Source organism: Streptomyces sp. SS8 (genome assembly GCF_054072955.1).
Genome location: NZ_JBSVCZ010000015.1, coordinates 1 through 113704, shown reverse-complemented (window position 1 = coordinate 113704; position 113704 = coordinate 1). Strand labels below are relative to the sequence as shown.

The 113704-nt window shown below is 72.0% G+C and carries 97 protein-coding genes, 1 tRNA gene, 7 pseudogenes and 1 riboswitch (1 of these 106 cut by a window edge); of the genes and pseudogenes, 44 read left to right on the top strand and 61 right to left on the bottom strand.

Translation table 11 applies throughout. From position 1 onward, the window contains the following. Positions 1-1310, top strand: the 3' portion of a protein-coding gene (locus ACW69E_RS16435; RefSeq protein WP_457498993.1) for a nicotinate phosphoribosyltransferase. 55 nt of this gene lie to the left of the window's left edge; 1310 of the gene's 1365 nt are visible here — the last part of the coding sequence; its start codon lies off the left edge, out of view; the stop codon is at positions 1308-1310. Between the two features lie 131 nt (positions 1311-1441). On the opposite strand, the gene ACW69E_RS16430 is transcribed toward ACW69E_RS16435, so the two are convergent. From ACW69E_RS16430 to ACW69E_RS16400, 7 genes are all read right to left on the bottom strand, one after another. After that, positions 1442-2134 carry a hypothetical protein gene (locus tag ACW69E_RS16430; protein ID WP_457498992.1) on the bottom strand — a complete coding sequence of 231 codons (693 nt, stop codon included), beginning with the start codon at positions 2132-2134 and terminating at the stop codon, positions 1442-1444. Next, positions 2131-2526 (bottom strand): DUF6114 domain-containing protein, encoded by a 396-nt coding sequence (locus tag ACW69E_RS16425; RefSeq protein WP_457498991.1) that lies wholly within the window; start codon positions 2524-2526, stop codon positions 2131-2133. The genes ACW69E_RS16430 and ACW69E_RS16425 overlap by 4 nt, the downstream gene beginning before the upstream one ends. Beyond that, entirely contained in the window at positions 2517-3137 is a 621-nt protein-coding gene (locus tag ACW69E_RS16420; protein WP_457498990.1) for a DUF6230 family protein, read from the bottom strand. Before ACW69E_RS16420 ends, ACW69E_RS16425 begins: the two co-directional genes overlap by 10 nt. A 419-nt stretch (positions 3138-3556) precedes the next feature. Further along, positions 3557-3766, bottom strand: a complete 210-nt coding sequence (locus ACW69E_RS16415) for a DUF4236 domain-containing protein (RefSeq protein WP_206347666.1) — start codon at positions 3764-3766, stop codon at positions 3557-3559. 99 nt (positions 3767-3865) lie between these two features. Further along, positions 3866-4171 carry a hypothetical protein gene (locus tag ACW69E_RS16410; RefSeq protein ID WP_457498989.1) on the bottom strand — a complete coding sequence of 102 codons (306 nt, stop codon included), beginning with the start codon at positions 4169-4171 and terminating at the stop codon, positions 3866-3868. Then, positions 4164-4793 carry a hypothetical protein gene (locus ACW69E_RS16405; protein WP_457498988.1) on the bottom strand — a complete coding sequence of 210 codons (630 nt, stop codon included), beginning with the start codon at positions 4791-4793 and terminating at the stop codon, positions 4164-4166. The genes ACW69E_RS16410 and ACW69E_RS16405 overlap by 8 nt, the downstream gene beginning before the upstream one ends. A 116-nt stretch (positions 4794-4909) precedes the next feature. Beyond that, positions 4910-5575, bottom strand: a complete 666-nt coding sequence (locus ACW69E_RS16400) for a hypothetical protein (protein ID WP_457498987.1) — start codon at positions 5573-5575, stop codon at positions 4910-4912. Positions 5576-5684: 109 nt separating this feature from the next. On the opposite strand from ACW69E_RS16400, the gene ACW69E_RS16395 reads away from it, so the two are divergent. Continuing rightward, positions 5685-6239 (top strand): YcxB family protein, encoded by a 555-nt coding sequence (locus tag ACW69E_RS16395; protein WP_457498986.1) that lies wholly within the window; start codon positions 5685-5687, stop codon positions 6237-6239. A gap of 206 nt (positions 6240-6445) precedes the next feature. On the opposite strand, the gene ACW69E_RS16390 is transcribed toward ACW69E_RS16395, so the two are convergent. Further along, the gene (locus ACW69E_RS16390) at positions 6446-6658 is read right to left on the bottom strand and encodes a DUF397 domain-containing protein (protein ID WP_457498985.1); all 213 of its coding nucleotides are present in this window, start codon (positions 6656-6658) and stop codon (positions 6446-6448) included. Beyond that, on the bottom strand, positions 6655-7497 hold the full coding sequence (locus ACW69E_RS16385; protein ID WP_457498984.1) for a helix-turn-helix domain-containing protein: 843 nt from the start codon (positions 7495-7497) through the stop codon (positions 6655-6657). Before ACW69E_RS16385 ends, ACW69E_RS16390 begins: the two co-directional genes overlap by 4 nt. 362 nt (positions 7498-7859) lie before the next feature. On the opposite strand from ACW69E_RS16385, the gene ACW69E_RS16380 reads away from it, so the two are divergent. Next, the gene (locus ACW69E_RS16380) at positions 7860-9626 is read left to right on the top strand and encodes a pentapeptide repeat-containing protein (RefSeq protein WP_457498983.1); all 1767 of its coding nucleotides are present in this window, start codon (positions 7860-7862) and stop codon (positions 9624-9626) included. 410 nt (positions 9627-10036) lie between these two features. Then, positions 10037-10408, top strand: a pseudogene (locus ACW69E_RS16375) (VOC family protein); the annotation flags it as partial. A gap of 84 nt (positions 10409-10492) precedes the next feature. Here ACW69E_RS16375 and ACW69E_RS16370 read toward each other — a convergent pair. Then, on the bottom strand, positions 10493-11059 hold the full coding sequence (locus ACW69E_RS16370) for a GNAT family N-acetyltransferase (protein WP_457498982.1): 567 nt from the start codon (positions 11057-11059) through the stop codon (positions 10493-10495). 138 nt (positions 11060-11197) lie between these two features. Here ACW69E_RS16370 and ACW69E_RS16365 point away from each other — a divergent pair, with 138 nt between their 5' ends. Further along, complete coding sequence (locus ACW69E_RS16365) at positions 11198-12166, top strand: EamA family transporter (protein ID WP_457498981.1); 969 nt, start codon at positions 11198-11200, stop codon at positions 12164-12166. A 324-nt stretch (positions 12167-12490) separates the two neighbouring features. Here the strand turns inward: ACW69E_RS16365 and ACW69E_RS16360 are convergent, their stop codons facing one another. Together ACW69E_RS16360 and ACW69E_RS16355 are read right to left on the bottom strand one after the other, a co-directional pair. Further along, positions 12491-13624 (bottom strand): hypothetical protein, encoded by a 1134-nt coding sequence (locus tag ACW69E_RS16360; protein WP_457498980.1) that lies wholly within the window; start codon positions 13622-13624, stop codon positions 12491-12493. 69 nt (positions 13625-13693) lie between these two features. Then, positions 13694-14872, bottom strand: coding sequence for a Cmx/CmrA family chloramphenicol efflux MFS transporter (locus ACW69E_RS16355; RefSeq protein ID WP_457498979.1), 1179 nt, complete (start codon positions 14870-14872; stop codon positions 13694-13696). Between the two features lie 326 nt (positions 14873-15198). Here ACW69E_RS16355 and ACW69E_RS16350 point away from each other — a divergent pair, with 326 nt between their 5' ends. The 6 genes from ACW69E_RS16350 to ACW69E_RS16325 all read left to right on the top strand — a co-directional run bounded on the left by ACW69E_RS16350 (position 15199) and on the right by ACW69E_RS16325 (position 21085). Further along, positions 15199-15414 (top strand): e9imm peptide, encoded by a 216-nt coding sequence (locus ACW69E_RS16350; RefSeq protein ID WP_457498978.1) that lies wholly within the window; start codon positions 15199-15201, stop codon positions 15412-15414. Between the two features lie 288 nt (positions 15415-15702). Beyond that, a complete protein-coding gene (locus tag ACW69E_RS16345; protein WP_457498977.1) occupies positions 15703-16680 on the top strand; it encodes an alpha/beta hydrolase in 978 nt (325 codons plus the stop codon). After that, positions 16677-17888, top strand: coding sequence for an acyltransferase family protein (locus ACW69E_RS16340; RefSeq protein ID WP_457498976.1), 1212 nt, complete (start codon positions 16677-16679; stop codon positions 17886-17888). The genes ACW69E_RS16345 and ACW69E_RS16340 overlap by 4 nt, the downstream gene beginning before the upstream one ends. A 140-nt stretch (positions 17889-18028) precedes the next feature. After that, a complete protein-coding gene (locus ACW69E_RS16335; protein ID WP_457498975.1) occupies positions 18029-19114 on the top strand; it encodes a fatty acid desaturase family protein in 1086 nt (361 codons plus the stop codon). Positions 19115-19154: 40 nt separating this feature from the next. Further along, positions 19155-20414, top strand: coding sequence for a sensor histidine kinase (locus ACW69E_RS16330; RefSeq protein WP_457498974.1), 1260 nt, complete (start codon positions 19155-19157; stop codon positions 20412-20414). Then, a complete protein-coding gene (locus tag ACW69E_RS16325) occupies positions 20411-21085 on the top strand; it encodes a response regulator (RefSeq protein WP_457498973.1) in 675 nt (224 codons plus the stop codon). Before ACW69E_RS16330 ends, ACW69E_RS16325 begins: the two co-directional genes overlap by 4 nt. Positions 21086-21339: 254 nt before the next feature. Here the strand turns inward: ACW69E_RS16325 and ACW69E_RS16320 are convergent, their stop codons facing one another. After that, the gene (locus ACW69E_RS16320) at positions 21340-21597 is read right to left on the bottom strand and encodes a hypothetical protein (RefSeq protein ID WP_457498972.1); all 258 of its coding nucleotides are present in this window, start codon (positions 21595-21597) and stop codon (positions 21340-21342) included. A gap of 90 nt (positions 21598-21687) precedes the next feature. Between ACW69E_RS16320 and ACW69E_RS16315 the strand changes: the two genes are divergently transcribed. Beyond that, on the top strand, positions 21688-25095 hold the full coding sequence (locus ACW69E_RS16315; RefSeq protein WP_457498971.1) for a HelD family protein: 3408 nt from the start codon (positions 21688-21690) through the stop codon (positions 25093-25095). Between the two features lie 202 nt (positions 25096-25297). Here ACW69E_RS16315 and ACW69E_RS16310 read toward each other — a convergent pair. Beyond that, positions 25298-25444: pseudogene (locus ACW69E_RS16310) on the bottom strand (peptidase C39 family protein); the annotation flags it as partial. Between the two features lie 342 nt (positions 25445-25786). Between ACW69E_RS16310 and ACW69E_RS16305 the strand changes: the two are divergent. Together ACW69E_RS16305 and ACW69E_RS16300 are read left to right on the top strand one after the other, a co-directional pair. Beyond that, positions 25787-25966: a helix-turn-helix domain-containing protein gene (locus ACW69E_RS16305; protein WP_457498970.1), complete on the top strand. Its 180-nt coding sequence runs from the start codon at positions 25787-25789 to the stop codon at positions 25964-25966. 452 nt (positions 25967-26418) lie between these two features. Then, positions 26419-27540: pseudogene (locus tag ACW69E_RS16300) on the top strand (tyrosine-type recombinase/integrase); the annotation flags it as partial. 132 nt (positions 27541-27672) lie between these two features. On the opposite strand, the gene ACW69E_RS16295 reads toward ACW69E_RS16300, so the two are convergent. Together ACW69E_RS16295 and ACW69E_RS16290 are read right to left on the bottom strand one after the other, a co-directional pair. Next, the gene (locus ACW69E_RS16295; RefSeq protein WP_101254584.1) at positions 27673-28044 is read right to left on the bottom strand and encodes a DUF6188 family protein; all 372 of its coding nucleotides are present in this window, start codon (positions 28042-28044) and stop codon (positions 27673-27675) included. 2 nt (positions 28045-28046) lie between these two features. Continuing rightward, a complete protein-coding gene (locus ACW69E_RS16290; RefSeq protein ID WP_241524768.1) occupies positions 28047-28295 on the bottom strand; it encodes a hypothetical protein in 249 nt (82 codons plus the stop codon). A 484-nt stretch (positions 28296-28779) separates the two neighbouring features. Here ACW69E_RS16290 and ACW69E_RS16285 point away from each other — a divergent pair, with 484 nt between their 5' ends. The 3 genes and pseudogenes from ACW69E_RS16285 to ACW69E_RS16275 all read left to right on the top strand — a co-directional run. Continuing rightward, positions 28780-29322 (top strand): transposase domain-containing protein, encoded by a 543-nt coding sequence (locus ACW69E_RS16285; protein WP_457498969.1) that lies wholly within the window; start codon positions 28780-28782, stop codon positions 29320-29322. After that, entirely contained in the window at positions 29313-30149 is an 837-nt protein-coding gene (locus tag ACW69E_RS16280) for a transposase (RefSeq protein WP_237878363.1), read from the top strand. The genes ACW69E_RS16285 and ACW69E_RS16280 overlap by 10 nt, the downstream gene beginning before the upstream one ends. 351 nt (positions 30150-30500) lie before the next feature. Continuing rightward, a pseudogene (locus tag ACW69E_RS16275) lies at positions 30501-30647 on the top strand (site-specific integrase); the annotation flags it as partial. Between the two features lie 152 nt (positions 30648-30799). Here ACW69E_RS16275 and ACW69E_RS16270 read toward each other — a convergent pair. Then, on the bottom strand, positions 30800-31126 hold the full coding sequence (locus tag ACW69E_RS16270) for a hypothetical protein (protein WP_237878364.1): 327 nt from the start codon (positions 31124-31126) through the stop codon (positions 30800-30802). 16 nt (positions 31127-31142) lie between these two features. Next, complete coding sequence (locus ACW69E_RS16265; RefSeq protein ID WP_457498968.1) at positions 31143-31508, bottom strand: hypothetical protein; 366 nt, start codon at positions 31506-31508, stop codon at positions 31143-31145. Between the two features lie 176 nt (positions 31509-31684). Between ACW69E_RS16265 and ACW69E_RS16260 the strand changes: the two genes are divergently transcribed. Beyond that, a protein-coding gene (locus ACW69E_RS16260) for an IS630 family transposase (RefSeq protein WP_457498967.1) occupies positions 31685-32760 on the top strand; the annotation gives its coding sequence in 2 pieces (ribosomal slippage) (positions 31685-32144 and positions 32144-32760; 1077 coding nt in all). 425 nt (positions 32761-33185) lie between these two features. Here ACW69E_RS16260 and ACW69E_RS16255 read toward each other — a convergent pair. Genes ACW69E_RS16255 through ACW69E_RS16240 form a run of 4 tightly spaced genes read right to left on the bottom strand, consistent with a single transcriptional unit; the run spans position 33186 to position 34657 of the window. Further along, positions 33186-33473 (bottom strand): hypothetical protein, encoded by a 288-nt coding sequence (locus ACW69E_RS16255; RefSeq protein WP_457498966.1) that lies wholly within the window; start codon positions 33471-33473, stop codon positions 33186-33188. Next, the gene (locus ACW69E_RS16250; RefSeq protein WP_457498965.1) at positions 33470-33781 is read right to left on the bottom strand and encodes a hypothetical protein; all 312 of its coding nucleotides are present in this window, start codon (positions 33779-33781) and stop codon (positions 33470-33472) included. The genes ACW69E_RS16255 and ACW69E_RS16250 overlap by 4 nt, the downstream gene beginning before the upstream one ends. After that, on the bottom strand, positions 33775-34203 hold the full coding sequence (locus tag ACW69E_RS16245) for an ATP-binding protein (protein ID WP_457498964.1): 429 nt from the start codon (positions 34201-34203) through the stop codon (positions 33775-33777). Before ACW69E_RS16245 ends, ACW69E_RS16250 begins: the two co-directional genes overlap by 7 nt. A 46-nt stretch (positions 34204-34249) precedes the next feature. Then, the gene (locus tag ACW69E_RS16240) at positions 34250-34657 is read right to left on the bottom strand and encodes an NUDIX hydrolase (RefSeq protein WP_457499027.1); all 408 of its coding nucleotides are present in this window, start codon (positions 34655-34657) and stop codon (positions 34250-34252) included. Between the two features lie 111 nt (positions 34658-34768). On the opposite strand from ACW69E_RS16240, the gene ACW69E_RS16235 reads away from it, so the two are divergent. The 11 genes from ACW69E_RS16235 (at position 34769) to ACW69E_RS16185 (ending at position 41964) form a co-directional block, all read left to right on the top strand. Then, on the top strand, positions 34769-35557 hold the full coding sequence (locus ACW69E_RS16235; protein ID WP_457498963.1) for a GntR family transcriptional regulator: 789 nt from the start codon (positions 34769-34771) through the stop codon (positions 35555-35557). Positions 35558-35762: 205 nt separating this feature from the next. Then, positions 35763-36113 (top strand): SCO3933 family regulatory protein, encoded by a 351-nt coding sequence (locus ACW69E_RS16230; RefSeq protein WP_457498962.1) that lies wholly within the window; start codon positions 35763-35765, stop codon positions 36111-36113. A gap of 3 nt (positions 36114-36116) precedes the next feature. Then, the gene (locus ACW69E_RS16225) at positions 36117-37496 is read left to right on the top strand and encodes an FtsK/SpoIIIE domain-containing protein (protein WP_457498961.1); all 1380 of its coding nucleotides are present in this window, start codon (positions 36117-36119) and stop codon (positions 37494-37496) included. 85 nt (positions 37497-37581) lie between these two features. Beyond that, positions 37582-38220, top strand: coding sequence for a DUF2637 domain-containing protein (locus tag ACW69E_RS16220; RefSeq protein WP_457498960.1), 639 nt, complete (start codon positions 37582-37584; stop codon positions 38218-38220). Positions 38221-38235: 15 nt separating this feature from the next. Then, complete coding sequence (locus ACW69E_RS16215; protein WP_457498959.1) at positions 38236-38412, top strand: hypothetical protein; 177 nt, start codon at positions 38236-38238, stop codon at positions 38410-38412. A gap of 5 nt (positions 38413-38417) precedes the next feature. Further along, positions 38418-38609, top strand: a complete 192-nt coding sequence (locus ACW69E_RS16210; RefSeq protein ID WP_093852178.1) for a mobile element transfer protein — start codon at positions 38418-38420, stop codon at positions 38607-38609. An 11-nt stretch (positions 38610-38620) separates the two neighbouring features. Beyond that, entirely contained in the window at positions 38621-38815 is a 195-nt protein-coding gene (locus ACW69E_RS16205; RefSeq protein WP_162466063.1) for a hypothetical protein, read from the top strand. A gap of 16 nt (positions 38816-38831) precedes the next feature. Continuing rightward, positions 38832-39092, top strand: coding sequence for a SpdD protein (locus ACW69E_RS16200; protein WP_457498958.1), 261 nt, complete (start codon positions 38832-38834; stop codon positions 39090-39092). Between the two features lie 139 nt (positions 39093-39231). Next, positions 39232-40560 (top strand): replication initiator, encoded by a 1329-nt coding sequence (locus ACW69E_RS16195; protein WP_457498957.1) that lies wholly within the window; start codon positions 39232-39234, stop codon positions 40558-40560. After that, positions 40553-40735, top strand: a complete 183-nt coding sequence (locus tag ACW69E_RS16190; RefSeq protein WP_457498956.1) for a helix-turn-helix domain-containing protein — start codon at positions 40553-40555, stop codon at positions 40733-40735. Before ACW69E_RS16195 ends, ACW69E_RS16190 begins: the two co-directional genes overlap by 8 nt. Further along, entirely contained in the window at positions 40735-41964 is a 1230-nt protein-coding gene (locus ACW69E_RS16185; protein ID WP_457498955.1) for a tyrosine-type recombinase/integrase, read from the top strand. Before ACW69E_RS16190 ends, ACW69E_RS16185 begins: the two co-directional genes overlap by 1 nt. 153 nt (positions 41965-42117) lie before the next feature. Here the strand turns inward: ACW69E_RS16185 and ACW69E_RS16180 are convergent, their stop codons facing one another. The 3 genes from ACW69E_RS16180 to ACW69E_RS16170 all read right to left on the bottom strand — a co-directional run bounded on the left by ACW69E_RS16180 (position 42118) and on the right by ACW69E_RS16170 (position 50217). Then, on the bottom strand, positions 42118-42582 hold the full coding sequence (locus ACW69E_RS16180; RefSeq protein ID WP_457498954.1) for a DUF4304 domain-containing protein: 465 nt from the start codon (positions 42580-42582) through the stop codon (positions 42118-42120). After that, complete coding sequence (locus ACW69E_RS16175; RefSeq protein WP_457499026.1) at positions 42582-49403, bottom strand: polymorphic toxin-type HINT domain-containing protein; 6822 nt, start codon at positions 49401-49403, stop codon at positions 42582-42584. Before ACW69E_RS16175 ends, ACW69E_RS16180 begins: the two co-directional genes overlap by 1 nt. Positions 49404-49614: 211 nt before the next feature. Next, positions 49615-50217: a LamG-like jellyroll fold domain-containing protein gene (locus ACW69E_RS16170; protein ID WP_457498953.1), complete on the bottom strand. Its 603-nt coding sequence runs from the start codon at positions 50215-50217 to the stop codon at positions 49615-49617. On the opposite strand from ACW69E_RS16170, the gene ACW69E_RS16165 reads away from it, so the two are divergent. Beyond that, positions 50216-53254, top strand: coding sequence for a Tn3 family transposase (locus ACW69E_RS16165; RefSeq protein WP_457498952.1), 3039 nt, complete (start codon positions 50216-50218; stop codon positions 53252-53254). The genes ACW69E_RS16170 and ACW69E_RS16165 overlap by 2 nt on opposite strands. Positions 53255-53570: 316 nt before the next feature. On the opposite strand, the gene ACW69E_RS16160 is transcribed toward ACW69E_RS16165, so the two are convergent. Beyond that, a complete protein-coding gene (locus ACW69E_RS16160) occupies positions 53571-53750 on the bottom strand; it encodes a hypothetical protein (RefSeq protein ID WP_457498951.1) in 180 nt (59 codons plus the stop codon). A gap of 209 nt (positions 53751-53959) precedes the next feature. Here ACW69E_RS16160 and ACW69E_RS16155 point away from each other — a divergent pair, with 209 nt between their 5' ends. Further along, positions 53960-57109, top strand: a complete 3150-nt coding sequence (locus ACW69E_RS16155; protein ID WP_457498950.1) for a tetratricopeptide repeat protein — start codon at positions 53960-53962, stop codon at positions 57107-57109. A gap of 120 nt (positions 57110-57229) precedes the next feature. Continuing rightward, complete coding sequence (locus ACW69E_RS16150) at positions 57230-57916, top strand: recombinase family protein (RefSeq protein ID WP_457498949.1); 687 nt, start codon at positions 57230-57232, stop codon at positions 57914-57916. Here the strand turns inward: ACW69E_RS16150 and ACW69E_RS16145 are convergent. Together ACW69E_RS16145 and ACW69E_RS16140 are read right to left on the bottom strand one after the other, a co-directional pair. Beyond that, positions 57829-61803: a LamG-like jellyroll fold domain-containing protein gene (locus tag ACW69E_RS16145; RefSeq protein WP_457498948.1), complete on the bottom strand. Its 3975-nt coding sequence runs from the start codon at positions 61801-61803 to the stop codon at positions 57829-57831. The two genes, ACW69E_RS16150 and ACW69E_RS16145, sit on opposite strands and share 88 nt — an antisense overlap. A 297-nt stretch (positions 61804-62100) precedes the next feature. Continuing rightward, the gene (locus tag ACW69E_RS16140) at positions 62101-63513 is read right to left on the bottom strand and encodes a peptidase C39 family protein (RefSeq protein ID WP_457498947.1); all 1413 of its coding nucleotides are present in this window, start codon (positions 63511-63513) and stop codon (positions 62101-62103) included. A gap of 290 nt (positions 63514-63803) precedes the next feature. On the opposite strand from ACW69E_RS16140, the gene ACW69E_RS16135 reads away from it, so the two are divergent. Together ACW69E_RS16135 and ACW69E_RS16130 are read left to right on the top strand one after the other, a co-directional pair. After that, complete coding sequence (locus tag ACW69E_RS16135; RefSeq protein ID WP_457499025.1) at positions 63804-64403, top strand: uridine kinase family protein; 600 nt, start codon at positions 63804-63806, stop codon at positions 64401-64403. A gap of 464 nt (positions 64404-64867) precedes the next feature. After that, positions 64868-66832 carry an AAA family ATPase gene (locus ACW69E_RS16130; protein ID WP_457498946.1) on the top strand — a complete coding sequence of 655 codons (1965 nt, stop codon included), beginning with the start codon at positions 64868-64870 and terminating at the stop codon, positions 66830-66832. Between the two features lie 102 nt (positions 66833-66934). Here the strand turns inward: ACW69E_RS16130 and ACW69E_RS16125 are convergent, their stop codons facing one another. The 9 genes and pseudogenes from ACW69E_RS16125 to ACW69E_RS16085 all read right to left on the bottom strand — a co-directional run. After that, positions 66935-67414, bottom strand: coding sequence for a PH domain-containing protein (locus tag ACW69E_RS16125; RefSeq protein WP_457498945.1), 480 nt, complete (start codon positions 67412-67414; stop codon positions 66935-66937). 64 nt (positions 67415-67478) lie between these two features. Then, the gene (gene hisG / locus ACW69E_RS16120) at positions 67479-68327 is read right to left on the bottom strand and encodes an ATP phosphoribosyltransferase (RefSeq protein ID WP_279949543.1); all 849 of its coding nucleotides are present in this window, start codon (positions 68325-68327) and stop codon (positions 67479-67481) included. A 129-nt stretch (positions 68328-68456) separates the two neighbouring features. Continuing rightward, the gene (locus tag ACW69E_RS16115) at positions 68457-68729 is read right to left on the bottom strand and encodes a phosphoribosyl-ATP diphosphatase (RefSeq protein ID WP_093656614.1); all 273 of its coding nucleotides are present in this window, start codon (positions 68727-68729) and stop codon (positions 68457-68459) included. Between the two features lie 34 nt (positions 68730-68763). Further along, on the bottom strand, positions 68764-69249 hold the full coding sequence (gene ribH, locus ACW69E_RS16110) for a 6,7-dimethyl-8-ribityllumazine synthase (protein ID WP_101256059.1): 486 nt from the start codon (positions 69247-69249) through the stop codon (positions 68764-68766). A gap of 85 nt (positions 69250-69334) precedes the next feature. Next, the gene (locus ACW69E_RS16105) at positions 69335-70720 is read right to left on the bottom strand and encodes a bifunctional 3,4-dihydroxy-2-butanone-4-phosphate synthase/GTP cyclohydrolase II (protein ID WP_457498944.1); all 1386 of its coding nucleotides are present in this window, start codon (positions 70718-70720) and stop codon (positions 69335-69337) included. Then, a complete protein-coding gene (locus ACW69E_RS16100) occupies positions 70717-71406 on the bottom strand; it encodes a nicotinamide mononucleotide transporter family protein (protein ID WP_457498943.1) in 690 nt (229 codons plus the stop codon). Before ACW69E_RS16100 ends, ACW69E_RS16105 begins: the two co-directional genes overlap by 4 nt. Beyond that, on the bottom strand, positions 71403-72041 hold the full coding sequence (locus ACW69E_RS16095; protein WP_457498942.1) for a riboflavin synthase: 639 nt from the start codon (positions 72039-72041) through the stop codon (positions 71403-71405). Before ACW69E_RS16095 ends, ACW69E_RS16100 begins: the two co-directional genes overlap by 4 nt. Next, positions 72042-73193 carry a bifunctional diaminohydroxyphosphoribosylaminopyrimidine deaminase/5-amino-6-(5-phosphoribosylamino)uracil reductase RibD gene (gene ribD, locus ACW69E_RS16090; RefSeq protein WP_457499024.1) on the bottom strand — a complete coding sequence of 384 codons (1152 nt, stop codon included), beginning with the start codon at positions 73191-73193 and terminating at the stop codon, positions 72042-72044. 210 nt (positions 73194-73403) lie between these two features. After that, a riboswitch (FMN riboswitch) is annotated at positions 73404-73534 on the bottom strand. A 114-nt stretch (positions 73535-73648) separates the two neighbouring features. Then, positions 73649-74893, bottom strand: a pseudogene (locus tag ACW69E_RS16085) (ROK family transcriptional regulator); the annotation flags it as partial. 59 nt (positions 74894-74952) lie between these two features. Between ACW69E_RS16085 and ACW69E_RS16080 the strand changes: the two are divergent. Beyond that, on the top strand, positions 74953-76146 hold the full coding sequence (locus tag ACW69E_RS16080) for an MFS transporter (RefSeq protein WP_457498941.1): 1194 nt from the start codon (positions 74953-74955) through the stop codon (positions 76144-76146). Positions 76147-76278: 132 nt separating this feature from the next. On the opposite strand, the gene ACW69E_RS16075 is transcribed toward ACW69E_RS16080, so the two are convergent. The 7 genes from ACW69E_RS16075 to ACW69E_RS16045 all read right to left on the bottom strand — a co-directional run bounded on the left by ACW69E_RS16075 (position 76279) and on the right by ACW69E_RS16045 (position 83369). Next, complete coding sequence (locus tag ACW69E_RS16075; protein ID WP_457498940.1) at positions 76279-77697, bottom strand: helix-turn-helix domain-containing protein; 1419 nt, start codon at positions 77695-77697, stop codon at positions 76279-76281. Between the two features lie 141 nt (positions 77698-77838). Further along, positions 77839-78825, bottom strand: a complete 987-nt coding sequence (trxB, locus tag ACW69E_RS16070) for a thioredoxin-disulfide reductase (RefSeq protein ID WP_457498939.1) — start codon at positions 78823-78825, stop codon at positions 77839-77841. Beyond that, positions 78822-80123 carry a S8 family serine peptidase gene (locus ACW69E_RS16065; protein WP_457498938.1) on the bottom strand — a complete coding sequence of 434 codons (1302 nt, stop codon included), beginning with the start codon at positions 80121-80123 and terminating at the stop codon, positions 78822-78824. The genes trxB and ACW69E_RS16065 overlap by 4 nt, the downstream gene beginning before the upstream one ends. A gap of 132 nt (positions 80124-80255) precedes the next feature. Then, entirely contained in the window at positions 80256-80705 is a 450-nt protein-coding gene (locus ACW69E_RS16060; RefSeq protein WP_457498937.1) for a thioredoxin family protein, read from the bottom strand. Between the two features lie 127 nt (positions 80706-80832). Next, positions 80833-81186, bottom strand: a complete 354-nt coding sequence (locus ACW69E_RS16055; protein WP_457498936.1) for a rhodanese-like domain-containing protein — start codon at positions 81184-81186, stop codon at positions 80833-80835. Between the two features lies 1 nt (position 81187). Continuing rightward, positions 81188-82597 (bottom strand): purine-cytosine permease family protein, encoded by a 1410-nt coding sequence (locus ACW69E_RS16050; RefSeq protein WP_457498935.1) that lies wholly within the window; start codon positions 82595-82597, stop codon positions 81188-81190. After that, positions 82584-83369 (bottom strand): tRNA-dependent cyclodipeptide synthase, encoded by a 786-nt coding sequence (locus tag ACW69E_RS16045; protein WP_457498934.1) that lies wholly within the window; start codon positions 83367-83369, stop codon positions 82584-82586. The genes ACW69E_RS16050 and ACW69E_RS16045 overlap by 14 nt, the downstream gene beginning before the upstream one ends. Before the next feature lie 223 nt (positions 83370-83592). Here ACW69E_RS16045 and ACW69E_RS16040 point away from each other — a divergent pair, with 223 nt between their 5' ends. Together ACW69E_RS16040 and ACW69E_RS16035 are read left to right on the top strand one after the other, a co-directional pair. After that, the gene (locus ACW69E_RS16040) at positions 83593-84504 is read left to right on the top strand and encodes a LysR family transcriptional regulator (RefSeq protein WP_457498933.1); all 912 of its coding nucleotides are present in this window, start codon (positions 83593-83595) and stop codon (positions 84502-84504) included. Then, entirely contained in the window at positions 84501-85466 is a 966-nt protein-coding gene (locus ACW69E_RS16035) for a LysR family transcriptional regulator (RefSeq protein ID WP_457498932.1), read from the top strand. Before ACW69E_RS16040 ends, ACW69E_RS16035 begins: the two co-directional genes overlap by 4 nt. A gap of 103 nt (positions 85467-85569) precedes the next feature. Here ACW69E_RS16035 and ACW69E_RS16030 read toward each other — a convergent pair. After that, positions 85570-85640 (bottom strand) — tRNA-Cys (locus ACW69E_RS16030). Positions 85641-86187: 547 nt separating this feature from the next. Here ACW69E_RS16030 and ACW69E_RS16025 point away from each other — a divergent pair. Then, on the top strand, positions 86188-87645 hold the full coding sequence (locus ACW69E_RS16025) for a uracil-xanthine permease family protein (protein ID WP_457498931.1): 1458 nt from the start codon (positions 86188-86190) through the stop codon (positions 87643-87645). Positions 87646-87808: 163 nt separating this feature from the next. After that, positions 87809-88573, top strand: coding sequence for a DUF5995 family protein (locus ACW69E_RS16020; RefSeq protein ID WP_457498930.1), 765 nt, complete (start codon positions 87809-87811; stop codon positions 88571-88573). 30 nt (positions 88574-88603) lie between these two features. Here the strand turns inward: ACW69E_RS16020 and ACW69E_RS16015 are convergent, their stop codons facing one another. The 6 genes and pseudogenes from ACW69E_RS16015 to ACW69E_RS15990 all read right to left on the bottom strand — a co-directional run. Beyond that, positions 88604-89569: a carbohydrate ABC transporter permease gene (locus ACW69E_RS16015; RefSeq protein WP_457498929.1), complete on the bottom strand. Its 966-nt coding sequence runs from the start codon at positions 89567-89569 to the stop codon at positions 88604-88606. Further along, positions 89566-90534, bottom strand: coding sequence for a carbohydrate ABC transporter permease (locus ACW69E_RS16010; RefSeq protein WP_457498928.1), 969 nt, complete (start codon positions 90532-90534; stop codon positions 89566-89568). The genes ACW69E_RS16015 and ACW69E_RS16010 overlap by 4 nt, the downstream gene beginning before the upstream one ends. A 10-nt stretch (positions 90535-90544) precedes the next feature. Continuing rightward, complete coding sequence (locus ACW69E_RS16005) at positions 90545-91378, bottom strand: hypothetical protein (RefSeq protein ID WP_457498927.1); 834 nt, start codon at positions 91376-91378, stop codon at positions 90545-90547. A 242-nt stretch (positions 91379-91620) separates the two neighbouring features. Further along, positions 91621-93084, bottom strand: coding sequence for a group II intron reverse transcriptase/maturase (gene ltrA, locus ACW69E_RS16000; RefSeq protein WP_457498926.1), 1464 nt, complete (start codon positions 93082-93084; stop codon positions 91621-91623). Between the two features lie 547 nt (positions 93085-93631). Beyond that, a pseudogene (locus ACW69E_RS15995) lies at positions 93632-94186 on the bottom strand (RNA-guided endonuclease TnpB family protein); the annotation flags it as partial. Further along, positions 94132-94653: pseudogene (locus ACW69E_RS15990) on the bottom strand (alpha-L-arabinofuranosidase); the annotation flags it as partial. The pseudogenes ACW69E_RS15995 and ACW69E_RS15990, both read right to left, overlap by 55 nt. A 375-nt stretch (positions 94654-95028) precedes the next feature. On the opposite strand from ACW69E_RS15990, the gene ACW69E_RS15985 reads away from it, so the two are divergent. Next, positions 95029-96060 (top strand): LacI family DNA-binding transcriptional regulator, encoded by a 1032-nt coding sequence (locus ACW69E_RS15985; protein ID WP_457498925.1) that lies wholly within the window; start codon positions 95029-95031, stop codon positions 96058-96060. Positions 96061-96399: 339 nt separating this feature from the next. On the opposite strand, the gene ACW69E_RS15980 is transcribed toward ACW69E_RS15985, so the two are convergent. From ACW69E_RS15980 to ACW69E_RS15970, 3 genes are all read right to left on the bottom strand, one after another. Further along, complete coding sequence (locus ACW69E_RS15980) at positions 96400-98106, bottom strand: flavin monoamine oxidase family protein (protein WP_457498924.1); 1707 nt, start codon at positions 98104-98106, stop codon at positions 96400-96402. A gap of 117 nt (positions 98107-98223) precedes the next feature. Continuing rightward, on the bottom strand, positions 98224-99048 hold the full coding sequence (locus tag ACW69E_RS15975) for a carbon-nitrogen hydrolase family protein (RefSeq protein WP_457498923.1): 825 nt from the start codon (positions 99046-99048) through the stop codon (positions 98224-98226). A 261-nt stretch (positions 99049-99309) separates the two neighbouring features. Then, on the bottom strand, positions 99310-99765 hold the full coding sequence (locus tag ACW69E_RS15970) for an Lrp/AsnC family transcriptional regulator (RefSeq protein WP_093656644.1): 456 nt from the start codon (positions 99763-99765) through the stop codon (positions 99310-99312). A gap of 371 nt (positions 99766-100136) precedes the next feature. Between ACW69E_RS15970 and ACW69E_RS15965 the strand changes: the two genes are divergently transcribed. From ACW69E_RS15965 to ACW69E_RS15955, 3 genes are all read left to right on the top strand, one after another. Beyond that, positions 100137-100592, top strand: a complete 456-nt coding sequence (locus tag ACW69E_RS15965) for a hypothetical protein (RefSeq protein ID WP_457498922.1) — start codon at positions 100137-100139, stop codon at positions 100590-100592. Continuing rightward, positions 100589-102889 (top strand): DUF6571 family protein, encoded by a 2301-nt coding sequence (locus tag ACW69E_RS15960; protein ID WP_457498921.1) that lies wholly within the window; start codon positions 100589-100591, stop codon positions 102887-102889. The genes ACW69E_RS15965 and ACW69E_RS15960 overlap by 4 nt, the downstream gene beginning before the upstream one ends. Before the next feature lie 74 nt (positions 102890-102963). Further along, the gene (locus tag ACW69E_RS15955) at positions 102964-103488 is read left to right on the top strand and encodes a hypothetical protein (protein ID WP_457498920.1); all 525 of its coding nucleotides are present in this window, start codon (positions 102964-102966) and stop codon (positions 103486-103488) included. A gap of 80 nt (positions 103489-103568) precedes the next feature. Here the strand turns inward: ACW69E_RS15955 and ACW69E_RS15950 are convergent, their stop codons facing one another. From ACW69E_RS15950 to fmt, 6 genes are all read right to left on the bottom strand, one after another. Further along, positions 103569-104273 (bottom strand): class I SAM-dependent methyltransferase, encoded by a 705-nt coding sequence (locus tag ACW69E_RS15950; protein WP_457498919.1) that lies wholly within the window; start codon positions 104271-104273, stop codon positions 103569-103571. Between the two features lie 73 nt (positions 104274-104346). Beyond that, positions 104347-105795, bottom strand: coding sequence for a GuaB1 family IMP dehydrogenase-related protein (locus ACW69E_RS15945; RefSeq protein WP_457498918.1), 1449 nt, complete (start codon positions 105793-105795; stop codon positions 104347-104349). A gap of 115 nt (positions 105796-105910) precedes the next feature. After that, the gene (locus ACW69E_RS15940; protein ID WP_457498917.1) at positions 105911-106906 is read right to left on the bottom strand and encodes a sugar-binding transcriptional regulator; all 996 of its coding nucleotides are present in this window, start codon (positions 106904-106906) and stop codon (positions 105911-105913) included. 199 nt (positions 106907-107105) lie between these two features. Beyond that, positions 107106-107798 (bottom strand): ribulose-phosphate 3-epimerase, encoded by a 693-nt coding sequence (gene rpe / locus ACW69E_RS15935; protein ID WP_093849250.1) that lies wholly within the window; start codon positions 107796-107798, stop codon positions 107106-107108. A 97-nt stretch (positions 107799-107895) separates the two neighbouring features. Next, positions 107896-109296 (bottom strand): RsmB/NOP family class I SAM-dependent RNA methyltransferase, encoded by a 1401-nt coding sequence (locus ACW69E_RS15930; protein WP_457498916.1) that lies wholly within the window; start codon positions 109294-109296, stop codon positions 107896-107898. Between the two features lie 145 nt (positions 109297-109441). Beyond that, a complete protein-coding gene (gene fmt / locus ACW69E_RS15925; protein ID WP_457498915.1) occupies positions 109442-110374 on the bottom strand; it encodes a methionyl-tRNA formyltransferase in 933 nt (310 codons plus the stop codon). A gap of 341 nt (positions 110375-110715) precedes the next feature. Here fmt and ACW69E_RS15920 point away from each other — a divergent pair, with 341 nt between their 5' ends. Beyond that, positions 110716-111336 (top strand): hypothetical protein, encoded by a 621-nt coding sequence (locus ACW69E_RS15920; RefSeq protein WP_457498914.1) that lies wholly within the window; start codon positions 110716-110718, stop codon positions 111334-111336. Between the two features lie 95 nt (positions 111337-111431). On the opposite strand, the gene ACW69E_RS15915 is transcribed toward ACW69E_RS15920, so the two are convergent. Then, positions 111432-113594, bottom strand: coding sequence for a primosomal protein N' (locus ACW69E_RS15915; protein ID WP_457498913.1), 2163 nt, complete (start codon positions 113592-113594; stop codon positions 111432-111434). Between the last annotated feature and the right edge of the window lie 110 nt (positions 113595-113704).

Sequence of the window (113704 nt, the reverse complement as noted above, 5' to 3'; positions counted from 1 at the left end):
GCATGGCCCTGGCCTACCTGCGCGAGGACATGACCGGCGAGGCCGTCTTCAGCCTGTTCGTGCGGAAACTGCCGCCACACCGCGGCTTCCTGGTCGCGGCGGGGCTGGAGTCGGCGCTGTCGTACCTGGAGGGGCTGCGGGTCGGGGCGAGCGAGGCCGCCGCCTTCGCCGAGGCGCTGCGCCGGCCGGTGGAGGACCTGGAGCCGATGCGGGGCCTGGAGTTCACCGGCGAGGTGCGGGCGGTGCCCGAGGGCCGGATCGTGCTGGCGGGCGAGCCGCTGCTGGAGGTGACCGCCCCGCTGCCGCAGGCGCAGCTGGTGGAGACCTGCCTGCTCAACCAGCTCAGCCACCAGACCGCCATCGCCTCGAAGGCGGCGCGCTGCGTCCTGGCCGCCGGCGACCGCCCGGTGGTGGACTTCTCGCTGCGCCGCACCCACGGGGTCGAGGCGGGCCTGCGCATGGCCCGCCTCGGCTCCCTGGTGGGTTTCGCCGGCACCAGCGACGTGGCCGCGTCCGCCGCCTACGGCATCCCGGCGGTGGGCACCATGGCGCACTCCTTCGTCGAGGCGTACGAGGACGAGGAGGCGGCCTTCCGCGCCTTCGCCCGGGTCCATCCGGGCCCGGTGACCTTCCTGGTGGACACCTACGACACCGAGGAGGGCGTGCGGACGGCGGCGCGGGTGCTGCGCGATCTGGGGTACGGGCCCGGCTGCGCCGTCCGGCTCGACAGCGGCGACCTGGGCGAACTGGCCGTGCGCACGCGGCGGATCCTGGACGCGGCCGGGCTGGAGGAGGTGCGGATCACCGCCAGCGGCGGCCTGGACGAGTACGGCGTCGACCGCCTGGTGCGCTCGGGCGCCCCGATCGACGTCTACGCCGTGGGCACCCGCGTCGGGGTCTCGGCCGACGCCCCCTATCTGGACTCCGCCTACAAGCTGGTGTCCTACGACGGGCGGCCGGTGATGAAGCTGTCGGCGGCCAAGGTGACCGCTCCAGGGGCCAAGCAGGTCTTCCGCGGCCCCGGCTTCGCCGATGTCGTCGCCCTGCGGGAGGAGGAGCCGCCGCCCGGTGCCGAGCCGCTGCTGGAGACGGTGATGACCGGCGGCCGGCGCGTCGCCGCCCCCGCGACCCTGGCGGCCGCCCGCGAGCGTTTCGAGGCCGATCTGGCGCGGCTGCCCGGGGAGGCGCGGCGCGTGGTGGATCCGGTGCCGCCGCGGCCCGCCGCCTCCCAGGCCCTGTCGCGCCTGACCGATGAGGTGCGCTCCCGTATCGAGGAGCGGGTGTCCGGCGGCCGCGCGGCGGCCGGCTGATCCGCACAGGCCGCCGTACGGCCCGGGCCACGGCATGGCACGCGCGGCGCGACGGGCCCCGGGCGGTGGCCTGGTCGCCGCCCGGGGCCCTCGGGGAGGGGGAGCCGCCGCTCCCCCGGTCGGTCGGCCGGTCAGTCGGTCACGGTGATCTGCGAGGCGGGGTCGGTCGCGTCGGTGATGTCGTAGGTGGCGTTGAAGACGGAGCTGCTCGCGCTGGTCGGGCAGCCGAATCCGCCGACGACGTCGACGGGCACGGAGACGTTCGTGAAGGTGAGCTTGGAGGGCGCCCCGTTGGTCCAGGTGCCCGGGATCGAGGCGCCGGCGTCGGGTGCGGCGGTCACGGTGCAGTTGGCCAGGCCGGTGGTCTGGACGACCAGTCCGCCGCTGGGCATGGACAGGGTGGCGGTGGACGGCGCCCCGTGCTGGACCGAGACGCCCCAGGAGCCGCTGGTGGTGACGGTGGCCCAGACGCCCGGCATGCTGGTGCGGCACGAGCTGTAGGTGGGCGCGTTGAGCGGGCCTCCGACCGGGCCGGCGGCGTTGTGGTTGTCCGGGGCGCCGGGGACGCGGTTGGCGTCGCCGGTGCCCGTGGGGGCGGAGCTGGAGGCGGTGCAGGTCACCGTCACGCTGCCGGCCTTGAAGGTGGCGGTGCCGTTGAGGTCGGCGGCGAAGTAGTGCCCGGCGGGGGTGACGGTCGTGGAGCCCGCGACGGCGGCCGGCTCGGCCGCGGCGGTGCCGCCACCGGCCAGGGTCAGGGCGGCCGCGGCGGCCAGACCGGCGCCGATGGACAGGGGGGTGCGGGAACGCGATGCGTTGGGGGTCACGCTTCCTCCTCGACTAAGGGGGGTTCGGGGTGGGGGGATTCCGGCGCGGGCGCCGTCCTCGGCTGCCAGCCGAAGACGAGCCCGCCGCCGATAAGTCCGGCGACCGTCCCGATCAGGAAGCCGCCGAGATTGGAGAGGACCAGCGCGGCCGCGGCGATCATGGCCGTGAGGATGCCGGTGAGGGTGCGGTAGTGCGGCGTGAACCAGGCCGACAGGCCCAGCACGATCAGCACGGCGCCCAGGAGGACGGACATGGCGCCCGCGACCCCCTGGTGCAGCATGACCTTCATCGGGGCCAGGGGGATGACCGCGATCTCCACGCCGGCGGCGACGGTGACCAGCCCTCCCCAGAAGGGCCGGCCGCGCCGCCAGCGCCGCCACCTCAGAAGCATTCGCGCTTGCCCTTGGTGATCTTCATGCTGAGGTCGGCTAGTTTGAACGTGCCCGCGTTGGTCGCCCACGCGGTCTGCTTCAGGTCGCTGATCTCCAGGGTGTCGGCCTGCTGGGAGAAGGCGTCCTGCATGCCCTGGGCTCCGTCGGGGCCCTTGTCCAGCGTGGAGGCGTCGCGGCCGATCTCGATGTTCTTGAACGAGGCGTCACCGGAGAGCTGGGTGGCGTCCACGAACAGGTCGGTGGCCTCCACCGGCTTGTCTCCGGTGCCGGCGGAGAGCTTGAGCGAGATGTCGCCGAGGATGGGCAGGGTGGTGACGACGGACTGGCACAGGCTCTCCATCCTGGCCTTCCTGATGCCGGTCACCGCGACGGGCAGCAGCTGGTCGCGGGCGTTGACGTCCACGCTGCCGTACTGCACGAAGCCTTCGCCGGTGAGCCGGTCCGCGGACACCTTGAACTGCTGGCCGGAGACGGCGAACGACGCGGCGAGGGCTCCCTCCGCCAACGCGACGGCCAGTACGCCGGTGACGGCGAAGCCGGGCACGCACACGGCGGCGAACCTGCGCCATCTGACGCGGCCGTCCACGGGTCTTCCCTGCTCGTCCTTCATGACACACCCTTCCGGCGGAGCCCGCGAACGTCTCGCGGACGCGCCTGTGGCATACGGATTGCGAGGTTCTGTGCTGGTGCGGTGCTGGTGGTGCTCGCCGGTGCGGGTACCGGGCCGGTGCACGCGGCCCGGTGACGGGCCGGCACCCGCGGTGGCGCGGCTCCACCCCGCGCCCGGCCGGGGCGCACGGGGGCTCCTCCGGTATTAGTGAGCATGTCAATACCGGCGAGTAGGTTGACTGTAGGTATGCCACTGGTCACTGGCAAGGTCCCGCGCAGCCCCTTTTCGGCCATTCGGCGGCCATCCGGCGGCCCCTCCGCGGCCGTACGCGAAAGGGCCGGCCCCGGAACCCTCCGAAGGGTTCCGGGGCCGGCCCGGGGCACCTCGCGCGGTGCTCGACCGCCTCTGCCGCCTCCGTCTCAGCGGCCGCCGCGGCGGCTCCGGCTCGTCGCCGTCCTGCGGTATCCGAACGGGCCGGGAAGATTCATCGACGTGGTGCGGCGCCCCCTGGACCCGAACGTGTACCTGGGGCCCTTCCCCCTGCCCAGGCTGAGCGACCAGGAGCGGCGGTTGCGGTTCAGGCGCACTCCGGGCAGGATCCGGATGCTCTTGCGGAACGTGACGGCCATACGGTCCTCCTCGGCTCGGCTGTCTGCGTCGTACCCGGCGGCGAACCGCCCCGCCGGGTACGGATGTTGCCCGTATGCCCGACTTCGGCTCCGGTGAACTCAGCCGTCTCCGTCCCCCCTGCCGCTCCCGCCCTCCCCCGGCGGGGCGGCACGGCGGGCCGCCTCCGCCAGGGCCTGCTCCCTGCTCATCCCGACGAGCACGGCGGCCGGGACCGCCGCCGCGGCGCAGCCGCCGTCGTGGTCGTACGCCAAATCCTCCAGGAAGTCCCGCCTGCGCAGGGACCACACGCGCGGACGCACCGTCAGCGGGCGCCCGCGCAGCAGCAGCGGCCCCCCGCACACGCAGCAGTGCGTCACCTCCGGCTCCCACGGGCCACCGACGGCGCGTACGACGGAGTCAGACATCGCGCCCCTCCCTCCCGTTCTCTCCCCGCCCGTCCTCCACTCGGCGGGCCTCTCCCCCGCCGGCCCGGGCGGCGCGCAGCAGCGCCCTGCGCGTCCACCACTCCCGCAGCGTCCACTCCAGCTCCGCCAGGGCACCGGCCGCCAGCACCGCGCTCGCCGCCCAGCGGCACGCCGCGTGCCAGAACGAGGCACCCTCGGGGGCCGCCAGGGCCAGCGCCCCGCCCGCGCCCAGCAGGGCGATCCCCAGGTTGTAGGTCAGGGCCGCCCGGCGGCTCTGCCGCAGCCACTCCCGGAAGTGGCGGCGCTGCTCCCGGCGCAGCAACTCGGCGGAGGGTCTGAAGGAGTCCGGCGGGTGCCAGGACTCCACGTCCGCGGGGGAGTACAGGTGCCGGCGGGCGTGGAAGCCGTACTGCACGCTGCCGACGAGCGCGGCGAAGGCGAGGGTGAGCAGCAGCATCGCCGGCCCGGGCCAGCGGAACTTCTCGGCGTCCGCGCCCAGCACGCCGACGGTGGCGATGCAGGCACCGGCCAGCAGCGGCGCGGCGACGAAGTGGGCCGCCTCGGACGCGCCGCCCTGCCCCAGCGGCACCGGTCTGCCCCAACTCCCCTGTCCCTCAGCCATGTTCGCCCCCGCTTCTCCCCCGTACCGCCCCGCGCCGTTCCCGCACCAGTGTCCCGGTCGAGGGCGCGGCCCGTAAAGCGCGTTCCGGCCCGCGGCCGCCCTCTCCTGTCGGCCCGCTACCGGGGTGTAGTGATCAGCAGCGAGTTGGACACGACGGGGACGGGCAAGGGCAGGTCCACATAGGCGGTCTCGGGATCCCTGCCCGCCTTCACCTCGCGGTAGGTGGCGTCGTCCATCAGGACGGCGATCAGGGATCGCTCGGACCCAGGCGCGGTGGTGCTGAGATCCGCGTCGTAGGTGTAACGCCCCGGCCCCTGCCGCCCCAGCTCGTATCTCAGGGTGTAGTGGACGCGCGGCCGGTCCGGATCACCGGTCTCCTTGCGCACCACCCACGACAGGCGGTCCCCCGGAGCGACCTCGCACTTCACCGTGGCCACCGCGTGCGCCCCGGAACGGGTCGGTTCCCCCTTGAGCTCGATCAGCACCTGCCGGTCGTCCGACGCCTCGCAGCGGGGCTCGGACCCCGGCCGGCCGGAGACCTCGGCCGAAGGCGAGCGGACACCGTCCGCCGCCGACGGGGCGGCGTCGTTCCCCTCGGAGCCGAACAAGTCGTAGATCCCCTGCCAGAGCCCCAGGGTCTGGCCGAGAAGCGCCACAACGGCCATGCCCACCATGCAGACGCCGATGATCCTCCTGCCCAACGGGCCGATGGTGGCGTTCTGCCCTCCGTCGGGAGCGGGTTCGGGTGTCTGCTGCATGCCGGCCGCCTCGTCATCACGCATACCTGTGTTCTCCCCTCCGAACGCACCGGTCAGCCACAACCGACAGAGGGACGCACGGAGCCGGGGCCCTGGTAAAGGCGGTCCGCCGGGCGCCGATACGATCCGCTTCGTGGAGGACGAGGAGCGGGAGGCGGCACCGGTGTCGGCCGGTGTCGAGCTGGCCTATCTGCCGACGCGGGCCGACATGGCCGAGGCCCTGCGCGCACGGTCCGGCTCCTCCGCGCACTGGTGGCGTCCTCCACTGATCGCCGGGCTGATCACGGCGGCCGTTCTTGTGGCCCTCCTGGCGATCTCGGCGCCCAAGGGGGTGACCGTGCTGGTGGCCGTAGCCCTGTGCCCGGTTCTGGGGAGTCTCGTGGGCGGGTGGGTGAACGAGCTGCACCGGGTGCGGCAGATGACCAGGTACGCGCGTTCCCAGGGCGAGTACACCATGCGGGCGGACGACAACGGCGTACACGCCGCCACGGCACTCGTGGAGACCACGATCCCGTGGGCGTCGTTCCGCCACTACATCGAGACGGCGAACCTCTTCGTACTGGTCGTCGACGACACGGTGGGCGGAATGGCCCTGCTGCCGAAGCGCGGACTGCGCGGCGGGGCGAACATCGACGGGGTCCGGGCGGTCGTGGCGCGGCACCTCGAACCGCTTCCGTCCAGCGTCTGACCGGGCGGCGAAATCCCGCGGAGGGCGACACCGGCCGGTCGGGGTCACCGCCCTGAAGCGACGGACACACGTCGGCGGCCCATGGCCGAATGCCCCGACGGTCGCCATCGGGGTGGCCGTGACCGGTGATCGTAGAGGAGACGGCATTGCTGTGCCCTGTGTTTCCAGGGGAGTTGGGAACACAGGGCACAGGCGCGACGTGAACGTCAGGCGTGCGAGCGGGACGCCAGGCCGAGGAAGGACGCCCAGGCGTCCGGGCCGACCGCCAGACCGGGCCGGGCGGTGTCCTTGGAGTCCCGTACGCGGACGGTCCCGGGACGGGTGGCGACCTCCACGCAATCGCCGCCCTCACCACTGCTGTAGCTGCTCTTGAACCAAGCCGGTTCCGCCGTGCTCGGCTTCGACTCTCGATCCCTCATGTCTCTCCCAGCAACCTCTCGATGAAGGCCATCGACTCACTCGGAGTGAGCGCCTGAGCACGGATGATCCCATACTGCGCTTCGAGTTCCCGGACAGACTTCCGCTCCGTGTAGAGGGTGCTGCTCTTCTGTACCTCGGCATAAGCGATGCGTCGTCCCTCACTGGTCTCGATCAGTTTGAACGGACCAGCGAGACCAGCGTGTTCCTCACGATTCGTCGGCATCACCTGTACATCCACGTTCCGCTTCTGCCCGACCTGGAGGATCCGCTCCAACTGGCCTCGCATGACGCAGGTGCCACCGATAGGCCGCCGCAGCACCACCTCTTCCATGACATAACTCATCAGTGACACAGAGCCCTTGGTGAAGACCTCCTGTCGAAGCATGCGAGCCGCCAGACGCCGTTCGATCGTCTCGTCGTCCAGCGCAGGCCGGTGCATCTCGAAGACGCACCGCGCGTAGTCCTCCGTCTGCAACAGGCCGTTGACCACCTGCGAGTCATAAGCGTGCAGCTCGACGGCTTCCCGTTCCAGCGTCGCCGCCCCCTGGAAGAACAGGGGATAACGGGCCTTGCGGATCTCCTCCTTCATCTCCTTGAGGACTTCGCTCGCGTCCAGCATCTCGTCGGCCTTGTCGATGAAGTGGTCCGACGGGATGCGCCGCCCCTGTTCGATCGAGGCGATCGTCGCGGGCGAGTAGCCCGTCACCAGACCGAGTTCCTCACGGTTCATGCCCAGGCGCATCCGGAACCGCTTCACCTGGCGGCCGAACACGTACAGCACCCCCGTGCCGCGTTCGAACTCGAGCTGTGCGTCGTCGTCCGTCCCGACTTCGGTCATACCGTCCCCTTCCGTCACCGGGCGCAACGCGGCTCCGCCGCGTCACGACACGGCGCGGAGCGCGTACAACGGCCGCCGGAACGCGTACAGCCTGCCCCCGTAGGCACTCCCCCGGCCGTCAACGCGGGCAGACGAGAAGCGGCATGCCTCATCAAAACGGCAAACACTCCCACATATGCCCTCTTCCCACAGAGGCGCTCGAAGGGTCATGCTCTCTGCCGCTCACACGTCGGATCGCACGGAGGGTTACGGCAAGCGCGCGACTCGCCCCGGACCTCCCCTCAGCACGCAACGAGAATTCAGTGCGCGGCCTCGGAAACGGAACGGGCAACTGTCCGCCCCCGCCCGATCGTCCTTCGGGCATGACACACCCGAGCCCCGCACCGCCCCCGTATCTGCCCGGCTGGCCACACTGCGGCCACGGCGCCGCCACCGGCGATCCGATCGGTTGCCGCGGTATCCGCGTCACCGGACACACCGCCTGCCTGGCCCACCTGGATGAGGCCGACCGCGCCGCCTACCTCGCCGGCCTGTCCCCCGGCACCGAACTCGACCACAGCGGCACCCCCTTCACCACAGACCTGCTGTCTCGGCTCCTAGGAGCCTTACATGACCCTGCTACCGGATGGCCCCGTCTCGGCGCTGCCCGGTTCGACCAGGCGATCTTCATCGGCATCGCCTGGTTCGCCGGGGCATCCTTCGCAGGCCACGCCTCGTTCAACAAGGCGACCTTCACCGACGTTGCCCAGTTCAACGGGGCATCCTTCGCAGGCCACGCCTCGTTCGACGAGGCGACTTTCACCGACATGGCCCAGTTCAACATGACGTCCTTCGCAGGCCATGCCTGGTTCGGCGAGGCGACCTTCGCAGGCCATGCCTGGTTCGGCGAGGCGACCTTCGCAGGCCATGCCTGGTTCGGCGAGGCGACCTTTGCCGGCGACACCTGGTTCGGTGGGGCGTCCTTCTCAGGCAACGTCTGGTTCAACGAGGCACGATTCGAGACAGCAGCGCAATTGGGGCCACTGGTGTGCGGCGGCATGGTGGAACTGGGTGGCGCGGTGTTCGGAGCGCCGGTGGCAGTGGAGATCGCTGCGGAAAGGCTGTCGCTATGGCGGACGCGATGGGCGTCGACGGCCGCACTGCGGCTGCGCTACGCCAAGGTGGACCTGACCGGGGCGGTGCTGGAGCATCCACTCACCCTGGCAGTCGAACCGGCGCCCTTCACCATCCCACTGAGTTCTCCTTTGTCCGAGGAGGTGCTGACGAGCCGGGACGCGGGCGTGCGGGTGGTAGCGCTTGGCGGGGTGGACGCCGCGCACCTGACGCTGACAGATGCAGATCTGTCCGAATGCCGGTTCGCCGGCGCGGTCCACCTGGACCAGCTCCGCGTCGGCGGCCGCGCCGACTTCGCCCGGCCGCCGGCCGGATGGCACCGCCGCGGCCTGGTGCCGGCGCGCTGGTCGCGCCGCCAGACCCTGGCCGAGGAACATCACTGGCGTGCCGCCACCGCGCGCCGAGCCACCCCTGCAGAGGCCACCCGAGGGTGGCAGCCGGGGCCGCACCATCCCGACGCGCAGTACCCCCCCGGACCCCGGACGGTGGCCACGCTGTACCGGGCGCTGCGCAAGGCGTTCGAGGACGGCAAGGACGAACCTGGAGCGGCCGACTTCTACTACGGCGAGATGGAGATGCGTCGCCATGACACCACCCGGCCGTGGGGCGAGCGGGCGCTGCTGGCCGCCTACTGGGCCGTCTCCGGGTACGGGCTGCGCGCGGCCCGCGCCCTGACCTGGCTGGGGGCGACGATGCTGGTCACCGTCGTGCTGCTGATGGGCTTCGGGATCCCCGAGGACTCCCCGAAGCAGGAGGCGACCGGCACGGTGCCGCCCGGCGGCGGCACGGTCGCCCTCACCATCGGCAAGGCCGACCCGCAGAACCCCACCGGGGACAGGTTCACCGGCGAGCGCTTCGAGAAGGCGCTGAACGTCACGCTCAACTCGGTGGTGTTCCGCTCCTCCGGACAGGACCTGACCACCGCCGGTACCTACACCGAGATGGCCTCCCGCCTCGTCGAGCCCGTCCTGCTGGGCCTGGCGGTCCTGGCCGTCCGCAACCGCGTCAAGCGGTGACTCGAAAGCACGGCTGCGACTCGTGACGTCGGCCGGGAACGGAGCTGTACCCGGTGCCCCCTCGTGTTCGCCGCGGCGGCAGGACGATCCCCTGGGCCCCGCACGGAGCGGCCCGCCACGGGCCCCGGCTGCCCCTGGCGACCCGACGCCTCTCTCACCTTCGACGACCAGTGCGTGCTCACGGCCCTGCCCAGCGGAGCGTCCTTCGTCTTCCGGGGTTCCCAAGGCGCGGAACCGCTCCTGAACGTCATGGGGCTACCGGGCGGCTTCCACGTCTGCCCGGTTCCGGACCGCCGGGCGACGCCCTGACGAGTGCCCTCGGAGCTGAGCGCTTCGGCCGGTGCGCGGGTCGGCCCCCGACCGGCGAGAACGCGGGTGCCGTCGCGGAGCGTGTGCGTAGGATCGCCGGCATGGCGCTGCGTCCCGTACAGGTGAACATCAAGGCTCTCGACGCCCCGGCGGTCGGCCGGTTCTGGGCGGAGGCCCTCGGCTGGCAGGCCTACAGCCCTGGCGCGACCACCTACGTCGGGCCCTCGGGCGGCATCGTCTGGCCGGACCCGGTCGCCGTCGGCATCGACGTCGTTCCCGTATCCGAGCCCAGGACGGCGGCGAAGAACCGTGTGCACCTCGACCTCGCCACCACCTCCGAGGCCCACCAGGCGAAGCTGGTCGCACGCCTCGAAGCTCTCGGTGCGACGCCCGCCGACGTGGGCCAGGGCGATATGCCATGGAAGGTCCTGACCGACCCGGAGGGCAACGAGTTCTGCCTGCTCAAGGCCCGCCTCAGTCCGCTCTGACGTGCTCCGTCCACTCCCGCCCGGCATCCGGTGCCGGGCGGAGGCGTACCTCCGCGGACGCGGCCGTGCTCAGGCCGGGGCGGCGGGGCCGGGGGCCCGGCCGGTGGGCCGGTCGGCGCGGTAGACGTGGTGGGCGCGGCCGTCGGCCGGATTGTCCGGGTCCAGGTCGGCCGTACCGGCCCTGCGCAGCCCGGCCTTCTCCAGGGCCCGCCACGACGCGCGGTTGGCCGCGTTCACCGGGACGACGACGGCGGACGCGTCCGGGTGGCCGGTCCAGGTGGCCGCCACGACCGCCCGGATCACACGCGGCCCCAGACCCCGTCCCACCCGGGTGGGGTCGCCGATCAGGTAGTCGATCGTGACCGCCGAGCCGGGCAGCTCGACCTGGTCGGCCAGTTCCGCGCGGTAGTCGGGGTAGTCCGCGAAGCGGCACCGCTGCACCAGGGCGACCGGTGTGCCGTCCTCCATCACCAGCAGGTCCTCGGACGGCTCCTCGCCGCGCGCCGCCGGGCCGAAGTCCCGCGTGACCGCCTCGGCGGACGTGTCGTGGTGCCACCACCGCGCCACGTGCGGCCGCGCGAGCCACTCCCTCAGCAGCCCGAAGTCGTCCTCGGTCACCCGCCGCCACGTGAGCACTCTGCCTCCTCGTCGCGCTCGGTCCGCGCCGGCTGCGGCGATCCGCCGCGCCGGAGGTACACCACGGGATGATCCCGGATGCGGACGGCGGCGGGAAAACCATGTGACGCGTGGCGCCCGGTCACCGATACTCCGCGCGTGGCCACCCCGAACATCTCGAACACCCCGAGCACCTCGAACGCCGGCGGGACCGGAACCGGCGCGCCCGCGCCGTCCCCCCGGCCCCCGCTGACCGCTTCGGCCGGCCGCGTCTTCGACGCGGTCCCGCCGACGGTGCTGGTACTGCTCGGCATCGTCAGCGTCCAGGTGGGCGCGGCGCTGGCCAAGAACCTTTTCAGCGCGGCGGGCAGCTTCGGCACGGTCGCGCTGCGGCTGTTCTTCGCGGCGGCGGTGCTGATGCTGCTGTGGCGGCCGTCGCCGCGCATGAACCGCCGCGCGTGGACGGTGGTGCTCGGCTACGGCGCGGTCCTGGGCCTGATGAACCTGTGTTTCTACCTGGCGCTGGACCGGATCCCGCTGGGGATCGCGGTGACCATCGAGTTCCTCGGGCCGCTGGGTGTGGCCCTGGCCGGGGCGAGGCGGTGGCTGGACGCCTTCTGGGCCGTGCTCGCAGGAGGCGGCGTGGTGCTGCTGATGGAGGGACGCGGTGAACTCGACCTCGTCGGCTGCCTGTTCGCGCTGGCCGCGGGGGTGTGCTGGGGGCTGTACATCCTGCTCGGCGCGGCACTGGGCCGCCACACCTCCGAAGGGAGCGGGCTGGCTCTGGGAATGGCCGTCGCGGCGCTGATGGCCGTGCCGCTCGGCGTGGCCGACAGCGGAACGGAGCTGCTCCAGCCGTGGGTCCTGGCCGCGGGCCTCGGGGTGGCGCTGCTGTCGTCGGTGGTCCCGTACTCGCTGGACCTGGAGGCGCTGCGCAGGATGCCGCCGCGTGTGTTCGGCATCCTGATGAGCCTGGAGCCGGCGGTGGCGGCCCTCATCGGCCTGGTGGTGCTGCGGGAGTCGCTGTACTGGTCGCAGTGGGCCGCGGTGCTGTGCGTGGTGGTCGCGTCGGCGGGCGCCACCCGCGCCACCCGCGCCTCCGGCCCGGACACCCGCCCGGACTCCTGACCGCCGGCAACCGGCCGGCGCCCGCACCGGTCCGCGGTGCCCCCGCGAACCGCTTCCCGTCCACGCCGCTCCCGCTGGAAGGGCCGCTGTGATCCTCCTCGTACCGGTGGTACTCCTCGCCGCCGTCGCACTGGTCCTCTTCTGTCTGATCCGGTGCGCCGGAGTCGTCCTCCCGGGGAGCAGGCACTGGTCCGGGAGACGGCGGCGGCGTCGGCCTGCACCATCGTGCTGACCGGGATCGTGCTGGCCTCCCGGAACCCGCGTGCGCGTACCTCCGTCGGAGGGCGCCGCCGATTGCGAGCCGGTCGCAGCCGGTCGTCCCGGTCAGCACCGCCACGCCCATCGCCCTCTTCGGCAGGCTGCCGCGGAAACTGCCCGATACGGCGTCAGAACGGGGGGGGCGTACGGGCGGCTGCTCACGCGGTCGTAGATCTCGCGCAGCCACGGCAGGCGGACGGCGGGCAGCCGTGCGAGCCGGTGGAGGAACACACCCGGGTCGGGCCGGAACGGCCGCCACGGACGCATCGGCGGCGGATCGTCGCGGAGGACGCCGCCGGGCAGTCCGCCGGTCACCGGAAGCGGCGACCGTTCGCTGTGGAAGGCCAGGCGCGCCCACACACCGGCGGTCAGCGGCACGGCCGGCGGGCTCTGCGCGCCGCCCGGCGGCCGCCATACCCGCCCCGTCCGCGGATGCCGTGGGACCAGCGCGATGTCGGGGCCGGGACCGCGGGCGGTCAGGCCGGGCCCGGCCAGGCCCGCTCTGCGGGCCGGTGGCCCGGGCGGGAGCAGCGCGTCCAGCACGCGGCCGAACGTCTCCGCCGCGAGGCCGTCGGGGACGGCCACGGGCTCACCCGCCGAAGCGGCCAGCAGACGGGCCAGCGCATCCCCCACCGCCGCCTCCCACAGCGGGCTCCACGCCCCGGTCTGCTCGACGGGCGGTACACCCTGCCACGCCCCGGCCGGCTCCTCACGGCCGACCGCCCGGGGGCGGGGGCCGTCGGCGTGCAGACGGTGCACGGCGCCGGGTTCGAGCCACACCGCCTGCCAGAGCGAGCAGTCGTCGATGCGGGTCGCCACCGGCTCCCCGCACCCTGTGCACGCCAGATTCGGGCCGTCCCGTCCGTCCAGCCCCGTGCAGTAGCCGTCGCACCGCTCCGGGATCACGGTGGTGCGGCGGATGTCGCCCGGCGCGACGACGATCGCCCCCGGCGTCCCGAAGGACAGGGCGGGGACCGGCGCGAACACCCCGCGCGCCTCGGCCTCCTGCGGCCCGATCCCGCTCCACGGCCGCCACGGCGGCCCGGAGGGCTCCGGGTCGACCGCGTACGTTCCCGGCTCCATCAGCGGAGGGAGCAGTTCGTGCCCGTACCTGTGGTGGGCGTGGACGGGGAGCGCGATCCGCGACACGGGGGCGGTCAGTACGGCGCCGCACCCACGGCAGGCGAACACCTCGGCCATCCGCGCCTCCCCCCACCGTCGACCGGTCGGATTATCCGGGTCCGGCGGACCGGCGGCCAAACTCCTTCCTCACCGGGCCGCTTCGGTGCTTCGGACGGGCGCGGCCGCGGCCCGTGCGGGGAGGGCGATGAGCAGTGCGGCCGCGACCAGGGTCCCGCTCGCCCACAGCGGTCCGAGGACCCCGGCGGCGGTGGTGAGGGTGGCCGCGGCGATCAGGGGGCCGGCGACGGCGCCGGTGTTGAGGGCGGCGGTGGCGTACGCCCCCGCCAGGGTGGGGGCCGCGGCGGCCTCGTACAGGACCCGGGTGATCAAGGTGGCGCCCAGCGCGAACGACAGCGCGCCCTGCACGAACACCAGGGCGAGCAGTACGGCCGGCCGCTCGGCCAGCAGCGCCAGGGCCGGCCAGCCGAGCAGCAGCAGTGGGCCGCCGACGGCGAGGACCGGGCCGGGGTGCCGGTCGGCCAGCCGTCCGGCGACGGTGACCCCGGCGAAGGAACCGGCGCCGAAGAGCATCAGGGCGAGGGGGACCCACCACGCGCCCAGCCCGGCGGGGCCGGTCACCACCGGGGCGAGAAAGGTGAAGCCGGCGAACGTGGCGGCGTTGACCAGCGCGCCCAGCAGCATCGCCCGCAGCAGCGGCACCCTGGTGAGCTGGGCGAACTCCGCACGCAGGGCCGGCCCGCCGGCCGCTTCTTCCCGCCCGCGTCCGGCCGGGACGCCCGTGAGGACGCCGAGGGCCGCGGGCAGGCAGAGCACGGCGACGGCCCAGAACGCGGCCCGCCAACCCAGCAGCGTGCCCAGCGCCGATCCGCCGGGGACGCCGGCGATCGTGGCCAGCGTGGTGCCGGACAGCAGCACGGCCAGCGCACGCCCCTTCCGCTCGGGCGGGACGAGTGCGGCGGCGGCCGTCAGGGCGACGGCCAGGAACCCGGCGTTCGCCAGCGCGGCGACGACCCGGGTGGCGAACAGCACCGGGAAGCTGGAGGTGACGGCGCCCACAGCGTGGGCCGCCGCGAAGGTCAGGGTGAACCCGAGCAGGGCGGCGCGTCGGGGCCAGGCGCGGGCCAGGGCGGCCATCACAGGGGCGCCGGCGGCCATGCCGACCGCGAAGGCCGAGGTGAGCGTGCCTGCCGCTCCGACCGTGACACCGAGGTCGGCGGCGAGATCCGGCAGGAGGCCGGCGAGCATGAATTCGGATGTGCCCATGGCGAAGACGGCCAGGGCGAGCAGATAGAGCGCGAGAGGCATCGAGTGGCTCCGGGGTGAGGAGAGGCACGAGAGAAGGTCATCTCGTCACCGCGGCCGACCCCCGGGGCACGCTCGCCCGGCCGCGGAACACGGCGGGACGGCGGAGAGCTACGGGCTCAGTGGTGCAGGGGGCTGACGGCGTGACCGAAAGCCCCCACCCTGTCCGACTCAGGACTCGACATGGCCCACACGTTACCCGGCCGGCGCCCGCCGGAGCACCCCGGTTTCACCGGCACCCACCGGCCCGGCCCGTGCCACCGACGCCATGACCCCCGATACCCGGTCGCGGAGGAACACGGTCTGATGGACATGTGGACATGGAAGGAATGAGCCGGACGGAAGCCGTCGCGCTCGTGCAGCGGATCATCGACATGGACTACGCCGACGACGGGGAGTTGGACGACTGGCTGGAGCGGCTCGACCAGGCCCTGGTGTGCCCGGCAGGGCATGTCGGCGGCCCGGTCTTCCACTCCGAAGCGCCTGAACCGTCGGCGGAGGAAGTAGTCGGCCGGGCTCTCGCCTACGACCCGATCGCCCTGTGAGTGCCGGTGTCCGATTCCGTGCCCGGACGACGGAGCCGCCGTGGTGTCGAGGACCCGGGTGGCCGGTCAGGCGGGCGCCGGACTCCGCTCTCACGGCGCAAGGTCGGTCGGCATCGCGCCCGCCCGGGTCCCGCCCCCGATGTCCACCGCGATCGGCGGAACAACGGCCGCTGACCCACCCCCTACCCGGGTATCACCGCCGACTTGGCTCTCCGGGGTGACGCCCCGCCCCCCGTCGTCTTCCTACCTTCCCGCCGTCACCACGGACGAGACGAAGGAGATGGACGGATGCGCCGCTTCAGGAAGACTCTGGTCACCGCCCTGCTGACCACTCTGCTGGCCGGCGGCACGGCGGGCCCGGCCTCGGCGAGCACCCAGAGACCGCCGAGCGGTCCGCTCCCCGGCACCGCCGCCTGGCTGGCGGACGACCTCTCGGGCAAGGAGCCACCGGACCCCGCCACGGCCGGCCCCCGGGAGGTGGCGGCATTCTTCGCCGGTCTGACCGACGCTCAGCAGCGCGGACTCGTCAGAGACCACCCCGCCGTGGTGGGCAACCTCGACGGGGTCCCCGTAAGCCTCCGTTACGAGGCCAACGCCCTCGCGGGTGATCAGGTCCTGGCGTACGACCCGCGCGGCCGCGGTCTGATCGCGCAGGTCGCGGGCGACCTGGAGAACGCCGCCCACATCGCGGTGATCGTCCCCGGCTCGGACACCGACCTCGCCACGTTCGCCGCCACGGCGCAGCAGGCCGCCGACCTCCAGAAGGAGGCGGGCGACGACACGGCCGTCATCGCCTGGGCCGGCTACACCACCCCCTCCGGTATCGGCCTGGACCTGGCGACGGGCCGACTCGCCGAGACCGGTGCCGAGCGCCTCGCCCGTTTCATCGACGGCCTGGACGCGGTGGGCCTCCCCGCCCCCTCCCTCTTCTGCCACAGCTACGGCTCGGTGGTCTGCGGCCTCGCCGCCTCCGACACCGGTGCGAGCGACATCGTCGTCATGGGCTCGCCCGGCATGCGCGCCGACGACGTGACCGCGCTCGGCACCGGTGCCCGTGTCTGGGCGGCGAAGTCCCCGAAGGACTGGATCAATCGTGTCCCCAACGTCGAGGTCCTGGGCCTGGGCCACGGCGCGGACCCCACCTCGCCCCGCTTCGGCGCGACCGTCCTGCCCGCCGACGACGTCCCGTCACACGACGGGTACCTCACCCCAGGCACCTCCACTCTGACCGCGTTCGCGGCGATCGCCCGCGGAGGCCTGCGGTGAAGGTCCCCACGAAGCTCGCGAGGCTCACCGCCGGGATCGACGGCCAGACCCCCGCCCATCGCGACCGCGCCGTCGACGGCCTGCGTGCGCTGGCGCTCCTGGCCGTCCCGGCCGGGCACTGGCTGCTGGGCGGCTTCACGCTCGACGGCGGCGGCGGTCTGCGCAACGCCAGCCCGCTGTCCGCGTTCGGCTCACTGGCCCCGGCAAGCTGGATCCTCCAGATGCTGGGCGTCTTCTTCCTGGTCGGCGGCTACTCCTCGTACCTGTCCTTCCACCGCCGCACAGGCTCGGCCGGCCAGTGGACCGCCGGCCGCCTCATGCGACTGGGCCGCCCGGTCCTCGGCGTCACCGCCGTGTGGGCGCTGCTCCTGCCGGCCCTGCACTACGGCCTCGGCATTCCGACCGCCACGCTGCGCACCGCGTCGACCCTGGTCGTCCAGCCCCTGTGGTTCGTCGGCGTCTACGCCGTGATCACCGCCCTCACCCCCTACTGCGTCCGGGCATCGCGGCGTCTGGGCTTCTGGGCCGCGGCCCCGCTGCTCGGCTGCGTCGCGGTGGTCGACTTCCTCCGCTACGGGCCTTACGCGGACGCCGTGCCGCCCTGGCTGAGTCTGCTCAACCTGCTCCCGGGCTGGATGTTCGCCTACCAGCTGGGCGTCTCCTGGGCGGACAGGCGGCTGGGCCGGCGCGAGGCGTGGCTGCTGCTCGCGGGCGGCACGGCCCTGTTCGCCACCCTGTTGCTCGCCTTCCACTACCCGGCGTCGATGGTGGGCGTGCCCGGCCGGTCCCGCACCAACTCCCATCCGCCGTCCCTGCTGGTCCTGGCGCTGGCGGCCCTCCAGTGCGGTGCGGCGATCGTGCTGCGCGACCGGCTGGCCCGGTTGCTCCGGCGCCCCGCCCTGTGGGGCCCGGTGGTGATCGTCAACCTGTCGGCGATGACGATCCTGTGCTGGCACCAGACGGCGATGCTCGCCGCCGCGGTCCCCGCCTCGTACTTCGGTGAGGTCCCCGGTCTGACCACCGCGCCGGACACGGTCGGATGGATCCTGGCGCGGCTGGCCTGGATGCCGCTCTTCGCGGGGCTGTTCGTGGCGATCGCGAGACTCGCCCGGCCACTGGAGGCCCCGTGGGACCGCGCCGGCACGGTCATGCGCGCTGCGGCGGGTGTGCTGGCGGCGGGCTTCTTCCACTTCGCTCTCGCGGCGTGAACGGCGTGTCCGTACCGCCGCATCACCGCGGACCGCGGCCGCCGCGTCCCGCCCCCTCCCCACCGGCTACGCCGAGCACCTCGGAGAGCCGGACGGAACCGAGCACCACGACACCATCCACCGAACACCGGAGCGCGACCATGCCCACACCCGGCACGCCCACAACCGGCGAAACCGCCCTGCCGCACCCCGCGAGGACCACCGCGAGACCGTCCCCACCGGAAACCGGCAGCGAGTTCACACCCCTGCTGCGCGACGTCAGGGGACAGGGGCTGCTCGACCGGCGCACCGGCTGGTACGCACGCACCGTGGTGGCCAACGCCCTCGGCCTGGCCGCCGTCGTCACCGGCATGGCGCTCACCGGCGGCTCCTGGTGGGTACTCGCCCTCGCCCCGGTCCTCGCCGTCCTGTGCGCCCGCACCGCGTTCATCGGCCACGACGCGGGCCACGCCCAGATCAGCGGCGACCGGGCCACCAACCGCCGGATCGGGCTCGTCCACGCCAACCTGCTGCTCGGTATGAGCTACGGCTGGTGGAACGACAAGCACAACCGCCACCACGCCAACCCCAACCACATCGACAAGGACCCCGACGTCGCCGCCGACGTCCTCGTCTTCACCCGCGGGCAGGCCGCCGCCCGCACTGGCTTCCGCGGCCGGCTCACCCGCCACCAGGCCTGGCTCTTCTTCCCGCTCACCCTCCTCGAGGGCATCGCTCTGAAGTTCTACGGCTTCCGGGACCTGCGCCGCCGGACCGGCCGCGAACGCCTGGTGGAAGGCGCGCTTCTGACCGCCCACACCGCCGGATACCTCACGGTGCTCCTGACGACCATGCCACCGGCGCGGGCGCTCGTCTTCGCCGCCCTCCACCAGGCCCTGTTCGGGCTGCACCTGGGCATGGCCTTCGCGCCCAACCACAAGGGGATGGACATGCCCGACCCCGGCGGCGAGAAGCGGGGCCACCTGCGACGCCAGGTCCTCACGTCCCGCAACGTCGAAGGCGGCGTCCTCACCGACTGGTTCCTCGGAGGCCTCAACTACCAGATAGAGCACCACCTGTTCCCCGGCATGCCCCGCCCCCATCTGAGACTCGCCCGGCCCATGGTGAAGGCCCACTGCCGCGACCTCGGCCTCCCCTACACGGAGACCGGCCTCGTCGACTCCTACCGCCAGGTCCTGCGCCACCTGCACGAGGTGGGAGAGCCGCTCCGTGCCGATATCGGATGAGCCTGTGCCGCTCACAGCCGCCGCGCCTAAGCTGGGGCCCATGAGCTCAGGGGGAGGGCAGCGCCCGCGTGCGCTGCCCGCCGGCGCGCCGCGCCGGTGGGTGCGGCTGCTGCCGTGGGGCGCGGCGTTCGTGCTGTGTGTCGCCCTGCTGCCCACCACCATCCATGTGCTCGGCACCGACTACGGCCTGAATGGCGGCGTGGCGAGCATGCTGGCCGTCGCGCAGACGGCACCGCTGCTGCTCGCCGTCGTCCGTCCGCTGCGGGCCTGGTACGTGGTCTTCACCGCGGACGTGGCCGGGGCGCTCGCCATACTCGCCGTCGGCCTCGAAGAGCGGCTCCTGTGGCCGTTCCCGCCCATGGAGATCGTCGGGTACGTCGGCCTCTGCATCGCCCTCGGCCTGCGCGAGCCGCGCCGGACGCTCGTGCCGGTGTGGCTGGCGACGGTGGGCGCGGGCATCGGCCTGGAGTTCGCCGCGCCCCACGGCACGAGCGGCAACACAACCCTGTTCATCGTGCTCAGCGGCGCCGTGCTCGTACTCTGCGGTGCGCTCCGCGAGCGGTACGAGGCGCAGCGCAGGCTGGCCGAGCAGGAGACGATCAGCGAGGCCGAGCGCGGCCGGCGGACGCTGCTGGAGGAACGCGCCCGCATCGCGCGCGAACTGCACGACGTGGTGGCACACCACATGTCCGTCATCACGGTGCAGGCGGACACCGCGGTGTACCGCCTCGGCGGGCTGCCGCCGGACGTGCGGGAGGAGTTCACGTCCATAGCGGCGACCGCGCGCGAGTCGCTCGGGGAGATGCGACGGCTCCTCGGCGTGCTGCGGAACGAGGAGACGCACGGCGAACTCGCGCCCCAGCCGGGCCTGACGCGGATCGGGCAGCTGGTGGAGGCGACGGTGAGGGCGGGCGTGCCTGTGGAGTTCACCCCCTGCGACGTCGACGTGCCCGAGGTGGTGGGCCTGGCCGCGTACCGCATCGTCCAGGAGGCCCTCGCGAACGTCGTGCGGCACGCGCCGGGCGCTCCGGCACAGGTTTCGGTTTCGGTGTCGAAGTCCGTTCCGGGGGACGGCGCGCGGCTCACCGTCCTCGTCGTCAACGGACCGCCGCCCGCCCCGCCCTCCGTACCGTTCGAGGAGGACCGCACCGGGCACGGCCTGGTCGGCATGCGGGAACGGGTGCGGCTGCTGGGCGGCGAACTGGACACCGGGCCGCTGCCGGACGGCGGCTTCCGGGTGGCGGCGCGGCTGCCGGTGACGCCGCCGGTGACGGAGAACGACAGCGAGGGAGCGGCATGACGATCCGGGTCATCATCGTCGACGACCAGGCCATGGTGCGGGCCGGCTTCGCCGCGCTGCTGGCCGCCCAGAGCGACATCGACGTGGTGGGCGAGGCCCCCGACGGCGCGCAGGGCGTCGAGCTGAGCCGGCGCACCCACCCCGACGTCGTGCTGATGGACGTCCGCATGCCCGAGATGGACGGGCTGGAGGCAGCACGCCACATCCTGGAGCCGGCACCCGGTGTGACACACCGTCCGCGCGTCCTGATGCTCACCACCTTCGACATCGACGACTACGTCTACGAGGCGCTCCGGGCGGGCGCGAGCGGCTTCCTCCTCAAGGATGCGCCCCCGGCCGACCTCATCGCGGCGGTACGCGTCGTGGCCTCGGGCGACGCGCTGCTCGCCCCCTCCGTGACACGCCGCCTCATCGCTGACTTCGCCCGGCAGCGTCCCGCGGCCCGGGGCAGGCCCGCGCTGCGGCTCAAGGCTCTGACGGAACGCGAGACCGAGGTCCTCACCCTGGTGGCCCGCGGCCGGTCCAACGCGGAGATCGCGCAGACGCTGGTACTGGCCGAACAGACGGTCAAGACGCACGTGAGCCGCGTTCTGAACAAGCTCGGTCTGCGCGACCGCGCCCAGGCGGTGGTCTTCGCCTACGAATCGGGGCTGGTGACCGCGGGCGAATAGCGCGGCTTCCGCCGCGGGAGGGCATCGGGGCAGGGAAGCCGGCCCCGTCAGGCGGGTATCCCCCCTCCGTGGAGCGACTTGCGCGGAGGGCCGCATGATGCGCGGTCACGAGCACGGGCGTTGTCCGTGGTGGACGTGGTGGATCCCGGACGCGGCCCGCCCGGCCACGAGCCCCGGCGGCCCGCGGGACGCCGTCCGGGGGGACGTCCCGTAACCACCGGCCGTCCGGGGCGGGGGCGCCTGTGGGCCGGTGATCAGCGGAAGTCGAGCGGAACGCCCTTGTCCACGCAGCACTTCATGACATCGATCAGCCGACCGGTGTCGTCGACGCGCCGTTGGAGGACGGGATCGTCGGCGACCGGTAGCCGCTCGCCGGCGATCGCCTTGGGCCCCTTCTCGCGATCCGGCCGCGCCGATGGTTCCGCTCCGTCACCTTCCTCGTACGGGCAGGTCCGCGTCCGGCGTGCGGAGGCCGGCGAGCCGGCCCTCGAACTGGCGTCCTGACTGCCCACGCCTGTGGAGTCTCTGATAGTTCTTTTCGTGGGGCCCGGGTGTATGCCCGGCGCGGCGCCTCCCGGGGTGCTGCAAGGGAGGGGAAGTACATGAGCACCACCGCACGCGACGCCGTCATCGCCATCGAGCAGAAAGCGGTGGACCGCGCCTACGACTGCTATGAGAGGCAACTGGCCGAGATGACCGGGCAGTCGGTCGCCACCGCCTCCGCCAGCGGGAAGGACGGCGTCGCCAACCGGATCGAGGCAGAGGAGCGGGCCGCGGCGTACGGCGGCCTCGGCAGCGCGTCGCTGGTCACCAGCCGGGTCGATGTGCGGGAGGGGGCCGATGCCGCCCCCGAGACCTGGTACATCGGCCGCCGTGGCGTCCGCGACCCCGCCACCGGGGATCCGGTGGTCCTTCTGTGGACCAGCCCGCTGGCCAAGAAGTGGGGGGAGGCGCTGCCCTCCGACCCCGGTGAGGTGCTCCTGCGGCGGCAGTTGCGCTGCGCGCAGCGCATCGTCGAGGACTACCTCGACGAGATCGCCGTCGCAGGCACCGTCCCCCGGCCCCGGCCGGCCATGGACGACGCCGAGCCCGCGGCACCGGAAGACCGGGCAGCGGAGCCGGCCGCCGCCCCTCAGGAGCGGCAGGCGCCGCGTCCGCAGGTACCCACCCCGGGCGATGTCGTGCGCATCCAGCGGCGCAAGCCTCCGCAGCCCGACGACTTCCTCCTGCGGGAGCTTCAGCGTTCGCGCGGCGGCCGCATGCGGGACATCGTGGAGACCATCCGCCGCGACCAGATGGACCTGGTCACCGGCTCGCCCTCCGACATCCTCGTCGTGCAGGGCGGTCCGGGTACCGGTAAGTCCGCGATCGGTCTGCACCGTGTGACCTGGCTGGTCCACAACGACCACTTCAAGGCCCAGGACGTCCTGGTCATCGGGCCTCACCAGAGGTTCCTGGACTACGTCGGGCAGGTCCTCCCCACGCTCGGCGTCCGCAACGTCAACGCCGTACAGCTGACCCGCCTGTGGGACGGCGAGGTCCTCGGCTCCGACAGCCCGCAGGCGCGGCTGGTGAAGTCCGACGAGCGCATGGCCGCCGTCCTGCGGCGGCGGGTGGAGGGCGAGTGCCGTCCCGAGGCCCTCGACGGCCTCACCACCGCCCCCTCCTTCGAGGGCGACGAGCCGGCGTTCACCGTCACCGCCGGCAGCACCATCCTGCGCGTTCCCCGCTCGGAGATCCTCGCCGTCCTCGACCGGGCCCGCGATGGCGACGGCGCCTACCGCGAACGCCGCGACCGCTTCCGCAGCCTGCTCGTCGACCGCCTCCTGCAGGAACTCATCGCCGTCTCCCCGCGCCGCAGCCGCGACAACACCATCCGCCGCGACCTGGAACGCAACCGCCGGGTCGAGCGCCTCGTCGAGCGCGTCTGGCCGTCACCGGGTGCCAGGGAGGCGCTCCGCAGCCTGTACGACTCGGCCGACCTGCTGCGTGCCTGCGCCGACGGCATCCTCACCGAACAGGAGCAGGCCGCCCTGCACCGGCCCCGGGCCACCGCGGCCGCCGACGAGCCGTGGACCCTGGACGACCGCGTCTGCCTGGAGGAGCTGCGGTACCTCATCGAGGGGGAGACGCCCCGGCGTTACGGGCACATCGTCATCGACGAGGCCCAGGACCTGACCCCGATGCAGGCCCGCTGCCTGCGCCGCCGCTGCGCCGCGAACGGTTCCATGACCGTCCTGGGGGACCTCGCCCAGGCCACCGGCCCCCACACCTACACCGACTGGGACCGCCTGGGCGCCCTGCTGTCCGACCACGGCGACTGGCGCGTGGCCGAGCTGAACACCAGCTACCGCGTGCCGTCCGAGATCATGGAGTTCGTCGCGCCCCTGGCCCGCGCCGTCGCTCCCGCCCTGCCCTATCCCCGGGCCGTACGCGAGGCCGGCGGGGACGCCGTGCGGACGGTGGCGACCGAGCCGTGGTCGCTCCTCGCCGACACCGTCGCCCAGGTCACCCGCCTGGTCGGCACCAGCGACGGGCACACCCTGCGTTCGGTGGCCGTCATCGTCCCCGACGACTCCAGCTGGCTCGGTGAGATCAGCCGCCAACTGGACCTGGCCGAGGGCGTCACGGGCCAGGAGCGCGAGGCGGTGTCCGTCCTGGCCGCCGCCGACGCCAAGGGCATGGAGTACGACCACGTCCTCGTCCTCGAACCCGCCACCATCGCCGACCGCGGCCCGGCCGGCCTGCGCCGGCTCTACATCGCCCTCACCCGCAGCACCCAGAGCCTGACCGTCCTGCACACCTCCCCACTCCCCGAGGCCCTCACGAACACCGACGACACCACCGAACAGCCGACCCCCGCTTCCGCACCGGACACGGCGGCGGGCGACCTCCTGGAGGCCGACATCCCGGAGGTCGGCACCGACCTCCGCGTCCGCGTACTCGGCCACACCAGCGGCGGCAACTACAAGGTCGAAGCCGTCCCACCCACCACCGACCGCCCGCTGCTCCTGGCCGTGCGCCACGGCTCCACGCCCCCTGCCATCGGAGCGGAGCTGGACGTCTGGGTGCTCCGCCACGACTCCACCGTCAGCTTCGTCACGGCCGACGAGCGCGGCCGCAAGCCCATCTCCCCCACCATGGCCAAGCGCTACGCGGACGCACTCGGCGTCCTCGGGGAAATGGCCGGCGGCGACGTACCCAGCGATGCCCGCGCCCGGCTCTCGGAACTCAAGGGCATGGCCAACCGCTGCCTGCGCCTGGACCAGCACGACTGGCTGGACGTCTGGCGCGTGCTCGGCTCCCCGGACAGGGCCCGCCTGAACCTGCTGCGCGACCTCGCCGTGAACACCGACCGAGCACTCGCCTCCGGCGCCGCGGACCCGAACCGGATCGGGGCCGACCTGGAGCGCAGCGGCTGGGCCGACGCCCTGTCCCACGCACGACACACCCTCGAGGAACGCCTGGCCACCGCGACCGTCCCGATGGGGAACGACGAGCACACTCCCACAGCCCCGCAGCAGCCCGAGCCGGAGGAACCCGCCCACATGCCCACCACGACAGGCACCGCTGCCGCGAAGACAGCCCCGGGCACCGCTCTCGCTCAAGCCCTGGAGGTCTCGGCAGCGGCCGACCGCACCTGCAAGACCCACGAGGCGGTACGTCTGGAGCTGATGGCGGCCCTGCTGCGGGCGGACCGGCAGCCGACCAGCTCACCGGTCATCGACGTCAGCTGCGCCACCGAGGACGGCCACAGCCTCTACGAGGTCCTCGGCGCCGGCCTCTCCGCCCACCCCGACCTCCGCTCGGGCGCAGCCCGCCTCCTCGAGATCAACCACACCCTGCCCACCCCCGCCGACCGCCTCTATCTGGTCCTGTCGGAGCCGCCCGCCGAGGAGTGGTCGGTCGGCGCCGTCCACGAGGTCTTCGGCGTCCGGGTCCTCTGGCGCACCCCCGGAAGCTGGGGCGGCCAGGACACGGAAAGCGCCCTGGGCTCCGGCCAGGCATGACCCCTGCACCGGGAACAATCCGCACGACCTGCGGAACAAGCGGTCCGCCGTGCCCCTGGGCGGCGGTGTTCCCCTTCACGAGGTGTCGCGGTGGATGGGGCACGCCTCCATCAGAGTCACGGCGGACCGCTACGGCCACCTCACCGCCGACGGCAGCGAGCGCTGCCGGCAGGTGATCGGGGCCGTCTTCGACGGCGCCGGGTCAGCGGATGCCGAGCGCGCGCAGGGCGCGGTGCTGACTCGGTGCTGGCTTTGCCGGGAAGAGGATGTAGCAGATGCCCCCCGTACCGCTTCTGACCCGGCCGTTCGCGTCGTAGCGCTTGGTGCGCAGCCAGATGTTCTCGAACTGCTACAACGCGCCATACCAGAAGCGGTACCCCACGGCAAAAGACCAGCTCAACGGCGTGGGCCCGTCACCTACGGACGGGCCCACGCCACCCCCGTGCTGACTCGGCGCTGACCCCCGTTGCCGTCCGTTCCGGTCCGCCCGGGTCTGTCGTGCTGGTTCGGTGCCGACTCCGCCCACCAGCCCGGGACATCGGCGCCCTCCCCGCACCACGCTCCCCCACCCAGACGACCAACCTCTCACCGAGGGTGACCGTCTACCAGAGGAACGGACAACGCCTTTGGCGCGGCCGCTCCTCCTCCATACCTTCGTCCTCACCAGATGATCAAGTCATCCGGAGGCATCATGACCGAGCCACTCTGGGATGTCGCCGCCCTGGCCGAGTTCCTCGGGAAACCCGTCGCCTGGGTCTACGACAACCACGTCAAGGAAGCCATCCCCAGCTTCCGCATCGGCCGGCAGCTGCGCTTTCCCCCCACCGAAATCCGGGAATGGATGGAGCGCAAGTGCCGCACAACGACATGAGCAACACACACTTCAGGCCCTGACTCCCTCCCCTGCAATTGAAGCCCCTCCTCATCAGCACGCCGTACCGGACCACAGCAGCAGACAGGCTCGATATGGCTCTGGCCACAACTGCTGTTCTTATAGAGGATGCTGGTCAGGCAGCAGGAGGGCAGCATGCAGGACGACTTACTGGTGATCGGACTCGACTTGGGGACCGGACGCGAGGTGCATGTCGCCGAGCGGCCGGTGCAGCACCGGAGGACCCATGGGCACAGCGGCGCACACCCGCTGTGTGCTTCCACCGCTTCCACAAATTCAAGGCCCCGAAAGGGATCCGGGTACCGCTGGTGATCCACGGACGCCTGGGTAGAAGAGTCTGCCCGCACTTCGCACACCCGGCCGGAAAAGCCTTGGCCGGTGGTCGTCATCCCAAGACGGTCTGACACCTCACCACCAAACCCCCTGGCCTGATCGCCGTCAGCAACCGCGGTCTCCCCGTTCCCTCCGCGTAGGGCACCGTCGGCGCGTACCTGACGTACTGGCTGGAGAATGTCGCCGTCCACCACCTGCGTGAGAACACCCACACCCGCTACACCACCTGCATCAACCGCTACCTCATTCCCGGCCTGGGCAAGAAGAAGCTCACCAAGCTCACCGCCAAGGACGTCCGCACCTGGCTCAACCAGCTCCGCACCACCTGCCAGTGCTGCGCACACGGCATCGACGCCCGGCGCGACCAGCCCCGTTGCTGCGCCGCCGGCCAGTGCTGCTCCAAGCGGCTCTCCCCGCTGACACTGACCTACATCCACTCCGTGCTCAAGTCCGCCCTGGAGCACGCCGTCCGCGAGGAGGAGATCCCGCGCAACGTCGCCCGTAACGTCCGCACCGGCACACCCCGGCCCCGACGCTTCGAACCCCTCACCGCCGACGAAGCCCGCCAGTTCCTCACAGCCGCGCGCGGACACCGGCTCCATGCCCTGTTCGAACTCGCCCTGCACACCGGACTCCGCAAGGGCGAACTCCTCGGCCTCCGCTGGGAAGACCTCGACCTCGACCGGGGCACGGCTGCCGTCCGCCGCACCTTGCAGCGCACCAGCACGGGCGGACTCACCACGTTGCCCACCAAGACCCGGTCCTCCGAGCGCCGCATCGCCCTCCCCGCCCGCTGCCTCCAGTCGCTGAAGCACCACCACGAGCAGCAGCAGCGCGACCGTCACACGGCAGGCACCGAGTGGCAGCACAGCGGGTACGTGTTCATCACGCCGCAGGGCAGGCCGATCGACCCGACCAACCTCACCCGCACCTTCACCACGCTCCTCCGCAAGGCCGGCCTCCGCCGCATCCGCTTCCACGACCTCCGCCACTCGACCGCCACCCTCCTCCTGGAACAGGGCGTCGAACTCGTCGTCATCAAGGAACTCCTCGGCCACGCCCACATCGGCGTCACCGCCACCGTCTACGCCCACGTAAGGCTCCGCCTCCAGCGCGACGCCATCGACACCCTCAGTACCGCCCTTGACAGCCCTGCCAACAACGAGTCGACCCGCGACGACGGCAACGACCCGCCGCTGTGCGGAGCCACCGTCCACTGACGTTGCCGTCAACTACTGCCGTCAGACACCTCTGTGGCCCCGCCGGGAGCTTCCCGGCGGGGCCACAAATTTGCTCTTGCACGCACCAGGAGATGCGATGCGGAGGTCAGGATTTCCGGCTACCGCTGAATATCACTCCCCACTCCACACTGCAATCTCCCCTCCTGGCATGCAGGTCACTCGCCGCCCCTTCGGCCCGACAAGCCCCCAGGCCTCATAATCGTCATCCGGTCGGACGGTCAGTTTCGTGCCGCTTTCAAATTTGATCAGGAGATCCCCGACCTTTCCTACCTCGGCCTCAGTAATCACGTCACGGGCCAGTCGAACGAGATAGAGTGCCGCAACCTCCGGGGATTCTGGATCGAAAGACACATGTTCCCCGGACGAGACCTGAAGAACCGCCTCGGTCTCGACGCGCAGCTCGTAATCCTCGCTGGTCAGGACCGTAAGAGCCGCATCGAAGCAGACACGGGTAACTGCTTGACCCTGAAGGTTCAGGTTCATGCCTACCACCCCACCGGAAGCGGATAAGTGCCATCAGGATTCATCGGGATATGCGTAGCCGCTTTCGATCCGGGTTTTCCGTCAAGCCCGATCGGCTGACCATGCTTGTTATGGAAACGCACATAGCCATTCGGGTACATGCCGGTCGGATTCATCACGCGAACCATGTCGGCATTTCCGGTCGACCCAGGCTTCTGCCACACACTTCCCTTGCCGTTATCAGCAGTCCGCGCCACCCAATCGTCACCCACGCCAGTGGGACGCTGAGGGCCGATGACGGGGGGACACGGTGTCGAATTGTGAACGAGGACCGGCGTCTCGCCCGCCAGCACATAGTACGTGTGCTCGCCAGGCGGCCGTCACCTGCATTTTCGCTGGTCAGCGAATTCCGGCCGGTCCGTAGGTGTGCGTGGAAGTGCCGTGCTGTGCGCCCCTGTTGCCGTCGGCGTTGCCGTCAGACGGCTGCGCGCGTGAGGGCGGTGGAGTGGGCTTTGGCCGGTGTCCTGCCCGAGTTGGGGTCGGGCATGGTCAGGGGGCCGTACGCTGGCCCGGCAACTCGGGCAGGCTGTGATCCTGCCCGGAATTTGAACGAGTGGCCCCCTGGCCTTGCCCGACGCGGGCCCCGGCCCGGGGAGGTGGGTAAAGCCCAAGACCGGGAAGTTAGGCGGGTATGCCGTCTGTCAAGACTGCGGTGACGGTGGTTGACGCGGCAACGGAGCCCCTGTCGAACTGTGAGTGTCGAGGTCACGGTCCAAGGGAGCTCCGTTGTCTGTCCAGTGTGCCACCGCGCCGCAGGCGCGGGGACGGTTTGGGGTGTGGCTGCCGGGCCAGTTGGGGGCGTTGACCCGATGGGTGCCGCCGCAACTGGTGGATGAGGTGGTCCGGGTCACGGGTCGCACCGAGCGTCGGGTGCGGCTGTTACCGGCCCGGGTGGTGGTCTACTTCGTGCTGGCCATGGTGTTGTTCGGCGACTGCGGCTACCGCGGGGTGTGGGCGGCGCTGACGGCCCGATGGCCGCACACGGCGGTCCCCGATCCCTCGACGGCGGCGCTGCGACAGGCTCGCCGCAGACTGGGACCGGAGCCGCTGGCGCTGCTGTTTGACCGGTTGCGCGGTGCGGTCGGCACTGCGGCCACGCCCGGGGTGTTCTGGCGGGGGCTGCGGCTGGTGGCCTGGGACGGCACCTGCCTGGAAGTGGCCGACAGCGAAGCCAACGTGACTCACTTCCGCCGGCACGCCTCCCGCACCACGCGCCCGGCTACCCCCAGGTGCGGCTGACCGCGCTGGTCGAGTGCGGTACCCGCGCGCTGATCGACGCGGTCTTCGGACCCCAGCAGTACACCGAGCTGCCGCAGGCTCGGGCCCTGTTGCCGTCGCTGCGGCCGGGGATGCTGCTGCTGGCCGACCGGGGTTACGACGGTTACGAGGCGCTGCGGGATACCGCGGGCACCGGCGCCGACCTGCTGTGGCGGGTGCAGAGCGGCCGCCTGCTGCCGGTGATCGAGCCTCTACCGGACGGCACCTACCTGACCCTGATCACCGAACGCCGCTCCGGGGACCGGCTGGCCCGGTGGCTGCACCGCGGCCGCATCGCCCCCATGCCCACCGGCCTGACCGCGCTGACCATGCGGGTGATCAGCTACCAGATCACCACCACTGCAGCGGACGGCGCCTGCCGCACGAGCACCGTGCGCCTGGTCACCACCCTGCTCGATGCCCAGCGTTATCCGGCCGCCGAGCTGGCCGCGCTCTACCACCAGTGCTGGGAGATCGAGACCGCCTATTTCGGGCTGAAGGTCACCCTGCGCGGCGCCGACCGCGTCCTGCGCTCCCGCACCGTCGACGGCGTCGAGCAGGAGCTCTACGCCCTGCTGGCCGTCTACCAGGCCACCCGGCGGGCCATCACCGAGGCCGCCACCGTTGCCGGTCTCGATCCCGACCGGTTGTCGCTGACCGTCGCGCTGCACACCATCCGGCTCACCGTGGCCAACGCCACCATCGGTGCTTCCTCGGTTTTGACCGCGGCCCTGGTCCACCCCCGCAACCTGGCCCCGGCCCGACGCCGCTCCCGCACCAGCCCCCGCTGCGTCAAACGCACCCTGTAGCCGTATGCCTACAACAAGACCAAGGGCAGCGTCGGACGCAAGGCCGCCGTGACGGTCACCGTCACTCTGACCTGCCACCCCACCACCGAACCACCCTAACTTCCCAGTCTTGGGGTAAAGCCCACGGAGCCGACCGCCCCCACGTCCGGACCTTCGGCTCAGCCAACTCCCCGCCATCGCCTTGCCGTCGGCCTGGCGTTCGCCGTGCGGGCGCGTCCGGCTCTCTCCGCGCTTCCGGTCGTCCGCTGTGCTGTCTTTGCGCGGCCTGGTCGCTGGCCGGCCCGCGGTGGCGGAGCCGAGAGCGGGCCGGGTGGGCGGCCGTGCCGCGCGCGATCCGCGTCAGCGGGTCGCCTTGAACAGGGCGTCGAACTCGTCGTCATCAAGGAACTCCTCGGCCACGCCCACATCGGCGTCACCGCCACCGTCTACGCCCACGTACGCCTCCGCCTCCAACGCGAAGCCATGACTGCCCTCGGCAACGCTCTCAACCGCCCCTGACCCACGCACGGAAACGGCGGGGAACACTGCTGATGTTCGCCGCCGTTGCCGTCAACTACTGCCGTCAGGGCAGGACGTAACGCCCCATAACGGTCATGAAGCGGCCCCGCCTCTTCGCCTGAGCGAAGAGGCGGGGCCACCCCTGTGGATGATCAGACGATTGGCTCGCCCGCCACTCCGCTAAATCCAACGAGTCCGTTCCTCTTCGCCATGTTGAGAATCTCCGGGAGATAGTCAAGTTGGCGGACCGAAAGGGTCAGGAGGACGTACTTGCCTGCATCGTCAGGCTCCTCCTCCAGGTCAAACTGAGACGGCTCCAGAACGTCGTTCACGTCCGGCCACCTAGCCAGCAATTCCTCCCGAAACCGCAACACGTCGGGGCTTACGGCGAGGGCGCTAGTGTCACCTTCAGCGAGGGCGTCAAAGACTTCCTCGGGGTCCCCGACGCAACGCTTCCAGAAGCCGAAGTCGCTACTCACTGGTCATCCTCTCAGGTTAGGGGTTGCAGATCGGACACTCTGTACTGCGACGGACTACCGAGGTTTCAAACCCGTACGTCTTCGCTAGCCATTCATCCTTCCTTCGCTGGCCCCTTGTGTAGTTCGATTTATTCACCTTCACCTCGTAAAGGTGAAGATTGCCGTTTGGCTGCCTGACCGCGATATCCACTTGACGAACGCCGTGGGGAGTCCAGAGTTCGAGCCCGTTCCCGTAGCTCTCGCTGTATATATCGGACTTCTTGTAGAACTTCTCAAACGTCGCCGTCATTTCATCAACACCGGCGGCACCCCTGGCTTTGTCGTGCTGACGGACGCCACAGTTGCTGTTGTGAACGAGTACCGGTGTCTGCCCCGCCAGCACATAGTACGTGTGCGCACTGGGTAGACGTCACCTGCGTTTTTGCAGGTCAGCGAAAGTTTGCTGGTCCGCTGGCGTCCGTAGAAGTGTGCTGGGGTGCGTCTCGGTTGCCGTCATCGTTGCCGCTGAGGTTGAAAGGGTGGGGTGACAGCGGGTGTTGGCGGTGCTACATCCTCGTCATGAGGTATGCGGATGGCGGCGGTCTGACCGCTGTGGGGCGGGCGAAGCGTGAGAAGGTGCGTTTCGATGCCGCGGAGATGTTCGAGCAGGGAGTGCGGCCGCCGGAGGTGGCCCGCAGGTTACGGGTGTCGCGGAAGTCGGCGTACGCCTGGCACGCTGCCTGGGGTGAGGGCGGCAGCGCGGCCCTGGCCTCCAAGGGGGCCGGCGGCTTTCCGTGCCGCCTGGGCGATGCCCAGGCCGAGTGGTTGCAGGCAGAGCTGGAGGCCGGGCCGGCCGCGCACGGCTGGAGCGAGGACCAGCGGTGGACCCTGGCCAGGGTCGCGGAGCTGATCCACCGCCTGTTCGGTCACCGGTACACCCCGCGGGGGGTGTCGTATCTGCTGCACCGGCTGGGCCGGTCACCACAGGTTCCCGTGCACCGGGCCGTCGAGCGGGACGAACAGGCCGTCGCCGCGTGGCGGACGGAGCAGTGGTCACGGGTAAGAGGACGGCCCAACTCCTGGGCGCGTGGATAGTGTTCGAGGACGAGGCCGGACAGGACCTGAAACCCGGTAAGGGCCGAACCTGGTCACGACGCGGGCGGACACCGCTGGTCAGGGTGACGGGCAAGGGTTCCGGCCGGGTCCTGATGGCGGGGATGGTCTGCGTCAGACCGGGCTGCGAGACCCGTCTGATCTACCGGACCCGAACGTACCGGGGCCGGACCGGCGAGAAGAAGGGCTTCCGGGCGCGTGAGTTCGCGGACCTGCTGACCTCTGCCCGTCGGCAGCTCGGCGGTGCCCCACTGATCGTGGTGTGGGACAACGCCAGCATCCATCATGCCAAGTCCTTGCGGGAGTTCTGCGAACGTGACAGCGATTGGCTGACCATCGTCAAGCTCCCGCCCTATGCGCCCGACCTCAACCCCGTCGAAGGCGTGTGGGCCCACCTGAAGAAGTCCCTGGCCAACCTCGCGCCCCGCACGATCGACGGCCTCACCCCACTCGTGAAGAACCGGCTACGCGGCATCCAACGCCGACCCGAGATCCTCGACGGCTGCATCGCCGAGACCGGACTCGTGTTGGAGCCTCCGTAGCTCTGTCACCCCACCCTTTCAACCTCAGCGTCAGAACCGTGCATGGGCTGGAGACCATGCGTCGGCCTTCGGCAAGGTCGGCGGAGCGGGTTTGGGCGGTGTCCTGCCCGGTCTGGGGTCGGGCAGGACCAGGGGGCCGTACGCTGGTTGGCAACTCGGGCAGGCTGTGGACCTGCCCGCAATGTGTCCGAGTGGCCCCCTGGGCTTGCTCGACGCGGGTCCCGGACCGGGTAGGTGCGTAAAGCCGTGGAGCCGACCGGCCCCAGCCACGACGGCGCCTGGTCAGCAACCCGGGGGCTCGCTGCTGGTGCGCGGCCGGCGGACGCCGGGGCGGAGCGGGGCGGAGACTGAAGCGCAGGCCCGGCGGGGAGCCGGGCCGCGTGCGGCGAGCGGAGCGAGCCGCCTTGAACTCGTAGAGAAGGTTGTTACTCGGTCGGCTGGTTGGGCTGGCGTTGGCGGTCGTGCTCGATGGTGTAGGCGACCGTCTCGGCGCAGTGGATGACCATCTGGAGGCGGTTGAGGACGTCGCGGCGGGCGGCCTCGATCAGGTCTTGGTGATTGGGTGTCGGCTCGGTGCTGGTGTGGGGTGTCCAGAAGCCGCGGTGGCTGTGTTCGGTGACGATGTCCTGGCAGGCGCGGACGACGGCGTTCAGGGCGGCGGTGATCTCGTAGCGGTACAGCTGCTCGTTCCGGGCGGCGCGGTCGTGGTTCATGGGCGGGGCCTTGTAGTGGGTCGGGCGGTGAGCAGGTAGCGCACGGCGTCGTCGAAGATCGTGTGGCTGTAGGGCGTGCCGGAGGCGAGATCGGCCAGCGCGTGTTCATGGGCCTGGGCGTCGTCAAGCCAGTGGAGGACCGGCCTTGCGGCTGGTGGGTCGAGCTGGTCGCTGATGTGGCGGGCCCGTTGCTGGAGCCAGCGCAGGGCGAGGCGGGGTGAGCTGGTGGGGTGGGCGCCGAGCCAGAAGGTGCGGCCGTCATCGAGGGTGTGGGCGATCGCCTCGCACCAGTAGGTGCGGGTCAGCATGGCTGGGCTTCCCGCGTGGTCGGCTGCGGTGCGGAGGCGGGGAGGTGAGCGGTCACCGTGTGGCCGTGGCCGTCGTGGTGGATCTCCAGCGCTGCGGCGAGGACGGTGACGATGGCCAGTCCTCGGCCGTGGGTGGCGTCCTGGTGGGGGTGAGTGATCTGCGGGTGCGTAGTGCTGGCGCCGGTGTCGGTGACAGTGAGCGTGACGGCCTCGGGGGTGCGGGTGATGGTGACGCGGAAGGCGGGCCCGGTGGTGTGGGTGACGGCGTTGGCGCCCAGCTCGGTGACGATCAGCGCGGCGTCGTCGGCGCATGGGCTGTCGTGGAGGATGTCGCGGGTCCAGCGGCGGGCGCGGCCGACCTCGGCCGGGAGTCTCGGGCAGGAGAGTTCCCAGACTCGCACCGTACTCGTATACTCGTCCATACAAGTTCCTTCGTGCTGGTAGGCGGCCATGGACAGTGGGTTCGGGCTAGACGAGTTTCACGCCGTCGTGCGCCCGGACGGCCGGCGGGGCTGCCGCGTTAAGGGCGTCCAGGACGCGCACGGCGTATGCCTCGTCGGCGAGTTCGGTGACGTCCTCGCGGGTGGCCCAGCGCAGCGCGTACGTCTCGTCGCCGGTGGTGGGGGAACCGTCGATCGCCTCGCAGCGGAAGACGAGGGAGACGATCAGGCCGGTCATGTTCTTGTAGACGCCGGTCAGGGTCGCCGGAAGCGCGATCTTGATGCCGGTCTCTTCGAGGACCTCGCGCTGGAGGGCCTCGGGGATGGTCTCGCCCGGTTCGAGAACGCCGCCGGGCGGCTCCCAGTGCCCGTTGTCCCTGCGCTTGATCAGCAGGGCCCGGCCGCGGTCGTCAACGATGACTCCGGCGACGCTCACGGAGTGGGGGCGTTCGGCAGTACTCACGGTCCTCGGCTTCCTGAAGCTGGCTAGGCTCTCCACCGTAGCAACGACACTCAGCCTCTCGTCTAGATATCCAAAGGAGTAAAGATGGCGGCCTCCCCTTCCAGTGCTCTCGGAGCGCTGGACCCGACCAGTGACCGCGCGGTGTTTAGGCAGATCGCCGACCAGATCCGCGAAGCCATCGACAAGGGCCGGTTCAAGGAGGGCGACAAGCTGCCGTCCGAAGCCGAACTGGTCGAGCACTACGGCGTCTCCCGGATGACCGTTCGCAACTCGCTGTCCATTCTCCAGACCGAGGGCCTGGTGGTCTCCGAGCACGGCAGGGGCGTCTACGTCCGGCCACGTCCGCCGGTGCGGCGTCTGGCCTCCGACCGCTTCGCCCGGCGCCACCGCGAGCAGGGGAAGTCCGCGTTCATCGTGGAGGCGGAGGCGGCCGGTAGCCGGCCGGAGGTGGACAGTCTGGAGGTCGGGGAGGAACGGCCCAGCCAGGACATCGCCGCGCGCCTGGGCTCCCCGCGGCGGGTGCTGGCCCGTCGTCGCCGGTATCTGCTGGACGGGCGGCCGGTGGAGTTCGCCACCTCCTACCTCCCGCTCGACCTGGCGCGGAACACCCCGATCGCCCAGCCGAACCCCGGGCCGGGCGGCATCTATGCCCGGCTGGAGGAGCTGGGGCACCGCCTGGACCACTTCGACGAGGAGATCAAGGCCCGGATGCCCACCCCGCAGGAGGTGCGGACACTGCGGCTGGCCTCCGGCGTGCCGGTCATCCACCTGATCCGCACCGCGTACGACACCGAGGGGCGCGCGGTGGAGGTCTGCGACACGGTGATGGCCGCCGACGCCTACGTCCTGGCGTACCGGCTGCCGGCCACCTGACGCCGGGGATGGGTGGGGTGCGATGCAGTCCGGTGCGCGGCTGGTTTCGACTCGTACACACCCAGACGCATACTCGTATAGACGAGTGGGCAAGCTGTGTGGCACAGTGGTCCGCGTTCCGAACCGACTCGGGATCACGTCGCCGCATCTTGTCTAGACGAGTAAGCGTCAGTGGTTCCGGTGCGATCCAAGGAGAGACAAGACGTTGCGCACCATCCGTGTGGAGACCTCGACCGCCACGATCCTGCTGACCGAAGCACCTGAGCCCAAGGTCCGCGACCGGCAGACCGGCGAGGTGGCCAAGGACGCCGTGAGCGGCGAGACGCTGATGACGATCGGCGTCGTCTACATCGACGACGGCGAGTCCGCGCTGATCCGGGTCACCGTCCCGGAAAGCGGCGTCGCCGAGGGCCTGGCCCTGGGCGCTCCGGTGTCCCTGCCGAGCCTGGTCGCCAAGCCGTGGGAGAACGTCTTCAACGGCCAGCAGCGCCACGGCATCGCCTACCGGGCCGCCGCCGTCACCCCCGGTGCCGTCCCGGCCGCGGTGGGGGCCTGAGCCGTGTCGGACCTGATGACGTGGCTGGAGGTGGGCGGTCCCGTCGCCATAGCCGGTGGCGGGGCCGCCGCCTGGGCCAAGTCCCGGCACCCGGCGGCCTGGTGGCCCGTGGTGGGCCTGCCGGTGTCGGTGGCCCGGCTGGTCACCTCGTACGGAGCAGTCATGGACTCCTGCGGGCTGACCGTGCCACCCTCCCGACTGCGGGCGCTGGCCACCTGGGCGACCAGCCGCCGGGAGGTGAGGCCGGTGCCACCGCGCCGGGGCCTGATCCGCCCCACCTCGACCGGCCTGCGGCTGCGGCTGCGGCTGGCGCCGGGGCAGGAACCAGCCGACGTGGCCGCCTCGGCCGAACGGCTCCGCCACGCCTGGGGCGTCCACGCCGTCTACGTGGCGGAGGTCAAGCCGGGCGTGGTCGAGCTGCGGCTCGTCGGCTTCGATGTCCTCGACCGGGTGCGGATGCCGCGCGGTGTCGAGTGCGGTCTCCTCAAGGTGCCGGTGGCGCTGCGGGAGGACGCGACCGCCTTCGTCCGCGACTACCGCGCCATCCCGCACCAACTCACCCTCGGCGCCACGCTGTCGGGCAAGTCCATGTACCTGCGCAACCTCGTCGCGGGACTTGCCCGGCAGCCGGTCGCGCTGGCCGGGATCGACTGCAAGCGCGGGGTGGAGCTGGCCCCGTTCGCCCCGCGCCTGTCCGCCCTGGCCACCGAACCGGCGGAGGCGGCCGAACTGCTGCCGGTGCTCGTGGGAGAGATGGAGGACCGATACGACCTGATCAAGGCCCGGCAGGGCATCGCCCCCACCACCCCGGACGAGGAGATCACCTCCGACGTCTGGGGCCTGCCCGACGACGAGCGGCCCGTGCCGATCGTGCTGGTCGTCGACGAGGTGGCCGAACTCTTCCTCACGGCCTCGAAGAAGGACGAGGAGCGGCGCGACGCGATGGTCACCCACCTCATCCGCCTCGCCCAACTCGGCCGGGCCGCCGGAATCTATCTGGAGGTCTGCGGGCAGCGCTTCGGCGCCGAGCTGGGCAAGGGCGCCACCATGCTCCGCGCCCAGCTCTCCGGCCGCATCTGCCACCGGGTGAACGACGAGGCGTCGGCCAAGATGGCGCTCGGCGACATCGCCCCCGAAGCGGTGGAAGCGGCCTGCTCCATCGCCCCGGAACGGCCGGGCCTGGCCGTGGCCGGTGACACCTCCGGCGGCTGGTCCCGCATCCGCACCCCCTACCTCTCCCTCACCGACGCCGCCGCCGTCTGCCGACAGACGGCACACCTCGCACCCGACGTGCCCGCCCTCGACCCGTTCCGGCCGCACATTCCGCCGGCCCCGGTCGAGCATCCGGCTCCGCTGGTCACGTCGCGGCCCGTGACCGACTGAACCACCCCGCACCACGGTCGGCGCGACCGCCCTCGCGCCACGTCCCTACCCCTGCCATGCCGAAAACCGAAAGGAGGTGCCACCCATGCGCCGCTACCTGGCCCGCGTTGACGCCGTGCTGGTCCAGGCCGTCATCGCCGGTGCCCTGTCCTTCGCGCACCTGCACGACCTGGCCGCAGCGGCCGGACAGCACGGCTGGAAAGCCTGGGCGTACCCGGTCAGCGTCGACCTGCTGATGGTCGCGGCCTGGCGGCGCCTGCGCTCCGGCCACGCCACCACGGCTGGATGGTGCTGGTTCGTCATCGCCCTGGCCGCCTCGCTCGGCGCGAACGTCGCCACCGCCGGACTCCTCGACCTCGGCAACGTGCCCGCCTGGCTGCGCATCCTCGTCGCCGGCTGGCCCGCCGTCGCCTTCCTCGGCGGAACGCTCCTCGCCCACTCACCGGGCATGGCGGCACCGGATGAGCCGAAGGAGGACGCCGCCGAGCTGCCCGCGGCCGCCGACCCTGCGCCGGAACCCACACCCGAACCGGCCCGGCCTGCCGCTCCTGCCCCGGCGCTCCCGGCGGCACCCGCCATCCCGGCCGCGCTCGTCGAGCACGCCCGGAAGGTCGCCGACGCCCACCGCGCCCGGACCGGTACGCCCATCGACACCGACACCCTGCGCACCCGCCTCGGCGTCCCGCCCGCCCTGGCCGACCAGATCGCCGCCCAACTCACCTGACAAGGAGGGCTGCTCATGCGCCCGATCATCCGCCTCGCCCTGGAGTGCTCCGCCCGGCTCACCCGCCAAAACCGCCTCGACGAAGCCATGGCCGTTGCCGAAGGAGCGTTCCGGCGGGCCACCGCGGACGAACACCCCGAGATCGAACAGTGGCTCATCGACCACACCAGCGACTTCACCGGAGAGGACTGAGCCTCATGCCCGCCCGCCGCCGCTTCCGCCGCGTCGTCCGCATCGGCCCCGTCCAGGTCGGCACCGCCTACGACGGCCGGGGCCGCGAGAAGCACACCGCCGCCTGCACCGCGCCGCGCTGCGGCTTCTCCGCCGACTACGACAGCCGGGCTGCCGCCGAGCTGGCCGCCCGTACCCACCGCTGCCCCGTCCGCTGACCGGAGGTCCCGTGACCGTCTCCCTGCCCCTGGTGGCCGTCCTGGGCGTCATCGCCTGGGCCGCGATCAAGTTCCTCGGCATCCGCCTGTGGGTCGTCGTCGTGATCGCCCTCTTCGGCTTCTACCTCTCCCAGACCTTCCTCGCCCCCGCCATCGACACCGGCACCCGCACCGGGGTCGAGGTCGTCAACGGCACCACCGACTGACCAAGGAGAACCCGCCATGTTCCTGCGCCCGCAGCTCCCCACCACACCGCACCTCCCGGCCGCCGCCGAGCACGGCCAGCCGCCGGCCTGCTCCTGCCACCCCGCCCCGGCCCGGCGGCCCGTGCTGCCCCCGGCCACGACCGGCGCGGTGGCCGCCGTGCTCGTCGGCGGCGTGGTGCTGACCGCGCTCCTGGCCGCCGTCGCCGTCACGGCCATATCCGTGGCCGCCGCGGCCCTCGTCCTGCGGTCCCTGCTCACCGGCGGGCACCACCGCTGAACGGCCGGTCGAGGCGGCCTCGATACCGCCAAGCATCCCGCCGCCCCGACCGGCCTCAACCCCTCATCCGACCCGCAAGCCAGACAAGGAGAAGCCCATCATCCCCCGCACCACCCCGCCGCCGCCGAAAGAACTCGGCATGCTGGCCTCCTGGGGCAGCCTGCCCGGCCTGGTCCGGCAACTGACCGGCCTGGGCGGCTGCGCGCGCCCCATCCGGCTGTCCGGCTACCGCGCCGAACACGCCCTCAACACCGCCACCGGGGAGATCGGCCCCGAACTGCACCGCCTGGACTCGGCGCAGCTCCCGGCCGGGCACCTGCTGGTGCGCTGCAACAACCGCCGCACCACCCGGTGCGCCACCTGCGCCGAGACCTACCGCCGCGACACCTACCACCTGATCACCGCCGGGCTGCGCGGCGGCAAGGGCACCCCGGAGCAGGTCGCCGCGCACCCGCGGGTCTTCGCCACCTTCACCGCGCCCGGCTTCGGCCCGGTCCACAACCGCCCCGACTCCGGCCGCTGCCGCTGCGGCACCCGCCACCCGGCCGACGATCCCGCCCTCGGCACCCCGCTCGACCCCGACACCTACGACTACGAAGCGGCCGTGCTGTGGAACGCGCACGCCGGGGCGATCTGGCGGCGCTTCTCGATCTACCTGCGCCGGGAGATCGCCAAGCGCGCCGGGCTCACCCAACGCGCCTTCCGCCAGTACGCGCGGGTGTCCTTCGCCAAGGTCGCCGAGTACCAAAAGCGCGGCGCGGTCCACTTCCACGCCGTCATCCGCCTCGACGGCCCGACCGGCGGCGACGCCCCGCCCCCGTCCTGGGCCAGCGCCGAGCTGCTGACCGACGCCATCCGCGCCGCCGCCTCCGCCGCCCGGATCACCGGTCCGACCCTCGACGGACGCGAGCACACCTTCGCCTTCGGCCGCCAGCTCGACATCCGCCCGATCCGCTCGGCCGACCTCGACGGCGGCACCGAGCTGACCGACCGGGCCGTCGCGGCCTACATCGCCAAGTACGCCACCAAGGGCGCCGAGACCGCCACCGGCACCCTCGACCGGCCGCTGAAGTTCCTCGCCGAGCTGGCCGCCCTCGACCTCACCGAACACGCCCGGCGCATGATCCGCACCGCCTGGACCCTCGGCACCCGCAAGGACCTCGAACACCTGCGGCTGCGGGCCTGGGCCCACATGCTCGGCTTCCGCGGCCACTTCTCCACCAAGACCCGCCGCTACTCCACCACCCTCGGCGCACTCCGCACCGCCCGCGCCGAGTGGCAACGCCTCCAAGCCGCCATCGCACGCGGCGAGACACCCCACGACCCGGCCGCCGCACCGAAGGAGACCACCCTCGTCCTCGCGCACTGGGCCTTCGCCGGCACCGGCCTCACAGCGGGCGAGCAATGGCTGACCGACGCCCTCACCCCCAACACCGCCAGCACGGAAGGAGAGAACGCCCATGCCTGACGAGGAACTGCTGACCGTGCCGGAGGTGATGGCCCGGCTCCGGCTCGGCCGGTCCACGGTCTACGACCTGATCCGCTCGCGCCGCCTGCCCTCCGTCACCATCGGCCGGTCCCGGCGCATCCCCGCCTCGGCGCTGCGGGAGTTCATCTCCCACCGACTGGCGGAGGCCGCCTGATGGCTACTTCGAAGAGAAAGACCCGGGCGAACGGTGACGGAACCGTCTACCAGCGCAAGGACGGCCGCTGGGAAGCCGCCGGATACGTTCTCGCCCCTGGCAACACCCGCAAGCGCGTGCGCGTCTACGGCACCACCCGTACCGAGGCTCTGACCAAGCTCACCGAGAAGATCGCCGTCAGCAACCGCGGTCTCCCCGTTCCCTCCGCGCAGGGCACCGTCGGCGCGTACCTGACGTACTGGCTGGAGAACGTCGCCGTCCACCACCTCCGCGAGAACACCCACACCCGGTACACCGCCTGCGTCGACCGGTACCTGATCCCCGGCCTGGGCAAGAAGAAGCTCGCCAGGCTCACTGCCAGGGACGTCCGGACCTGGCTCAACCAGCTCCGCACTACCTGCCAGTGCTGCGCGCGCGGCATCGACACCCGGCGCGACCAGCCCCGTTGCTGCGCCGTCGGCCAGTGCTGCCGCAAGCTGCTCTCTCCGCTGACGCTGACCTACATCCACTCCGTGCTCAAGTCCGCCCTGGAGCACGGAGTGCGCGAGGAGGAGATCCCGCGCAACGTCGCCCGCAACGTCCGCACCGGCACCCCACGGCCCCGACGCTTCGAACCCCTCACCGCCGACGAAGCCCGTCAGCTCCTCACCGCCGCGCAAGGTCACCGGCTGCACGCCCTGTTCGAACTCGCTCTTCACACCGGACTCCGCAAGGGCGAACTTCTCGGCCTGCGCTGGGAAGACCTCGACCTCGACGCCGGCACCGCCGCCATCCGCCGCACACTCCAGCGCACCGGCACCGGCGGTCTCACCACGCTGCCCACCAAGACGCGGGCCGCCGAGCGCCGCATCGCCCTCCCCGCCCGCTGCGTCCGGTCTCTGAATCTCCACCGTGAGCAGCAGCAGCGTGAGCGGGAGGCCGCGGGCGCCGCGTGGCAGCACAGCGGGTACGTGTTCACCACAGCGCAGGGTCGACCGATCGACCCGACCAACCTCAGCCGCGCCTTCACCACGCTCCTCTGTCAGGGCGGCCTCCGCCGCATCCGCTTTCACGACCTCCGCCATTCGACTGCGACCCTGCTCCTGGAACAGGGCGTCGAACTCGTCGTGATCAAGGAACTCCTCGGCCACGCCCACATCGGCGTCACCGCAACTGTCTACGCCCACGTCCGACTCCGCCTCCAACGCGACGCCCTGACCGCACTCGGCAACTCCCTCGACCGTCCCTGACCACGGACGGCAACGGCGGCGAACACCCCTGGTGTTCGCCGCCGTTGCCGTCAATTACTGCCGTCAGCGCCGATCAATCCCGACAAAACCGACACTCCGAGAAGTCCGAATTCGCGGAAGTGAAGCTGTCGGCTCGGAATCAAGGACGCTGCGTCACCCCTCTTCAAGCAATTCACCCCTGATTTCACGATGAATGAACACCTGGTCGCTAACGCTCGTACGCAGCAGCGACTTCAAGCCCTGAGCGCTCTCAATCGGATTGACCGCCCGCGCTACTGGAGTTGCAATCTTTTCAACAAGGTCCATTCGAAGGGAATCCTCACCACGCGCCTCCGCTGCTTGTCCAGATAGGAGGTCGAGATCTTCGCGAGAAATGGAGGTGATTGCGTCCGCCCTGAACCTGACGAGACATTTCGCCTCCGGGAGCCACCCCGCCTTAACATTGACCGCTGGCGCGAATCCGACGTTTACGTAGCACGACTCATCCCAGCTGGACTCCTGGACGGAAACTACACAGTAGAGATCGCCAGACACTCTGTACCAGCTCGCCGACTTCTTTCGAAAACCCAGCGGCTTGAAGACCTCATTGAGAGCCTTCAGGAGAATCGAGTTAACCATCAGCCGAACCTCTTATACGTGTCGAGATGGCCAGTCCAGCTCTGACCGGTCATATCCTCCAACTCGGCGACGTACTTCTGCAACTGTCGCCGTCCCGTCGCCTGGCTGCTCGCCGCATCTGACTTCAACTCACGCACGACACGGTTCTTCCAGTCGACCGCATCGGGCCGGAGCCCGCTCGGAAGCCTGACTTCGAAGTCGTACCCAGCCCCCAGGGCATTCTTGTAGTTCAAGTGTGTCTGACGGCCACGGGCCGCGTCCGCATTCTCCCCAGACGTGAACTGCCCCTTCTCGTTACGGGCGACGTCGCAGTTGCTGTTGTGAACGAGTACCGGCGTCTCGCCCGCCAGGACATAGTACGTGTGGATGCCCTGGACGGTGAGGTCGTGGGTGCGCTGACGCTTGGTGAAGGAGCGGACCTCGTCGACGGTGACAGTGGCCCCGTCGGGAGCGCGCAGGGACATGCCGGGGGTGAGTTTGCCGGCGTCCAGCCACTTCTCTTCGCTCTCCACCCAGAAGGGGTGGGTGGTGGTGGAGACGAGGGAGGCGGGGCCGTCTTCGGTGGTGATGGTGAGGTCGACGAAGTGCTTGTCGTCCTCGGTGACGATGGTGGCGACGACCTCACGGGTGGTTGTCTCACCGGTCTCGGGATCGGTGACGACGACCTTGTCACCTATCTCGACGTCCTCGATGCTCTTGGTGGTGCCGTCAGCGAGGAGGACCGTGGCGCCTGGAAGGAAGCTGTGACAGGAGGACTTACTGAGTCCCTTCTTGGCGGTGAGGAGTGAGGCGGCAATGATGGCGAGGTCCGCGCTGGACTGTGCACTTCTCCCGTTGAAGAACCCGGAGGCTATTTCTTCTCCACTGCCCCACATGGCAGTGATCTGCTCTACCAGGTTCTCCCCGTTTAGCGGATGATACTTAAGGAATTTTTCCCAAGCTGCTTCGCACTCCAATGCACTTACGCAGTTCCAGCCATCAGAGATGTTACTCTGGATGAATTCAATTCCTCCGTAGAGAAACTCGGCCGCACGATCTTTTCCATGGCTGAGGAAAGTCTCGAACCATCCCTTTCCTCCGCCGCTTCCGCCCGTGTTACCCAGAACGTCGGCGATGGGCGCGTAGTGCCCCCACCTGATCGGGTCTTCCTTCGCCAGCGCGTTCAGGAGCTCACTGCGATCCTCATTGCTTCCCCAGTCGAGGTATGGACAGGTAATCGGGTCGCATCCTTCTCCGCCTTCTTCTGCCGGTCGGACGAGGCCGGTGGGATCGGAGTAGGTGATCGGGCTGTTTCCCGCGTAGGCGTAGCCGTGGAAGGACTCCGTGTCGGCCAAGTTCATAATGGGGTCGACGGAGATGAAGCGGCCGATCACGGGGTCGTACTCGCGGGCGCCGAGGTGGGTCAGGCCGGTGGCGGTGTCGGTGGTGCCTCCGACGAAGCCCTTGGTACCGGGCCAGACCTCCGGTTGCTCGCCGCGCGGGCCGCCGAAGGGAAGGCTGCGGCGCTGGGTCATCGACAGGTCGCTCGCGTCGATGGCGAGGTGGCCGGTGCCGTGGTGGTCGGCGATGGTGAAGGAGACCGTGCCGTCGTCCTCGATGACGGCCTGGTGGCCGCCGGGGAGGCCGACGTAGCGGGTGGCCTTCGGCTCCGTGGTGCCCTTGGCGAGGGTGACCTCGGTGTGGCCGAGGTAGAGGGTGGTCTCGGTCGGGGTCCGACCGATGAGCCGGTTGCCGTCGGCGTCGTAGAGGTACTCGGTGACCTGGTCGTCCTCGCCCTCGACGGGCTCTGTGACCTTGGCCAGGTGTCCCTCGGGGTCCCAGGTCAGCCGCTGGGTGTCGCCGCCGAGGGTGCGGGCGGTGGTGTTGCCGGACTCGTCATAGCCGTAGCTGTCGCGGGCCGTGCCGGTCGGTCCGGTGGTGGTCACCGAGGCCAGTGTGTGCGGCTGCGGACTGCCGGGCGCGGGGTAGTCGTAGGCCCGCTCGATGTCCTTGGCGGTGTCGCCGGTGGTGTCGTGCTGGGTTTCGGTCAGCCGGTTACCGGTCTTGTCGTAGGTGTAGGAGTGCCAGTAAGGGGCCGGGCCCCCGAGCACTCCGGCGCTCGGGGCGTCGGCGCAGGTCTGGGTGGGCTGTGCCCACGCTTGGGTGAGGCGGCGCAGGTGGTCGTAGGTGAAGCACTGGTTGTCGGTGCCGGAGCGGGAGACGTCGGTGATGGACAGGACGTTGCCGGCCTCGTCGTAGCGGTATGTGTTGTGCCGGTCGACGCCGTTGATGTCCTGCCGGTCCACACGGGAGGTGGCCAGGCGCTGGGTGCCCTGCTCGTAGGTATTGGTGATCTTGGTTCTCGGGCTGCTGCCGGAGGATCCGAGCGAGTACACCAGCGGCAGGCCAACGTGGTTGTAGGTGACGTCGGCGTCGTAGTCGCGCCCGAACACCGAGGTCGTGCGCAGGGTGCGGTCGTCGTAGACGTAGGTGGCGCCACCCCCGGGCAGGGATCCGGCGGCCGAGTAGTTGAGGCTTCCGATCAGACCGGAAGACTTGTAGGAGGTGGCGGTGTAGTAGGTGCCCGCCAGGGCTCCTTCGGCGGAGGGGATTTCGACGGCGGTTCTGATCGGCCGGTAGTACCGGTCATATGCCGTCACCTTGGAGGTGTACGCGTTCCCGTCGTGGTAGCGGACGGCCTCGGCCAGGTGCCCCTTGGCGCCGCTGATGGTGTCGTAGACCCACTTGGCACGCAGTGCTCCCGTCGCCGAACCCTCGCGCAGTTCGGTCTGGCGGCCCAAGCCGTCGTAGACGTGAGCGAGAGTGGCGCCGCGGGCGTCGGTGGCCGATGTCAGCAGGTTGCGGTCGTCGTAGCGGCTTGTCGTGGTGCCCTTGTCGGGGTCCTTGGCCGTGATCTGCCGGCCGAGTTGGTCGTAGGTGTACTCCCAGGTGTTGCCTGCGGCATCGATGACCTTCGACAGTTCGCCTCGTGAGGTGTAGCGGTAGGCAATGGTGTCGTAGGGAGCGTCGGCCGCGCGGAGGTGGTGCCGACGCAGCTCAGTGCTCTGTCCGCGGGCGTCGGTGAGGGTGGTGGTGGCCATTCCGCCCTCTGGCGGAATCACAGTTGTGCGGTCGCCGCCGTAGAGCTTCTCGGTGGTGCCCAGAACGGTTCCGCCGGTGCCGCTTCCGGCGATCTGCCGGACCTCGGTCTCCCGGCCGAGGCCGTCATAGGTGTAGTGGGTCTGAGTCTGTACCGACCAGGCGTTGTCAGGGGCGAAGATCGCGGTTCCGGGGTCGCCTGCGCTGTAGTACGAGGAGAAGGTCTTGGTTTTCAGACCGCGTTCGTCGTAGAAGACGTCCGCGATGAGTCGGCCCCCATCGGGACCGGGGGCCTGGGTCTGGCGTTCGCGGAGGAAGCCGTCGTAGATCGTGTAGGTCGTGTACTGGCCGGTGCCGTTGTTACGGGTCTTGGTGGCGACCGCAACCGGCTGGTTCTCGTTGACGTAGTAGGTGAACTCGTAGTCCGGGGGGGTGCCCGTGAGGCGACCGGCGAGCCAGACCTTGCTGGAGCGGCCCAGCGCGTCGTAGGCGAAAGCCGTCCGGACGTTGTTGGCGTCGTATGTGGCCTTCGGCTGGCCGCGTAGCGGATCCAGTTCCGTGATGGTGGTCAGTGCCGAGGTGCTGTCTCCCTCGACGGCTGGCGGGCCTGTCTCTGTGATTTCCGTGGGAGAGCCGGTCGTCGGGCTGTAGGTGGTGGTTGTGGTGCGGCCGTCGGTGCGCGGCGCGCGGATCAGCATGCCGTCGCCGGAAACTGTGACGGTGGCGGTCAGGTCGGTGGAGGTCAGGGAGCGGCCGTAGGAGTCGAAGGTCGCGCCGGATTCCAGGTAGGTGGCCGTGGTGCCGTCGTGCTTCTTCAACACCGCGCTCGCGGTGGCGTCGCCCTTGGTGGGGGCGTCGCCGTAGCCACCACCGTCGTAGGCGGTGCGGACATCGGAGATGACGTCCTTGGAGCGGTCCGGGGCTGCGTCACAGGCCACAGCGACGGTCTCCACCCGGGAGGGCAGGGTGAGGATGTTCTTCTCGGTGTTGGTGGCGTAGGTGGTGCGGGTGCACCGGTTGTCGGCGGCGGTGGAGTTGTCGGCCCGGTCGTCCACTTCGGTGATGCGTCCGGCGACGGTGTCGTATGTCTTCGACGAGGATGTGATGCGCCACTGACTGCCGGCGCCGTCGTCCAGGGAGGTCCAGGTCCTGGTGTGGGATGTGCCGGTGAAGTTGGCGGTCACCGTACCCCAGTCACGGACTTTCTTCGCGGTCTCGTGGTGCCATGGTCTCTTGACCGTCTTGGTCAGGACCTTTCCGCCGGGCGCGGAGTAGGTAACGGTCTTGTAGGCGAACCCGCTGGCTGACTCGTGGTCGGTGATGGGGTTGCCCTCTCCCTCGCCGAGGGAGAGGGTGACGGTCTTGGTGGTGTCCCCGGAGGTGTCTTTGCGGTCGCCGTGCATGCCGCGCAGGAAGTAGGTGTCCTGCTGAGTCTCCATGCTGCCGGTGTCATGTCCGCCGGTCTGCACCCGCACGCGCCCGTAACCGCGCCACTGGGACCAGGTCTTGTGCTTCTCCTTGGTCAGGCCGTCGTCATCGTCGTAGTGCCAGGCGGCTCCGCCCAGGTAGCTGTAGCGAGTGACTTGGTTCGGTGCCCCTCCGGTGCGGTCGGTGGCGCTGACGGAGGTGACGACGTACTTGTTGAACCAGTGCAGCTCCGGGTCCTCCTCCGCCGATCCGCCGATGTACTGCGGGAAGCAGCGGGTGGTGTTGGTCTGCGGGGCGGGCAGGGAGGCGGAGTCGCAGGCCGAGGTCGAGTAGTTGACTTCAATCTGGCCGCCGGACTCGTCGGCCACCGTGGACAGGCGCTCCTTGACGAACGGCGCGTACCCGTCTCCGGTCTCGTCCAGCCGGTTCTCCATCTGGGTGTAGTCGAGCGTGGTCTTCGGCAGGGTCACCGTCGGGCTGGCCGTGTGCCCGGTGCGCTGGATGCTGTCCAGCAGGAGCTGGTAGTCGATGTCGGCCATGCCCCAGCGGTGGCCGAGTTTCCAGGAGTCGACCTTGCCGTAGGAGCCGTCGGGCTTGAGGACGTGGGTGGAGACCTCAGTCAACCGCTTGCGGGTCCAGAACGTAGGTGACAGGCGCTGATCGCAGTCCTCGCCGGCCTCGCAGTTGAGGTCCCAAGGGGTGTCGTACCAGTGGAATGCCTGCTCGTCGATGGTGTCCGCGGCGCAGGTCACTCCGCTCTTGGGCAGACAGCGCTCCGAGCTGGTGAAGTCGACCTTGGCCAGCGGCTTGGCCGCGTACATGCTGGAGGACTTCAGCCCGTACTCGATGCGGTCCAGGTGGCCGCCACGGTCGTAGCGGGTGTCGTCCGCCGCCTTCAGGTTGCGCCCGTAGGAGTTAGTCTCCTTGTCGTAGTAATAGGCGACCGCATTGCCGTGCCGGTCGACGACGTAGTCCAGGTTCCAGCGCCATGCCTGCCGGCACCAGGAGTCGGCGAAGGCGGAGGCGTGACAGGGCTCGCCCGCATCGTCGCCGAAGACGGGAACGGTCCAGGTAGAGGCGGTGGTCTCCTTGCCCGACGCCCAGCCCGGGAGGCGGTTGTAGCCGAAGTAGTAGCGATTGCCCTGCGGGTCTGTCAGCCGCCAGTACTCGCCGTTGTCGTCGCCGTTGCCCCGGTTGGTGGAAGTGAGCCTTGTGATTCTGGTGCCGTCGTCCCGCTTGAGCTTCCAGTTGTCTTCACCGACCGGTACCAGTTCGCCGCTCTTTCCGTTGAAGGATATGAAGGCATTGTCATAACCCCAGCACTGGTCTCCGGGTTTGTTTCCGTCCGCGTTCTTCACTCCGTCGTCGGCGCAGGGCTTGTAGCGGCGCTCGATGTAGCCGGGCCACAGTTCGAAGCCGTCGCCCACCCAGGACGACTGATTGTTCGTCGTTCCCGTCCGGCCGTCGATGGCTCCGGAGGAGTAAGATAGGCCGACGCTCGGCTTCATGCCTCCGGGGACCTCGGGCACTGGCATGTCGTAGGACCAAGTGAAGTCGCCGGTGTTGAGATTGGTGTTCCAGGTGGCCGACGGGGAGAGCTGGGTGGCCTTGTAGTCGCCTTTCGCACCCTGGTCATCGGCGACTGCGGCCAGCACGGTCGGTGCGTCCGAGCGTAGGGTTACGCTGTCAGAGGTGAGCTTCTGCTGCTCAGTGTCATTGGTGGTGGGGACAGCCCGGCGTGTTGAGCATGTTTTCTTCTCCGGGGTTGTCAGCGCGCACTCGGGCAGTTCCACCAGGGTCAGCCGGGAGGCGTAGCCGCCACCGTATGACTGCGCGAAGGCCGAATAGTCGACTGTTACACCGATCTTGCCGGATTCGCCGTCAATCTGCAGCTCAAGGGTGAGAAGCAGGCCCTCCACTCCTGCCTTGGCAGTCTGTTCGCGCCCCAGTACCCGTGCCTCGACATTCCCTGCAGCTGCTGCCTCGGCAGCCTTGGCCCGTACTCCAGGGTGTCCGGTCTTCGCCTCCGCCGGTACTCCGAGAGCGACCGGCAGCCCCTTCGCTTTTCTGGGAGGAGGATCTTCGGAACTTCTCGCTGCGACCTCGGGAAGTTTCACTACGGCTGCGCCGGCCTTGGGCCAGGCCGCCTTGGGCTTCTCTGCCGGGGTCTTCGGGCCTTTGTGAGTATCACGCGGCCTGACCTTGATGCCCTCTTTTCCTGTTACCGGCGTGCCCAGGTCGAGCGACTGAGAAGGGTTCCCGTCATCGGCCACGACTGCGGGTGCGGAGACCGCCTGCAGCAGCGTTCCCACCATCACTGCCGAGACGGCCAGCGCCGTGCGGCGTCGCAACTTCGATCCAGCTCGGATCACCGATCTGAAACTCATCTCCGTCTTTACTCCTCATCACGAGAGCCGCACCCGGGCGAGGGACAGCCCAGATTGGCGAAGCAACAGAAAGCCGGATGCTGCCAGGAGTAGCTTCCGGTGCACCGCCAAGGGCAGCCGTGGCGCACCGGCTCCGTGGTCAGTTCGGATCCGGTATCTCGGTCGGAGTTCCGTAGAACTGCCCTGCCAGGTAAGACACCTGCTCATCACTCAGTGCGCCTTGGAAGATCCATACGTCATCCGCCAGACCAGGCCAGTGCTCACTGCCTGTGCCCGCTGTCGTCAGCCTGCCGACCTGCAGGGAACCAGTGGCTTTGAAAGGCAGTACGTTTTCCGCCCACGGAATGCGGTCCGTGCATGAGGCGTCGTCCGCGTCGCCGTTTCCGTCTTCATCGGCGCAGAGGACTTCGTCCAGGACTCCGTTCACATACAGGCGCACTTCCTTGGAGAAGCCGTCATAGACCAGTGCCAGATGGGTCCAGTCGCTCACGCTGTCAAGAGCGGCCGCGTTGTCCACACTGGTCACATCGGAGGTGGTCGAATCCTCACCCGGCATGGCCAGCTGCCAGTGTCCTGGGACTTCAGCGTTGCTGCCTGGTGCGTAGCGCACGGCGAAGGCGCTTTGGTGAGAGCGGCCCTCGGGGAGTATCCGAACGGGATTTAGCGGTAGCGGGACGATCTTGATTCCGGTTCGGTGACGTGTCTGTTTTGCCTGGTCAGCGGGCTCTACGTTCCTGGTCATGCCTGTTGAGTACCTGTCTGCTGAGCAAGAGGCCCGCTATGGGCGGTTCGCCACGGAGCCGTCGCCCGGTGAGCTGGAACAGTTCTTCCGCCTGGACACCCGGGCCCTGGAGCTGGCGGGGGCGAAGCGTCGTCCGGCGACGAGGCTGGGGTGGGCGGTGCAGTGGGGCACGGTGCGGATGCTCGGCACGTTCCTGACCGAGGACCCCACGGCGGTGCCGGCTTCCGTGGTGCGGTTCGTCGCCGAGCAGCTGTCCGTCGATGACGAGCACTTCGCCGGGTACGGGGCGCGCTCGCAGACGGCGTACGAGCATGCGTGGGAGATCCGGGACGCCTACGGCTACCGGGACTTCGCTGCAGGTGAGGCGGAGCTGCGGGAGTTCCTGGCGGCGCGGGTGTGGTCGTCGCTGGAGGGGCCGCGGGCGTTGTTCGATCGGGCGGTGGTGTGGCTGGTGAGCAACCGGGTGCTGCTGCCCGGGGTCACGACGCTGGCCCGGATGGTGGCCGCGGTCCGCCAGGAGGAGAACGACCGGCTGCACGCCGCGCTGTACGAGGCGGTGCCGGACGGCCTGCGCATCGAGATGGTCCGGCTGCTGGAGGTGCCGGAGAAGAAGCGGGTCTCGGAGCTGGAGCGGCTGCGGCTGGGTCCGGTGCGGGTGTCGGGCAAGGCCATGGAACTGGCTTTGGACCGTGCCCGTGAGGTGCGGGGCCTGGGCGCCGGCGCGGTGGACGCCGGGCGGGTGCCGGCCGCGCGGATGACGGGGCTGGCCCGGTACGGGCTGACGTCGAAGGCGCCGACGCTGAGGCGGCTGGAGGTCACGAGGCAGACCGCGACGCTGCTGGCCACGGTGCGGCACCTGGAGACCGCGACGGTGGACGACGCGCTGGATCTGCTGCACGCGCTGATGGCCACCAGGCTGCTGGCGAAGGCCGAGCGGATGGGCAACGACGCCAAGCTCAAGGCTCTTCCGCAGCTGCGCCGGGCGGCGAAGAAGGTCGCCGCGGCGGTCGATGTGCTGATGACGACGCCGCCCGCGACCGACACCGGCGAAGTTGTCTCCGTGGTCGACGCGTGGTCGGCGATCGAGCAGGTTGTGCCGCGCGAGCAGCTGGCCGCCGCGCTCGCCACGATCGCCGCGGTCGTCCCGGACACCGATGGGGACGACGATGCGGAGTGGCGGGCCGAGCTGGTCGCCCGCTACGGCACGGTGCGCGGTTTCATCCGGCTCCTGGTCGAGGTCATCGACTTCGGTGCGGTCGAGGCTGGCGCCCCCGTGGTGCGGGCCCTCAAGCGGCTGCCGGAGCTGATCGGCCGGAAGAAGGTCGGCGCCGAGGAGGTCTCCACGGAGCTGGTGACGGGCTCGTGGCGGCGGCTGGTGTTCGAGGGTCCCAACGTGCCGCATGGCCTGGTCGACAAGGCCGCGTACTCCTTCTGCGTCCTGGAGCACCTGCACCGCTCGCTGCGCCGGCGGGACGTGTTCGCCACCGGCGGTGACCGCTGGGGCGATCCCCGGGCGAAGCTGCTGGCCGGGGAGAAGTGGAGGACGGCCGAGCCGAGGGTGCTCACCGCGCTCGGTCTGGAGAGCGAGCCGGCCGGACACCTCGCCGAACTCGCCTCCGCCCTGCACGCCGCGTACGTCCAGGTCGCCGCCGGGCTGCCCGGCAACACGGCGCTGGAGGTGGTGGACGGGAAGCTGAAGCTGGCCAAGCTCGGCAAGGCGGAGGAGCCCAGGCTCATGCCGCCGTTTCGGCAGCTGGTCAACGGCATGCTGCCGAAGGTCGACTTCCCCGAGCTACTGCTGGAGGTCGCCGAGCTGACCGGGATGGCGGACGCGTTCACGCACATCTCCGGCGCCGACTCCCACATGGAGGGCTTCACCACCAGCTTGTGCGCGGTGCTGCTGAGCGAGGCGTGCAACGTGGGCCTGACGCCGGTCATCAAGCCGGGCGTCCCGGCGCTCACCCGGGGCCGTCTGGTCCAGATCGACCAGGGTTACTTCCGGGCCGAGAACATCTCGGTGGCGAACGGACTGTTCATCGAGGCCCAGGCGAAGATCGACGTCGTGCGGGCCTGGGGCGGCGGCCTGGTCGCCTCCGCCGACGGGGTCCGCTTCACCGTGCCCGTGCAGACCCTGTACGCGGGCTCGAACCCCCGGTACTTCGGCCTGCGGCACAAGGGCGCCACCTGGCTGAACGTGGTCAACGACCAGGTGATGGGGCTGGGCGGGGTGGTCGTGCCGGGCACGCTGCGCGACTCGCTGTTCATCCTGGACGCCATCCACGCCCGCGACGGCGGGCCGAAGCCCGAGACCGTCATCACCGACACCGCCTCGTACTCCGACATCGTCTTCGGCCTGTTCGCGATCTGCGGCTACCAGTTCTCCCCGCGGATCGCCGACATCTCCGACGCCCGGCTGTGGCGCACGAACACCGCGGCCGACTACGGGCCGCTCCAGCCAGCCTCGAACCACACCATCCGCCTGGACCGCATCCGCGCCCACTGGGCCGACATGCTCCGCGTCGCCGGCTCCCTGACCCTGGGCGAGGTCCGCGGCCACGACCTGATCCGCATGCTCTCCCGCGACGGCAGACCGACCGGGCTCGGCGACGCGTTCGCCCACTACGGAAGGATCTTCAAGACCCTGCACCTGCTCCAGTTCGTCTCCGACGAGGGCTACCGCCGCATGATCGGCGCCCAGCTCAACGTCACCGAAGCCCGCCACCGCCTCGCCCGGAAAATCTTCTTCGGCCAGCGCGGCGAACTGCGCCAGCACTACCGCGAAGGCATGGAAGACCAGCTCGGGGCCCTGGGCCTGGCCCTGAACTCCGTGGTCCTGTTCAACAGCCTCTACATCGACGCCGCCGTCAAACAGCTGGCCGCCGACGGCTTCCCCGTCACCGACGAACTACTCGCCCGCCTCTCCCCGCTCCAGTACGACCACATCAACTTCCTCGGCCGCTACGCCTTCACCCGCCCGCCGGCGCCGGGCCTGCGCCAGCTGCGCGACCCACACAGTGACGAGGGCGAGGACACATAACGGCAGGCCCGACCGTCGAAAGCTGTCCGGCCCGGAGTCACCACCTTTGGCTGCGGGCCGGACCGCCTTGTGCGGAATGCTCAGCCGTGGGCAGGGTGCGCAGGCACGGCACGGAACCGAGGGCGGTCCGGAGCCCTGCGCAAACCGGGAGGACTGAGCAAGGCCGGCTTCAGGGCTGACCGCCTTGTCCTGGCTCTGCCTCAGGCCGTACGGCACCGACCGCTGGAGATGAGCACCCGCCGGGACGTCGCGGCCTGGAACGCCGGTGGCCCGCGTCGGCCGGCGGCGGGAGGTCGCGGCTTGCGCGTGTGGGTGGTCACCGGCCGCGGGTCTTGCGGAGGAGGACCTTGAGGGTTTCGCGGGCGTCCCGGCGGCGGAGGGGGTCGCGGGCCAGGGCTGCGGTCAGCGCGACCGCGGCGATGGTGCCGGTGTAGACCGCGGCGGCCGCGCCGGCGGGCAGCAGGGCGCCGTCGAGGAGCTGGGGCAGGGCGGACATGGGCGGGCACCTTCCGAGGCAGGCCCGCGAGGCGGGGCGCTGGGGTGGTGCTTCCCATGAGCGCATCGCGTACCGGTGGGCCGGAAACGCCCGCACGGCACAACGAGCCTGTCTATCCTGGTCAGTCCGGGCGGGGGTGTTTTCCGGAGTTCATCCGGTCCGGATGGACTCCGGACGGACATTGGCCGTCCGGAGGGGAGGAGTACGCGGTGGCGGAAGCGCGCGATCCGGTGCAGGAGTTCCACCTCAAGCTGTCCGCGCTCTACCGGGCTGCGGGCAAGCCGACACACGACCTACTTGCCCGGCGCACCCAGGTGGACGACTCCACGCTCAACGACTGGCTGACCGGCAAGGCCGTCCCCTCCAACGGGAAGACCCTGGCGACTGTGGTGGGCGTGCTGAAGGGCATGGCCAGCGCCGGGTGTCCGCGGGACCCGGTGGGCGGGTGGGAGACGCTGCGCGCGGCGGCGGCCAAGAGCAGAAGGTCCGGCAAGGGCGGCCGTCGCCCGGTGCGTCGGATGCTGGGTCCGGTGCCTGCGGTGGCGGACTGCTACCAGGACCGGCCCGAAACCGCGCAGCTGGAAGCCGCCGCGGACGGCGGGACGGCGGTGCTGGGCCAGTTACTGGTCGGGATGGGCGGAGTCGGCAAGACCCAGCTCGCCGCCCGCTACGCCCGCACCGCCTTTGATGAACGCCGGGTGGAGGTGCTGGTGTGGATCACCGCCGCGTCCCAGCAGGCGATCACCGCCGCCTATGCCGGCGCCGCGGCCCAGATCCTGGGCACCGACCCCGCCGACCCGCAGGCCGCCGGACTGTTCCGCGACTGGCTGAGACTGCCGCCCGGCGAACGCGGCGGCGGGTCGGCACCGGGGGCCCGGTGGCTGATCGTGCTCGATGACGTACCTGACCCCGGGGCAGTCCGCGGGCTGTGGCCACCGGACGTGGCGCACGGGCAGACCGTGGTCACCACCCGCAACCAGGACGCCGCCTTCCACACCTCCGGCCGGCGCCGCATCGATATCGGGCTGTACACCCCCGAGCAGGCCAGCGCCTACCTGACAGCCAAACTCGCCCAACACGGCCGCGTCGATGATCGTGGCCAGATCGCGGGCCTGGCCAGCGACTTCGGGTACCTGCCGCTGGCCTTGTCCCAGGCCATCCCCTTCATGATCAACCGGAAGCTGGACTGCGCCGCCTACCGCCGCCGCCTCGCCGACCGGGCCAAGACCCTCACCCACGTACTGCCACCCGTGGGAGGACTGCCCGACGAGCAGAGCAGAACGGTCGCCGCCGCGTGGGAGATGTCCATCGAACTGGCCGACCAGCAGCCCCCACAAGGACTGGCCCGGCCCCTGCTGCACCTGATCGCACTGCTGGACCCCAACGGCATCCCCGCCCCCGTGCTGAACAACGCCCCCATCCTGGCCCACCTCACCACCCACCACACCCCCACCACACACACCCCGATGCCGGAAGACAGCGCCGCCATCGATCCCGACGACGCCGCCGACGCGCTGGCGAACCTGGAACAGTTCAGCCTCCTCACCCACACCCCCGACACCCCCCACCAAGCGGTACGCATCCACCAGCTCATCCAGCGCGCCGTCCACGAACCCCTCCCCAGCGACTACCGAGACCGCTGCGCCCGCACCGCCGCCGACGCCCTGACCGCCGCCTGGCCCGACATCGAACGCGACACCGACCTCGCCCAGGCCCTGCGCGCCAACACCACCGCCCTCACCCACACCGCCGAAGACGCCCTGTACCGGCCCACCCCCCACACCGTGCTCCTCCGTACCGGCGAGAGCCTCGGCGAAGCCGGCCAGGTCACCGCCGCCATCACCCACTTCCACCGTCTGACCGAAACCACCCACCACCACCTCGGTCCCGACCCCCTCCACACCCTGGCCGCCCGCGGCAACCTCGCCCGGTGGCGGGGTATGGCGGGGGATGCGGCGGGTGCCGCAGCCGCGTACGAACAGCTGCTGGCCGATCTGGTGCGGGTGCTGGGCCCCGACCACCCCCACACCCTGACCACCCGCGGCAACCTCGCCCGGTGGCGGGGTGAGGCGGGAGACGCAGCAGGTGCCGCAGCCGCGTACGAACAGCTGCTGGCCGATCTGGTGCGGGTGTTGGGCCCTGACCATCCCCACACCCTGGCCGCCCGCAACAACCTTGCCGGGGCGAGGGGTGAGGCGGGAGACGCAGCAGGTGCCACGGCCGCCTACGAACAGCTGCTTACCAACATGGTGCGGGTGCTAGGCCCTGACCACCCCCACACCCTGACCACCCGCAGCGACCTTGCCGGGGCGAGGGGTGAGGCGGGAGACGCAGCAGGTGCCACGGCCGCCTACGAACAGCTGCTGACCGACCAGGTGCGGGTGCTAGGCCCTGACCACCCCCACACCCTGACCACCCGCAGCAACCTCGCCTGGTGGCGGGGTGGGGCGGGGGATGCGGCGGGTGCCGCAGCCGCGTACGAACAGCTGCTGGCCGATCTGATGCGGGTGCTGGGTCCCGACCATCCCCACACCCTGGCCGCCGGCGGCAACCTTGCCGGGTGGCGGGGTGAGGCGGGGGATGCGGCGGGTGCCGCAGCCGCGTACGAGGAACTGCTTGCCAACATGGTGCGGGTCCTCGGCCCTGACCACCCCCACACCCTGACCACTCGCGGCAACCTCGCCCACATGCGAGGTGAGGCGGGGGACGTAGCAGGTGCCGCAGCCGCCTACGAACAGCTGCTGGCTGACCGGGTGCGGGTGCTGGGCCCCGACCACCCTGACTCCCTGGCCGCCCGCGGCAACCTCGCCCGGTTGCGGGGTGAGGCGGGGGGCGTAGCAGGTGCCACGACCGCCTACGAACAGCTGCTGGCTGACCGGGTGCGGGTGCTGGGCCCCGACCACCCCCACACTCTGGCCGCCCGCAACGACCTCGCCCGGTTGCGGGGTATGGCGGGGGATGCGGCGGGTGCCGCAGCCGCCTACGAACAGCTGCTGACCGGCCTGGTGCGGGTGTTGGGCCCCGACCACCCCCTCACCCTGACTGCCCGAGGCGACCTCGCCCACTGGCGGGGTGCGGCGGGGGACGTAGCAGGTGCCACGACCGCCTACGAACAGCTGCTGGCCGATCTGGTGCGGGTGCTGGGCCCCGACCACCCCCACACCCTGACCGCCCGCAACAACCTCGCCCACTGGCGGGGTGCGGCGGGGGATGCGGTGGGCGCCGCAGCCGCCTACGAACAGCTGCTTACCAACATGGTGCGGGTACTGGGCCCCGACCACCCCCACACCTTGACCACCCGCAACAACCTCGCCCACTGGCGGATTAAAGCGAACGTTGACGAATCGACCGATTCCTGAACAAGATCAATAAGTGGGGTCGCGCGGCCGGATCAGCGCCGGATCACGCCCATAAAACGGTGTCAGAAAGTCGATGTGCTCAAGAACTCGGGGAGCACCGTTTTCTGTACAATCTGGCGGGTGCAGCCACCCCAGGACGATGACACCGCCGATCTCCTCGCCCCCGTTCCGGCCATACGGACCGGCAGCCTCGTGGGATACGCACGAGTGTCCACCAAGGGGCAGTTGCTCGACCGGCAGATCCATGCACTCACCGAAGCAGGGTGCATCCGGATCTTCGCTGACAAGAAGTCCGGCAAGAACGCCGAACGTGAGGAGCTGTGGAAGGCCCTCGACTATCTGCGCGAGGGCGACACGCTCGTCGTCCCGTCGCTGGACCGGCTCGGCCGTTCTATCCAGGACCTCATCGCCATCGTGTCCGGCCTGCGCAAGCGCGGCATCGGCTTCACCTCGCTGCACGAGGCGCTCGACACCACCACGCCCGGCGGGCGCCTGGTCTTCCACGTCTTCGCGGCCCTGGCGGAGTTCATCCGCGAACTCATTGTCCAGGGCACTAACGAGGGCCTGGACGCCGCCCGCGCCCGAGGTGTCCGACTCGGCCGCCCGCCGGCGATGACCGACGAGCAGGTACGTCACGCCCGGGACCTGCTCGCCCGCCCGGAGAACACCGTCACCTCGATCGCGAAGCTCCTCGGCGTCTCCAGAAACACGATCTACAACTACGTGCCCGAACTGAAGGGCGGCCGCCTCGCACTCGCCGAGGCCCCAGCCGCTGAACTGCCTGGTCCTGCGACGCCCACTGAGTGATCAGGCTCTACCGCTAGATTCCGTTCCGATACTCCCCGAGGGCCAGAGCCTTCCGCACTGAGCAGGGTCACCGGGGCCTCGGGGATCGCGGCGGCCTTGGCCCAGGCCGTCGCGGTGAAGCTGGCGCTGGTGTCCACCGGCACAACGTCGGTGGCGGCGTAGTCGTCCACACCGTCCAGTTCCAGGGAGCCGAAGTCGATCCATGAATCCATGCCGCCGGTCGCGCCGCCGTGGAGGGTCATGGGGCGGCCCTCCGGGGAGGAGTCCGGGGTGGTGACCGGGGAGGTCCCGTCGGTGGACTCGAAGTTCCAGCGGCCCTTGACCAGCGGGCGCTGCTTGAACAGCTGCTGGACCTCGGCTGCCGAGGCGGGGCGGTCGAAGAGGCGGACGTCGTCGATGGCGCCGGGGAAGAAGTTGCCCATGACGCCGCTGTAGGAGCCGGCGCCGAGGTACATGGACTGGTTGGCGTAGAAGGCGCCTTCCAGTGTGGTGGATCCGGCCTTGGCGCCGTTGACGTACAGGGTCAGGGTGTCGGCGACGGTGTCGTGGACGCCGGCCAGGTGGGTCCACTGCCCGGCGTGGGCGGTGGTGCCCTCCGGCTGCATGGCGCGGATGAGGCCGGAACCCGCGCTGTCGGAGGCGTACTGGTTGACCGCCCACCGGTCGTTGGCGGCCGAGTAGTACAGCTCGAAGCCGGGGCGTGCCCGGCCCGCCTGGGCGGCGATGATCGCCGCACGGTCGGGCTTGTCGTCCAGTTTGGCCCAGGCGGAGATGGTGAAGCTGCGTGCGGTGTTCACGTGCGGGCCGCTGGTCTGCCCGATCCTGGCGTAGGCGTCGGTGCCGTTGAAGTGGGCGGCCTTGCCCGCCACGCCGGGCTCGCCGGGGGTGACGCCACCGTGGAAGCGGGCGGGCAGCACATCGCCGTGCCCGGTGATCTCGGTGGCGTCCGCCTCCTCGTCGAGGGGGAAGACCGCCAGGGCGGGGCGTCCGGGGTCGCCGACCTGCTGGTGGGCGCCGAGCTTGCCGACCTCGTTGGCGGTGAGCGGCTTGTCGAAGAGTTGGAGGTCGTCGATGGCGCCGGGGAAGAAGTTGCCCATGACGCCGCTGTAGGAGCCGGCTCCGATGCTCAGGCCGCGGCGGGCGTTCCACGGGGTGGCGTACGGGGTCTGGCCGACCAGGGTGCCGTCGACGAACAGTTCCAGCATGTCCCGGGCGGAGTCGTAGGAGCCCACCAGGTGGGTCCAGGTGCCGGCGCTCACCCCGCCGGGGGTGTCGGCCATCGCGCGGACGATGCCCGCGCCGGCCTGGTCGGCGGCGTACTGGTTGAACACCCACCGGTCATAGGCCTGGGAGTAGTACAGCTCGAATCCGGGGCGGTGGTTGCCCGGCTGGGCGGCGATGACCGCCGCACGGCTGGGCATCGCGGCGAGCTTGACCCAGGCGGAGACGGCGAATCCGCGGCTGGTGTCGACCACCGGGATGCCGGTGGCCGCGTAGTCGTCGGTGCCGTCGAACTCCACGGCGGTGCCCTTCTTGCCCGCCGCCCCGGGGGTGGCGCCGCCGTGCAGGGTCGCGGTGCGGGCCGGGGTGGAGCCTTCGGCCTGGGTGGCGCCGGCCTCCTCGTCCATCTGCCAGGTGGCCCGCTCGGGCTGCCCGGCCTTGACCCGGAACTGGTAGGTGCGGATCTCCGACCCGTTGCCCGCCGCGTCGAACGCCTGAGCGGTGACGAAGTTCAGCCCCGGCTTCGCCGGCAGCATCCTGAAGACCTTCGCCCCTCCACCGGAGGTGCTGATCTGGTTCGCTGCCACGGGATCACCATTGATGCCGTACCGGTAGCGGGTCACATCCGTCGAGGACGAGTCCACCGTGAAGGTGCCGTACTGGCCCACCCCGTCGTACCAGGGGTCGTCCGGGTTCTCCGGGTCCGAGGCCGGATACTCAGCCGAGGAGACCGCCGGGGCCTTGGGCACACTGGTGTCGTAGACGAAGTAGCAGCCGGTCGGGTCGCCCGCGTAGGACCACGGCGAGTAGTTCCCGTACCCGGTCGAGTCCGTGTCCCGCACCCGCGCGTACCAGTGAATCTGCGTGTTCTCCGGAATCGTCGTCGGCAGTTTGATGGAGAAGCTGGAGCCGGACTTCTTGTAAGTGGACAGCGACGGTTTCCACCGCGCGATCAGGCCCTTGCCGTCCCCGGCGTCCCACTTGGCCTGGAACTGCACCGCGACGTTGTCGCCGTCGGGGTCGGTGACATCGCTGGCACGGATCGTGCCCAGGGTGCGCACCCGTGCCGCGTCCGCCGGCCGCTTGCAGGTGCCGCCATACTGCATCGTCAGCTGCGACATCTTCAGCTGGTAAGGCGGACGGTTGTACTTCACCCGCAGGAACGCCTTGTCCGAGAACCGCTTCCATCCGTAGCGGTCGGTCTCGCTGGAGGCCTGCAGTCCGAACGTCATCGTCGACCACTTGCCGTTCGCGGCCTGCTGGACTGCTGACTTCACGTTGAACTCGGCGTCCTTGGCCGCGCAACCGTCGTGGCCGTGAGCGAAGGACTCCGTCTTGAGGTGGTCGATCCAGAAGTCGGAGTTGTTCTGAGTGTTCCAGGTCGTGGAGGAGGAGATGCCCTTGGTGCGCCACAGCTGCACTCCGCGCGCCGTACACGACGCCGAGTGGACGTTGCGGACGACGAACTCCGCCGACAGGATCGACTTGCCCGCGAACTTGGAGACCGGTATCCGGTAGAACAGCCGCTTGGTGTCATACGGCTTGCAGTAGTTCCAGCCGCAGTAGCCCATACCGGCATCCGACTCGCCGTTGAACTTCCACTGCGGCGAGGAGGCCCAGTACTTCGACACCATCGTCCACGCCGAGGCGCGCGGCGAGTACCACTGCGGGTCGATGAACACCGGGTAGACCGTGTCCGCTCCTCGCAGCACCTCCTGGTCGGGGGTGAGGACCAGCTCGCTCCCGTCCTCGGGGACCTCCACGTCCAGCGGTGCCAGCTTGCCCGACTCGCCCGCGCCGGGCTCACCGTCGGCCTCCCCGGTTTTGGCGGCTGTCTCCTGGGCCGGGGCCTTCTGCGCCGCCTCCTCACCGGTCCCACCAGCGCTGGAGTCCCACATCAGCGGTGTCGGCGCCTCGAAGACCACGCCCTTGGCGCCGTCGTCGATCGCCTCCAGTCCGCCCTGGGCGGTCTCGCGGACGTCCATTCCGTCGGCCGCCAGGCTCAGGCGCAGCTCGGCCAGCTCGGGGCTGGCGGCCGCCTGCGCCGACTTGACCACCAGCAGCTGGGTGAAGCCGTCCTCCTGGGCCCCCATGCGCAGGTCCACCCCGGGCAGGACCTCCGGATAGGTGGCCGTGTCACCGTCCAGCCGCGGCTCCGGGAGCTCCCCCGGCCAGGTCAGGGCCAGCTCGCGTCCGGCCTTCTCCATCCGCACCAGCGGGGCGTCGCCGCCGCCGGAGAACTCCATCCCCACCGTGGTCGCCTTCGGCGCCACCGCCCCGTCGGAGGTCGCGGCCAGACCGGTGTCGACCGGCTGCCACTCCCCCTTTACCCGGGTGCGGACCGGACGCAGATACTCGCGCGCCTCCAACTGCCCGTCCGGAGTGGCGTAGACGTCGCTGCTCTCACCGCGCAGCGACAGCACTTCCACGCTCTCACCGGAACGTTTCGCCTCCGCCAGCGCCTCATCCTCGGAGAACGCCGACGGCTGCTTCGGATCCCCGTCCTCGGTGAGCACGCGCTGCGGCCGGGGCTGAGCCGACGCCTCCTCGGCGAGGCCGGGTGTCAGCCCCGCGACCAGCACAGCCCCCAGTGCGATGGCCACCGGGCCACCGAAGCCGCGCGTGCGGGCACGACGAAACATCCCCCGACCCCCCAGAGAAGACATGAAGATCACGTAAAGGTCCGGAGGAGACCGTAAACGCTCCACCACGGACCGACCAGCCCCACCAAGCGGACATCTAGCTCTCAATGAGACACCGAACACAGAGGGCTACGTGACGTGCGTCACGCGCCGTGCTGGTCGTGACAGGTCTCAGGCGCGCTGCGCCTGGAAGTACAACCTCACGGCTTGAGACATGAAAAGTCCGCCGCGCCCCTGAGGATCAGCGCTCCCCCGCACGAAGCGTCGCGGTGGATGGGGCACCGGTCCATCAAGGTCACGGCGGACTGCCAGGGCGCCGGGTCAGCGGATACCGAGGCTCCGTAGGGCGCGGCGCTGCGCCGGGGAGGGCTTCGCCGGGAAGAGGATGTAGCAGATGCCTCCCGTACCGCTTCTGACCCGGCCGTTCGCGTCGTAGCGCTTGGTGCGCAGCCAGATGTTCTCGAACTGCCGGCGCTTGTAGACACGGCGGACGGCCTCGTTGCTGTCGCTGGCCGGGTCGTTGGCGATGACGTCGCCGTCCTCCGTGAAGCCGATGACGGTCATCAGGTGGCCCGCGGTGCCGTAGCCCGCGCCGTCGAGTTCGGAGGCCATGAAGGACTGGGAGGTGATCAGGGGGATGCCGGCGCGGATCAGGAGTTCGGCGTCCGCGAGGGAGTCCAGGCGGGTGACGATGCCCTGCATGTCGCGGTAGGTGGCCGCGTAGGCGGTGTTGAACGGCCAGTTGCCGCAGCCGGAGTACTGGTAGTCGTAGGTGAAGCGGGCGGCGTGGCAGACCTGGGGGTCGGCGTAGTCGGGGTTGACCCAGGACAGGTCCTCGGCGGTGGGCCTGCGGCCCCAGTACTCGATGATCATCTGCGAGGAGGTCGGGCTGCACCACGCCTCGCCGCCGTTGTCGTACTCCGGGTACTGGCCGATGTGGGTGTTCTGCGAGTAGCGCGGGACGTCCAGTTCGACGCCTGCGGCCACGCCCGGCGCGGAGGCCGGGACCTCGAAGCGGGCGGGGACGTCGGAGCCCATGGCGCCCAGACGCCAGACCACCGGGGTCGCGTCGGTGCCCAGGGCACGGTGGAGGGTGGCGCGCAGCCGGTAGGAGGCCAGGCGCAGACCGGTGGAGGTGTCGTCGACGGCGAAGGTGTCGGTCCAGATGCTGGATTTGCCGTCGCCCTGGTCGTCCACGGAGGTGCGGCGGATGTCCTCGTCGCCGGCGGCCCAGACGCCCAGGGTGTACCAGGGGGTGTCGGTGCCGTCGGTGTAGGTGCCCCGCATCTCGATCCGGATCCAGGTGCCGGCCGGGGTGTGGGCGTTCCAGGAGGCGACGAGTTCGCTCACGGGCACCGGCAGGCGGTGGACGGGCGAGGTCCACACCGCGTACTCCCAGGCGGCGGTTCGCCCGGTGTGCGGGTCGGTGTAGTCGGCGGTGCCCGCGGGGGCGGCGATGGCGATGCCGGGGCGGCGGCCGGCCGCCACGCGGGTGCCCCGCCCGGCGCCGGAGCGCCAGTCGGCGCCGGAGGTCCAGGCGCGGTAGTCCACCGTGGAGCCGGACCGAGGGCCGCTCTCCGTACCGCCCCGGCCCGCGCCGGGGGCTGAAGGGGAGGCCGGGAGCGGGGAGGCGGCGGCCGGGGAGAGGGCGGTCTGGGAGGCGACGGCCGCTGCGGCGGTGGCGACGGCGGCGGCGAGTACGGTGCGGCGGGTGGCCGGTCTGCTGTCGGTCATGGCGGTGGGTACCCCGGTCCTTCCGTGAGTCGGTGCGCGTGCGGAGTCGCGCGTGGGTGCTGCGCCGATACGGCGGCGGCGGCGGTGGCGCCGCGGACGCACCGCGGAGTGTCCACATCTTCCCGCCGCCGTATCTCCGGGGCCAGTGCTGCGGGCCCCCATACACCCGAAAACATTGGTCTCGGCCAGTGGCGTTGTCGGGCCGGCCGTAGGCTGGGACGGTGATTCCCGGTGCCCGCTCCGATCCGGCCGGTCCGGACGGTTCGAACAGTCCGGCCGGACCGCTCGGCCTGGCAGGCCTCGCCCGGCGGCTGCGCGCCCTGCCGCCGTCGTGCGGGCCGGTGCGGCTGGTGGCGGTCGACGGGCACGCCGGGTCGGGCAAGAGCACGCTGGCCGGGCACCTGGCGGCTCGGCTGGACGGGGCGCCGGTGCTCCATCTGGACGATCTGGCGAGCCATGACGCCCTGTTCGGGTGGACCGGCCGTTTTCTTGAGCAGGTGGCCGCCCCCCTCTCGCGCGGGGAGCCGGCCCGGTACGAGGTGTACGACTGGGAGCGCCGGGTGTTCGGCGGGGCGCGTATGCTGCCGCCCGCGCCGGTGGTGCTGGTGGAGGGGGTCGGCGCGGGCCGTAGCGCCCTGCGCCCCCGGCTGGCCTGTGTCGTGTGGCTGGAGGTGCCGCGCGAGGAGGCCTGGGCCCGGGGGCGGCGCAGGGACGGGCCGGAGCTCGCGGGCTTCTGGGACGGCTGGGAGCGCGCGGAGGACCGGCACTTCGCCGCCGATCCCACCCTCCCCCACGCCGACCTCCTGGTACGGCGGTGCGCGCGGGGATATCTGGTGCTCCCGGGGCCGCGGGGCGGGCGGGACAAGTCCGCCGGGGACCACGGTGGGTGACGCTGTATCAGCGCTGCGCGCTCCGGCCGTACCGGGCCGTATGTTCCTTCCCGCACCGGCTTGACCGGCCCCGGTCCCCGGTTCTACGTTCTCCCTGAACGGCCTGCACAGGCCGTTCCCACACGAAGCCCCCGGTTGTTCCCCCGTGATCGGGGGCTTCGTCCTGCCCGGTGCCTGTCAGGGTCCCGCCCGGAGGGCCCAGGCGCGTTCTCACCGTCCGTCACCGAACCCCTGCCACCGGCTCGCCGGCGCCCGGCCGCCTCGCCCCCGGACCGCCCCGTGCCCGCTCATACGCCGTCTACGCCCGAAACCGGGGCGCGGGTACCATGCCAAAGGCCGCGGACGGCTTGGGCCCTGCCCTGCTGCCTGCGGCAACTCCCTTTCACAGCATGGTCGTTGAACGCCGTTGAGAACCACCGCCGCCGTCGGGTGACCACCCGGCGCATACCTTCGGGGGACGTTTCGTGGGGGATGTGAGGGACTACGGCACGCAGGACGTCCACGGTCCGCAGGCCCCCGCCGATCTCGCCTGGCTGCGCGGCGTCGACGCGTACACCGTGGGCTCCTACACCCACGCCGAGGAGGAGTTCCGCGCCGCCGTGCGCATCGACCCGGGCATGGCCGACGCCTGGCTCGGGCTGCACGCCCTGCGGGTGGACACCGCCACCGCGCTGCTGCGGATGCACGAGCACCGCCACCGCTTCGGCGAGCAGCGCGCCCGGCACGACCGCGCCCTCAACTCCTGGTACTGGCTGGGCTGGTGGGTGCAGCCGGTGCTGGAGACCGAGCGCGACCTGCTGCTGGCGCACGCCTCGCACTGGCTGGACGGCCGGCGTGTGGCGGATCTGGACCGGGCGCTGGCCGAGTGCCCGCCGGTGGAGGCCGACCCGCAGGTGCGGTTCCTGCACGCCTGCCGCGCCTATCTCACCAAGGACTGGGAGCTGCTGGTCCGGCACACCGAGCCGCTGGTGGGCGATCCGCTGCTGGGCGTGGAGGCGAGCCTGTTCGCGGGCATGGCCCGGGTGCGGCTGGAGATGTACGGGCAGGCCGAGCCGCTGCTGGCCGCCGCCCTGATGCGCTGCCGCAGCGAGCAGCCGCAGCGCAAGGAGCTGCGCTACTGGCTGGCCCGGGCCCGGGAGGGCACCGGGCGCAGTGCGGCGGCGCTGCCGCTGTACCGGGCGGTGTACCGGGTGGACCCGGCGTTCATGGACACCGCCGCCCGGCTCACCGCCATCGCCGAGGGCGACGGGCTGGACGACGCGCCGGAGGTGGCGGAGGCGGCGGCCGTGACGGTCGTGGACGGTGCCGGCGGGGCGGGGGACGTGCCGTTCGGCGGTCTTCCGGATGATCCGCCGGCCGGTGGCGGGTGGCCCGCCGACGGTGCGGACCTCGCCGACCCGGCCGCCGGAGGCCTGGTCGGCGGGAGCGCCGCGGGCGGCGGTGTGAGCGGGCCCGTGCCGGTGGAGACGGACCGGGCCCGGGAGCGGTCCTCCGGCCGCCGGGGGACGGCCGGGCGCTTCCCGGCGGGGCCGTCCGATCCGGTGCTGCTGGCCCGCGCGATGGGGGAGCTGGAGCGCATGGTCGGCCTGGAGCCGGTCAAGCGCCAGGTGCGGGCGCTGTCGGCGCAGCTGCACATGGCGCGGCTCCGCGCCGAGCAGGGGCTGCCCGTCCAGCCGCCCAAGCGGCACTTCGTCTTCTCCGGTCCCTCGGGGACGGGGAAGACGACGGTGGCGCGGATCCTGGGGCGGGTCTTCTGCGCGCTGGGCCTGCTGGGCGGCGACCATCTGGTGGAGGCGCAGCGCTCCGATCTGGTGGGCGAGTACCTGGGCCAGACGGCGGTCAAGGCGAACGAGCTGATCGACTCCGCGCTGGGCGGGGTGCTCTTCGTGGACGAGGCGTACAGCCTGTCCAACACCGGTTACGGCAAGGGCGACGCGTACGGCGACGAGGCGCTTCAGGTGCTGCTCAAGCGCGCCGAGGACAACCGGGACCGGCTGGTGGTGATCCTGGCGGGCTATCCGGAGGGCATGGACCGGCTGCTGGCCGCCAACCCGGGCCTGGGCTCGCGTTTCACCACCCGGGTGGACTTCCCCAGCTACCGCCCGCCGGAACTGACGGCCATCGGCGAGGTGCTGGCGGCCGAGAACGGCGATGTGTGGGACGAGGAGGCGCTGGAGGAGCTGCGCAGCATCAGCGGCCATGTGGTGGGCCAGGGCTGGATCGACGAGCTGGGCAACGGCCGCTTCCTGCGAACCCTGTACGAGAAGTCCTGTGCCTACCGCGATCTGCGGCTGTCGGACTGTCCGGGCACCCTCTCCCGGGAGGAGCTGGCGACGCTGCGGCTGCCGGATCTGATGCAGGCCTACGGTGAGGTGCTGTCCGGCCGGGGCCCCGAGGGGCCCCGGCGCGAGCCGCCCTCGTTCGCCTGACCTCCGCTGCGAAGCGAGGCGGTGCGGGACGCGGGGCCGGTCCGGTCCGACGGGTCGGCGGGTCGGCGGGTCGGCGGGTCGGCGGTCCGGCGGTCCGGCGGGTCAGCCGGAGGACGGCCCCGCGCCGTGGTGCTCGGCCAGCGCGCGCAGCGCCTTCGCGTCCCGGATGGCCTGCTGTTTCGCGACGCCGGGCTGGATGCCCATGGCGGGCAGGGTCGTGCCGTCGGCGAGGTCGAGCAGGACCCATGGGTCGCCGGGGCGGAGGTTCACCTTGATGATCTCCGCCCACTCCAGGTGACGGACGGTGGTGAGGTTGACGACCGTGACGCCGCTCTCCTGCGCGACCACCTTCGGACGGCTGAGCAGGGCGAGGACGCCGAGGAACAGCAGGCCGGTGAGGACGAAGGAGGCCCGCTCCCCCGGGCCGAGGCTCTCCAGCATCACCGCGACCGTGGTGAGGGTGGCCAGGATCGCGACACCGACCGACAGCAGGACGATGCGGGTGCGGGCGGGCCGGAAGGTCACCGGCAGTCCGGGGCCGGAGCCGGGGTCTGTGCCGGGCTCGGGGGCGGGGGCGGGCACGTGCGTCGCTCTTTCGATGGGTCGGTGCTTGGTCGTCTCGATGCCTCGGTGGGTGCCGGCGGCCTCAGAGTCGGCAGGCGTGGATGCCGGTGGTGAGGATCGCGCGGGCGCCCAGGTCGTACAGGTCGTCCATGATCCGCTGGGCCTCCCCGGCGGGCACCATGGAGCGGACCGCGACCCAGCCCTCGTGGTGCAGCGGCGAGATGGTGGGCGACTCCAGACCCGGGGTGAGGGCCACGGCCTGCTCGACCTTCTCGGCGCGGATGTCGTAGTCCATCATCACGTAGCGCCGGGCCACCAGGACGCCCTGCATGCGGCGGAGGAACTGCCGCACCTTGGGGTCGTCGGCGGGGGCTCCGGTGCGCCGGATGACGACTGCCTCGGACTCCAGGATGGGTTCGCCGATGATCTCCAGTCCGGCGTTGCGCAGCGTGGTGCCGGTCTCGACGACGTCGGCGATGATCTCGGCGACGCCGAGCTGGATGGCGGTCTCCACCGCGCCGTCGAGGCGGACGACGGAGGCGTCCACCCCGTTGTCGGCCAGGTGCTTGGCGACCAGGCCGGGGAAGGAGGTGGCGATGGTCATGCCGCCGAAGTCGCCGACGTCGCCCGCCGTGCCGGGGCGGGTGGCGTAGCGGAAGGTGGAGCCGGCGAAGCCGAGCTGGAGGATCTCCTCGGCGGCGGCCCCGGAGTCCAGCAGCAGGTCGCGGCCGGTGATGCCGATGTCGAGCTTGCCGGAGCCCACGTAGACGGCGATGTCACGGGGGCGGAGGAAGAAGAACTCGACCTCGTTGTCGCTGTCCACCAGGACCAGCTCGCGGCGGTCCTTGCGCTGCTTGTAGCCGGCCTCATGGAGCATCGCCGACGCAGGCTCGGACAGTGAACCCTTGTTGGGGACGGCGATGCGCAGCATGGGGTGGTCTTCCTTCGCTTCTTCGGGCTGGTGCGGGCGGCGCGGAGTGGGGTCGTGCGGGTGGAGTGGTGCGGAGTACGGGCGGGGCGCGGTCGGCGGTGACGGCGCCGGGGGGATCCGGGGCGTTTCCTACAGGTGAGCGTATACGTCGTCGAGGCCGATGCCCCGGGCGACCATCATCACCTGAAGGTGGTACAGCAGTTGGGAGATCTCCTCGGCGGTGCGCTCGGCTCCCTCGTGCTCCGCGGCCATCCACACCTCGGCGGCCTCCTCGACGACCTTCTTGCCGATGGTGTGGACGCCCGCGGCCACCAGTTCGGCGGTGCGGGAGGTGGCGGGGTCGCCGGTGGCGGCCTTCTGCTGGAGCTCGCCGAAGAGCTCCTCGAATGTCTTGTTCGCCATGGTGCCCCCTACCCTACGCCGGTCGCGGGCCCGTTCACCGCCAGGGTTCGGCGACGGTGCGCAGGACGGCGGCCGTGGCGACGGCGGCGGTGACCGCCTCGTGGCCCTTGTCCTCGCTGGAGCCCTCCAGCCCGGCGCGGTCCAGGGCCTGCTCCTCGGTGTCGCAGGTCAGCACGCCGAAACCGACGGGTACGCCGGTCTCCACGGAGACCTGGGTGAGGCCGGTGGTGACGCCTTGGCAGACGTAGTCGAAGTGCGGGGTGCCGCCGCGGATGACGACGCCGAGGGCGACGACCGCGTCGTAGCCGCGGGCGGCCAGCACCTTGGCCGCGACGGGCAGCTCGAAGCTGCCGGGGACGCGCAGCACGGTGGGCTCGTCGATGCCCAGCTCGCCCAGGGCGCGCAGCGCACCGTCGAGCAGGCCGCCCATCACCTTCTCGTGCCACTGCGCGGCGATCACCGCCACGCGCAGGTCGCCGCAGTTCTTGACGGTCAGTTCGGGGGCGCCCTTGCCGCTCACGTTGCTCCTCGTCGACGGGTCGTTCGGTGGGTGGGTGGGTGTACAGGTGGGGATGTGCGGGTGGGGTGTTGCGGCGGGGCCGGTGTCACTGGCCGCCGCAGACGGGGACCGGCTCCCCCTCCAGCCAGGGCAGGTCATGGCCCATGCGGTCCCGCTTGGTGCGCAGGTAGCGCAGGTTGTGCTCGCCCGCCTGGACGGGCATCGGCTCGCGGCCGGTGACGCGCAGACCGTACCGGGCGAGGGCACCGGTCTTGTCGGGGTTGTTGGTCATCAGCCGCAGGGAGCGCACGCCGAGGTCGGTGAGCATCTGCGCGGCGGCGGCGTAGTCGCGGGCGTCGGCGGGCAGGCCGAGCTCCAGGTTGGCGTCGAGGGTGTCTCGACCCGCCTCCTGGAGCTGGTAGGCGCGCAGCTTGGACAGCAGGCCGATGCCCCGGCCCTCGTGTCCGCGCAGGTAGACCACCACGCCGCGGCCCTCGGCGGCCACGCGGCGCAGGGAGTCCTGGAGCTGGGGGCCGCAGTCGCAGCGCAGCGAGCCGAACACGTCGCCGGTCAGGCACTCGGAGTGCACCCGCACCAGTACGTTCTCGGCGCCCTCGACGTCCCCGGCGACCAGGGCGATGTGCTCCACGCCGTCGGCGGTGGAGCGGTAGCCGTGGGCGCGGAAGTCACCGTGGGCGGTGGGCAGGGAGGTGACGGCCTCGCGGCGGACGGCGGGGGTGGCGGGGGTGGGCACGGGGGCGGCGGCGGGCGCGGGAACGGAGGGAGCGGCCCGCTCGCGGGAGCGGCGGTAGGCGATCAGCGCCTCGATGGAGACGATCGCCAGGCCGTGCTTGCGGGCGAAGGGCACCAGCTCGGGCAGGCGCAGCATGGTGCCGTCCTCGCCGGCGATCTCCACGATGGCGGCGGCGGGGCGCAGTCCGGCCAGCCTGGCGAGGTCGACCCCGGCCTCGGTGTGGCCGGGGCGCTCCAGCACGCCGCCGGGGCGGGCGCGCAGCGGGAAGACGTGGCCGGGGCGTACGAAGTCGCCGGCCTCGCGGTCCGGGTCGGCCAGCAGCCGGATGGTGGTGGCGCGGTCGGCGGCGGAGATGCCGGTGGTCACACCGTGGGCGGCGGAGGCGTCCACGGAGACGGTGAAGGCGGTGCCCATCGACTCGGTGTTCTCGCCGACCATCTGCGGCAGCTCCAGCCGCTCCAGCTCGCAGGCCTCCATCGGAGTGCAGATCAGGCCGCGGCACTCGCTCATCATGAAGGCGACGATCTCGGGCGTGATCAGCTCGGCCGCGACGATGAGGTCGCCCTCGTTCTCGCGGTCCTCGTCGTCGACGACGACCACCGGGCGTCCGGCGGCGATGTCGGCGATCGCGCGCTCGACCGGGTCCAGCTCCAGAACGTCGGCGGCCTCGCCGCCGAACGCGTCGGCCGCTGCCGCGGGGTCGGCGGCGCGCGGGTTCCAGGTGTGCAGCACGGTCATGCCGGGGCTCCTTCCAGAGCGGGGTCGTTCGCCGCCTTCGCTCGGGAGCGCAGCCACCAGTCGCGCAGGCCCCACAGGACGAGGACGAAGTAGATGACGTAGACCAGGCCGGAGAAGGCCAGGCCGCTGCCGAAGGCGAGCGGGACGCCGACCAGGTCCACCAGCAGCCAGGCGAACCAGAACTCCACCCAGCCGCGGGCCTGGGCGACCATCGCCGCCAGGGTGCCGACGAAGATGTAGGCGTCGGCCCACGGGCTCCAGGAAAGCTGCGGGTAGAGGGTGAACAGTCCGCCGACGGCGAGGGTGCCGGCGGCCGTCCCGGCCAGCAGCCATCCGCGTTCGCGCCAGGTGGCGAACCGTACGGTGATCCTGCCGTCGGCGCTGCCGCGCTCCTCCGCGGAAGCCGAGGCGCCGCGCCGCCACTGGTACCAGCCCCACACGGCGACGCCGATGACCAGCAGCTGCTTGCCGACCCCGCCCGAGAGCTGGGCGGAGGCGTAAGCGGCGATCAGGATGAGCCCGGCCAGGAACTGCGCGGGCCAGGTCCAGATGGAGCGGCGCCAGCCGAGGGCGAGGGCGATCAGGCCCATGACGTTGCCGACCATGTCGGACCACTTCACGCTCTGGCCGAACGCCTCGAAGGCGGTGCCGTTGAGGGTCCCGTCGAGCCACTCCAGCGCGCTCATCGCAGGGCCTCGGCGGGCTCGGCGGTGCCGGCGGTTCCGGCTGCGGCGCGGTGGCCGAGCAGCCGCTCGACGTACTTGGCCAGGACGTCGACCTCCAGGTTGACCGGGTCGCCGACGCCCTTCACGCCCAGGGTGGTCAGGGCGAGGGTGGTGGGGATGAGACTGACGGTGAAGTCCGCCTCGCCCGCCTCGACGACGGTGAGGCTGACACCGTCCACGGTGATCGAGCCCTTCTCGACGATGTAGCGGGTGAGTCCGTCCGGGGCGGCGATCCTGACGATCTCCCAGTTCTCGCCGGGGACGCGCTCGGTGATGGTGCCGGTGCCGTCCACATGGCCCTGGACGATGTGGCCGCCCAGCCGTCCGCCCAGCGTCATGGGGCGCTCCAGGTTGACGCGGTCGCCGGCGGACAGGGCGCCGAGGCCGGAGCGCTTGAGGGTCTCGGCCATGACGTCGGCGGTGAACTCGCCGTCGGCGGTGTCCACGACGGTCAGGCAGACGCCGTTGACCGCGATCGAGTCGCCGTGCCCTGCCCCCTCGGTCACCAGTGGGCCCCGCAGCCGGAAGCGGGAGCTGTCCTCCAGCTTCTCGACGGCGACGACCTCGCCCAGCTCTTCGACGATTCCGGTGAACACTCAGGACTCCTTGGACATGTGGACGGCGGGGACGGAGGCGGGTTCGGCGGGCGGGGCCGGTGCGGCGTCGACGCGCAGATCGGGCCCGATCCGCTCGACCGCGGTCACCCTCAGGCGCAACGCATCGGCGATGGTGGCGATTCCGGCGTCGGCGAGGGCGGCGGGCCCGGCGCCCAGGAGGGCGGGGGCGAGGTAGGCGGTGACCCGGTCCACGGCGCGGGCCGCGACGAAGGCACCGGCCAGGGTGGCACCGCCCTCCAGCAGGACGGACCGCACACCGCGGTCGTGGAGGGCCGTGAGCAGCGCGGCGACGTCCAGGCCGCCGCCGTGCCCGCCGCCGTGCCCGGAGGGTCCGCCCGTTCCGGCGGCGCGCGGCAGCCGTACCACTTCGGCGTGTCCGTCGAGGTGGGCGGTGGCGGTGTCCGGCAGGTCGTCGGCGACGGCGATCAGGGTGGGGGCGGCGCCGTCCAGGACACGGGCGCCGGGCCGGACGGCGCGGGCCTCGGTGTCGGCGACGACGCGCAGCGGCTGGACGGCGCCGGGGACGCCGCGCACCGCGAGGTGGGGGTCGTCGGCGCGGGCGGTGCCGGAGCCGACGAGCACGGCGTCGGCCTCGGCGCGCAACCGGTGGACGTCGGCGCGGGCGGCGCCGGAGGTGATCCAGCGGCTGGTGCCGTCGGCCGCGGCGGTACGGCCGTCGAGGGTGGCGGCGTACTTCCAGCGCACGTACGGGCGGCCCAGGCGCACCGAGGTCAGCCAGGGGGCGTTGACCTCGGCGGCCTCCTCGGCCAGGAGGCCGCTCTCGGTGTCGATCCCGGCGGCGGCCAGGGTCCCCGCGCCGCCGCGGGCGTCGGGGGTGGGGTCGGCGACGGCATAGACCACCCGGGTGATGCCGGCGTCGATCAGGGCTCGGCTGCACGGTCCGGTGCGGCCGGTGTGGTCGCAGGGCTCCAGGGTGACGACGGCTGTGCCGCCGCGGGCCGCCTCGCCGGCCTCGGCGAGGGCGTGGACCTCGGCGTGGGGGCCGCCGGCGCGCCGGTGCCAGCCCTCGCCGGCGACGTGCCCTGCGGCGTCGAGGACGACGCAGCCGACGACGGGGTTGGGGCTTGTGGAGCCGAGGCCCCGGGCGGAGAGGGCGACGGCGCGGCGCATGGCCTCTCGTTCGCGCTCCCGCGCGGTGGGCGCTGCGGCTTCGGTGGCCACCGGGTCCTCCTGCCTCTTCGGGCACGGACTCCGGGGCGGTACGGGAAACGAGCGGTCTCGCGGGATGGACGGGACGCCGGGGCGCGGGCCGGATTCTCCGGGCCCGGCGGGGCGCCCGAGGATCCGCCTGCGGCGGCGTACCGGCCGTCTCGCGGCCCGCCGCGCACTGCCTCCCATCCGGACTTTGACCGTCGGTCCAGGAATTTCACCTGGTCAACCGGCCGCTGGCAGCGGCCGGGTCGCGGACTGTAACCGCCGGTTCGGAATTTCACCGACCCCGGAGTGCGCTTGACGTTGGTACGCGGCCAGTGTGCCACGTCCGGCTCGAGCGGCACCAGAGAGGCCCTGTGGGACGGCTCACAGCGGCAGGCGGGGCCCGCCCGTTCAGCGGGCCGGCCGGTCCGCCGCGCCGCGTCCAGGGCCGTCACCAGGCCGCCGCCGAGCACCGGGCTGCCCTCGACCGTGCCGCACAGCACCTCGGTGGCCAGCGGGGACATCCCGGCCAGGCGGCCGGCCACCCGTTCCGCCAGTGGCCCTCCCCCGGCCCGTCCCACCTCGCCGCCGAGTACCACGCAGCCGGGGTCGAGGACCGAGGCGACGGCGGCGGCGCCGACCGCGATCCGTTCGGCCAGCGCCTCCAGGAACGCCTCGGCGCCGGCTCCCGCCCCGCCCGCCACCGCGGCGCGGACCACCGCCTCCGCTGCGCGGACTCCGTCCCCGGTGGCGTGCCGCGGCGGCCGCAGGCCGTGCCCGCGCGCCAGCGCGCACACCGCCGCGGCGCCGGCCAGGGAGTGGAATCCGCCGTCGCAGACCGTCGCCGACGGCGGTCCGGCGGTGCCGGGCACCGGCAGGAAACCGACCTCGCCGGTGCCGCCGGAGGCGCCGCGGCGCAGTGCGCCGTCCAGGATCACGGCGGCCCCCACCCCGTGCCCCAGCCAGAGCAGGACGAAGGTGTCGCGGCCGCGCGCCGCGCCGAGGCGGTGCTCGGCGATGCCCGCGAGGTTCACCTCGTTCTCCAGCACCACCGGTACGCCGAGCCGTTCGCGGATCGCGGCCGGAACGCGGGCGTGCCAGGCCGGCAGCGTGCTGCTGCGGCCGAGGGCTCCGGTGGCCGGGTCGATCATGCCGGGGGCGCCGACGGTGACGGTGTGCAGCGTGGTGACGCCCGCCTCGCGCAGTGCCTCCCGCAGGGCGGTCACCGTCCGCTCCACGGGGCCGTCCCCGCTGCCCGTACCGCCCCCGCCGTCCCCGGCGCCCTCCATGGGCAGTTCCGCACCGCCCGCCGCGCCGCCGGCGAGGTCGGCCAGGGCGAAGGAGACGCCTGTGGTGCGGACGTCGACGGCCGCGACGTGGGCGCGGTCGGCGACGAGGCCGTACAGCCGGGCGTTGGGTCCGCGGCGGCTCTCCCCCGCCTCGCCGGCGTCCCGGACCAGCCCGTCCTCGGCCAGGCGCCGCAGCAGGTCGGCGACGCTGGGGCGGGACAGCCCGGTCAGCTCCTTGAGCCGGCCGGCCGTCAGGGGGCCGTGCTCCACCAGCAGTTCCAGCGCGATCCGGTCGTTGATGGCGCGGGCCGTGCGGGGCGAGGCGGTGCGCGCGGGGCGGGCCGAAGGGGTGGGGGCGGCGGGCCCGGCCGATGGGAGCGTGGTCATGCGGGAATCCTCGCAGATTTCCTTTTTCATTCAGGAAGCCTTCCTGATAGTTTACGCGCATGCCCTCCTCCCCCATCGGCCGGGCCCGCCGCTCGGTCGCCCTGGTCTTCGCCCTGCACGGCGCGGTCTCCGGCGGTTTCACCACCCGCATCCCCTGGCTCCGGGACCAACTCGATCTGAGCAATGGTCAGTTGGGACTGGCTCTGGCCTTCCCCGCGATCGGCGCCTCGCTCGCCATGCCGCTGGCCGGGCGCATCGTGCACCGCTACGGCGGACGGGCGGCCGTACGCGCCCTGCTCGCCCTGTGGTGCGCCTGTCTCGCCCTGCCCGCCCTCTCGCCCCACCTGGCCGTGCTCTGCGCCGCGTTCCTCCTCCTGGGCGCCGCCGCCGGAATGGCGGATGTGGCCATGAACGCCCAGGGGGTGGAGGTGGAACAGCGCTACGGCCGCTCGATCATGTCCGGGCTGCACGGCATGTGGAGTGTGGGCGCGCTGCTGGGCTCGGCCGCCGGCGTGGGCGCCGTCCACCTCGGTATGGACGCCCGGATCCACCTCGCGCTGGCAGCCGCCGTCCTGACCGCGGCCGTTCCGGCGGCCTGCCGCGGACTGCTGGACGTACGCCCCGCGCCGGGGCAGGAGGCGCCGCCGCGCTTCGCGCTGCCGCCGCGTTCGGCCCTGCTGATCGGCGCGGTGGGCATGTGCGCGGTGCTCGCCGAGGGCGCTTCGATGGACTGGTCCGGCGTCTACCTCCGGGACGTCACCGGCGCGTCGGCGACGGTCGCGGCCGCGAGCTACACCGCGTTCGCCTGCACCATGGCCGCCGCCCGCCTGGCCGGGGACGCCGCCGTGCGCCGCATCGGCCCGGTGCGCACGGTGCGGATCAGCGGCGTTCTGGCCACCGCGGGCGGCGCGCTGGTGGTGACCGCGCCCGGCCCGGTGGCGGGCGTCGCCGGGTTCGCCCTGCTGGGCGTCGGGATCGCCGTGGTGGTGCCGCTGGCCTTCGCCGCCGCCGGGCACAGCGGTCCGGCTCCCGGGCAGGCCATCGCCGGTGTCGCCACCATCACCTACACCACCGGACTGGCCGCGCCGACCGTCATCGGCCTCCTCGCCGAACTGGTCTCGCTACGGGCCTCGTTCGCCCTGGTCACCGCCGCCACCGCCGTCCTCGTCCTGGCCGCCGGGGTGCTGGGCGCCCCGCGCCGGGGCGGCGTCGTCGCCCAGAGCTCCGGGGAGGCGCGGGCGGAGGTGAGCTGAGGCCGGGCGGGGCGACACGGGCCGGCGGGCGGACGGACGGCAGGCGCCCTGGCGTCACCACCGGCCGGTGACCGCAGGGTCGGCCGCGCCTCCCCGGGCCGCCCCCCGGACCGTTCGCCTGCCCGCCCGCCGTCACGGGGGGCCGTCCGCGAGACGGGCGATCAGATCGTCCACCTCGGGCCGGCCGCTCCACCGGGCCGCCAGCCTGTCCCGCAGCCCCCGCAGTTCCCGGCCGACCATCACGCTGGACTCGGCGGAGGCCTCCGCCAGTACCGGCCCGGCCACGGCCATCGCGGCCTCGAGGTCTCCGGCACAGGCGTGTCCGTCGGCCAGCCGCAGTGTGAACAGCAGCCGCGTGGGGCGCGTACGCGGTCCCAGGTGGTCCAGCGACGTCCGCGCCGCCTCGACGGCGAGACGGGCGACCGACCTGTCCGAGGTCATGGCGGCGATGTCGCGCAGCGCCCCGGCGGCGCCGGACTCCACCCGCACCGGCCCGGGGAAGGTCGCCAGCCAGGGCACCTCCGCCTCGTCCCGCTCCCCGAAGTGGTCCAGGCCGTCCCGGGCGAGGGCGATGTGCCGCAGGCACTGCCGTATGTCGCCGCCGAGCGTGTGGCCACGGGCCTCGCACAGATGGGCCATGGTGGCCGCCCAGTGGCGGCCGGGGGCCGCCTCCCTGATCGCACGCGCGTAGGCCAGCGCCGAGGGGGCGTCGTTCTCCAGCTTCGCCAGCGTGCTCATGTCGATGAGCAGGGCAACCCGCATCGCGCTGTCCCCGCATGCGGTCGCCCAGCGGACCCCCTTGTCGAACCAGGCCATCGCCAGCCCGTTCTGACCGTGCAGCATCCGCAGCTCGCCCGCGAGTTCCGCGTGGGCCGCGGCGAGGCGGAGCAGTGCCCGCCGGGCCGGTTCCCGGCAGCCGGCCGTCTCCAGCCGCCGCACGATCGCGTGCAGGGTGTGCTCGACCTCCGCGGCCAGTGCGGGCGAGGGCCGCTCGTCGCCGGCCCGCTCGTACACCGCCAGCAGGCCGGCCAGGACGTGCACGGTGTCGGCGCCGGCGCCCGGCGGGGATCCGGAGGCACGGAAGGCGCCGTAGAGCGCGGACGCCTCCTCTAGGGGCGGCACCGCGCAGCCCTCCCCGCCGTGCAGCGGGCACGTCATGGCGTAGCCGGGCAGGCGCGAGGGCCACACCAGCCCCTCCGGCACCGCCAGTCCGGCGCCGCGCGCCGCGCCCTCCCCGGGCAGCGGGGCCGCCCGGAGCACACCGGCGGCCGGGGCGCAGGAGCGCGCCTCGGCCACCGCCGTCCAGACGGCCACCAGTTCCCCGCCCGCTCCCAGAACCTCGTCCAGGCGGCGCACCAGTGGGGGCAGCGGCTGGCGTACGCCGCTCTCCAGTTTGCTGATCGCGCTGTGGTCGTAGCCGACCCGGGCGCCGAGCTGGGCCTGCGTCAGTCCCAGACTCCGCCGCCAGTGGCGCAGCCTGCCGCCGAACTCGGCCCACGGCTCCGGCGCGCGGGACGGGGGTGTGCGCTTCGGTGTCTCGCCGTCGTCCACCGGGCCTCCTGGGCGCTGCGGGGAGGGGGGAGGCGGGGGCGGTGTGCGCCCCCGCCTCCCGCGCACTGGGCCGGGGATTTTAGCGCGCGCGGCCCCCGGCCGGAATCGCCCCGCGCCCGGTCACGGGCACGGGACGCCGTCTCAGGGCACGGCGGTCGTCCCGGACCGCTGCCGGGCGCGGCCGGCGATCTCGTCGTGGAGCGCCGCCAGGTACCGCTCGGCGTCCAGGGCGGCCGCGCATCCGCTGCCGGCCGCCGTGACGGCTTGGCGGTAGGTGTGGTCGACCACGTCGCCGGCCGCGAACACCCCCGGCACTCCGGTACGGGTGGACGGGGCGTCCACCAGCACGTAACCGGCCTCGTCGAGGGCGAGTTGCCCGGTGAACAGCTCGCTGCGCGGATCGTGGCCGATCGCGACGAACAGCCCCGTCACCGCCGTCTCCTCCGTGGCCCCGGTGACCGTGTCCCGCAGTGTGACGCCGGTCAGGCCGGTGTCGCCGTGCAGGGCCGTCACCTCCCTTTCGAAGGCGAAGGCGATCTTGGGGTCGGCGAAGGCCCGCCGCTGCATCGCCTTGGAGGCGCGCAGGGTGCCGCGGCGGTGGACGACGGTGACCGAGCGGGCGTACCGGCTCAGGAAGGTGGCCTCCTCCAGGGCGGTGTCGCCGCCGCCGACCACGGCGACGTCGTGGCCGCGGAAGAAGAATCCGTCGCAGGTGGCGCACCAGGACACCCCCCGTCCGGACAGCTCGTCCTCGCGCTCCAGGCCGAGTTTGCGGTAGCCCGACCCGGTGGCGACGATCACCGTCCGCGCCCAGTGCCGCCGGCCCGCGCCGTCGGTGATCTGCTTGACCTCCCCCGCCAGGTCGACGGCGGTGACGTCCTCGTCGACCAGCTCGGCGCCGAACCGTCCGGCCTGTGCGCGCATGGCGTCCATCAGGTCCGGTCCCTGCACTCCCTCGGGGAAGCCCGGGTAGTTCTCCACCTCGGTGGTGGTGGCCAGCGAGCCGCCGATGAGGGCGCGGCCGCAGAAGACCAGCGGGCGCAGCGCGGCGCGGGCGGTGTAGAGGGCCGCGGTGTAGCCGGCGGGGCCGGAGCCGATGACGACGACCTCCCGGATCCCGCCGCTCACCGGTCGCCCCGTCCGTGCGTGTGCACGGGCCGGCCCGTGTACAGCAGCAGGTTGCGGGAGTCCGGTCCCGCGTCGCGCACCCGGTCCTCGGTCGCGGCGTCGGCGAGCGCCTCGTCCAGCTCCTCGGGTGTCGCCCCGGGGTGCTCGGCCAGGTGGACCGCCGCGGCGCCGGTCACATGGGCGGCGGCGGCGGAGGTGCCGGAGAGTCCGGTGTAGTGGCGGTCACCCCGGGAGCCGGCCGTGGTGATGCCGGTTCCGGGCGCGAACAGGTGTACGCAGTAGCCGTGGTTGGACCAGGCGGGACGGCTGTCGTCGCGGTCGGTGGCGGCCACGGTGATGGCGGTGGTCTGCCGGCCCGGGGTGGTCTCGCAGGACTCGATCCCGTTTCCGGCCCCGTCGCCGTTTCCGGCGGCGGCGGTGTACGCGATCCCCTTCCGCGTCATCTCGTAGAGCTGGAGGTCGAGCACCGATCCGGGCTCGCCGGAGAAGCCCAGATTGACCACCGCGGGCCGCCGGGCATTGGCGGTGATCCAGTCGACGGCGGACATGATGTGCTCCATCGTCCCGGTGCCGTCGCAGCCGAGGGCGCGCACCGACTCCACCGTGGCGCCCTTGGCGACACCGGTCCACCGTCCGGCCGCGATGGCCGCCGTCGCGGTGCCGTGTCCGTGGCAGTCGCCGCCGCCGCCGGGCCCCAGGGTGATCGCGTCGTACGCGCCGCGCGCCCGGCCCGCGAACTCCCCGTGGCCGGTGCGGACTCCGGTGTCGACGACGTACACGTGCGCTCCGGCTCCGGTGCCGTGGAAGGCATGGACGCCGTTCAGCGGCAGGTCCCGCTGGTCTATGCGGTCCAGGCCCCAGGAGGGAGGCCATATCTGGACGCCGCCGCCCGCGGCGGACACCGCACCTCCGTGCTGCCGTCCGGCAACCCGGTAGACGCGGTCGGGGGTGATGGAGCTGACGCGGGTGTCCCTGTAGTAGCCGGCCAGTTGCTCCTCGGTCAGCGAGACGGAGAACGCCTGCGAGGCCGCGTAGTACACCCGGCGCAGTTCGCCCCCGTGGTCGGCGGTCAGCCGCCGGGCCCGTTCGGTGACCGCCTCCCGTGTCGCCTCCGTGTCGTGGACCTGGACGATGTGGACGGCCGGCGCGGAGGACGGGGAGGAAGTGGAGGCTGCGGAGGAGGACCGGCTCGCCGGGTCCGGGGCCACGGAGGCCGCCGGGCCGGCGAACAGGAGGGGCAGGGCCGCACCTGCCGCGGCGGCCGCCGCCAGGGCGGCTCTCGGGAGGGGCTTCTTCATGGAGGTCGGGCCTTTCGCTCACGGTCGCGGTGGGATCGCTTGCGGTGGTGGGAGGGCGGGCGGGTCCGCCGCGCCGCCGGAGGGGAGGGGGCGTGCCGGCCGCCCGGGGTGCGGCGGCCGGCACGCGGGGTGTCACAGGTTGTTCAGCCAGACGCGCAGCGAGGTCGGCCCGTCGTAGCCGACCATGCGGCTGCCGGCCTCCCGGCCGCTTTGGATGTTGAGCAGGGCCGGGATGCCGCGGACTCCGTACCTGCGCGACAGGTCGGGGTTGCGGTCGACGTCGACGCGCGCCCAGATCCAGGCGCCGTCGTCCTCGGCGTTGTACTTCTGGAGGTACGGCTTCTGCTTCTGGCACCAGTAGCACCAGGAAGCGGTGAAGTCGAGCACCACGGGCTTGGTGTACGACCACTCCATGAGCTGGGCGTAGTTGGCCGGGGTCACGTCGATGGCGTTGGGGACGCTGTCGGCGGATGCCCGGGCCGCCGTAGCCTCCGGGGCGGCGGGAGCCGCGGCGGCCTGCGCGGCCGCGCCCGTGAACAGCAGCGCGGCGGCGGTCGCCGCGACGGCCAGTCTGCGGATCATGATCCTTCTCCTTTCGTGGGGTGGAGCAGGGTGGGACGTGCACGGCGACGGGAAGCCGCCGCACAGATGGGGGAACGGGCCCCGGTGCGGGGGTCCTGGTTGGGGAGGGCGGGTCCCGGGCCGGCGCTCAGGCCGCGGAGGTCTCCGTGGGCAGGCCGTGGGCGACCCAGTCCTCGATCCCCTCGCGGTACTTGCGCACGTCCGTGTAGCCGAGCTCCACCAGCCGGACGCCGACGAGTTCGCTGTTGCGGCACGGCACGTTCGCGCAGTACACGACTATGGGGACGGTGCGGTCCGGCAGTACGGCGGGCGCGAGTTCGTCGGTGAACCGCTGCGCGTCCTCGTAGGGGAACCCGGGGATGTTCACCGCGCCGGGCAGATGCTCGCGTTCGTAGTAGGCCACCGGCATCGTGTCGACCACGACGGTCTTCCCGGCGTCCATCTCGGCCTTCAGTTCGTCCCTCTTCACCAGGGGTAGCACGTCAGCCTCCTGCCTTCGTCATGCCGCTTTCGGGAAGGTCGGGGTGGTCGGGGACGCCCAAAGGAGGGACCCCGGGGGCGCGGGAGGGCCGCGGCCGCCCGCGGACCGCCACCCGGCCCGCCACCGCGTAGAGCGCGAAGGCGGCCACGACGGCGTTGACGGCGGGGATGCCGATGCCCGCGTACTCGCCGGCCAGCGCGCCGGCGGCCCAGCACACCAGGGACAGGGGCATCCAGTCGGCGATCCCGCCGGGCAGCCCGCCGTGCGAGCGGGCCCGGTCCAGGTCCGCGCGGAACCGCCGCACCACGTAGTACTCGGCGATGATGATCCCGGCCACCGGCGGGGCGAGCACCCCGATGGTCTCCAGGAAGCCGGTGAAGTCGTCCATGAGGCCCGCGGCGGACAGGGCCGTGCCCACCGCTCCGATCGCCAGCGTCACCGTCCGTCGGCCGACGCGTCTGCCGAAGATCACATCGATGCTGTTGACGGTGGCCAGCGCGGACGAGTACAGGTTCCAGTCGTTGATCTTCAGGATCGCCGTCGCCAGGATCAGCGTGCCCAGCACGCCGGAGGAGGTGGTGATGATGCCGACGATGTCGGCGGTGCGGGCCGCGTGGCCGAGCAGCACCGCGGTGAGCCCGATCAGGTACTCCCCCAGCGTCACGCCCAGGAGCGTCTGCTTGACCACGTCGGACGGCCTGCGGTTGAAGCGCGTCATGTCCGGGGTCATCAGCGCCCCCAGGATGAACGCCCCGGCCACCAGCGTCGTGCCCTCGGCCAGGGACAGCGCCGGCCCCGGCGGGGCCGCGGTCACCAGGTGGCCCAGCGAGTGGTCGGCCAGGGTGTCCACCACCGACCAGCCGGCCAGCAGGAGGAACGCGGGGACGGTCAGGTACGCCGTCCACGCCATGGTGTTGAAGCCGAACACCGAGATGGCCGTGACCGCCGCGCCGCCCGCCAGCGCCCAGGCCCACGGGGGCACCCCGCCCGCGAGGTTGTGCATCCCCTGTGCGAACACACCGTTCTGTACGCCGAACCAGCCGGCGAGGCTGAACGCCACGAGCATGCCCACCGCCGCGGAGCCCTTGCGGCCGAATCCCGACCAGCGGGCGAGCACCGAGGTCGACAGCCCCTCCTTCACCCCGGCGACGCCCAGCAGGATCGTGACGGCCTCCAGCATCACCGAGCCGACGGTGATGGCGATCACCGCGTCGGTGAACGTCATCCCGTAGCCCAGGACCGCGCCCACCATGAACTGCTGGAAGGAGGAGACCTGCCCGAACCGCTGCACCGCCACCGAGATCCACGAGTAGCGCGCCTCCTCGGGGACCCTGCTGAGCGAGTAGTCGTCCAGCGCCTCGTCCTGGCCGGGCTCGCCGGCGGCTCCCCGCCCGGTCTCAGCGGACGCCATGGGGGACCTCCGCCACCGGGGCGGCTCCGGGCACGGCTTCGGCCGTGCCGGCCTCCGGTGCCCGCTCGCGGACCACCGCGAAGCCCTGACCCGGCACCGGTCTCCAGCTCAGCTCGCGCCGGTAGAAGCGCTCCAGGAAGGCCACCCGCTGGTGGTAGACGAAGAGTGACGAACCGTTCCCCGTGGCCCCGGTGACTCCGGCGGAGTCGGCGAAGAGGGGCAGCTCCGCCAGGAAGTACCGAACCGCGCGCCGCAGCTGCTCCTCGCCCGGGACGGTGCCGGGCGGCAGCCTCCGGTCCAGCACCCAGTGGGACGCCTCCAGGCAGGCGGCGCGGAAGGAGGCGTCCTCCCGGAACAGCAGGTGCGCCTCCGCCAGGAGCTGCCCGTAGCGCGCCGAGCCGCCCAGCCGCTCCATGCCCAGAACGAGCCTCCGCGGTTCCTCGACCCCCAGGCTCCGCAGCGCGGTGGTGATCTTGTTGTGGACGTACCGCCCCTGGCTCCGCGCCTTGTGGCGTGCGCGGCCCGGCTCGCAGCCCAGTGCCTCCAGCGTGTACGCGGCCACCGTGTCCGGTACGAAGAAGCGCACCCGCTCGAAGCGCTCCATCGCCCAGCCCGCCAGGGCGGTCAGCCGCCGCGTACTGAAGTAGCTGTTGAACGGGCTGACCCCGATGCAGGCCAAGGCCGCTTCGGGGAGTAATTCACGGCAGTTCTCGGTAAGTGGTTCGATCTCAAACACAATCCACCTCGGGTCGTGGTTCGGACAGCCCCCCATCCGATCGGGTCACGGCCTGCAAACCGATGAATGGGATGATGGCGGCCGGACGGGAGGCCGGGTAGTGCCGACCGGTTATGCCGTTCGCGCGCACCCTCCCCGGGCGGATCCGCTCACCTGCCAACGGAATCCCACCGCCCCGCACACACGGAAATCGACAGAATTTGCACCGTGCTCGATTCGGATCTGGTGCAGGCGGGCGGAATCCGCTTAGCTTCCGATCATGGAATTACAACTCCGCCATCTGCGCCTGCTGTGCGTCATCGCCGATGCCGGGAGCCTCAACAAGGCGGCGGCTGCGCTGGGGCTGCCCCAGCCGGCCCTGAGCCGCCAGATACGGAGGCTGGAGGAGCTGCTCGGCGGGACCCTGTTCGAACGCGGCCCCCACGGCGCCCGGCCCACCGCCCTGGGCAGCACCGTCCTCGACCACGCGGAGGCCGTCCTCCGCATCCTCGACGACTTCGGGCAGCGGTTGCACGACCACCGCGAAGTCCGGAGCCGGGCACTGCGGGTGGGCTGGGCGGGCAGCGTGCTCCACGGGCCCCTGCTGGACTCGCTGCGGCGGCTGCCGTGCGGGGAACACCCGCGGATCGTGGTCACCGGCTCCACCCGGGAACTGGTGGGCCTGCTGCGGGCCGGGGAGATCGACATCGCGCTGCGCGATCACGCCTCCGGGCAGGGCGGCCCGCTCCCGTCCGCGGACGGTCCGGTCGCGCAGATCGTCTGGGGGCACAGCCCGGTACTGCTCGCGGTCGCCGCCGACCGGCCGCAGGCCACCGCGGAACGGCTCACCATGGCCGACCTGGCGCATGAGGAGTGGATCTCGGTCACCGGCCCCGACGGCTGCGACGGCAAACTCCGCGCCCTGTGCGCCTCCTACGGATTCACACCGCGCATCGCCCACGACATCCCGGTCTCCGGGCCTCGCTGCGATGTGATCCGGAGTCACGGCTGCGTCGCCCTGAGCCAGGCATACCGGCCGCTCCTGCCCGGGGTGGTCCACCGCTCCGTGGACGACCTCGGACTGCGGGTCAGCCATCTGGTGGCGTTCCGCAGGGACAGCCGGATCGCCGCACAGGTGCCGGCGCTGGTCGCGGTCCTCTCCGCGGCACGTCCGAGGCCGGTCCCCGCATGACCGCCATGGACGTGGAGATCCAGGACCTGCGGGTGCTGCGCGCGGTCGCCGACACCGGGAGCCTGTCCGGCGCCGCCCGGGCGCTCGGCCTCAGCCAGGCCGGCCTCAGCCGCCGCGTCCAGCGCGTCGAGCGGGCCATCGGCCTGGCCGTCCTGTACCGCGACCACCACGGTGCCCTCCTCACCACGGCCGGCCGACTGCTGCTGGACTGCGCCGACGAACTGCTCCCGGTGGTCGACCGGCTGCTGGCCGCCGGCACGCACGAAAGCCCGCCGGACCCGCCGGCGGAGCGCCTGCGCATCGGGGCCGTCCCCCACCCCGCTCTGCCGCTCGTCGCCGCCCGTGCCCGCGCCCTGCTGCCGTCGGCCGCCGTCGAGGTACGCGCCGGGGAGTGCGGCACCGTGGACTGCGGTACCGGGGGCTGCGGCACCGGGAGCTGTGGCGCCGCCCTGCCGGACCTCTTCCGCCTCCACCGCCTGGATCTGGTCGTGTTCCGGCACTTCCCGCAACTGGACGGGCCCCTGCCGGACACCCTCGGCACGGCCGTGCTCGCCGAGGAGAGCCTGCTCGTCCGGACCGCGGCCGATCACCGGCTGGCGGAGCGGGCCTCGGTCTCCCTCTCCGACCTCGACGGCCGGATGTGCCTGCTCCCCGCGGGGCGCCGGCACGCCGCCCTGCACCACCGCTTCATGACCGCGGTACGGCGCCGCGGCGTGCACGTCGAAGTGCGCTGGGCGGCCGACGAGGCCGAGGCCGCAGCGCTGGCCTGCGCCACCGGCGGCGTACTGCCCGCCTATCCGCTCCCGGCCCCGGCGGCCGGGATGGCCTGCATCCCGCTGAACGACACCGCCGTCCGCCACCGGCTGCTCCTGGCCTGGCGGCCCGGTGACCGCGCCGCCGCCTGGGCGCAACGGCTGGCCGAGGCGGTCCGGGAGTCCTACGCGGGCGGGGGCGGAATCTGAACCGGGGCTCCGGCGGTGTGCCGGAGCCCCGGTCCCGAGGGCCGCCCCGCGTCCCCCGGCACCGGGCCCGTCGCCGCTCGGAGCGGCGACGGGCCCGGGCCTGAGGTGGAGACAGGATTCGAACCTGTGTGAACGGCTCTGCAGGCCGTCGCCTCGCCTCTCGGCCACTCCACCGAAAAATGCTCCCAGGGGTTCCCGTCATCGAACGGAAAGGCGCGGCCCGCCGCGCCTCTTTCCACCTGCACTCTGAACGCTAACAGAATTCCACCAGTTCGGGAACAGGTTGATTCCGGCCGCTCTCCCATGCGAGCGGAAAGCGTTTCCCCTGCGCAACAAGCTATACCTTTCCAGCATTTTCCATGCCGCCTCGTCATACCCCTGGGGGAATCTCGGAACAACTTGTTCCGGAATTCCCGTCCGCCCCGGCGGCCGGGTTCCCCCCGGGCCGGTGAAGGGCGGTGGACGTCCGCTGCCCGGGGCCGGGCACCCCCGGCCGCACCGGCCGCGCAGCCTCACGATCGTCGACACGCCGCCCCCGTCCCGCCCCGGCGGCAACCGACCGGCGGGCATGGCGGGTCATTCCGCCGCGTACCGCCGACTGACATCCCGAAGGCGCCCCGTACCATGTGGGCCGATCGATTCCGGTCACCCCCGATCACCTCCCGGCGCGCTCCGAAGCGCGCCGGAACGCACCACCGCGCGAGCACGAAACGGAGCACCCATGGGCCTCGGTCTGCGCTGGACCCTGCACGGCGACGGTCGCACACCGGCGCCCGGAGCCGTCGTACGGCCCGACGAGCGGCTGTCGTGGCCGCGGACGGCCGGGCTGGGGGCGCAGCACGTGGTCGCCATGTTCGGCGCCACCTTCGTCGCCCCGGTCCTGATGGGCCTGGACCCGAACCTGGCCATCATGATGTCGGGCGTCGCCACCATGGTGTTCCTGCTCATGACGCGCGGCCGGGTGCCGAGCTATCTGGGCTCCAGCCTCTCCTTCGTCGGCGTCGCAGCGGCGATCCGGGCCTCGGGCGGCGACAGCGGGACGATCACCGGGGCGCTGCTGGTGGTCGGCGTGGTGCTGCTGCTGGCCGGCCTGGTGGTGCAGAGGTTCGGCGCGCGGATCATCCACGCCGTGATGCCGCCCGTGGTCACCGGCGCGGTCGTGATGCTGATCGGCTTCAACCTGGCGCCGGTGACGGCCTCGACGTACTGGCCGCAGGACCAGTGGACGGCGCTGCTGACCATGCTCTTCACCGGGCTCGCGGTGGTGGCGCTGCGCGGTTTCTGGTCCCGTGTGGCGATCTTCCTCGGGCTGGTCTTCGGCTACCTCGTCTCCTGGGTCATGGATCTGGTCTTCGGGAAGATCCACTCCCCGGCGGGCGGCGGGGAGGCCGTCGACCACTGGCGGCTGGACCTCTCGGGCGTCTCCGAGGCCGACTGGATCGGGCTGCCTTCCCTCCACGCCCCCGAGTTCCAGTGGTCGGCGATCCTGGTGGCGCTGCCGGTGGTGATCGCGCTGATCGCGGAGAACGCGGGCCATGTGAAGGCCGTGGGCGAGATGACCGGCGATCCGCTCGACGACAAGCTGGGCACCGCGATCGGCGCCGACGGTGCGGCCACCGTGCTGTCCACGGCGGTCGGCGGCCCGGCCACCACCACGTACTCCGAGAACATCGGTGTGATGGCCGCGACCCGCGTCTACTCCACCGCCGCCTACTGGGCCGCCGCCTGCTTCGCCGTGCTGTTCGGGCTCTGCCCGAAGTTCGGCGCGGTGATCGCCGCGATCCCCGGCGGCGTGCTCGGCGGGATCACCGTGATCCTCTACGGCATGATCGGCCTGCTCGGCGCGCAGATCTGGCTCGCGGGCCGGGTGGACCTGCGCAACCCGCTGAACCTGGTGCCGGTCTCGGCGGGCGTCATCATCGGCGTCGGCGGCGTCAGTCTGGAGATCACCGACAGCTTCGAACTGAACGGCATCGCGCTGGGCACCATCGTCGTCCTCACCGGCTACCACGTGCTGCGGGCGCTGGCCCCGGCGCACATGCGCGCCCAGGAACCGCTGCTGGACGAGGGCACCTCCTCCTACGACACCGAGGCCGAGACCGCGGACGGCGGCACGGACGGCGCCGGCGGCGCGGAGGGCACCGGCGGCGCGGAGGGCACCGGCCCCGGCAGGCGGTAGGCGGTAGGCGGCGGTGCGGCCGCCCGTCCCCTGCCGTCCGTCGGCCGCCGCTCCTCCGCGGACGGTCACGGACGGTGGCCCGCCCTCCGTTCGGGGGTCGCCCGATCCGGGGGACTTCCCGCTCTCCCCCCTGTGTCCGGCCCCTTTCTGCCACTCTGAGCGCATGACGATGACGCAGTCCGGGTCCGCCGCCGGACCCGCCGCCGCGGACAGGACGGACGGGGCGGGCGGAGCGGGCGGGGCCGAGGGGATGGACGGGGTGATCGCGCGGATGCGCGCGCTCCAGGAGGAACTGCCGCCGCACGACGGGGTGGCGGCCTTCAACCGGGTCTATCTGTCCGTGACGCTGTCGGTGCGCCACAGCCTCGTCGACGGTCTCCTGCCCCGTCCCCGCTCCGCGGCGGCCCTGGCGGCGGTCTTCGCCGGACGCTATCCGGCCACCGTCGACCTGGCCGCCGCCGGGGAGCCCGTCCCCGCCTGCTGGCGCCCGCTGTTCCGGGCGCGCCACCGTACGGGCCTGCACCCCGCGCAGTTCGCGCTGGCGGGGGTCAACGCGCACATCGGGTACGACCTGGCGCTGGCCGTGGTGGAGACCGCCCGGGCGCACGGGTGCGAACCCTCCGCGCTCCAGGGCGCGTTCGACCGGATCGGGGACGCCCTGGTGGAGCTGGAGGAGCGGATCCGCGAGGACCTCGCGCCCGGCCCCGCTCCGCTGGACATCGCCGATCCGCTCACCCATCTGATCGCCGGCTGGGACATGGAGCGGGCCAGGGACTCGGCCTGGTCGGCGGCGCGGCTGCTGTGGAGCATGCGGCGGCTGCCGGAGCTGGCTGAGGAGTTCACCCGCCGGCTGGACTCGGGGGTGGGCCTGGTGGGCCGCTTCCTGCTCACTCCGCTGGAGCGCCGCCCGGCCGCACGCACGGGGTGAGCGCCACGGGCCGGACCCGGCAGGCCCGTCTCACCCCTTCAGGCCCGAACGGGACACCCCCTCGATCACCCAGCGCTGCGCCACCACGTACAGCAGCAGCACGGGGACGCTGGCGATGACGGCCCCGGCCATCAGCAGGTCGTAGCGGATGTTGTTGGCGCCCTGGAAGTTGGCGAGACCGGCGGGCAGAGTCAGCGTCTCGGGGCTGAGCAGCACGTACAGCGGCCACAGGAAGTCGTTCCAGTTGCTCAGGAACGACAGCAGGGCGAGCGTGACCAGGGCCGGGCGGGCGAGCGGGAGCACCACCCGGAGGAAGATCTGCCACCGGTTGCAGCCGTCGATCTCCGCGGCCTCCTCCAGTTCCCCGGGGAGGGTGAGGAAGAACTGCCTCAGGAAGAAGACACCGAACGCGCCGGCCGCCGCCGGGACGATGATCGCCGGAAGGGTGTCCACCCAGGCCAGTTCGTTGACGATCAGGAAGTTGGGGACCAGCAGGATCACCGGGGGCACGAAGAGGGTGGCCACGACACCCGCGAAGATCACGCCGCGGCCGCGGAAGTCCATCCGGGCCAGCGCGTACGCCGCCGGGGTGGCGGTGGCCAGCACCAGCGCGGAGTGGGCGGTCGCGGCCAGCAGGCTGTTGAGGAACCACTGCACGACCGGGCTGTCGGTGGAGCCCAGCACCTGGCGGTACGCGTCGAAGGTGAACGGGTCGGGCCTCCAGCGCGGTTCGGTGGCCCCGGCCTCGCCCCGGGTCTTGAACGAGGTGGCCAGCATGTACAGCAGCGGGCTGAGGTACAGCGCGGCGACGACGCCCAGGACGAGGTGGAGCAGGGAGCGGCGCAGCCGGCGGACGGGTGCCGGGGCCGCGCCCACCCGGCCGGCCCCGGCCCGTCCCGCCGCCCCGGGGGGCGGCTCCGGCGTCTCGAAGGCGGGTCGGCCCTCGTGCGTCCGGGACCCGGACACCGGGGTGGAGCCGGAACGGGCGGCGGTCATCGGTCCTCCTGACGTTCGCGGAAGATGCGGAAGATCACCGCGCTGGCGGCCATCAGCGCCAGGGCGAGTACGAAACTCATCGCCGAGGCGGTGCCCATCTCGAACCGGCGCAGACCGGTCTCGGCGATCAGGAAGATCGCGGTCTTGGTCTCGTCCGCCGGGGCGCCGGTGGTGATCAGATAGGACTGGCCGAACATGTTGGCCGACGCCAGGAGCGTGGCGTTGATCACGAACAGCAGCACCGGGCGGAGCCCGGGCAGGGTGACGTGGACGAACCGCTGCCAGGCGCCGGCGCCGTCGACGCGGGCTGCCTCGTACAGCTCGGCGGGGATGTCCTGGAGCCCGGCGAGGTAGATGACGGCGTTGAAGCCGAGCGTCCACCAGACGGTGACGCCCACCAGGCCCCACCAGGCGGCGGGCGTGTCGGTCGTCCACTGGATGTCGTCGGGCAGCCCGAGCACGCCCAAGTAGTGGTTGACCATGCCGATGTTGCCGTCGAGCAGGAAGCGCCACAACAGGCCGACCACGGCGACGCCGAGCACGTACGGGGCGAAGTACACCGCCCGGTACAGGTTGCGGCCGCGGAACCTGCCGTTCATCAGCATCGCCACGAACAGCGGCACGATCAGCAGGAACGGCAGGGACAGCGCGGTGAAGATCCCCGTCGCGCGCATCGCGGCCCAGAAGCGCGGCCCCTCCACGCTCTCGAGGTCGAACAGTTCGCGGTAGTTGTCCAGGCCGACGAAGGGCTTGGCCGGGATGTTGATGTCCCACGAGTGGAGGCTGATCCACAGGCCGTAGCCGATCGGGGCGAGGACGAAGACGGCGAACAGGGCCAGGTAGGGGCCCATGAAGACGTACGGCGTCCACCACCGGTAGGAGCGGGTGGCGACCCGGGCGGGGGGCCGGTCCGGGCCGGGTCGTGCTCCCGCGGTGGACGGCCGTGCGGTCAGCCGCAGTGCCACGTCGGACGCCTCACTTCGCGTACTTCTGCTTGTTCTCCGCAAGGAGCTTGTCGGCCGTGCGCACGCCCTCGGCCAGGGCCTCGGCGGGCGAGAGCCGGCCCAGGACGGCCTTCTGGACGGCCAGTTCGAGCGCCTTGGACTGGACGTCGCCGATGCCGGGGAGGGCGGGCAGGAAGTGGAAGATCTCCAAGTTCCTCGCCAGCCCGGTCTGCGGCAGTCCGGCGACCTCGGGGTCCTCGCGGACGGAGTTACGGGCGGGGATCATCCCGGCCTTGGCCCACTCGGTGGAGCGCTTGCTCATGTAGTCGATGAAGAACTTGGCGGCCTTGACCTTGTTCTCGTCCTTGGCGGCCTGCGAGGTGAGCACGAAGTTGTGGGAGGCGCTCCAGGCGGCGGGTACGTCGCCGATGGTGGGGATCGGGGCCATCTCCCAGCGCAGGTCCTTGGCGTTGGCCTTGAGGTCGTTGATCTGCCAGATGCCGTCCCAGGTGAAGCTGACCTTGTTGTTCTTGAAGGCGTTGTACTGGGCGTCCTGGGCGACCTGGGCGGGGCTGTGGCCCTTGGTGATCTGCTCCCGCATCCACGACAGGGCCTCGACCCCGGCGTCCGATCCCCACCTGGCGGCGGTGCCCTCGGCGTCGTACAGTTCGCCGCCGAACTGCCACAGCAGGGACATGAACATCAGGTGGGCGGGCCACTTGTTGGGCATCCAGAAGGGGGTTTCGACCCCGGCGTCACTCAGTTCGGCGAGCGCCTCCTCGTAGCCGGAGCGGTCGGTGGGCGGCGCGTCCAGTCCCGCGCGGGCCAGGTGCCCGGCGTTGGCGTAGCCGGCCAGGCAGTGCACGTCCAGGGGGATGCTTTGACGTCCTCGCCGCCCTGAAGGACGGCGATTCCCGCCTACCGCGCCGTTGAAGGCTGCGGTGTCGAGTGGGTTCCTGCTTCGCCGCGCGGTGCGGGCACGAGTGCCCGTCTGTTGAGTCGGCACGGAGCGCGGTGCCGGTGTTGCCACCGGTCCGTTTCTCCGTGCCGCTCGCCGAACCCGGCGTGCGTGTCTCCACGCACCGGGCTCTCCACGGTCTCTGCCGTTCAGGCGTGGTTGGGAATCCAGAGGTTGGGGATCTTGTCTCCTCGGTAGCGGTAACGGGAGACCGTCACTGCTTGGAGGTCGAACAGTTCGATCCCGTCTGCCGAGGGCCTTTGCCACCGTCCGTTGTGGTCGGTGAGGCGTCGGCGGACGTCCTTCCACCTCCAGCGGTGCAGCACCATCCACCAGCTGATCACCCGGCGCCACGTGAAGTGGGCGAGGCAGCTCAGGGCGACTTTGCAGACCGCGTGCTTGAAGTAGTTGGCCCAGCCGCGCATGATCTGGTTGAGCCTGATCAGCACGTCCCTGGGGTTCTGCTGCGACGTTCTGTTCGTCAGGGCACGGATCTTGTCCTTCAGTTGCCGGATGGGCCGGTCAGCGATGAAGGTGTAGACGTACCACTTATCCGTTCCTCGCTTGCGGCGCCACTGGATGTGGAACCCCAGGAAGTCGAACCCTTCCGACATGTGCACCACCTGCGTCTTGGCCTCGGAGAGGCGAAGCCCGAGCGGTTGCAGCACGTCGGCGATGTCCTCGCGCAACGCTTCCGCATCACCGCGTTCACCGGTAGTCAGAACGACGAAGTCGTCCGCGTAGCGGACGATGCGCCAGTTCGGGCGCCCGGCGGCACGGCGACGACTGCGCCGGTAGGGGGTCGCCATCTCCCCGCCCGGCTCCCACGGCCTGGTCAGGTGCTCATCGAGCGCCGACAAGGCGATGTTCGCCAGCAGAGGGGAGAGGATGCCTCCCTGCGGGGTGCCGGTGTAGGTGTCCTCGCGGCTGTTGTCCTCGGTGAGGACGCCGGCCTTGAGGAACGCCTTGACCAGCCGCAGCACGCGCTTGTCCTTCACTCGTCGACGCACCCGGTCCATGAGGGCCGTGTGGTCGATCGAGTCGAAGCACGTCTCGATGTCCGCGTCCAGGACCCAGCGGTAACCGTGGGTGCCGTAGAAGTGGATCTCGGCGATCGCGTCGTGTGCCCGCCGCAGGGGCCGAAAGCCGTAGGAGACCGGCTTGAAGTCGGCCTCGAAGATCGGTTCCAGCACCAGCTTCAGGGCCGCCTGGACCACCCGGTCGGTCACGGTGGGGATGCCGAGCTTGCGCATCTTCCCGCTCCCGCCAGGCTTGGGGATCTTGCGTTCACGCACCGGCAGCGGGCGGAACTCACCCGATTTAAGTACGTGGCGAAGATCCTCCAGGAACCCATGAGGGCCAATTTCCTGCTCGATGTTGACGACCGTCAGGCCGTCCACTCCGGGCGTTTTAGCCCCTTTGTTGCCCGCGACCCGTTCGAACGCCACTAGCAGCGTCGCCGGGTCGCATACGAGGTTGAACAGATCGTCGAACCTGCGGCCATGGTCGGCCGCCGCCCAACGGTGAAGTTTGGCCTGCATCCCCGATACCCGTTGGTGAGACCCCATAGGGACCTCCGGAGCGTCACTGTTCAGCGGCGCGTCTTTCGGCATTGCAGCCTCCTTCCCTTCTCGATTCCGCTGCCGCCCTTCCCCATGTGCCGGGCTCTCCCCGGCTCGGAGTACTACGGCGGCTCCGCCCCGTCCCGGCCCGATCGGCCGACAGTGGGCCCAGCCTGCAAACAACGCTGGACGCGTTATCCCAGGTCAGGACCGGGACGGTTCCCGTGTTCACTCGCTGTTCGATCGACGGAGTAGGAGCCCGGCTATACCCCCGCGGCATCGCCACGGCTACCCCGCAGCATTTCACCGTGGCCTTCCCGAGCAACTGGAAGCGATCACTTGGGAAGTTCCCCACCCCAGGTACAAGGCAGGGACACACCGCACCCAGCCCACATCCGCCAGGTTCGAGCTGGTGTGGAGTCAGGGGGCGTCAGCGCCGGTTCCTCGCGTACTCCTTTCCGTCTTGCTTGCCGGACCCGCACCATCTGGCAGTGCTGGCACGTCCCGGCTTTGTCAGGGCCGCTTGCCACCCTCCCCGGCACCTCCCAGGTCGGGCTGCCCTCAGCTTCAGTCGTCCTGCTGCGACAGGACGACGGTGGTGGTCTTGCACCTCCACTCGAACAGCGTGCGCTTCACGGCGCACTACCAGCGCTCCACAGGCTGACACGGCCAGTCCGGCCGCCCGGGCGACGTTGACCGCCGCGTTGATGTCCCGGTCCAGGACCGCCCCGCACGCCTGGCACGTCCACTCTCGGATGTGGAGGGGCTTGGGGCCGTCCTTGACGCCGCACACGGAGCACACCCGGGAGGTCGGCTCGAACCGGCCGGTCTTCACGAAGGTACGTCCGTACCGGGCGGCCTTGTACTCCAGCATGCTCACGAACGCCGACCATCCGGCGTCGTGCACGGACTTGGCCAGGCGCGTGCGCGCCAGTCCCTTCACCGCCAGGTCCTCCACGGCGACCGCTTGGTTGTCGCGGACCAGCTGTGTGGAGAGCTGGTGGTGGAACTCGCGGCGCGCGTCCGCGACACGGGCGTGTGCCCGTGCGACGTGGATCCTGGCCTTGTCCCGGTTCTTGCTGCCCTTCTCCTTGCGAGGAGCTCGTTGCCCAGGCACCACATACGGACGCCGTGCGGGTCGGCCACGCCGTGGGAGCGGCGCAGGTCCGACAGGGCGGTGCCGCCCGGGTGGTTGGTGTACTCCAGCAGGTCCAGGGCCTCGGACGTGCCGCGGGTGCCGAGGTTGAGGGCCATCATCGGCTCGACGCCGGCCCTGCCGGCCCAGGCCATGAACTCGTTGAGGCCGAAGGCGTTGCTCTCCACACTGCGCCAGGCCAGGTCCAGGCGGGTGGGGCGCCGGCCGGCCGGGCCTACCCCGTCCTCCCAGCGGTAGTTGGAGACGAAGTTGCCACCGGGGTAGCGCACGAGCGTGACGCCGAGTTCGCGGACGAGGTCCAGAACGTCCGTGCGGAAGCCGTCCTCGTCGGCCGCCGGGTGGTCCGGCTCAAAGACGCCTGTGTAGACCGACCGGCCCATGTGCTCGACGAAGGAGCCGAACAGGCGCCGGTCCACGGCCCCGATGCGAAAGCCTGGGTCGACGGTGAGACGGGCGGTGGGCATGGGCGCTCCATGAGGCTCAGGGGGTGGGCGGGGTTCCGCGGGCGGGACGAGGGGGGAGGCGAGTCCCGCCCGCGGAACACGCTCACCGCGTACGGGACCGCTACCGCGAGCCACCGGCCGCGGTTGCCGCCGGTCGTCGGGCGGCTGATGGTCCGAGGTGGCGTGCGCTGATACGATTACATCGTTGAAACAGCGTTGTAAACACTTCGGCGATGGTTCCTCGGAACCGGACGGGTCCCACTGCGCGGTTCCGCGGGGTGACCGCGTGCGGCACTCGGCACCGGGTCGGCCCGCACCGCGCGCCGGCGATGTGCCAGGGTGGCCCGTACCGCTTCGCGAGCGGCACCGGTGGGTGCCGGGTGGAGGTGAACAGAGGTGGGCGCCAGCCTCAAGGACGTGGCCGCACGGGCCGGGGTGTCGGTCAAGACCGTCTCCAACGTGGTCAACGGCTACACCTACGTGGCTCCGCACACACGGGAGAAGGTCGAGCAGGCTCTGGCGGAGCTGGACTACCGCCCGAACCTCTCGGCGCGCAACCTGCGCCGCGGCCGCACCGGCGTGATCGCCCTGGCCCTGCCCGAGCTGGACGCCCCGTACTTCGCCGAGCTGTCCCGGTTCGTGATCGACGCCGCCGTCGAGCGCGGCTGGACGGTGCTGATCGACCAGACCGACGGCCTGGCCGACCGCGAGCGCGAGGTGCTCCAGGGCATCCGGGAGCAGCTCATCGACGGGCTCATCTTCAGCCCCATCACCGTCGGCCGCGAGGAGCTGGCGGCCCGCACCGACAGCACTCCGATGGTGCTGCTCGGCGAGCGCGTCATGGACGGTCCCACGCACCATGTGGCCATCGACAACCAGCGCGCCGCCCGCGAGATGACCGAGCACCTGATCTCGCTGGGCCACACCCGCATCGGCGCCATCGGCGCCCAGGAGAACCCCAGCGCCAACACCGCCCACCTGCGGCTGGCCGGGTACCGGCAGGCGCTGGAGGCCGCCGGACTCCCCTACGACGAGCGGCTGGCCCCGCCGACGGCGTCGTACCACCGCGCCGACGGCGCCGCGGTGATGCGCCGCCTGCTGGAGCTGGACGAACCCCCGCAGGCGGTCTTCTGCTTCAACGACCTGCTGGCCCTCGGCGCCCTGCGCACCGCTCTGACCTCCGGTCTGCGGGTCCCCGACGACCTGGCGCTGGCGGGCTTCGACGACATCGAGGACGGCCGCTACAGCACCCCGACCCTGACGACGATCTCCCCCGACAAGGCCCGCATAGCGCGGACGGCCGTGGAGCTGCTGGACGCCCGCATCGGCGGAAGCGGACGCGGCGGCCGGCCGGCCGGGGACGACGGGCGGCACGAGGTGGAGGCGGACTACCGGCTGGTCGTCCGGGAGAGCACCGTCAGGTCCTGACGCCGCGGGTCTCCGGGGTTGAAGGCCAAGGGGCGGGGGTGGGGGCGGGGCGGGCTGTGGCCCCACACCCGGTCCCCGCACCACGGGCCGGCCGTCCTCCCGATCCGGCCGGTCGATGAGCATCGGGCGGCGGTTGATGCCGTACGGCTCGTCCAGGCAGGGCCGTTCGCGGCCGGTGAACGGACCGCGCACCGAGCGGGAGCGTCCGGTGAAGGTCGGGTAGCCGGCGGTCGGTCCGGCGCAGCGGTCGCCGGGGCCGGGGCGCCCCCCGGGCGGGCCGGGGCACCGGAGAGGGCCGGACGACGTGCCCCCGTAGCCGGTCCGGCCCGCCGGTCCGGCTCAGTCCTCGGGGAGTTCGACCGGGGCGATCTCGTCGTAGACGTCACCCGGCCCGGGGTTGGCGGGGTCGGTGGAGCCGCCGAGGTGGTGCATCACGCCCCACACCGCGTTGAGCGCGGTCTGCACCGCGCCCTCGGCCCAGCCGGCCGTCCAGGAGATGTCGTCGCCGGCGAGGAAGATGCCGCGCTTGTCCTCGGGCAGCCGGTCCTGCGCGAAGTGGGTGAACAGCCGCCGCTGGTAACGGTAGTGACCCGGCAGGTTGGCCTTGAAGGCCCCCATGAAGTACGGCTCGTTCTCCCAGGAGACGGTGACCGGGTTGCCGGTGATGTGCTTGCGGATGTCGACGTCCGGATAGATCTCCCGCAGGGACTTGAGCATGACCTCCAGCCGCTCCTGGGGGCTGAGCGGCAGCCACTTCAGGGAGTCGTCGCACCAGGTGTACGACAGGCACATCACCGCCGGCCGGTCCGGCCCGTCGTCCAGCAGGTAGGTGCCCCGCGTCATGCGGTCGGTGAGCGTCATGCTCATCACGTCCCGGCCGGTGCGCTCGTCCTTGTCCAGCCAGAACGGGCGGTCCACCGGCACGAACAGCTTGGAGGACTCCATGTAGTGGGTCCGCTCGATCGCCGTCCAGTGGTCGATGGGGAACAGGTCGTCGTCGCAGTCGATCTTCGACAGCAGCATCCACGACTGGGCGGTGAAGACCGCCGCCCGGTAGGTGCGCACGTCGCCGGTGGCGTCGGTGACGGTGATGCGGTTGCCCGCGGTGCGGTGCAGCCGGGTCACGGCCGGGCGCGGGTCGCCGCCGTGCAGGGACTTCAGCGAGGTGCCCGCCGGCCAGTGCACCAGCTTGGCCGGCTCGCGCTCCCACAGCCGCAGCGGGAGCTGCTGGCTGCCGCCGACGATGCCGCGGTGGTCGTCGTCGGCGCCGGTGTAGACGACCCGCAGGATCTCCAGGATGGAGTTGGGGAAGTCGGTGTCCCAGCCGCCGGTGCCGAAGCCGACCTGGCCGAAGATCTCCCGGTGGCGGAAGGAGGAGAACGCCGGGGAGTCGCACAGGAAGCCGTAGAAGGTCTGGTTGTCGAGCTTCTCCACCAGGCGCGACCAGATCTCGCGGATGCGCGGCACGTCGCGCGTCCGTATGGCCTGCTGCATGCCGGAGAAGTCCGCGCCCTCCTCCAGGCAGGCGTTCCACGCCTCCATCACCTGGTGGTAGACCTCAGGCAGGTCGTCCAGGGTGCGGGCGTAGTGGGACTCGCCCTTGAGGTCGACGACGGTGGAGGGGGTGTCGGGAGCCAGCGGGTTGGGGAACGGCCTGGTCTCCAGGCCCACCAGGTCCGCGTAGTGCCAGAAGGCGGTGGACGACGGCGGGAAGCGCATCGCGCCCATCTCGGCGGTCAGTTCGGGGTCGCAGCCGTCGAAGCGGGCTGTGCGCAGCCGCCCGCCGATCCGGTCGGCCTCGTAGACCACCGGCTTCAGGCCCATCTTCATCAGCTCGTAGGCGGTGACGATCCCCGACAGTCCGCCGCCGACGACCGCGACCTCGGTGCCGTGCTCGGTGGCGGGCACCTGGCCGAGGCCGGCGGGGTGGGCGAGGTAGTCGTCGTAGGCGAAGGGGAAGTCCGGGCCGAACATGGTGACGGGCGGCTCGGTCCGCGCCTGTGCGTGCTGCTCGTCGTGGACGGCGGCGGGCACCGTGGAGGTCATGGGTGGTTCTCCTGGTGGTACGTGGCGGGCTGTGTCCGGGCGGTCGGCCCGGGCCGGCGGCCGGCTGCGGTGCCGGATGGGCGGCGGGTCGGTACGGGGCGGCGCGGGGCCGGCCCCTCAGGTGAGCGAGGCGTACAGCTCGGGGCGGCGGTCGCGCAGATACGGGTTGTCCGCGCGCGAGGCCCTCAGCCGCCCGGGGTCGACGTCGGCGGTGATCAGGTCCTCCCCCGCGCCCGCGCGGGCGCGGACCGTGCCGTCGGGGGCGGCCAGGCAGCTCAGTCCGGCGAAGGTGATCGCATCGCCGCCTCCGTTTCCGTCCGCGCCCTCGGTGCCGCAGCGGTTGGCGTAGGCGATGTAGAGCTGGTTCTCGAAGGCGCGGGCCGGCAGAAGGGTCTCGGCGACGATCTCGTACGGCCGCATCAGCGCGGTCGGCACCAGCAGCAGCTCGGTGCCGGCCAGCGCGTGGGCACGGACGTTCTCGGGGAACTCCACGTCGTAGCAGACCAGCATCCCGACGCGGACGCCGTCGAGGTCGGCCTGGACGACGGGGGTGTCGCCCGGGCGGAAGGCCGAGGTCTCGAAGCCGCCGTACAGATGGGTCTTGCGGTAGTCGGCCAGCCGGGCGCCGTCGGGGCCGACGAGCCCGGCGGAGTTGTACACCGCGTCGCCGTCGCGCTCGGGGTAGCCGTAGGCGACGGCGATCGCGTGCTCGGCGGCGATGCGGGAGACCGCCTCGGCGCCGGGGCCGTCAAAGGGCTCGGCCAGCTCCGCCACCCGCTCACCGATCGCGTACCCGGTCAGGTACATCTCGGAGGCGACCAGCAGCCGGGCCCCTCCCTCGGCGGCCCTGCGGGCGGCGCGGTCGAGGGCGGCCAGGCTGTCCGCGGTGGAGCCGGGGACACCGCCGGGGCCCTGGAGCAGCGCGGTGCGCAGCGGCGTCATGGGACCTCTTCGCGTTCACGTCGGACAGCCGTACCGGGCGTGCCGGGGTACGGCTGCGGGATCTGGGGACGCCTCGACGGTACGGTCCGCCCGCTTGGCCCCACAAGCCGCACCTGTTGCGCATCCGGCATCGATCCGTTGCGTCTTGGGGCCCTTCCGCGTCGATTCGTTGCGCGCCCGGACTGAGCGCCCGGGTTGCGTGCCCGGCCGTGCACCCGGCCGTAAGCCTGGGAGTGTGTCCGGCCGTGCGTGCGCCGCGTCTCAGGCCGGTGACCCGGAACCGTAGCGGCGCAGCAGCGGGGAGAGGACGAGCACCGACCGGGTGCGCTCGACGAAGGGCTCCCCCGCGATCCGCTCCAGCACCCGCTCGAAGTGCCGCATGTCGGAGGCGAAGACCTGGACGATGGCGTCCGCGTCGCCGGTCACGGTGGAGGCGGAGGCCACCTCCGGATAGCGCGCGAGTCCCCGGCGGATGTCCTCGGGCGAGGTCTTGTGGCGGCAGTACATCTCGACGAAACCCTCGGTCTCCCAGCCGAGCACCGCGGGATCCACCCGTACGGTGAAGCCGGTGATGGCACCCTGCTCGCGCAGCCGGTCCACCCGGCGTTTGACGGCGGGGGCCGACAGTCCCACCTCGGCGCCGATGTCGGCGTAGGAGCGCCGGGCGTCCTCGGCGAGGGCGCGGACGATGCGTTCGTCGAGCTCGTTCAGTCGCACTGCGGGTGGGCCACTTCTGTCGTGCGGGCGGTACTCGGAGCGCCGCTGTGATCGCGCCGCCCCGGCAGCGAAGTACAGCACACCGGGCCGGCGGGGCGTCCCTCCGGCGGCCCCGGGCCGCGGAGCGGGCGGCCGGGGAATCCTCACCGAAGCATCACACGGGGCGGCGCCGCGGCCCGGGAGGGCGCATGTCCGGATTTCCGGGCGCCCCTTTCCGGCCGCACCCCCGCGAAACGGGCGTGCCGGTGCCCGCCGGCGGCGGCACGGCGCTCCCGCCCCGGTTCCCTTCCGCGCGGCTCTCACTGGCGGCCGGGAGCCGCGCTTCTATACCGTGTGGCCCGACAAGCGGAGCCGGACGCGGGGGAGAGAACGTGTCGTTCGACGAGGAGTGGAACCGGCTGGTGCAGGCCGCCGCCGAGCGGAAGGCCGCGCAGACGCGCCTGAACCAGCTCGACGGCGGCGGAGGAGGCGGGGTGTCGACGTCCTCGGGTGAGCTGAAGGTGTCGCAGAAGGACCTGGCCGCCGTCGGGGACGCGGCGTTCGAACTCCACGGACGGCTGCTCAAGGACGGCGACCTCGCCCGGGAGAGCAGCACAAGCGCCGCCGCGGGCCTGAAGGGCGACTTCGAGATCGGCGGCGCCCTGGACCACGTCGTGACCCGGTGGCAGGAGCAGCTGCGCACCCTCACCGACGCCTGCGCCCACATCTCCAACCACATGGAGTACAGCGACAAGGCCCACGCCAACGACGAGCAGTACATCGGCTCGCTGTTCAACAGCGTCTCCGCGCTCGACGAGGGCTTCGACGAGAGGACCCGGCTCCAGTGAAGCTCGACGCCCTCCGTCACGCCGACTTCTCCAAGCTGAGCAAGGCCGTCTCCGACTGGTCGGAGATGGCCGGGAAGCTCAGCACCCTGAAGGACGACGCCCGCTCCCAACTCAAGGGCAAGGCCGACAAGGCCGACTGGACCGGCATGAACGCCGACGTCACCCGGGAGTTCGTGACCAAGACCGCCGGTGAGTTCGACGACGCGCACACCCAGGCGTCCTCCATCCACAACATCCTCAAGGACACCCACGACGAGCTGGTCGAGTACCGCAGGCAGCTCAACGACGCCATCGAGCGCGGCCTGAAGAAGAACCTGACCGTCATCGCCAACACCGACGGCAGCTTCACCGTCACCATGAACATCCATCCCGACCGCGCCGCCCGGGGCACCGACGTACCCGACCACACCCCCGAGGACGTCACCGCCCTGCGCGACGAGGTCCAGGGCATCCTCACCAAGGCCGCCGAGAGCGACTCCAGCGCCGCCAGGGCGCTCAGAGCCCTGGCCGACCAGACCCCCTACGGTTTCTCCGACGCCTCCTACGCCGACCGCGACGCCGCCGCCGAGGCGATGGAGGCCGCCGACCGGGCCGTCGAACTCGCCAAGGACCCCGCGGGCATGTCCCCTCAGGAGTTCGACGACTTCAACTCCTCCATGGCGCGGTACAAGGACGACCCCCTCTTCGCCGAGCGGTTCGCCACCGGGCTGGGCCCCCAGGGCGTGCTGGACTTCTGGGCGGGCATCAACGACCCGCACACCAACATGCAGCTCGGCCAGGCCCGGGTGGACAAGTACGGCGCCCTGCAGGAGAACCTCGGCCTGACCCTGGCCACCGCCACCCAGTCCGACAGCCCCGCCATGCAGCGCTGGGAGCGGGACATGGTCGGGCTGACCGGCGAGTTCGTCCCGAGCAAGGACAACCCCCGGGCCGTGGGCGCCCAGGTGATGAGCAACCTGATGCGCTGGGGCGACTTCGACGACAAGTTCCTTAAGAACTACGGCGACGAGCTCATCCGGGTCGAGAAGGAGCGCAGCGGCAACGGCCGCAGCGCGGACCTGGCCTGGCACTTCCCCATGGGGCCCATGCTCAACCGGACGGGCACCGACGAGGGTTCGGACCCGATGACGGGCTACATGATGGCCCTGGGCAAGAGCCCCGATGCCGCCACCGACTTCTTCAACGGCACCTTCGTCACCAAGGACGAGGACCACGACTTCACCCGGGACACCGACGGCAACGGCAAGGAGGGCAAGGTCGGCCTGACCAACTTCCAGTACCTCTTCGAGGAGCGCGACTGGCCCAAGCAGTACGGCTCCGACTTCAAGGAGAGCATCACCGGGCAGAACGCCATGGGCTGGGCCCTGGAGGCCGCGGCGACCGGCCACCCGGCCGGTGAGCAGCCCACGCCGGACCTCCCCCCGCACAGCCCGGAGCAGGCCCGGCTGGTGGAGCAGATCTTCGACTCCGTCTCCGACGACACCGAGCGCCTGACAAAGCGCGGCTACCTGTCGGACAGCATGGGCCAGATCGCGGCGGAGTACCTGCCCGACATCAACCGGGCCATGACCGACGACAAGCACGGAAACACCAACCTGCTGTTCCCCGTCGCCGGCACCGCCGCCGAGCTGGACCACAACGACGTCACGCGCTTCCTCGTCAGCGTGGGCCAGAACCCGGAGGGGTTCTCCAGGGTCGAGATGGGCCAGAAGGCCTACATGACCAATCTGATGGACTACCACCTGAATCCCGATCTCCCGGAGGACAGGCGGTACCCGCAGAACCCCCAGACCACCATCGAGGACATTGCGCGGAGATCCGGGGAAGTCAGCGGCACTCTGTCCATCGGCCGCCAGGAGGCGGTCCTGGGGGAAGCTCACCAGAAGGACGAGGACTACAAGAAGTCGATGGGACAGGTCAAGAACATCGTCTCCGGCACCATCGGCACCGGCATCGGTGTGGGGACGAGCTTCGTCGCGACACCCGTCGCGGGGGCCGTCGCGGGTGGAACCGCGAACACCGTCAGCAGCGTCGTCCTGGAGCAGATCTTCGGTGATCTGGAGCCGAGCAACCTCAAGGACGCCGGGGAGAACGTGGGCGAGAGGTGGGAACGCTCCAGGGAGAACAGCCTGTGGCACGGTCAGACGGCCGCCATGGAGGCCGCCAGGGCACACGACCTGCCGTACGCCGATCAGGTGGCGGACTGGGTGAGGCGCGGCAACGAGGACGGTTTCGACAGCGCCTCGGTCAACGTCTCCCGGATGGCGGACGACCTTGACACGGAGATCCCCCGATGACCATTCGGCGCGGCCCCGCCGTTACCTCTCCGCCTGCCAGGGCAGGAGTCGGACCGAGACGCCCAGGAAGGCACATGCGATCAGGATCCCGGCTCACGCTCTCGGCCGCTTTCGTGCTGCTTCTCGGCCTCGGAGCGGCCTCCTGTTCCATGAAGGAGAAGAACTACGAGATCCCCTCCTCCATGTGCGGCACGGCCGTTCCCTCGAGCCTCACAGAGCCCCTCCTGCCTCCGGGGGACGAGATCTCCACCGCCGTCTCCGACAAGGCGGACGGGATGACGCGCTGCCTCGTCTACGTCGACGACACGCAGGTGCTCACCTTCAACATCGAGTGGTGGGAGAAGGGGACTCCGCCGGCCAGGTTCGCCTCCGTGTTCCCCAACGTCGAGCCCGGTGACAAGGAGACGGAGGACGGCAGGTTCATCTACTCCGACACCGGGGCCGTCGGAAAGGTCACCTGCCCCGAGCCGCGGAAGCCCGATGACGACCTCTTCGTCGCAGCCAGAGTCGACGAGCCGGGCAGGCCCGACGAGGCGGCGATGAAGAAGCTGATCACCGCCTACGCCGAAGCCGTCGGGAAGTCCGGCGAGTGCACCTGAGGCCGGCCGGTCGCTGCCCGCACGCGTAGTGGCGCGCGGGCAGCGGCCGGCCCGGTCGGCGCGCCGCCGCTGTCGGCGCGTCACCCCGCGGGCAGTGCCCGCACCCAGGTCCGGTCACCGGTGAGGTAGGCGTCGACGGCCAGACCCGCGCCGGCCAGCGCCTCCTCGAACTCCGCCCGGTCCATTCGCCGGGAGAGGAACGTCTGGGTCCAGGTGGCGTCCGGGAAGACGTACTCGCAGCGGATGGCCGACACCTTCGGGTCGCCGGTGGGGTCGGCGGCGGCGATCCTGACCAGTCCGTCGCCGGCCCTGCGCTCGCGGGGCACCCGCTCGTGCCAGTCCTCGCCCTCGCGCTGGATCAGCACGCACCCGTCGTCCGCGACGTGCCGGCGGCAGGCGCGCAGCAGCGCGTCGCGCACCCGGACGTCGCCGGCGTGGACCAGGAAGGAGGACAGCAGGACGGCGTCGAAGCGCTCGTCCAGCTCCAGCGTCTCGATGGGCGAGCACACGGTTCGGGCTCCGCGTACGTGCTCCAGCATCCGCGGCGACTCGTCGACGGCCGTCACCGCGAAACCGCGCTCCAGCAGGGGGTGGGTCACCCGGCCCGTGCCGCAGCCCAGTTCCAGCAGGCTCGCCCCGGCGGGGACGGCCGAGGCGACGACGTCGGGTTCATCACCGGCCGGCAGGCGGGTGTAGACCTCCACCGCGCAGCCGTCGGGGGTGATCGCTCCGGGGCCGGTGCCCTCGTGGCCCTGGCGCGGTGTCCGGGGCTCGGGTCCGCTCATGGGGCCATCGAAGCAGCCGCGGCCCGCCCGGGGAAGTGGGCCGGGCGGGCCGCGGGCGCCGCGGGGGCGCGGATCACCAGCTGGCGTGCAGCGGCTTGCCCTCGGCGTAGCCGGCGGCGCTCTGGACGCCGACGACGGCCTTCTCCGCGAACTCCTCCAGAGTCGCGGCCCCGGCGTAGGTGCACGAGGAGCGCACCCCGGCGATGATCGAGTCGATCAGGTCCTCCACCCCCGGCCGGGCCGCGTCCAGGAACATCCGGGAGGTGGAGATGCCCTCCTCGAACAGGGCCTTGCGGGCCCTGTCGTAGGCGGACTCCTCGGCGGTGCGGTTGCGCACCGCGCGCGCGGAGGCCATGCCGAAGCTCTCCTTGTACAGGCGCCCGTCGGCGCTCTGCTGGAGGTCGCCGGGGGATTCGTGGGTGCCGGCGAACCAGGAGCCGATCATGACGTTGGAGGCTCCGGCGGCCAGCGCCATGGCCACGTCGCGCGGGTGCCGCACACCGCCGTCGGCCCAGACGTGCTTCCCGTGCCTGCGCGCCTCGGCGGCGCACTCCAGGACGGCGGAGAACTGGGGGCGGCCCACACCGGTCATCATGCGCGTGGTGCACATGGCGCCCGGCCCGACCCCGACCTTGACGATGTCGGCGCCGGCCTCGATCAGGTCCCGGGTGCCCTCGGCGGAGACGACGTTGCCCGCCACCACGGGGATCTGCGGGTCCAGCGCGCGGATCCTCTCCAGGGTGGAGAGCACGGACTCCTGGTGGCCGTGGGCGGTGTCCACGACGAGGGTGTCCACCCCGGCGTCGAGCAGCCCCTCGGCGCGGCCGGCGACATCGCCGTTGATGCCGACGGCGGCGGCCACCCGCAGCCGCCCGGCGTCGTCGGTCGCGGGGGTGTAGAGGGTGGCGCGCAGGGCGCCCTTGCGGGTGAGGATGCCGACCAGGCGGCCCTCGGCGTCCACGGCGGGGGCGAGCTTGCGGTGGGCTCCGTCCAGACGGGTGAACGCCTCGCGCGGGTCGATGCCGGCGTCCAGGAGCAGCAGGTCGCGGGACATGACCTGGGAGAGCTGGGTGAAGCGGTCCACGCCGGTCAGGTCGGAGTCGGTGACGACGCCGACCGGCCGCCGCTCCCCGTCGACGACGACGCCCGCGCCGTGCGCCCGCTTGGGCAGCAGGGACAGGGCGTCGGCGACGGTCGCGGAGGGGTCCAGGACGATGGGGGTGTCCAGGACCAGATGGCGCTGCTTGACCCAGGAGATGACTTCGGTGACCACGTCCAGGGGGATGTCCTGGGGGATCACGGTGAGGCCGCCGCGGCGGGCGACCGTCTCGGCCATCCGGCGCCCGGCGATCGCGGTCATGTTGGCCACGACGATCGGGATGGTGGTGCCCGTCCCGTCCGGCGCGGAGAGGTCCACGCCCTGCCGGGAGCCGACCGCGGAGCGGTTGGGCACCATGAAGACGTCGTCGTACGTCAGGTCGTACGCGGGCCGCTGGTCGTTGAGAAATCGCACGTACTTCATTGTTGCACGCCGGCCCCGGCCCCCGGCCATGGAGAAAAGGCCAGGTGAGCGGGGTCGTTCTCGTACGTTCCCACCAATGCCGGGGGCCTGGGCGAAGCTCCGCCGGCCCGGGACCTCAGGGCGCGCTCTCGTCCGGGTCGGCCCGCTCCAGCGCGGGCCGGGGGCCGGGGCCGGTCTCGTGCAGCAGGTAGTCGGCGGCGGCGGTGTCGGTGACCAGGCTGGTGACCAGCCCGGAGCGGAGCACCGCGCCGATCGCCTCGGCCTTGCGGCGGCCGCCGGCGATCGCGATGACCTCGGGGATGCGGCGCAGCCGGTCGGCCTCGACGGTGATGCAGCGCTCGCCCAGGTCGCGGCCGATACGGCGGCCCTCGGCGTCGAAGAGGTGCGCCGACATCTCGGCGGCGACCCCGAGGGAGGCGTAGTGGGCGCGCTCCTCCTCCCCGAGCATGTCGTGGACGGTGGAGACGCCCGGTTCCCAGGAGCCGATGGAGACCGCGGCCACGGTCACCTTGTCGAAGTACTCGAACGCGGCGGCGATGCTCGTCTGGCCGCGCAGCGCGGCGGCGGTGGCCGCGTCCGGCAGCAGCATCGGCGCGTAGATCGGGTGGGCCTCGCCGCCGGAGACGGTGGCGGCGCGGCGCACGGCCTCCACCGAGCCGCGCTCGGCGGTGCCCGCGTCGTAGACGCCGGTGAGCTGGACGACGGTGCACGGCGGGAGGCGGTGCAGCGCGGTGGCCATGTGGATGGTGGAGCGGCCCCAGGCCAGACCCAGGACGTCCCCCTCGGTGACCAGTTCGCCCAGCAGGTCGGCGGCGACCTCGCCGAGGTTCTCGGGGTCGGCCGCGTCCTCCGCGGCGTCCGAGGGCGACTCGACGACCACGGCGTGGCGCAGCCCGTAGCGGGCGCGCAGCGCGTCGGACCGCTCGGCGTCCAGTTCGGCCGGGACGCGGATCTCGATGCGCACCAGATCCCGCTCCAGCGCGGTCTCCAGCACCCGGGCCACCTTGAAGCGGCTCACCCCGAACTCGTCCGCGATCTGGATCTTGGACTTGCCCTCCAGATAGAAGCGGCGCGCCATGGCCGCCGCCTGCATCAGCTCGGCGGGACCCATTCTCGTGGCTGACCGCCCGGTCGACACCGCACTCACCTCGCTACCGTTCCGCCGTACTCGTGTACGCGCCGTTCCTCACTCTGCGCGTTCATCCTCGCAGATCCGCGGCGGTCCTGATCCACTCCGTGCACGGTGCACCCATGCCCGCCCCCCGCGACCGTCCCTGCGAAAGGCGCGGACCGCCCTCAGCGGACCGCCCTCAGTGGGCGCAGGTGCCGGCGGCCCCGTTCGCGGCCTCCCTGGCCTGGGCGCGCAGCGCCTGCACCGCCGCGGCCGGGTCGTCCGCGCCGTAGACGGCCGAGCCGGCCACGAAGACGTCCGCGCCGGCCTCGGCGCACCGCTCGATGGTGGAGGCCGACACCCCGCCGTCCACCTGGAGCCACAGCTCCAGGCCGTGCTTGTCGATGAGCTGCCGGGTGCGGCGGATCTTGGGCAGCATGACGTCGAGGAACGCCTGGCCCCCGAAACCGGGCTCGACGGTCATCACCAGCAGCATGTCCAGCTCGGGCAGCAGGTCCTCGTACGGCTCGATCGGCGTGGCGGGCTTGAGCGCCATGGAGGCGCGGGCGCCCTTGGCCCGGATCTCGCGGGCCAGCCGCACCGGCGCGGCGGCGGCCTCGGCGTGGAAGGTGACCGATCCGGCCCCCGCCTCGACGTACTGCGGCGCCCAGCGGTCGGGGTCCTCGATCATCAGATGGCAGTCCAGCGGGGTGTCGGTCGCCCTGCGCAGCGACTCGACGACCGGGACGCCGAGCGTGAGGTTGGGGACGAAGTGGTTGTCCATCACGTCCACATGGAGCCAGTCGGCGCCCTCGGGCCCTCCGACGCGCCGCGCCTCCTCGGCCAGGCGTGCGAAGTCGGCGGACAGGATGCTGGGGTTGATCTGAACCATGGCCCCAGTATGTCGTGTCACCCGTCCGGCCCCGCCGCCAGGTTCGCGGGGGCGCACCCGGCGGCGGGATCGTGCGCTGCGGTGTGCCGACGTGTGCTCAGGTGCGGCGCAGCAGGGCGAGGTACATCGCGTCGGTGCCGTGCAGATGCGGCCAGAGCTGGATGTCGGGGCCGTCCCCGAGGGAGGGCACGCCGGGCAGCAGCGGGCGGACGTCGATCGGCTCGGCGCTCTCGTGCCCGAGCACGTCGTCGACGACCGCGCGCGTCTCGGCCGGGTGCGGCGAGCAGGTGGCGTAGCCGACGACGCCGCCGGGCCGGGCCGCGCGCAGCGCCTCGGTCAGCAGTCCGCGCTGGAGCGGGGCGAAGCCGGCCAGGTCCTCGGGACGGCGGCGCCAGCGGGCCTCGGGGCGGCGGCGCAGCGCGCCCAGCCCGGTGCAGGGCACGTCGACCAGGACGCGGTCGAAGGAGCCGGGCCGCCAGGCGGGGCGGGTGCCGTCGGCGGTGACCACCTGGTAGGGGCCCGGGTTGCCGCGCAGGGCGCGGGCCACCAGGCGGGCGCGGTGCGGCTGCTTCTCGGCGGCGATCAGGGCCGCGCCGCGTCCGGCGGCCAGCGCGCCCAGCAGCGCGGCCTTGCCGCCCGGTCCGGCGCAGCCGTCCAGCCAGCGTTCGTCGGGTCCGTCCAGGGGGGCGTTCGCCAGTGCGAGGGCGACGAGCTGGCTGCCCTCGTCCTGCACCCCGGCGCGTCCCTCGCGCACCGCCTCGATCGCGCCGGGTTCGCCGCCCTCGGCGAGCCGGACGGCGTACGGGGACCAGCGGCCGGGCACCGCCTCGCCGGTCAGCAGCTCATCGGCGGTGGCGCGGCCGGGGCGGGCGACCAGGGTGACCTCGGGACGGGCGTTGTCGGCCTCCAGCAGCGCCTCGATGTCCCCGCGCCCGCCGCCGAGCGCGTCCCACAGGGCGGAGACGATCCAGCGGGGGTGGGCGTGGACGATCCCCAGGTGCTCCTCGGGGTCGTCCTCGTAGGGCGGGGCGACCTTCTCCAGCCAGCCGTCCAGGTCGTCGGCGGCGATCCTGCGCAGTACGGCGTTGACGAACCTGGCCCGCCCGTCGCCGAGCACCACTCGGGCCAGTTCCACGGTGGTGCTGACCGCGGCGTGGGCGGGGATGCGGGTGCCCAGCAGCTGGTGGGCACCGAGCGAGAGGACGTCCAGCACCGGTGGGTCCACCTCGCGCAGCGGGCGGTCCACACAGGCGGCCACGATCTCGTCGTAGGTGCCCTGCCGGCGCAGCGTGCCGTAGACCAGCTCGGTGGCCAGGGCCGCGTCCCGCCCGTCGATGTCGCCGCGTTCGCGGGCCTCGCGCAGCAGCGGGGGCAGGACGAGGTTGGCGTACGCGTCGCGCTCGTCCACGGCCCGCAGCGCCTCGTAGGCGATCAGGCGTACGGGGTCCTTCTTGGGGCGGCGGTAGGGCCTGGCGGGACGGCGTGGCCGGCTGCTCACGGAAAAGGTGCTCCGGGTGGTGTCGGGGACGGCGCGCGGTGGGCGCCGGGGGCGCGGCGTTCCAGCCTAATCCCACCCGCCCCGGCGTCCCGCCGCAGGTGGTGCCGCCCCACCTGCGGCGGGGCGGTCCGGAGCCGGGCCCGCCTCAGTCCCCCAGCCGCTCCCCTTGCGCGATGCGCACGCCGCGCGCCCAGTCGGCGGCGGCCATCGGCTTCCTGCCCTGCGGCTGGACCCACAGCAGCTCGACGGCGTGCGAGCCGGTGCCGGCGTGCACGGTGTTCTTGCCGACGGCCAGCTCACCGGGGACCAGGCCGGTGCGGTCGGGGGCGAGGGCGGTCTGCCGCAGTTTGAGCCGCTCGCCGCGGAAGAGCGTCCAGGCACCGGGCGCGGGCGAGCATCCGCGTACCACGCGGTCCACGCGCAGGGCGGGGGCGGCCCAGTCCACCCGGGCGTCCTCGACCGTGATCTTGGGGGCGAGGCTGACGCCGTCGGCGGGCTGGGGGACGGCCCGCAGCGTGCCGTCCTCGATGCCGTCCATGGTGGCGGCCAGCAGTCCGGCGCCGGCGAAGGCGAGGCGGGTCAGCAGGTCGCCGCTGGTGTCGGTGGGCCGGATCTCCTCGGTGACCACGCCGTAGACCGGTCCGGAGTCCAGCCCCTCCTCGATGAGGAAGGTGGAGGCTCCGGTGACCTCGTCCCCGGCCATGATCGCGTGCTGGACGGGCGCGGCGCCGCGCCAGGCGGGCAGCAGCGAGAAGTGCAGGTTGACCCAGCCCCTGGCCGGGACGTCGAGCGCGGCCTTCGGCAGCAGCGCGCCGTAGGCGACGACCGGGCAGCAGTCCGGGGCGATTTCGCGCAGTCGGGCGAGGAAGTCCTCGTCGCGCGGGCGGGCGGGCCTGAGGACCTCGATGCCGGCCTCCTCGGCCCGCTGGGCGACCGGGCTGGCCACCAGGCGGCGCCCGCGCCCGGCCGGCGCGTCGGGTCGGGTGACGACGGCCGCGACCTCGTGCCGCTCCGATGCGATCAGTGCGTCGAGGGCGGGTACGGCGACCTCGGGGGTGCCGGCGAAGACGAGCCTCATCGGTGCGGGACTACCTCTCGAAGACGGGTGTGTCGGGGACGGGCGTGGACGGGCGTGGACGGACGTGGGCGGATGCGTCGGGGCGGACACGGGGCCGCGCCGGGCGCGGGATGCGCGCGGCGCGGAACGGCGCACCAGTCTACGGTCCGCCGCGGCGGCGGGCCCGGCGGGCGCTCCGGGCACCGGGTGGGGCGTGCGGTCCCGGACACACCGCCCCCGCCGGTCTTTTCACGCCCCCTCAGCGTGACCCCGGCGCCCGGTGCCGCGTTGGTCAATGCAGCTTGACCGAATCGGCCGCAGACGCGGCCGGCCGACCCCACGCCGGTTCGAGAGGCTTGACCATGGCCGACCACGCCACCCCCGACGCCCGGGCACGGGCCAGCCTGCACCTGCTGGTGCGGGACATCGAGCGGGTCCGCCGGCAGGTGGACGCACTGCGCACGCTCACCGCACAGCTCGGCAACGTCTACCGGCCGCGGCGCACGGGTCCGTCAGCGGGCTTCGTCGTCTACGGCAGGGCGCCCGCGCCGACCGTGCGGCTCGCCCAGGAGCTGCGCGACAGCGTGGAGACGCTGGTGACGGCGGCCGTGGAGTTCGACCGCTCGCTGGGTTTCTCCTGGGACTCGGTGGGCTCGGCCCTCGGCGTGACCAAGCAGGCCGTCCACCGCCGCTACGGCTCACGCCGGCCGGTGGCGCGGGCGGGCGGCGCCCCCGCGGCGGCCGCGACGGCGACGGCGGCCGTCCCGCAGGCGACCGTACAGAACACCGCACAGGCCCCGGCTCCGGCCGACGACGGGGCGGAGGCGGCGCGGCGGCCCGGCCCGGACGCGGAGGACGGCCGGGAGACCGGGACCGCCGCACACACCGTGGCCGCGGGACCGGGCGCTCCCCCGGCGCCCGGGCAGCGGGCGCAGCCGCCGGAGCCACGCCCGGGCGCCCTCCCCTCCCCCCGCAACGGCTGACTCGAGGCCGTCCCCTCCTCCGCCCGGCGCCCGGCCCCTCCCCCTCGGCCCGGCGCCGGGCGGTTCCGCGCCCGGCCGGCCCCGGGCCCGGCAGGTCAGCCGATGTCCTCCGGGTCGACATGGACGCGTACGGGCTCGCTCCCGCGGCGGGCGAGCCGGGCCGCGCGGGCGGTCCTGAGCGCGGCGGCGAGCGCCGCGCCGCTGCCCGGCGGCACTCTCACCAGGGCCCTCTCCCAGCGCTCGCCCGGCGGCGGGCCGCCCGGGCGCCGGGGACGGCCCGCTTCGGGCACCGGCAGCGGCACCGGGCCCAGGACCTCGGCGTCGGGCGGCAGTTCGGCCGCGGCCAGCAGTTCGGCGACGGCTTCGGGCGGCCCGGTCACCGCGGCCATCCGGGACACCGGCGGGAACCCCAGCTCGGCCCGCTCGGCCAGCTCGCGCCGGGCGTGTCCGGCCGGATCCCAGCGCACCAGCGCCTGGACGGGCCGCAGCGAGGGCTCGGCCATCACCACCACCGTGCCGCCCTCACCGTGGGGGCGTACCAGTGCGGCGGCGTCCAGCCAGCGGCGCAGCGCCTCCTCCCCCGCCCGCAGGTCGGGGCGGGACAGCAGCGCCCAGCCGTCCAGCAGCAGGGCCGCCGCGTAGCCGGGCCCCTCGGCGACCGGCTCCGCGCCGGGGGTGCTGACCACCAGGGCGGGCCGGTCGGGCACGGAGTCCAGGACGTGGTCGCGGCCGGAGGTGCGGACGGGCACGGCCGGGAAGGCCCGGCCCAGTTCCTCGGCGGTGCGCCGGGCGCCGAAGACCCGCCCCCGCAGGCGGGTGCCGCCGCACTCCGCGCACGCCCAGCCGGGCGTGTCGCGGCCGCACCAGCCGCAGCGGGGCGGGGCGCCGCCCGCGGCGGCCTCCAGGGGGCCCGAGCAGTGGGCGCAGCGGGCGGGCTCGCGGCAGCGGTCGCAGGCCAGCCGGGGTACGTAGCCGCGCCGCGGCACCTGCACCAGCACCGGGCCGCGCCGCAGGGCCTCGCGCACGGTGCTCCAGGCGAGGGTGGGCAGCCGGGCGGCGCGCGCGGCCGGGTCGCGCGCCTCGTCACCGTCGCCGACGGTGCGGACCAGGGGCGCGCTCGCCCGCACCGCGTCGCGGCCGGCGGCCAGCGGGCGGGCCCAGCCGGTCTCGACGAGCTGGGCGGCCTCCACGGTGCTGCCGTGCGCGCCCAGCAGGAAGCCGCAGCTCTCCCGGGCGGAGCGCAGCAGCAGCACCTCGCGGGCGTGCGGCATCGGTTCGCGGGGGTCGCGGTGGCTGGAGTCCCCGTCGTCCCAGATCGCGACCAGCCCCAGGTCGTGCACGGGCGCGAACATCGCGGCGCGGGTGCCCACGACGCAGCGCACCTGCCCGCGGTTGACGGCCAGCCAGCGGCGGTAGCGGGCCTCGGCTCCGGCGTCGGCGGTGAGCAGGACGTGCCGTCCGGCGCCGGCCAGGGCGGTGAGGGCCGCGTCCACCCGGGCCGCGGCCCGCCCGTCGGGCAGTACGGCGAGCGCGCCGCGGCCGGAGGCCAGGGCGGCGGCCAGGGCCCGGGCCAGCTCGTCGGGCCAGTGCGGGCCGGGCAGCGCCGTCCACACCGCGCGCGGGGACTCACCCCCGGCCAGTGCCCGCAGATAGCCGGGCCCGGCCGGGTAGCGGGCCCAGGAGGACGCCTCGGGCGGCGGAGGCGGGGGCAGGGGCCCGGCCGGGGCCCCTGCCGCGGGGGCCTTCTCCGCGCGGGCCATGCGCGGGGGCACGGCGAGCTGGACGACGTCGGCCAGCGCCCCTGCGTAGCGGTCGGCGACGGCCCGGCACAGCCGCAGCAGGCCGGGGCCGAGGACGGGCTCCGGGGAGAGGACCTGGGCGATGGGGGCGAGGACGCCGGGGAAGTCGGAGTCCGCGCGGCGCTCGACGATGAAGCCGTTGACCAGCCCGCCGCCCTCGCGGCGCCCGCCCCGCTCCCCCGCGCCGAAGCGCACCCGCACCCGCGCCCCGGGCCGGGCCTCGGCGTCCATGGCGGCGGGGACGGCGTAGTCGAAGAGACGGTCGAGGTGGAGGAGCCCCTTGTCGACCAGGACACGGGCGACGGGGTCGCGCTCGGCGAGCTCGGCGCCGCGCCAGGTGCGCGGCCGGGCACGGGGCGGTTTGGCCCGGCGGACGGTCTCGCGGATCAGCGCGAGCTGCTCGCCTCCCGGCGGATCCTGTGCCGGAGGCCTGTCCGGTCGCCCGTTGTCGCTGCTCACAGCCCTCAGTCCTACCAGAACCCACCGACACGGCCCGGCCCCCGCGGCTTCCGGTGGGGAGTCGCGGGGGCCGGGCCGGTGTGTCGGCGGGCGCGCGAGGTGTTACAGCC

What these genes read in the sequence shown, in the direction of transcription:
- ACW69E_RS16305 (WP_457498970.1), top strand. Translation starts at nt 25,787, where the DNA reads ATGACCGAGCCACTCTGGGATGTCGCCGCCCTGGCCGAGTTCCTCGGG.
- ACW69E_RS16420 (WP_457498990.1), bottom strand. Translation starts at nt 3,137, where the DNA reads ATGAAGGACGAGCAGGGAAGACCCGTGGACGGCCGCGTCAGATGGCGC.
- ACW69E_RS16060 (WP_457498937.1), bottom strand. Translation starts at nt 80,705, where the DNA reads ATGATCCGCAGACTGGCCGTCGCGGCGACCGCCGCCGCGCTGCTGTTC.
- ACW69E_RS16425 (WP_457498991.1), bottom strand. Translation starts at nt 2,526, where the DNA reads ATGCTTCTGAGGTGGCGGCGCTGGCGGCGCGGCCGGCCCTTCTGGGGA.
- ACW69E_RS16035 (WP_457498932.1), top strand. Translation starts at nt 84,501, where the DNA reads ATGACCGCCATGGACGTGGAGATCCAGGACCTGCGGGTGCTGCGCGCG.
- ACW69E_RS16105 (WP_457498944.1), bottom strand. Translation starts at nt 70,720, where the DNA reads ATGACCGTGCTGCACACCTGGAACCCGCGCGCCGCCGACCCCGCGGCA.
- ACW69E_RS16185 (WP_457498955.1), top strand. Translation starts at nt 40,735, where the DNA reads ATGGCTACTTCGAAGAGAAAGACCCGGGCGAACGGTGACGGAACCGTC.
- ACW69E_RS15980 (WP_457498924.1), bottom strand. Translation starts at nt 98,106, where the DNA reads ATGACCTCCACGGTGCCCGCCGCCGTCCACGACGAGCAGCACGCACAG.
- rpe (WP_093849250.1), bottom strand. Translation starts at nt 107,798, where the DNA reads ATGGTTCAGATCAACCCCAGCATCCTGTCCGCCGACTTCGCACGCCTG.
- ACW69E_RS16295 (WP_101254584.1), bottom strand. Translation starts at nt 28,044, where the DNA reads ATGAACCTGAACCTTCAGGGTCAAGCAGTTACCCGTGTCTGCTTCGAT.
- ACW69E_RS16360 (WP_457498980.1), bottom strand. Translation starts at nt 13,624, where the DNA reads ATGGCCGAGGTGTTCGCCTGCCGTGGGTGCGGCGCCGTACTGACCGCC.
- ACW69E_RS16050 (WP_457498935.1), bottom strand. Translation starts at nt 82,597, where the DNA reads ATGGCGTCCGCTGAGACCGGGCGGGGAGCCGCCGGCGAGCCCGGCCAG.
- ACW69E_RS16200 (WP_457498958.1), top strand. Translation starts at nt 38,832, where the DNA reads ATGTTCCTGCGCCCGCAGCTCCCCACCACACCGCACCTCCCGGCCGCC.
- ACW69E_RS16080 (WP_457498941.1), top strand. Translation starts at nt 74,953, where the DNA reads ATGCCCTCCTCCCCCATCGGCCGGGCCCGCCGCTCGGTCGCCCTGGTC.
- ACW69E_RS16380 (WP_457498983.1), top strand. Translation starts at nt 7,860, where the DNA reads ATGACACACCCGAGCCCCGCACCGCCCCCGTATCTGCCCGGCTGGCCA.
- ACW69E_RS16145 (WP_457498948.1), bottom strand. Translation starts at nt 61,803, where the DNA reads ATGTCTTCTCTGGGGGGTCGGGGGATGTTTCGTCGTGCCCGCACGCGC.
- ACW69E_RS16410 (WP_457498989.1), bottom strand. Translation starts at nt 4,171, where the DNA reads ATGTCTGACTCCGTCGTACGCGCCGTCGGTGGCCCGTGGGAGCCGGAG.
- ACW69E_RS16025 (WP_457498931.1), top strand. Translation starts at nt 86,188, where the DNA reads ATGGGCCTCGGTCTGCGCTGGACCCTGCACGGCGACGGTCGCACACCG.
- ACW69E_RS16140 (WP_457498947.1), bottom strand. Translation starts at nt 63,513, where the DNA reads ATGACCGACAGCAGACCGGCCACCCGCCGCACCGTACTCGCCGCCGCC.
- ACW69E_RS16345 (WP_457498977.1), top strand. Translation starts at nt 15,703, where the DNA reads ATGCGCCGCTTCAGGAAGACTCTGGTCACCGCCCTGCTGACCACTCTG.
- ACW69E_RS16020 (WP_457498930.1), top strand. Translation starts at nt 87,809, where the DNA reads ATGACGATGACGCAGTCCGGGTCCGCCGCCGGACCCGCCGCCGCGGAC.
- ACW69E_RS16175 (WP_457499026.1), bottom strand. Translation starts at nt 49,403, where the DNA reads ATGGTGGGAACGCTGCTGCAGGCGGTCTCCGCACCCGCAGTCGTGGCC.
- ACW69E_RS15950 (WP_457498919.1), bottom strand. Translation starts at nt 104,273, where the DNA reads ATGAGCGGACCCGAGCCCCGGACACCGCGCCAGGGCCACGAGGGCACC.
- ACW69E_RS16405 (WP_457498988.1), bottom strand. Translation starts at nt 4,793, where the DNA reads ATGGCTGAGGGACAGGGGAGTTGGGGCAGACCGGTGCCGCTGGGGCAG.
- hisG (WP_279949543.1), bottom strand. Translation starts at nt 68,327, where the DNA reads ATGCTGCGCATCGCCGTCCCCAACAAGGGTTCACTGTCCGAGCCTGCG.
- ACW69E_RS16160 (WP_457498951.1), bottom strand. Translation starts at nt 53,750, where the DNA reads ATGTCCGCCCTGCCCCAGCTCCTCGACGGCGCCCTGCTGCCCGCCGGC.
- ACW69E_RS16245 (WP_457498964.1), bottom strand. Translation starts at nt 34,203, where the DNA reads ATGGACGAGTATACGAGTACGGTGCGAGTCTGGGAACTCTCCTGCCCG.
- ACW69E_RS16210 (WP_093852178.1), top strand. Translation starts at nt 38,418, where the DNA reads ATGCCCGCCCGCCGCCGCTTCCGCCGCGTCGTCCGCATCGGCCCCGTC.
- ACW69E_RS16255 (WP_457498966.1), bottom strand. Translation starts at nt 33,473, where the DNA reads ATGAACCACGACCGCGCCGCCCGGAACGAGCAGCTGTACCGCTACGAG.
- ltrA (WP_457498926.1), bottom strand. Translation starts at nt 93,084, where the DNA reads ATGCCGAAAGACGCGCCGCTGAACAGTGACGCTCCGGAGGTCCCTATG.
- ACW69E_RS16415 (WP_206347666.1), bottom strand. Translation starts at nt 3,766, where the DNA reads ATGGCCGTCACGTTCCGCAAGAGCATCCGGATCCTGCCCGGAGTGCGC.
- ACW69E_RS16190 (WP_457498956.1), top strand. Translation starts at nt 40,553, where the DNA reads ATGCCTGACGAGGAACTGCTGACCGTGCCGGAGGTGATGGCCCGGCTC.
- ACW69E_RS16215 (WP_457498959.1), top strand. Translation starts at nt 38,236, where the DNA reads ATGCGCCCGATCATCCGCCTCGCCCTGGAGTGCTCCGCCCGGCTCACC.
- ACW69E_RS16065 (WP_457498938.1), bottom strand. Translation starts at nt 80,123, where the DNA reads ATGAAGAAGCCCCTCCCGAGAGCCGCCCTGGCGGCGGCCGCCGCGGCA.
- ACW69E_RS16015 (WP_457498929.1), bottom strand. Translation starts at nt 89,569, where the DNA reads ATGACCGCCGCCCGTTCCGGCTCCACCCCGGTGTCCGGGTCCCGGACG.
- ACW69E_RS16180 (WP_457498954.1), bottom strand. Translation starts at nt 42,582, where the DNA reads ATGGTTAACTCGATTCTCCTGAAGGCTCTCAATGAGGTCTTCAAGCCG.
- ACW69E_RS16400 (WP_457498987.1), bottom strand. Translation starts at nt 5,575, where the DNA reads ATGCGTGATGACGAGGCGGCCGGCATGCAGCAGACACCCGAACCCGCT.
- ribD (WP_457499024.1), bottom strand. Translation starts at nt 73,193, where the DNA reads ATGCGCCGCGCCGTCGCCCTCTCCGCCCGGGGCCTCGGCTCCACAAGC.
- ACW69E_RS15975 (WP_457498923.1), bottom strand. Translation starts at nt 99,048, where the DNA reads ATGACGCCGCTGCGCACCGCGCTGCTCCAGGGCCCCGGCGGTGTCCCC.
- ACW69E_RS16250 (WP_457498965.1), bottom strand. Translation starts at nt 33,781, where the DNA reads ATGCTGACCCGCACCTACTGGTGCGAGGCGATCGCCCACACCCTCGAT.
- ACW69E_RS15940 (WP_457498917.1), bottom strand. Translation starts at nt 106,906, where the DNA reads ATGGGTCCCGCCGAGCTGATGCAGGCGGCGGCCATGGCGCGCCGCTTC.
- ACW69E_RS15945 (WP_457498918.1), bottom strand. Translation starts at nt 105,795, where the DNA reads ATGAAGTACGTGCGATTTCTCAACGACCAGCGGCCCGCGTACGACCTG.
- ACW69E_RS15955 (WP_457498920.1), top strand. Translation starts at nt 102,964, where the DNA reads ATGCGATCAGGATCCCGGCTCACGCTCTCGGCCGCTTTCGTGCTGCTT.
- ACW69E_RS16195 (WP_457498957.1), top strand. Translation starts at nt 39,232, where the DNA reads ATGCTGGCCTCCTGGGGCAGCCTGCCCGGCCTGGTCCGGCAACTGACC.
- ACW69E_RS16385 (WP_457498984.1), bottom strand. Translation starts at nt 7,497, where the DNA reads ATGACCGAAGTCGGGACGGACGACGACGCACAGCTCGAGTTCGAACGC.
- fmt (WP_457498915.1), bottom strand. Translation starts at nt 110,374, where the DNA reads ATGAGGCTCGTCTTCGCCGGCACCCCCGAGGTCGCCGTACCCGCCCTC.
- ACW69E_RS16330 (WP_457498974.1), top strand. Translation starts at nt 19,155, where the DNA reads ATGAGCTCAGGGGGAGGGCAGCGCCCGCGTGCGCTGCCCGCCGGCGCG.
- ACW69E_RS16100 (WP_457498943.1), bottom strand. Translation starts at nt 71,406, where the DNA reads ATGAGCGCGCTGGAGTGGCTCGACGGGACCCTCAACGGCACCGCCTTC.
- ACW69E_RS16325 (WP_457498973.1), top strand. Translation starts at nt 20,411, where the DNA reads ATGACGATCCGGGTCATCATCGTCGACGACCAGGCCATGGTGCGGGCC.
- ACW69E_RS15920 (WP_457498914.1), top strand. Translation starts at nt 110,716, where the DNA reads ATGGCCGACCACGCCACCCCCGACGCCCGGGCACGGGCCAGCCTGCAC.
- ACW69E_RS16165 (WP_457498952.1), top strand. Translation starts at nt 50,216, where the DNA reads ATGCCTGTTGAGTACCTGTCTGCTGAGCAAGAGGCCCGCTATGGGCGG.
- ACW69E_RS16390 (WP_457498985.1), bottom strand. Translation starts at nt 6,658, where the DNA reads ATGAGGGATCGAGAGTCGAAGCCGAGCACGGCGGAACCGGCTTGGTTC.
- ACW69E_RS16220 (WP_457498960.1), top strand. Translation starts at nt 37,582, where the DNA reads ATGCGCCGCTACCTGGCCCGCGTTGACGCCGTGCTGGTCCAGGCCGTC.
- ACW69E_RS16040 (WP_457498933.1), top strand. Translation starts at nt 83,593, where the DNA reads ATGGAATTACAACTCCGCCATCTGCGCCTGCTGTGCGTCATCGCCGAT.
- ACW69E_RS16235 (WP_457498963.1), top strand. Translation starts at nt 34,769, where the DNA reads ATGGCGGCCTCCCCTTCCAGTGCTCTCGGAGCGCTGGACCCGACCAGT.
- ACW69E_RS16315 (WP_457498971.1), top strand. Translation starts at nt 21,688, where the DNA reads ATGAGCACCACCGCACGCGACGCCGTCATCGCCATCGAGCAGAAAGCG.
- ACW69E_RS16045 (WP_457498934.1), bottom strand. Translation starts at nt 83,369, where the DNA reads ATGGGGGGCTGTCCGAACCACGACCCGAGGTGGATTGTGTTTGAGATC.
- ACW69E_RS16350 (WP_457498978.1), top strand. Translation starts at nt 15,199, where the DNA reads ATGAGCCGGACGGAAGCCGTCGCGCTCGTGCAGCGGATCATCGACATG.
- ACW69E_RS16355 (WP_457498979.1), bottom strand. Translation starts at nt 14,872, where the DNA reads ATGCCTCTCGCGCTCTATCTGCTCGCCCTGGCCGTCTTCGCCATGGGC.
- ACW69E_RS16170 (WP_457498953.1), bottom strand. Translation starts at nt 50,217, where the DNA reads ATGACCAGGAACGTAGAGCCCGCTGACCAGGCAAAACAGACACGTCAC.
- ACW69E_RS16335 (WP_457498975.1), top strand. Translation starts at nt 18,029, where the DNA reads ATGCCCACACCCGGCACGCCCACAACCGGCGAAACCGCCCTGCCGCAC.
- ACW69E_RS16115 (WP_093656614.1), bottom strand. Translation starts at nt 68,729, where the DNA reads ATGGCGAACAAGACATTCGAGGAGCTCTTCGGCGAGCTCCAGCAGAAG.